Origin of the sequence: Bacillus sp. CD3-5 (assembly GCF_006349665.1) — a bacterium.
GTDB classification, from domain to species: domain Bacteria; phylum Bacillota; class Bacilli; order Bacillales; family Bacillaceae_G; genus Bacillus_A; species Bacillus_A paranthracis.
The window spans coordinates 288,358-403,700 of record NZ_VEPX01000001.1 but is presented as its reverse complement, the minus strand read 5'-3'; the positions used below and the strand labels follow the sequence as shown (position 1 = coordinate 403,700).

The following is a 115,343-nucleotide window of genomic DNA, read 5'->3' as shown; positions in this document are numbered from 1 at the left end:
ATATAAAAAAGCCTATTTTGATTGTATGATTCAAAATAGGCTTTTTCTATTACTGTCCATAATCATCCACAATTACTTGAATGACACGATACGATTCTTCTGCCACTATCTTATTACTACTCTTATTCGCATCATATGTAATTAACGCCTTCCAAAGTGCCCATCCTCTCGCTCTATTCCACGTTTCTTCATCTATTTGTAGTACTTCTTTACATATCTTTCTACTACTTTTATCAAAAAACGTCCATGACATCGCTGCATCACTTGGCAATCTTACACTCATCCCCTAAGTGAAATGTTCTGTTATCATGCCCACTAAACTTTACAGGTTTCACCTCTAAATGTGTCCATTCAGGAAACTGTTCCCCCTATTAATCTTTTAACTAAACCAGTATCAATTTGATTCATTTACTCTCCCCTTTTCTTTTGAAACTTACTAAATCCATCTGTACTGCCAACATATTCAAAACCATTGCTCTTATAAAAATCATTCAATATGCGATTATGCCCTACACAATCTAGTTTTAAAAACTCTTTGTCATGTTGTATATTCTCTTCTATCCACCGTAACATCCATTCTCCGATTTCGTTCCCCTTATACTTCCGGTTCACCGCAAATCTATGAATATATAATGAATTTGAAACTTCCTCTTTACCAAAAATATATTCATCCCATTCATTTTGTTTAGGAGATACTGTAACTGTACCGATAATTTCATCTTCTTTCGTAACCACATATGTATATTTCTCTCTTATACCTTCTAGTATTTCAGCCGTAGCCTCTCCGCCTAACAGATACTGCCACTGATCTACTTCTTTATGTTGTAGCCACTGCGCTACCTCTTTTAATAGAGTGATAATGTTATCACTTTCCTCTTCAGTAGCGGTTCGAATTGTGTATTCTTTCGTTATGGTGTTTCTCTCCATACTGCCGTTCCCCTTTCAATTTACTACTATACTGACAAACGTGTTCTACCATCATTTTCGTCTGTAACATATTCAACATAAAAACCTTGATTGAGTGCATTTTCATACATCAATTCAATCACTTTTTGATCTTTCGCATAAATTTGTATGTAATCGCCATCTGCTACTAATACGACTATCTCACACTTACTTTCCATAAACTCTTCATATGTTTCAATATCTAGTACTATTTCTCCTTTGAGATATGCTTTTAAATCTGCAAAAATAAGATAATATACGTTGTTTTTAAATAACCTGTTCAAATCCGATCCTTCCATTACACTTGGTTCTTCTGGAAATAACGCTTCATCCAATCCACCACGTGCTACTAAGTATGACTCCTCACTCCCTACCCACCAATCATATGAAGGAATATGAATTGGCTTTAATACTTTCCAAAGTAAATTATTATATTCATTTGGAATTTCTACAAAGATTCCTCTTTTCATATGTTTACTCCTAACATATTTGTTTCCATTTTTGTTTCATACATTATATACGAAATTCAGCTACTATATATAACTTGTATTTCATCACAAAAACCGTCCCACTACTAGTGAAACGGTTTTAATTCCTTAAGCATTCACTTCGTCTTCACAAAATAATATAAAAACCACACCGCATGATTTTGTTCATCGGCAGCTATTCTACGCAGTAACTCTTTCAAATGTGTATCTGATGTCTCATCTGCAATTTCCAAATAAAAATCCACTGTCTTCTGTTCATCTTGTATAGCGAATTCTAATCCTTGTAAGTACGTATTTGGACATTCTTCCGTAATTTTTGGTTTCGGCTGCTGACCAGTTACATTTGTATAGATTTGTACAAACTGATGAAAATGCTTTATTTCATCGTTACGAATTTCAAGAATTTGATTTCGTTCCGCCGCATTTGGGGCCATGTTAGCTAATTTTGCATAGCAATTTATAGCACTAAACTCTCCGTTAATTGCTTTCTCAATATCACGAATCAGCTTATCATTTTGCCTATACCAATCATAATCATTCGAATTATACATCGTATCCCCTCCATTATTTCGCATAACATTTTATGCAATTTGAAATAGCAGGAGCATGTATTAAATAAGGAACCGCAAATCCAAACTCTTCTATTCCCTTTAACCTATAAGTTAATAAAAGATAAAAACGCTTCACTCCTAGTGAAACGTTCTTATCTTTTATGCAGTTACTTCCGCTTTATGTTCCTTTACTACACTACGTTTGAAAGCAGTTACTAAAATAATAACCATACTTACCGCACCAATCCACACAAGCACAGTAAGGGGTGTACTCCAGCTTAACCCTTTTCCGAAGAAGAATATTTCTCTAAGTCCTTCAATCATAAATCGCATCGGCAACCATATATACACCCAGTCTTGGTAAAATGGCGACAACATTTCAGGTGCTAATGATAATAACGGTGCCCCGAAGAATAGTAAGAGTGCGAATACACCGATTCCCTTTAATCCAATTAATGAAAGTACGGCCGATATCATTAAGAAGAAACTAAAGGATGTAATAGATAAAAACAGTGCCGTATCAGTGAAGTTTGAAATATTTAGTCCTACCATGCTATCCGCAATCCACGTAAGACCGAACCCAATAACAAGTGCGGCAATTGCGCCTGTTACAATTTGCTTTAGTTTTACTACAATGTTTTCTTTTCTTGTACCTACCGGCATTTTAGTTATTGCGATAAAGATAAGCGCTGCGCTCGCTAAACTTGCAATCCATAACGGTTGGAATAAAGAAATTGGTGAGTTACCATTCGCACTATTTTTTCCGGTTTCATTTACATTTGTCACTTTCTTTATAATCGGTGTTACTACATTTGAAACTTGATCTGCTGTTAATGTAGCCCCTTTTGCTTTTAATCCTTCTAATATTTGTGTACGAACAGTATTGTTCATATTATCAACGATCGCATGTAACATTTGTCCTGCCATAGTTGATGCTGCTGTATTCATTCCTTGATTGATGAATATTTCTACTTCTGGCGAAGATGGCTGTGGTGTTCGTAATGATGCTTGTTTTGCGCTAAAGTCTTTCGGAATGACTAATGCTGCATAATACTCTTGTTTATTTAAACCTTTTTGTACGGATTCCTTATTTTTTACTTCTATCCACTTTATCGCAGATTCTTTCTCTGATTTTGATGTCTTTTTCATATTATCAACGATTGTTTGCCCCATGTTCATTTTCGGTTGATTTGGAATTTCTACTCCTTGATCCTCATTTACAATTGCGATTGGCAAATTTTTCGGATTAGGTTGAACGGTTGGAAATAATGTTAATGAAAAAATAAAAACTACAAGTAGTGCAACAACTGGTGATAACAATAAAAGTTTATTTTTAAACATTTTCTTTTCTCCTCCTTACATTTGATTTATAATAACCAACAACGTGTTGTTTATTTATATTTTGAATTATATGTTCGAGTTGAACCTTATACAATAATCAAAAATCGTGAATGTGTCGGTTATAAGACACTTTCTTAAAATGTGTTGGCTAAAATGAAGGAGGGACATGCTTTGCGCGATAGTAATTTAGATTTACGTGTTGTTCGTACGAAAACTGCCATACGAAATGCATTGGTGGAATTAATTGAAGAAAAAGGTTTTGACGCCATTACAGTGAAAGATATTACAACGAAAGCAAACATTAATCGCGGTACTTTCTATGCGCACTATCAAGATAAATTTGATTTAATGACAAAATGCCAAGAAGACATTATGTATGAGTTTTCTAACATTGCAAAAAAGAGATTCCCAGAAGTGATTGCGGATCTCGGATCGAATCCTTCTCCAACAATGCCGTTTCTACTTATCACTTCTATTCTTGAATTTCTAAATGAAAATAGTGATTTTATGAAAGCTGTATTAAGCCCAAAAGGAGATTTATCTTTCCAAACAAAACTGAAAGACTTTATGTGGAAAACATTATTTGAAGATACGAACGGTGCCCTCATTAATAAGGATAACTTACTTGTCCCAAGCCAATATTTAGCTTCTTATATGGCATCTGCTCATATTGGTGTCATTCAGCAATGGTTAAATAGTGGCCAAAAAGAAACACCTGAGGAAATTGCTCGTATTTTATCAACAATCGCAGTTCATGGACCTTTTTATGCAGCTGGCTTAAAGAAGTGAGTTATTGCAAAATAAAAAGATCATCCACTATTTATAGCGGATGATCTTTTACTTCATTACAACACTTCAATATACCCTTCTGTTCCATGTACCCGTATTCGTTGCCCATCTTTTATTAATTTCGTAGCGTTCTCTACCCCAACAACTGCCGGTAATCCATATTCACGTGCAATAACTGCTCCATGCGTCATAAGTCCGCCGACTTCAGTGACTAATCCTTTTATAGATACAAATAATGGTGTCCAGCCAGGGTCAGTAAAAGCCGTAACTAATATATCTCCCTCTTCTAAATTCGCTTCTTCCATGTTTAAAATAACGCGAGCTCTCCCCTCAACTACTCCAGAAGAAACAGGCAGACCTGCAATCGCGTCAGCTGGGAGGTTTTCTCGTTTATATTTACCTGTAATGATTTCTCCATCAGACGTCATTATACGAGGAGGCGTTAGTTTTTCATATAATTTATAATCATTTTTTTGTTTATGAATAAGCTCATAATTTAGTTTCTTCGTGCGAACAACTTCGTGAAGCTCTTCAAAAGTTAAATAGTATATATCATCAACTTCATGAATGACACCGCTCTGCACAAGTTGCTCAGCTTCTTTCAGTAACGCCTGCTTATATATGAAATAACGATTAATCATGCCGTATTTCGGATATTCACGGTAACCGATAAAATTACGGATATTACGAATCATTTGCTTCGTCTCTTCTACTTTTTGTTTCCTATCCGGTAAGTGCTGTAATCGCTCTATTAACTCTTCTTCTTTTTTCAAAGCTTCTTGCAGTCCCTCTTCAAATTTCCGCTTACTCGCACCATATTCAAAATCTCTTATATTATTTAAAATTATCGGGATAATTGTAGTTGGCTTTTCACTCCAGCGGGTTTTCGTAATATCTATTTCTCCGCTACATCTCATTCCGTATTTATTTAGAAAAGTTAGAATCGCATCTCGGGCTTCTTCTCCACCTTTAAACTGAACTAGTTCATTTAAAAAGCTATCATCTTCTACATGTTGTAAATACGTAATAACTTCTTGATACGGCCGAATCACATCAGCGACATCCATTAATGCTAAACCCATTTCCGACGTAATATTATTTTGCACCGATTGAGAAAGGGTGTCCGCTGCATTCTTTTCGCCCAGCCATTGCTCCATTTTTTCATTTATCCATGTTGAAGCATTCATACCTGCCATAATGACAGCGATACTTTGCGGGTTAAATAATACTTTTTTTAATTGCTGAATATCTTCCAAAATAAAATCAAGTACGTCCACTCCTGATTTCAGTTGCATATTTTGTTTTAACTCTTCAAGTGATGCTTCACTATTCTTTATTAATTCCGTAACGATTGCTGGATCATTTTCGATTTCTGGTTGCGTGCTTACAGGTGGCACACCTTTACCAACACTCTTTTCTTTTTCATCATCCGGCAACAATGTAATAAAATTATCTCGCTCGATTATAGTCGTTAATGCATCTCTTACGAGTGGATCTGATTTTCCTAAAGTATTTATTAAATAATCTCTGCTAGCAGGTGAAGCTAATTGTTGCGTAGCATCAACAAACAGCCGTCCTCCCGCTTTACGCATTGGGGCACTTGTCGTTAACAGGAAAAAAGATAACCCTAATGGTTTCATCGCATCGGTCATCATTTGTTGGTGACCAACTGATATATATACATGATTTTCCCCATCATTTTCTGCCGGAATTGGATATAAAGTCGTTATCGGCCTGCTTTGAACAATATAAACTGTATTACGGGCTAAACACCATTCAATATCTTGCGGACAGCCAAAATAAGCTTCTATCTGTCTTCCGATCCGTTCTAGTTGTAATATTTGTTGTTCAGACAATGTTTGAATCTTTTGCTGAGCCGAATTAATCTGTTTCGTCTCTGTTCCGCCCTCTTTTACAGCATAAATAGCTAATTTTTTAGTCGCTATCATCGTTTCAGTAATTTTACCTTCTTTTACTTTATAATTATCGGCAGAGACCAGTCCTGATACTAACGCCTCACCAAGTCCAAAACTGGCATCAATTGATAGCACCTTTCGGTTAGAAGTAACCGGATCAGCCGTAAATAAAATTCCCGAAGCCTCAGGGAAAACCATTTTTTGAACGACAATACATATAGAAACTTGATTATGTTCAAAACCATTTTGCATGCGGTACATAACGGCTCTCTCTGTAAATAAAGACGCCCAGCACTTTCTTACATGCTGTAAAATCGCTTCTTTTCCGATAATATTTAAATACGTATCTTGTTGACCTGCAAACGAGGCATACGGTAAATCTTCAGCCGTCGCACTAGAACGCACGGCATACGCATGTTTATTTCCAAAACGTGAGAGATAATGAGCTACCGCTTCCACTACATCAGAAGGGATTTGTACTGCCATAATGACTTCTCTAATTTCCTTACTCATTTCACCAATTTGAGCTCGGTCTTCAAGTTTCAACTTGGTCAGCTGCTGCAACAAAGTTTGAAGCTCTTCATTTTGCTCGATGGCTTTTTCATATCCTACCGTTGTCACACAAAATCCTTCTGGCACCTGTATACCTTGAATGTTAGATAACTCCCCTAAATTCAAACCTTTTCCGCCGACGAGTGAAAGCTGCCCCTTTTCTATTTCCTGAAAATCGAGAACGAAAGAACTCATATAACATCTCTCCTTACTATGCATGTGTTCTTGATTGTAGCAGGAGTAAATGAGAAGAAACAGTCTATTTCGAATTTGATTTACATGATATAATTAAGTTAGGGAGAGATTAAATAATGCCCTAGTTGCATAATGAAGCAACTAGAGCTTCTTATTTCCTCTCAATTTTAAATTACAATTTGTTCACAACTAACTTCAATGTATTTCTGTTTTCTCCTTTTATTATAGAAACGCCATGAATTATCACACAATTCTTATCTCAACAAATGGTACATAACTCAAAATACGCCTTAGTTTAACCTCCTGTGAGCCTTTTCACAGGAGGTTTTATACATACATATATTATTTATAATTAACCCGTTCTCCTATTTTTCAAAAGCATATTTTGTGTCATAATAACGCTTTTTAGAATTTATATATACCTTCTAATTTTTCTAAAAAAGGATGATTGTATTGGAAATGAAAAAGCTTCAAGGAATGTATGATGATGTTATTAGTTTAGGGGAAAATTGTTATACTGCTATTCATCTAAAAAAATATAATCTGCGGAAATATTCAGGTCCTCTAGATTGGTTTGTATCACCGAATCTTTCTTCTATCAACACATTATTGAAAAATAATTTCGTAGACTTTATGGATTTAAAAAACATGCAAGCAATGCCGGAGCAAAATATTGTGTTTAATGATGGCGTGATACAACCTGTTTTTTCTCATATTATAAAAGATACAAAATATAACGTAACATCTTATCATGATTTCCCTGTTATTCCGAATGAAGATTGGTTCATCACATACCATGATTTCAAACAAAAATTAGATCAAAGAATTGATAACCTTTACGAAAGAATGCATAATTCACAATCCATTTTATTTGTTAGATGGGGCGGAAGCTTGACTGAAGCGCTTGAATTACAAACCGTTTTATCAAATATTGTTAAAAATAATTTTAAGATCCTTTTACTCTATCCAACAGGATTTGAAAATGAAATAAACAAATTAGAATGGGCGCTTGATCATGTTTTTCCCGTTCAAGTTTCAAGTAATTATCAAAACAAAAGAACTTGGTATGTCCTCTTAAAAGATATACACTTAAACTCAAAAAAATAATATAAACTACGACTTTAAAATCAATATTCTTTGTTTACATTTTATATAAATTGACATATCTCCCCCTTAATTCTAAGACTAAGTTATTGTTTTTTGTAATCCCCCACTCATTCTTTTCTCAAATGCTCCAAAATGGATTTTCAAAATTAGGGAACTATAATGTCATATTGGAATAAATTAAGGGGGAGAAAAATTGGACAATGAAATGAATTATGGAAGTGATTATAAGTTTATTCCGGCAACTTCAATTGAAAGTGGTCATGGCCTCGAAGTATTGCCTGATTTATTTTGTTACACGATTCAAATCGTCAACATTTGTTTTGTTGGACATCCGCATACCAATGATTTTATTTTAGTTGATGCTGGAATGCCTAAATGTGCAAATGAAATTATCTCTGTCACTGAGAAGCGATTTGGTACAAATAGTCGCCCAAAAGCAATTATTTTAACTCACGGGCATTTTGATCATGTTGGGGGAATAATTGAACTCATTAAGTATTGGGATATTCCAGTCTATGCCCATCAAATGGAAATACCTTTCCTGACTGGACTACAAAGCTATCCTGAACCAGATCCAACAGTTGAAGGTGGTATGGTAGCGAAAATGTCGCCTCTGTTCCCTAATGAACCGATTGATTTAGGAAATAGCGTAAAAGTACTACCTGCAGATGGAACTGTTCCCCATATGCAAGAGTTTAGATGGATTCATACACCAGGACATACTCCAGGGCATATTTCATTATTCCGAGAAAAAGACCGAACTTTAATTGCTGGGGACGCTTTTGTTACGGTGAAGCAAGAATATCTATATAAGGTAATTACTCAGGAACAGGAAATAAGCGGTCCACCTCGTTATTTAACAACAGACTGGAACGCTGCTAAAGAATCAGTTATTAAGCTAGAGAAGTTAAACACTCTAGCCGCTGTTACAGGACATGGAATACCAATGTCAGGTGAATTGCTATCAACAAGCCTCAAAACACTCGTTAAGGAATTTGATAAAATTGCTGTACCCGATTACGGGAAATATGTAGATAAAAAGATACATTAAGCACAAGAAACTTTGGCTTTTATATTAAAGAATTAAAACTGCAAAAATTATTAAGTTTAGTAAAAAAATACTGTACTTAGGCAACATCTCGATTATAAGAGTGGAACGTCCCTTTGTGAATAAAGCTCGATATTCCGCAAATACTATCCCTAGTATAAGCCTGCTTCTTACCCGGCTTGTACTTCTTACCATTTAAGGATGATTAAAACGGGTTACGCTCTATAAAAGCATAACCCATTTTTAATGAAATATTTTATTCCGCTTTAACGGGCAGTAAGACCCCCACCTCAAAATTCAGCGGAAGCAAAGAAGTCAGGTGGGGGATCAACCCTTCGTAAAAGTCCGATTGGTGAGGGCTGATAATCAGTGGGGGATGAACAAAACCCCACTGATTAAAGTTCCACTTTATTCCTTATAAATTTAAACAATGGAGGAAAATGATGAAACATATTGTTGCTTTATTAATTAAATATACAGCGATAACTGCAGTATTACTAATCATACTTAGTATCTTTAAAGGCATTTCAATTCCTAGAGTATTACTAATTTCTCTTTTCCTTACAGGAGCTGCCTATTTAATTGGAGATCTCTTCATTTTACCTAAATACGGAAATATGATTGCTACAATAGCAGATTTAGGCTTAAGCTTCTTTGGCATTTGGTTACTAACATCCTTATTTACTGATTTAGATGCTACTCGTAATATTGGACTTTCTTCATTTATAGCAGCTTTAATTATTGGTGGAACAGAAATTTTCTTCCACATTTATATGAAGAGGCTAGTATTGCGTAACGACAATGAATTAACAAATCACAAGCATATTCATCATGATAAATATGCTATGGAAATATCAGATGAATATATAGATTCTTCCACAATAAATAAGTCCAAGCTTAAGGATACATCTAAAAAATAAAAAAGTGGCCAACGCCACTTTTTTATTTTTGTTTATTACGCTTGATCTGAATTTCTTACATGTAACGGAGGTGGAACTACCCACCCTTTTTTCTTACTTAAACGTAGCAACGTTACACCTGCCTGCGCTTTTTTCATATGAAATTGTCCAAATAACATACCTACATCTTCTCGAAGGCATTTTCCCATTACTTGACTACATGTGACAAGTCCAGCTGCTAATCCTGTAGAAACAGCTGCTGCAATTTCTGCATCATTAATACGTGCTCCAGGAGGAATGTCTTCGATAGATGCAACTGGTCGTTCTGGAGGAGCAGGCGGTAAAGCAACCCCATTAACTTTTAAAAGCGCCTTTAATTCTTCTATTTCCGAATTCATATCATTTTCAATTAAGCTTTCTAAAAACTTCTTCAAATCTTCATCACCTGTATGATTCATAAACACTTGATGACTTGCAATCGCACCCTGTGCAGCAAGAAGATAACTCCAAATGTCGAATACTTCTCCGTAATGTAACGGCTCATTTTGAGGATTTCCACTTAATATACCCATTTTTAAATTCCTCCCTTTCGAAAATATCATAATAAATATCGATTTCAATATTGAAATCAAATTTTTAAGTATGCTTTTTCCTGCAAAAGATTTTCTACTATGCATGGAAAACACCTTTCCAACACCACGTGTTTATTGTTTAGGAAAGTAGTTTACAAATAAAATACCCAAAGATTATGAAAGAAGATTATCAATAATCTTTGAGTGAAAATTCATTTACTATAAGGGTTTGTTTTTTATACATATACAAAAGAAATTGATTTACATATCTACTATATTTTATGTCAATTCACTTAACGGTTAGTTCTACCACCAAGTTGTTGTTCAGCCATTGCTACTAAACGTTTTGTAATTTCACCACCAACAGATCCATTTGAACGAGCTGTTGTATCTGCACCAAGTTGCACACCAAACTCTTGTGCAATTTCATATTTCATTTGATCAAGAGCTTGTTCAGCGCCTCGAACTAACAATTCATTACGACTTCCACTGTTATTGTTTGCCATTATCGTTTCACCTCCGATGTTTTTAATATGCTACAAATTATGAAATAATAAGTATCCTTTTTATGGAAATTGAATTATGTATAAATATTGGGTTTCTTCTTAAAATAGGGAAAAAGACATAAGAAAGAAGAGTTGCTATACCATACTTTCATAACAACACTATGTATTGATTACTCTTTACTAAAGATTTCTGTTTTGCCAAGAGATACATATAAATTATAAAAAATGATTCCTAAGGAGATTTGAGATGAAAGCCGTAACCTATCAAGGGCCAAACCAAGTACAAGTGAAACAGGTGGATGATGCAAAGTTAGAGAAAAAAGATGATATTATTGTAAAAATTACTTCAACCGCTATTTGCGGTTCTGATTTACATTTATATCAAGGAAACATGCCGCTACCTCCAGGGTACATTATTGGTCATGAGCCAATGGGAATTGTTGAAGAAGTTGGTCCAGATGTTACGAACGTAAAAAAAGGAGACCGTGTTGTGATCCCCTTTAACGTTGCTTGTGGACATTGTTTTTATTGCCAACATGAAATGGAAAGTCAATGTGATAACTCCAATCCTCATTATGATTCTGGTGGATACTTTGGTTATACAGAGAAATTTGGTAACCATCCAGGTGGACAAGCTGAATATTTGAAAGTTCCTTTTGGAAATTTCACTCCATTTGTTATACCGGAATCATGCGAACTTGAAGATGAATCCCTACTATTTTTATCAGATGTTTTACCAACAGCCTATTGGAGTGTAATAAACGCAGGCGTTAAGCCAGGTGATACTGTTATCGTCCTTGGTTGTGGACCTGTTGGATTAATGACACAAAAATTTGCTTGGATGCAAGGTGCTAAACGTGTAATTGCAGTGGATTACTTAGATTATCGGATGAATTATGCAAAAAAGATTAACAATGTTGAGGTATTTGAGTTTACAAAATTTCCTGATATAGGAGAACATTTAAAGGAAATCACGCATGGCGGTGCAGATGTAGTTATTGATTGCGTGGGCATGGATGGGAAAAAATCTCCACTAGAATTTCTGGAACAAAAATTAAAATTACAAGGCGGTACCCTCGGTCCTATTCAAATTGCTACGAAAGCCGTAAGAAAATACGGAACGGTTCAAATGACTGGTGTTTATGGCGGTAATTATAATGCCTTTCCACTCGGGGCATTTTGGGTTAGAAATATTAACCTTAAAATGGGACAAGCACCTGTCATTCATTTTATGCCGGAACTATTTGAAAAAATAACAAATAAAGAATTTGATCCAAAAGAGATTATTACACACAAAATCCCCCTTGAAGAAGCGAGCTACGGTTATCAAATTTTTAATAATCGTGAAGATGACTGTATAAAAGTCATTCTGAAACCTTGAAGCTACAATTCATTATTCTTAGTGCAAAGATAAGATTACACTCCGTAATCTTATCTTTTTTATTAAATTTTAAGTATCTATTCCCCCACTTTCATCTCACATCGAAAATAGTTATTACAAAAAGATTTTGCATTTTGATGCAACACTTTATTGGTAAAAAAATGAATTCAAGTATTAAGTAACCAATTAACGGAAACGATAACAATGTTAACTAACTTAAAAAGAGGTGTACCTCATGTTTTATTATAAAGAGGAAATAATTAATATGATTAAGCCAGATAAACCAGATCCAGCTGCTGCAAAAGTTTTACAAGAAATATTAGGTGGGCATTATGGTGAAATGCGTACAATGATGCAATACTTCTTCCAAAGCTCAAATTTTAGAGGTAAAGAGAAGCAATATCGTGATTTACTTCGAGGTGTTTTTTTAGAGGAAATAAGCCATGTAGAACTTGTACAACATACAATTAATCAACTATTAACTGGATCTGGTGAACCTACACCAGGAAATGCAGGTGTTGACACAGCACCACTTGATGAAGCGGTTAAACATGCCAATCCTCATCACTTTATTGTAGGTGCTCAAAGTTCATTGCCCGTTGATGCAGCTGGCAACCCATGGAATGGATCTTGGGTATATAGTCATGGAAACTTAATTAGCGATTTACTAGATAATGTCGTACTTGAATCTACAGGTGTACTTCAAAAAACTAGAATTTATGAAATGAGTTCTAATCAAACCTTTAGAGAAACACTTGCATTCTTAATTGTACGTGATAATGCACATCAAAATGCTTTTGCAAAAGCTTTAGAGACACTAGGCGTTGAATGGGGAAAACTCTTTCCTGTGCCAAACTATGATATTAATAAATATCCAGAGTGTAGAAAATATGTAGACATGGGATTCCATAATGCACAATTTAATTTCAGCTTAGATCCAACAAGAATGGGAGAAATATTCCAAGGTGAATCTCCAAGTAGAAATAAAGGAACATTAACAGTAACGGAACCGCCAAAAGGTTTTCCTGTACCAGAACTTCCTGAAATGCCAAATGAGCATAGTCCCGGATTAAAAGATATGGATCTTTAAGATCATTATGGCCAACTATTTATTCATGGTTGGCCATAGTTCTTAATAAAAATTCATGTAAGCTTGTTGTTAATATGATAGGATGTTTTAATAAACCCTCTTTATTTAAAAGTAATGTTGATTATATTGCTGCTCCTCTTAATTTTATTTCTATGAACCATTAGACGCCACCGTTTACTTACTTATAACATCCTTATATTGTAAACAAAGAGGAGGGGCTTGTTCCCCTCTTCTTTTAATTTTTCTTTAAAAGAGTTGCTCCTGCAATCCCTGGGTGTGTCATTTCGAATGGATCTAGAATTAATTCTAAGTCCTCTTGTGACAGTACACCATTTTTCACACAAAGTTCTCGAACGGATTGCCCTGTCGCGATTGCTTCTTTCGCAACGCGAGCTGCTGCTTCATAACCGATATGAGGGTTCACGGCTGTAATAATTCCTACACTTTTCTCAACATACTCTTTTAAGCGATCTTCATTCGCTTCAATTCCTTTTAAGCAATTATCTGTAAAGGCACGGAAACCGTTATTCATAATGCTAATCGATTGAAGTAAGTTGAAAACAAGTACTGGTTCCATTACATTTAATTCTAATTGTCCTGCTTCTGAAGCAAGACAAATTGTATGGTCATTACCAATGACTTGGAACGCAATTTGATTAATTACTTCTGGCATAACAGGATTTACTTTCCCCGGCATAATAGATGAACCTGGTTGACGAGCAGGTAGCATAATTTCCGCTAAGCCAACACGTGGACCTGATGCCATTAAGCGAAGGTCATTCGCAATTTTAGACATATTCATCATACATACTTTAAGTGCTGCAGATACTTCTGTGTATGCATCCGTATTTTGCGTTGCATCTACTAAGTCTTCTGCACCAACTAGTGGTAGTTCACTAATTGCAGCTAAATGTTTTACAACTGCTTCAATATATTCTGGGTCTGCATTTAAGCCTGTACCAACTGCAGTTGCTCCCATGTTCACTTCATATAAGTGTTGACGTGATTGCTGAATTCGTTTCATATCACGTTCAAGTACACGAGAGTACGCTTTAAATTCTTGTCCAAGGCGAATTGGCACAGCGTCTTGTAAATGTGTACGACCCATTTTAATCACATGATCGAACTGTTCTGCTTTTAATTCAAATACATCGTGCATATAACCCATCGTTTGTAATAAACCTTCTAATGCGTTTAATGTAGCGATATGAATCGCCGTTGGGAATGCATCGTTTGTTGATTGCGCCATGTTCACATGACTATTTGGACTAATATAATGATAGTCTCCCTTTTCCATTCCTAATAATTCAAGAGCACGATTGGCAATGACTTCATTTGCATTCATGTTCATTGAAGTACCTGCTCCGCCTTGGATTGGATCTACGATAAAATGATCATGCCATTTTCCATCGAGAATTTCTTGAGCAGCTTCTGCGATTGCGCCGCCCTTGTTCAATTCCAATCTTCCTACATCTGTATTGGCAAGCGCTGCAGCTTTTTTTACAACTGCGAACGCTTTAATTAAACTTTCATGGATTTTATACCCTGTAATCGGGAAATTTTCAACAGCGCGTAAAGTTTGAATTCCGTAATATGCCTCAATAGGTAATTCCTTTCCTCCCAAAAAATCATACTCTACTCGCACGTTCTTGTTTGTCATTGCCATTTTAATTTCTCCCCCATATTAAATGTAAAACCTAAATAAATCATATAAAGTCATTACCAATCCTTATCAGATTTTATTGTTAAATCGTAGGCTAAAGGCTCTTCAATAATTTTTTTAATCTCTTCTAATTTATTAGTTTTTCCAAGCGTCCACATCAATTTTGCTATGATGGCTTCCGTATTCATATCTCCAGACAATATTACTTGATGTTGTGCCACTTTCCGTCCTACTTCATAGAGAAGTATGTCTTCTCCTTCTTCCAGGCATTGAGTAGTAATCACTACAGCAATCCCCATTTCAGTCAACTCTTGAATTTTCGAAAGCAAGTTCCTTCCTTCAAAAGGTAATCCACCGTTTCCAAAACTTTCAATAATAATCCCTTTATACAAACCTTTTAAACAATCAAATATCTCTGGCTTTGTACCTGGATACAATTTCATAAGAAAAACATCCGTACATAAATTAGTATTTATTGAAAGTTCATTATGTGAGGAAGTTGGCTTCCAATGATATTTCACTTCATCTTCATTTACTTCAGCAACATATGGAGAATTCACACTTTCAAATGCATCATAACTTTTTGTTCGCATTTTAACTGCTCTCGTCCCAATAATCACCCTACTATCAAAAACAATAAACACACCGCCAACACTCTCACAGGCAAACCTAAGAGCATCAGCTACATTTTTCTTTGCGTCTGTCTTTTTAAAACTAATAGGTACTTGTGAACCTGTTAAAACAACTGGTTTTCTTAAACCTTGCAGCATATAAGATAACGCAGAAGATGTATAAGCTAACGTATCCGTTCCATGTGTAATCACAAACCCGTCATAGTCATCATAGTGATTAAAAACAGCATTAGCTATTTCTTTCCAGTGCTCAGGTTGCATATTGGTACTATCAATATTCATTAAGATTTTGCAATCTATTTCTAAGTTTCGAGAAGACTTCGAAAAATAATTCAATAATTCCTCAGCAGACAATCCTGGAACAAGCCCCTCATTCCCCTCCACAGATGCAATTGTCCCACCAGTTGCAAGTAATAAAATTTTCTTCATACACAACCCCTCCATAAAATAAACAACAATATATCGTTCGCGTAATGCGTATTTATATTTATCATTATAGAACTTAATTTAAATTAATCAAGATTTTGTATTCAATACGCGTACTTTTTTCTATTCTTGATTCTTTTTCTATGTTATAATTAATTTAATAAAATTAGATGGGGTATGAGACGAATGCTGGAACGTTTATCTAAATTAAGAAAAAATCAAAAATGGTCCCTACAAGAGACAGCAGATCGACTTGGGATTGCGAAAAGCACCTATGCTGGTTATGAAAATGGTTATAGATTACCTTCCTTACAATCTTTATCAAAAATAGCCGATTTATTTGATACGTCTGTAGATTATATATTAGGTCGAATTGAACATTCACATCCAAACAAAGATGTAATTGATATAACAAGACTCCTAAACGATCCAGATCCAACACTTTTAATAGATGGAGAAGCACTGTCAACAGAAGAGATAATAGATTTTATTGCTTTTGTGAGAAGTAAACGAGAACTAAGTTCCAAGAGAATAGAAAATATTGAACCAACATGTAAAAATTGATTCAATAAAAAACGAATACACTGCACTTTTAAACTAAAAAATACTTAGACAATTAATTTGTAAACGGTATATATAGGATTAGCTTTAGGAATATTATTAAAATGTAATTTATTTTATTAACTTTATATTTATAAATTACATTTTAATATTTTGCATATGCAAAATATTCTTCTAAAAACAAGGACTTCCCGCTATTTTAGCGTTACTTGCCCTTTTATCAGTCATATAGAACTAAAGCTTTTCAATAAAGGAACTCATTTGTAAAAAATACGCTATTCTTTCTGTAGATTTATAAGAAAGGATGGCGTTTTTGTATGTCTATTTCTGTATCGAAAGAATTTGGAAGTATAACAGATTTCAAACAACAATTAGCAAAGTATATAGAGTACTATAATCATGAAAGAATCAAGGGAAAATCAAAGGGAATGAACCCAGTATTGTACTAAGCTCATTCCCTAAAGGCTACCTAATAAACCGATCTTTCTAAATTTCGGGGGGCACATTCTAGTTGAATTGCTAAAAGCAACGAATTTACTACTTTAAAGTTAAGTGTTTAACCTTGAAGTACTTAATTCTTTTTTCCAGACAAAGCATACATTATATCTTGATGCTTTATTGTCCTCCTATAATTATGTGGTATCGGGAATTTGTTTCGTTGTTCTTTTATTATAATTACTGCAAGTGATAAAGCTACAAATATAAAAACGATTAACAAAGCATCTTAATGTTTATGAAATGCTTTGTTAATCGTTTCTCTTCTCCCTAATCTCCTGCGAGACTATATTTTTTTATTGAAATTTCCTATATCTTATTTGATTTATTTATTCTGTAACACCAGATTGGGTTACTTTTACATCAGCTGTTACACGAAAACGTAAATGTTTATAGGATTCTTCCCATTCTTGACTGTTCCATTTTCTTACGTGAGTTCTACCAAGCTTTCTAAGTCCTATAGGATCTGTGTCTTTTTTAATAAATCTCTTTATCAATGTAGTTGCCTTTTTTTCTATTTCTGTTTCCATAATTTTTTCTAATTTTTTTATTTCTTTAGGATTATCTAGATTTTTTGTTTTTGTAAATTCTTGAATTTCACCTTTAACTTGAATATAAGCATTTACGAATGGATGCTTACTATTTCCCGCCATCTTATATTTTGTTCTAGCCTTTATATTCTCTATCGTGGCGTACGTATTTGAAGAACCAGGTAGTTTGAATTGGTATGTACCTTGTTTAAAATTATCTGTCAACAATTTAAATACAAATAAATCTTTAGGGTTCACTTTATCAACCATTTTACATCTTTTAAAAAGTGCTATTCCATCTAACTCCAACACGTTACCTTTTTTAGATATCATCGGTAAATAAGAATCTCTCGCATCATCATTAAGTTGATTTAAAAACATAAAAAAATTTGTTTTTGGTTGCGTTCCATTGTCCATATTTTGCTCCAGTAAAGAGGATAGATAGGAAGCAATTTCTTTTTCTTTAGAATAGTTCCCCTTTAATAATGATTCCCCTTTTACATTTGTAATTGCTAAATAAATTGCATTTCCTACACTAGGATTTCGGTTCAAAGTCTCTAAAATTTCCTGCATTCCCTTTTCAATTATTTTTTCATTAAATATAATAACACGCAATTGCCCCAACTCTAGAGGTCCAGAAGACTTTTCGGATGCTCTTGCAAGAACTTCTCTACCAGTCTGGCCTGATGCTGAATAGATTTTCGTTTCACCTTCCCCGCCTCCTTTATAAGCTGAAATCGCAAAGGTTCCTTTTAGCTTACCTTCTGCTTCAGTATCATATGCCGCAACTTGAACTAAGTCAATGTCATCCACAATTTTCGTTTTAGCACACCCTATTAAGAAGACACTTACTATAAGGAAAAGTATCCATCGCTTCATGTTTATCTCCTTAACTTTATTTTGGCGGTTTGAATTAGCCATAATACAGGTAGGTATACATATATATATACAAAGCCAATTTGACCTGTCCAAGTATTTAATAAGTTAATTTTATTACGGTTATTCAAGAAAAATGATAAAACAAAGATGAACAGGATGATAACTGGCAAAACATATTTTTGCTTTATTCCCAGTGCCTCTTTTATACCACGACTTACTCCCCATAATGTAAAGGAAACGTTAGGTAATATAAAAAAAGCCCAGACAGAAACAATAATGTATTCAAACCGCTCTATAAAGGGAAATTGTATAATTTTAATCATGCTTAAATATGCCCATATTGCGCTCGCTAGTTGTTTTTCACTAAAAAACGCAAGAGTTAAAATCATAAGGTATGTGTAGACAATAGTCGTTACTAAATTTGCATAGTGCGCATATTTTTGAGACGTTCTTGCCTTTTTAATAAATGGGTAGTACAACAATAACATTTCAAATCCAAAAAAACTAAACATATTTCCTTTCATTCCTTTCATAATTTCTAGGAATGAATGCTGTGCAATTGGAAATAAATTTTGAAAATCTGCATACTGCAAAGGATAAAAAAATGTGAAGATTAGAGTGCTTGGGATCACGATTCCAAAGAAACCAATTCCAACAACTACACGAAATCCTCCAGTCACAATGTAATAACATAAGCCTAAAAAAGTCCCCGCTATAACCCAAGATGAAATGGAAGGAAACATCCAAACATGTACTACTTCGATATAAGTATGTAGTGTTGTTGCACCTAACAATACAATATAGGATAAAAAAATGAAGTTGAACAATCCACCAATCCATTTTCCAAGTACGTCTTGATTGATTGCAATGATATCTCCATTACCCTGATTTAAAATCTGATATATGATCCAAATCATAAGATTAACAGATATTCCAAAAAGCAGCGTACTAATCCACGCATCATTTCCAACTAATTTTGCACTAATCCTTTCAAAACCAAGCATACCAACCCCCATCTGTATAGTAATAATTAAAAAAAACACCATATATGGAGAGACTTGATACTCAATTGGGATCTGTTTCATAATGCTCCTCCCTGTTAATTTCAATCATCAAAATCATTTCGTGATTTGATTTTATTTTTCTCTACCTCTTCTGGATTAAAACGAAAACGCTGTTTAGATCTTGAAAAAATTGGGCGTCGGAACATCGTTGAGATTGGCAAACGGATAATGCTGTCTTTCCAATCTGTAGGGCGTGTAGGATAAAAAGGAAACAAATAAGGACGTCTTAATGATTCTGTACGTAATAAGCGTGCTAAAAGGAAAGAACTTGTTAAAACAATTCCTAATAAGCCCAGCAGGTGTGCAGATATTATAAAAGGAAAACGAATTACTCGAATTGTATTACCAATTCGATATATTGGTGCTGTAAATGAGCTAAGAGCTGAAAGTGCAACAATGATGATTAATACGTTACTTGTAAGACTTGCCTCTACCGATGCCTGTCCAATTACAATACCACCTACTATACCGACAGTTAGACCCACTTTAGTTGGTAAACGTGCCCCCGCTTCTCTCAGTAATTCAATCGTTATTTCTAAAAAAAGCGCTTCAATTAATGGAGGAAAAGGTACTTTACTTCTCGATATGATTAACGTTTCAAGAAGTTCTTTTGGAATAAGCTCGTAATGATATGTTAAGATTGCAACATATAATGGAGTCGTTAAGACAGAAAACATAAAAGCAAAAAGCCTTAATAGACGAAAAAAAGAGGCAATAATCCAAGGCATGGTGTAATCTTCTGTCGTAGAAAAAAAGTCAATTAATGTTGTTGGAAGAGTGATGGCATAAGGCGAGCCATCTACAAAAAGTGCAATTTTCCCTTCTGCTAATACAGCTGCCACACGGTCCGGACGTTCTGTATTCAAAAATTGAGGGAATATAGAATTTGGGTTGTCTGCAATTAACTGCATCAAATAAGTACTATCCAAAACATGGTCTGTTTTTATTTGACTTACCCTTTTTATAATTTCTTGTAGATTTTGATCATTTACAATTCCCTCAATAAATACAATCGCAACAGTTGTGTTAGAGAGAGAGCCTACTTTCAATTCCTTCATTTGTAAATAAGGTGTTGGGAGCTTTCTACGTACTAAATTTAAATTTACATCTAAATCTTCGACAAATGCGATTTGCGGACCCACAATATTGTATTCAATTTCAGCTTTTGTAATATCCCTTTTTTCTTTCTTTGACACATTTACTAACAAACAATTTAGTTTATCTGTATCGAACTGAATAAGTATATAGCCATTTAAAATACTATCCTGAATATCTTCAATTTGATTTGTTATTTTTGAATTCTCAAAGGATAAGACAGACTGAATATCTTGTAACGAATCGAAACTTTTCTCTTTTATATACGTCAAAACCTCTTCATGAAATATATTTACATCGATTAATGTTCTAAAATATGAAATGACTATAGAGGAATTATTAGAAGCAATTTCCAACGTTATAAAATCTTTAGATTTTTTTAGTAATTTCATTAACTCCTGTAAAGATTCTATAGAGTAAACAGATACTCTTTCATACGGTTTCAATTGATAATACCCTTCCTTTCAAAAAGAAACTATATAGTTTTCAGGAAATTGCTATTTTTAAAATTAGGGATGGTGATATGTAAGTATACTTATTGAATTAATAATAACGTCTTTGAAAATAACTTAACCAAAATTAGTTAAAAAATGTATTAAAAGTAAAAACCAGAAATGTTTTCGAGCATAATTACAATATTAAAAACATCCTTTCTTTTGGTTCTAAAGAAAGGATGTTTTTATAACAGACTTTTTCAAGTGTCTATTCTATCGGGTACATTTACCAGTGTTCTTCTCTTTATTATTTCATTAAGTAACATTAGCATTACATTCTGTATGGTTTCTTAAAAAATTTCAGTAAAAGAATATATTAATTTTGAAGTGTACAAATAGGAAGAGTGACTTCAACTGTAGTTCCCTTATTCACTTCACTCTCAATAAATACCTTTCCCTGATGTGTTTCAATGATTTTATAACAGATCATTAACCCTAAGCCAATCCCCTCTTCTTTAATACTATAAAAAGGTTCTCCAAGGTATGGTATACGTTCTTTTGGAATCCCACACCCTTGATCGATAAAACGAATACTTAATTGATTATTATCAAGTATATTTAATTGAATGAGAATTTCTCCTCCCATCGGCATAGATTCAATTGCATTTTTTAATATATTAACAAATACTTGCTTTAACTGATTTCCTTCACATGAAATTAATGGAATACCAGGGTTAAGATCGATTCTAATTTTTATATTGTTCATCATTGCTTGAGGTTGTAGTAGCATTAAAACTTGATCCATTAGCACACTAATGTCATTAGGTTGTATTTTTACCACCTGTGGTTTGGCTACCGCCATAAATTCAGTTGTAATGCTCTCTATACGCTCAATCTCTGATGATACTATATTAATATACCCCTGATTATTCTCATTTTCCGTTGATTTTAGTAATTGCATGAACCCTTTCATTGCAGTTAATGGATTATTAATCTCATGAGCCATTACAGTCGCTAATTGTCCTACAACAGCAAGTTTTTCAGATTTTCGTAATAATTCTTCTGTTTTTAGCCGTTCAGTGATATCACGAGAAATACTTAGGAAAACTTTTTTCCCATTTAAGTTAAAAACCCGAACACTAAACTCAGTTGTTATTACTTTTCCTGTTGGAAAAACATATTCATCTTGCAAAGTGAAGGAAGTTTGTCCCTTTTTAATTTTTTCTAATAACTTTACAATCATTTGAGAATCTTGTGGTACTATATTTGAAAATGATAATGAGAGCAACTCTTCTCTACTATATCCAAATCTTCTACACCCAACAGGGTTTACCTCAATAAATCGACTTGGAACATTATCTTCATTCAGCTCTACTACATATACCGCATCAGTTGCTTGTTCGATTAGTGCACGGTACTTCATTTCACTATCTCTTAATTGCTGGTGTAATCGATGCCGTTCTCTTTCTGCTTGTTTTCTTTCAGAGATGTCTCTACATATTGCTGATAAAGCTATAACATTTCCTCTTACATCTAGTATAGGAGAAACTGTCAGACTGATATCAAGAAGACTCCCATCGCTCCGTTGTCTAACAGTTTCTAATCTAGTAACTATCGATTCACCTGTTAGAATCTTCTGAATATCTTCAAGGGATTCTTCCATTAAAAAATCTGGTACACAAGGTAATCTCTTACCTATGATTTCTTGTGATGACCACCCAAATATCTTTTCATAAGCTTTATTGGCTTGTAAAATATGCCCTTCTCGATCAGAAATGGTAATAGCATCTAGATTGTGCTTTATAAATGATTCCAATAATTCTTTGGTAGCACTTAATTCTGATTCTACCTTTTTCCTTTCGGTTATATCAACTGCAGAACCAACAACTTCAATAACTTGTCCATTTCGTTTAATTGGCCTAAGTGCAATAAGAATAATAGTTTTATCATTTGGCCAAGGTAATTCAAATATAATTTCTTTTCCTTCCCATGCCTGAAGATAGTACTTCATCAATTGTGGAACTAAATGTGGAGGAATAATAGAAGCATCAATAGTACGTAAGCTTTTTCCTACCACCTGTTCAGAATAAAATCCGTTTTGATAATAAAACTGTCCATCACATAAAGTGTGTATAAAGTGCTTACCCACTTTTTTAAATTTAAAAATTCCTCCTTGAAGCTCATGTACGGTATCTGTAAGTTCTTGCTTCGATTTTTTTAATTCTCGATTCATTTTAGATAAGTCCTGTGTTAAATAATATAATCTCTGGTAGGCTTCCATAAGAAATAGCCCAATTAAAAGTCCTAACGCTATATATAATAAGCCTCCTGTGTAAAGTAATGTAGTATTAAATAATACGCCAACTAACCACTTTATTCCAATAAAAACAGAAAAATATAAAGATGCACTTTTAAAAGGATGTAGTTTTTTAAAATAAGTTTTAAAAGTAGAAAATAGAATCCCCATACCTAAATAAGCAATAACAGGAGGTTCCCAATACCCTCCAATGTAAAAGATACGCATTAAAATTATGCTAATTAACGTAATCCAACCAGCAATACGACCAAAGTAAATAAAAGATAGAATAAGAGGAACAACTCGAAGATCGTAGGAAAATCCCATGTATGGAAAAGAAAAGAACATTAACGTAACTGCAATAATCCCTCCATAGAGCTTTTCGAAATATCGACTAGAATTAATTGTAAACACTTGAATAAATATTGCTGCGCTAACTAATAAAGAAAAAATAGAAAGGTTGATGAAATAATCTTTAATAATCATGTAATGTCCCTCCTTGCATTAAGTGTATTCGACAAAAAAAGCTAAAAATCCTACAAATTGTATAAACAGTTCAAATGCATAAATTTTAAACTAGGATAAAATCTAGAAAAGTAAATAAGGGGCACAGCAGATGAGATATTTTAATGAAAAATAGTTCAAAAAAGATAATAGTAACCGTTGACTACTATTATCTTTTTCTTTAAGTTATCGTAATATGTCTAAAACTCTAAGGGACGTGGTATGTCGTTTCATCGAACAATCATTATGCGCTAAGTTCATGAATATAGAAATTTCATCTGTAATTTTTGAAAAATAACACAAAAAACAAAACTACCTTTAAAACTAGAAAAAGCCTATATAAATGTCAACTAATCTATGTACAAAAACGTTCACTTAATTTTGTATAAAATTACTCCACTTAGGATCTTAAGAGTTGATTAGAACACCTGTAGATACTTCAGGATAACTACATAATTGTATGAGTAATGCACTTGAAACCTTTCGTTAAAACCATACACATAATACAACTAACTCCTTGGTTCAATATTTACTTTTTCGTTGAACAAATTCTTTTTCTTGTGCAAAGTATTCTAGGATATAAGGAGATTTTTCAATTAACTTGGTGTCTAGTTTATTGTCCAGCTCCAATTACTTCGTTACTTTTCAGATTCAGTTCATTATATTTTGTACTTTGTCTTTATACACAACATATTCTTTACCATCCACTACTGCTACTACCGCAAATTCATCATTTGGATTGAATGAAAGCCAATCAGCCCACATGTTAGTATTAGCCCCTCCACTCCACATATTATGAACAGTGTTTTTAGTTAAATTCATAACTTTATAAGACGCATTTGGCGCATTTGTTCCAGTCTTTATTTCAAAAGTGTATGCGTTATGAATTTTTTTATAAAAGTAGAAAACGTTTGATGGACGAAGCTGATTCAAAAAATCCTGTTCTTTTTTCTCTGCAATTTTTATCCCTTCTTGCAAAGTGACAACATCTGTTTTTAATGTTTTCCAACTGTTTTTCGCTGCATTCAAGCTAGAAGTTAAGAATTTATATTTATTTTGATCAGCTTTTTGATCAGCTTTATCAATATGTCCCAGTACACCCGAATATTGAGAATCTAAATCCTCCCATTGTGTAGACATATAAGTAAGAGCAGTGATAGCACTATCAAGCATACTATGCATATCACTAATATTATGAAATGCAACTCCAACTACACGATTCAATGTTATTTTATAATCTACAGTCTGACGCAATTTTGCTAATTCAGGTTCTAGCCAACCTAACTTACCTCTTGCATCACCTATCATTATGCCACCAGCAATCAAGGTTGGAATAAAAGGGATTTTCACCATGTCTAACCCCTTAGATTCTATGTCTTTCTGATATTTTACTTGTCCTAAAAGGTCCTCTAGACGCTTTTGGTCCGCCTCCACATCAGCACCTTGGTTTTTTAAAATCGATTGCAATGTCTCTTTATGACTTCCAAATGTTCTAACATCTTCTCCAATAGCATTTTTTAATTGCATTAATTCTTCTATTAATGCTTTTGCAGACTTTTGATTTTGTTGAATTCCTCCCTGTAGATCTTTAATCCCTTTTTTTAAAGTATCTCCATTTCCAGTATTGATCGCCTCTACTAATGTTTCATACTGATTTTCAAATTTTGTATCGTATTCTATAATGCCTGTCAATGTATCAAAAAGTTGTTTTTTTACTTGTGTATTCCATGTAACAGCATGTGCTCTTGCATTCTTTTGATCTTGTACAATTTTACTAGGTAAATCTGCATTTCCATTAATAGTTATTCCTTCAAAACTCACATCTGGATTATGAATTAGCAAATAAGAATATTCATTCATAGCTTTTGCAAATAAACCAGCATCTTGCAAAGCTTTTTTCATCTGTTCTTCATTTGCTGAAAGAGACATATTTTCATTGTTCGTTTGTTCAATTTCAATTGCAAAAGTTTCTATTGGTATGACTGCATAAGTAGTTGTTATAGTTAAAAATGCTGATACAGCGAATAGTTTATTAGGGATTTTTTTTATCATTTCGTATTCCTCCTCTATAGGGTATGGTTTCAAGTTCTAATCTTCTTAAAAAGCGATGTCTTTCAAAATAAGTTCTACATCTTTTATCAGTATCGTTGGAACTTTCTTTAGCAGCCTTCAAATCATTAAGTATTAAAGAAAATGTATATAACCTGCTTCAAATTAACCGATTCTGTTGCAAATTTAAAAAAGCAATGAAACTACAAGCTTATTTTTTATTCGAATCATACTTATATAATTGAAAGGCGAAGTCTTTAATGAGACTCCGCCTTTCTGTTATATAAGGATTTATTAATTATTACTTTTCTGTTTAACAGTGTAATCATAGACTTTCTATGTTTTAGTTCACTTTACAACAGAATTAATATTTCCCTATTTTTGTGGAGTAACAGTTTCCACTTTTAATTCCTTTATTCCTTCTTTTAATGTAACAGCATCTGTTCGTAATGTTTTCCAACTTTCTTTCGCTGCATTTAAATTAGGTTTTAAGAATTTAAATTTATTTTGATCGGCTTTTTGAGCTGCATTCTCAATATGCCCTAGAACGCCCGAATATTGAGAATCTAAATCATGCCACTGCGTGGACATATAAGTAAGAGCGTTAATAGCATCATCAAGCGCCTTGTGCATTTCATTAATATTACTGTAAGCAACTCCAACTACACGATTTAAGGTTACTTTATAATCCACGGTCTGACGTAATTCTGCTAATAAAGGCTCTAATTTACCTAAATTATCTCTTGCTACTCCCACTATGATACCGCCAATTATTGGTAGACCCAAAATAGCACCCTTCATTACATTAAACCCATCAGATTCTAATTGTTTATAATAGTTTACTGATCCTAATACTTCTTCTAGACGCTTTTGATCGGCATCAACATCTGCACCTTGATTTTTTAAAATTGACTGCAAGAGTTCTTTATTACTTCCAAATGCTCTCACATCGTGTCCAATAGAGTCTCTTAATTTAGTTAATTCTTCTATTAGTTGTTGTGCATACTTTTGATTTTGTTGAATTTCACCTCGCAAATCTGTAATCCCTTCTTTTAAAGTTTCTCCATCCCCTGTATTAATCGCCTCTACCATTGTTTCATAATAATTGTCAAATGTTGTATCGTATTCAACAATACCATTCAATGTATCTAAAAGCTGTTTTTTTACTTTCGTATCCCAAGTAACAGCATGTGCCCTTGCATTCTTTTGATCTTGTACGATTCTACCAGGTAAATCTACATATCCATTAATGGTAATTCCCTCAAAATTCACATCAGGATTCTTAATTAACATATAAGAATAGGCATTCATAGATTTTGCAAATAATCCAGCCTTTTGCAAAGTCTCTTTCATTCTCGCTTCATTTGCAGAAAGAGCTGTATCTTCATTGTTCGTTTGTTCAATTTCACTTGCAAAAGTTGTTACTGGTGAAACTACATTAGCAGTTGTAATAGTTAATAGCGTCGATACAGCTAGTAATTTGTAAGGGATTTTTTTTATCATTTCATTTTCCTCCAATTTAGGTTTTAAATTTCAGTTCTACTCCTGTTTAAAAGCAATATCTTTTGAAATGAATTCTGCATCTTTATGAATATCATTCCAACTTTCTTTAGCAGCTTTTAAATCATCTGGTATTAAAGAGAATTTGTGGTCTTGCATAGAATCGATATTATCCAGTAAATCTGTATAATTTGCGCCCATTGTATTCCATTGCTTTTGAATATTTGTTAGAGACAATATCGCTTGATCTACAGTCTGATATAAATATGCCAATGTTTCTTTCGCGTTAGTAAGTGAAAGAACTGCTTGATTAGCACGATCTGCTTTCATACTTAATTCTCCGATTTTGTTAGAAATTTCATTATAGGAGTCCATATGCTTAGATGCTGTGACACCAGCCGCTGTTCCTAGACCGATACCAGCTGCGCCAAGAGCCGAGAGTCCACCAACAACAGCCGGTGTTGCTGTACCGCCAGTGACAACAATAACTACCGCTCCTCCAATAGCTGCAATAACTAAAATAGCTGCTCCCAATCCACCACCAATTGACCATGCTAATACATCATCAAAATGTTTTTTCTGAGTAGAACGAAGTTGCTCAATTTCAGCTTGGAGTTGTGGAATCGTTGCCTGTTGACCTGCTAATATTGCAGTTAATCCACCTTTCCCATCTGGACCACCAACATTATTTTTAAAATCTGTAGAATTTTGATATAGTTTCCCTTTGAAGTCTTGTAGCATCTTAATCACATCTGTAACTTCTTTTGAATTTGTATTGATTGTAGTAATTAAATCATTTATACCCTCTTTTAGACCTGCCTTATCTTTCTTTTGTACAGTTTCTACTAATGTGTCGTAATAATTTTGAAATTGTTCATCGTAGTTTACAATATTACGGGCCGTTTTTTGAATCTGTGGCTTTGCTGTATCTAACCAGTAATTCGCATTGATTCGTGACAGCTCTTGATTAAGGTGAATATTTTTGAGCAGCTCTCCTCCCTCTGGGCCTAAATCGATATTAGATAAATTTATATTTGGTTGCTTAATCATTGTTTTTGCGTATAAATCCATTACTAGAATATGAGACCCTGTTTCAGCCAATGCTTTCTTCAGTCCTTCGGGACCTAATGCATAATTTCCTACATTTTGTTCTTGAGCGGTCGTTTCTTGTGCAAATGCATGAATAGTGTTACCAGTAGTAGCAGTTATAACAGTGGCTAATGTAGCTAAAGTTAGTACTTTGAATGGAAATTTTTTCATGACTATTCTCCTTCTTTCGCTAAATAGTTATAATCTTTATGGATTATCCAAAAACGTAATATCAAAATTTATATACTTGCTCTTCGAGGTAACTTATTACATTTTTTAATTGTCTTAATGTATCTTTTTGAGACTGCTCGTTAGTTGTATCAACATTAGTAGATAATTTTGTAATGCTATTTTTTATTAAATTTAAATCTTCTTTATAGCGCTTTAGTAGCTCAAGTTCTACCTCTACTTGATTTGCAAACGTATGCAAATCATTTTGTGTAAGAAGAAGCATTGATTTTTGTAAATCAGCTATTGATAATTTCGTTGTTAAATCATATATTTTTTGATTTTGTTTCTCTAAATCATCTAAATATGCTCGCTGTTCTGCTGTTAATTTATTTACTTCAGCAAAAACGCCAAATGTTTTCTTAATCTTTTCGGTATCAATGACCTTCATCAGGTCATACTCTTGTGTTTTTGCTGCGGCTGCGGCTGCTATTTCACCTTGTTTGCTTTTCTCAATTGCTTCACGAGCTGCTTTTTTTGCTGATTCAATCTCTAGAGCAGTTTTACCTTGTTCTGTCGCTTCTTGCGCCGCTTTTTTCTCCGCTTCTAGAATAGAGTTGTTAATTTCTTTTCCTTTGTTATACGCTGCCACCCCTGCTTGAGCAGCTGGTTCAATAATTTCTTTTGAAAGACTATAAACTTCTTTGAATATAGCAAATCCCTGCTCATTTAAAGCTCCTGGTATTAATGCAATTTGCTGTAAATCATTTTGAATTGCTTTTTTGGTATTTAATATTTCATTTTTTAACTGATCTATTTTTCCTGTTCCATCTGTACTTAGTATGCCTTGCGCAGTTGCCACATTAGTATCAAAATCTTTTAATTTTTTATCAAGCTGTAATTTAAGATCTGTTAATTCATTGATTTGTCGTTGCGCATTTTCTTGATTCGTCATAGCCATTTCTTGAAGTACTTCAAGTCTATCCGAAAACCCTTCTCTATCTTCTTTATTGTCTACAAACGATTTTAATGTCGGGTAATAACTATTAAATTTTGTTACAAATCCTTTACTTTTTGAATTTAATAGAATTAACTGTGGATAGAGTTCCGATGACCATTCCTTCATATCTTGTTTGATTAGGAATTGATTCGTATTTAAAGCTGGGACTTCCTCTAGCTGTACATTAGGACTCATTAAAGATTGATCAATATACGTTTGGATTAATTTAGATTGCGCACCTAATTTTCGTAATGAAGAGGAAATATCCATGCCTTCCTGTTGAGTTTCCGCTTGAACGATTGGTGTTGCGAGAGTATTGATAGGAATAGTTGCTCCAGCTACAATGGATGTGACTAATAATCCTGTCATTATTTTAGTTTTCATTCCGTACACTCCTTTACCATTGTTTTTATAACTTAATTCATATAACTTGTACGACCGCTCTCTTTGTAAACTGGATAAGAAGGAGAAATCTTTCAGATACGTTAATATCGTTGTTTTTTACTTCTAATAGGATGTAAGGATTTTATTTATCTCTCATTTCGATACTCTATTTTTTAAAATATAAATAACAAAAATTTATTAACTATATTTGAATCAGGCACCTTATGAGTAGTAAATTATTAATTCTTTCCTAAAGTTGCGGTTTAACTTACAGAATCGTGAGGATCAATAAACCAATGCTTACAGTTAATCTTGTCATAACATTGTTTAATTTCAATTTGATAATATCCCTCTTAGTTTTGTCAGCAAACTCCTTACTAGACAACGAAAGATGAAATTATACTGTACATTGCTTATACTTTTATTGCGGAATAACTTCACTTTTGTTATGCAGAAACTTAGAACACGTTTATTACCAATTTGATTCTTGACCTCCTATAAATAAATTGACTATTTAGAAAATTATTAACGACATAATGTTACTTACAACTTCACTATAATTCCTATTAGGTAACCTTCTCCTTTCTGTCTGGTCATACCAGTTATGTTGTTCATTAAAACATTAAATTTTTAATGCGTAAATAGAAAAATTTTGTCGATTAAGCTCGATAATTTACTGTTAAATAAAAATATGCTCCGAAAAAAATTATATAAATATAGTTATTCGTAAATTTCATTTCTGTAATTGGAATGATTACAAATTAATGTGTATACGGTTAAAAATAACTATTTTAGCTCAACCAAGAAATTTTATTTTAGAAAAAATACTTATAGAATAATATAATAGGTCTTTTTATACTTTTTTACCTTTATTTAGTTATGTATAATTGCATAACATGTAGATATATTTAGTAATATATGTTATATTGTTGATTTTTTCACAAAACATTCCAATATCATAATTAATAAATATTTAGTATGAAGATATTAGTCTATAAACTTATCATCGTTATAAACATAGGTTTTAAATTACAAAAAAGCTGCAAAGTTTCCTTGGAGCACTTTGCAGCCTTCTATCTTTTTATTTCCTTTAGCAAAATAATGGTTAGTGAATTTTCATTTTTTGGGATACTTATACCCCTGTTTAAGTCTTTACATTGGAGACAGTATATAACAAGCTTATATTACTGTATATTTTTCACGGTACTGCCTAGGAGTCATACTAGTGATTTTTTTGAAAACTCTTATAAAATAACTTTGGTCATTAAAGTTAAGCCACGCACAGATATCTGATAACGAATAAGTAGTGAGTGTTAATAATTTTTTTGCTTCTTCCACTCGTTCCCTTTGAATATATTCGCTCAAAGTAATTCCCATTTCTTTTTTAAATAGTTTAGACAGATAAGTAGGCGTAATTTCTAAATGATTAGCAAGTTCATTCAGAGATATTCCATCGTAAACATTTTTATTAATATGTTTTATACATGTAGTAACCGCGTAAGAATACTTTTTTGCATTGTATTCTTTCACACGATCTGCAAAGGTACGTAAAGCGTCCCCTGACAATCGCTTTACAGATTCTACATTATCTAATTGTTCTAGGGTTTGTATATATAAAATACTATGAGCAAAAGCAATATCTGGTGGCAGGTTTCCTTCTATTGCATATCGAGTGGCTAAGGTAATCGCAATAATTCCAAGGTTTTTTTGATTCCTGAGCGGATCCTCTATTAGCATAAGTTCAACATCTTCTTGCGAAACCGCATACATATACTGTATTAACTTTTTTTTATTCCCTTCTTTGATAGTCGAAAAGAAATCATTTACTAATGCCATATTGTGCGTTTTAGGTTTGTTTTGTCGGCGTTTTAAAATATATAAATCAGGTTTCACAATTTTATTAGGAACTTCCTCTAGTACTTTATTTTTTTCCAAGACAATATCTACATCTAACTTTTCATTGAAAATCATGTAATGTAATAAAATTCCCATATCAATTAATGTAGTTTTTTTAATCTCAGATAAACACTGATAATAGGCAAGTCTTTCTTGAATGTTATCATTTGATTTAAATTCTTTCTGAAATTTTATGATCATATCATCTGAATCTTTTGGATGTATAGTAGGACCGATTATAATAGTCCCTTTAATATCATCATGATTTTCTATATGAATTAGAACAAAATTTTCAAGATAGTTGTTACTTCGGAAAAGTGGCAAGTTAAAGGGATCGTTTTCTTGATAAATATCAGTAAGATGTTCTTCTTTTGAAGCATAAAAAGGACTACAAACATTATCAGATGTAGAATGATATAAAATCTTTCTGTCTGCAGATAAAATATGTACAGGGGCATTAAATGCTTTATGTGCAAGATCACACAAGTGTTGTATATCGATAGAAGTATTCATTACATTCTCCTTTATAGATCCATAAAATATATTCTGTTACATATAATTCACGACAAATAATACTATAAAATATCAAATTAGTACAATTCACAACAAAATATTACTATATCTTTTTTATAAAAATCATATATTATTTAAGTTGTAGTTAGCATCTAAATATCAGAGTAGATAAGTAAAGGAAATACACTAAGTTCTTTTCTTAATTCTACAAGATATATTATTGAACTTGTGAAAACAGTGAAGTACTACAAAATACAGTGGTAGTCAATGCGAGGACCAAGCTGGAAAAAGATTTAAAATACAGCGAAAGTTACAGGAGATACTGTACCACCGCAAGAAACAACAGACAAAGTTCCAATTCAATCACTTATACAAATTGAATTCCAAAAATAAATACTGCTAATTTAAATGTGAAACTGAAAAACCACTTCGTTCCAAATTTAAAAAAAGATAATAACGAAGTCATAAAATTGGAAACAGATGAAAGCAATACGGCTATTTTTGAAGCACTATGCTTTGAAAAGTACAAGGTGGAGGAAATTCAAGTACTCAATTAAACATTTAATTGAGAGAAAGGTCTTTTCATCAACTAAAAATAACGAATGGAATATTCAAAAAAATGGCATTATATTACTGGTCGCAACATTAGTTTTACTTTCCACAAAAGAGGAAAAAAAATATATACTTACAAATACTAAGAATATCAAACTAGATAGTTTTATTACCGCATCACATAAAGTGAAACTTTAATCAGTGGGGGTTTTGTTCATTCCCCACTGATTATTAACCCACACCAATCGGGCTTTTACAGACAGTTGATCCCCCACCTAACTTCTTTGCTTCCACTAAATTTTGAGGTGGGGGTCTTACTGCCCACAAATAGCGGGATAAACTTATTATTCATTTCCAAATACAATAGTTGTTAATCAACAAAAAACTTCAATAATTAAGGTGCACAGTAAATTGATCTCAAAACAATACTTACTACAATATCAGGTTTTACTTATTCTATAAAAAAAGAAATATCTCTTAATAATCATTACTTTATATCGATTTAGACATAAAACATTTTATTATATTGGCTTAAGTATTATGGAATTAAAATTGCAAATAACATCAAAACTCTTTTAAGGGTTCATACATCGTTTGTATCGAATCGATATTCTTTCGATACCTATTACATTAACAAGGCCGCAAAAGGTTATTACAAAGGAATCTGAGATGTTTTTTAAATTTCAAAATTTATTTTTTTGTAAATTAAAGGAAAAATAATCCGTATATATATACGGATTATTTTCTTAGTGTAATCTGTATTGACCTGTTAACTGTTTTTCAGCCATTCGAACTAAGCGTTTTGTAATCTCTCCACCGATCGAACCATTTACAGATGATGATGTATCAGGTCCCAGTGTGAATCCTAGTTCAAAAGCAATTTCATACTTCATTTGCTCAATAATACTTGTAGTAGCAGAAATAAGAATTTCATTTGTATTACTTTCGTATCTTTGAATATTTATAATTGTACTTCCAATATATTAATAAATAACATGTGCCTACTCATGCTATTTATGCATGAGTAACCTAATTTCTTCTAGTATTTTTATAAGAACTCTTTCCCTCCCCATATTCCACCAATTAAATTTGAAACACAAATGTACATTGCATTTCAATATAACAACAAAAGCTACAAAAGCAACGAATTTACTACTTTAAAGTTAAGTGCTTAACCTTGACGTACTTAAATTCTTTTTTCCAGATAAAGCATACATTATATCTTGATGCTTTATTGTTCTCTTATAATTATGTGGTATCGGGAATTTGTTTCGGTGTTCTTTCATTATAATTAAAGTTTGAAGTTCTATACTCAATACTTTTGCGAGGACATGATAGTTATATCCATTGTTTAACAGAGAAATTATGTCATAAAACATAGTTTTTCCACCCACTAATTTTACTAATCTATTCTTTAACTCACCCCTTTTTTCTTTAGCTTCATCCATTTCTAACAACATGGATTTTTTATTTGTTTGCTTAATGTATTGAGTATATAACTCTGGGAATTCTTTTTGGACTTCTTTGTTTAATACTGGTTTATATTTAATCATATAAGTAACTTGTAACAATGAGCGTTTTAACAAACTATCTTCAATGAGATACGCTACTTTATTAAATAAATGTACATATTCCTTAATATTGGAATAACTATTAAAATGAGCTAATACTCTACTTTTTATACTAAAAGCCTTGCCTATATAAATAATATTGTCATTATAATCTTTAATGAAATAAATACCACTGTTATATTTTTCCAATTCATGATCCAGTTCTTCTAGACTCATAAAATGTAATTCACTCATACTTTCCTCTCCTTATTAGTTTTAAATCAAGAAAAACAGGCAAGTTTTCTAAAAAAGGCACTCTGCTGTCCTAGGATTTTTCATTTTAGTTCTTGCTAAATATCAAAAAACTGTTTCTATTTTACTCAACTATCAATATGATTATTAATCAAATTTTCTATCATTATTATCTCGCAATTTTATCATGTAATTTCGAGATCGTTTCCTCATTTAAATTACTGTGTTTTATCGAATAAAGGAAATATATTACTCCCCCAATAGTAATCCAAATACTAAAGTACACCCATGTCCTTAACGGTAAATTTAGCATTAAAAACACACAGCATACAATTGCAACGCATGGTAATACAGGTACAAAAGGTACCATAAATCCACGTTTTAAATTTGGGTGTGATTTACGTAGCATAATAACTGATAGACAAACTAACGCAAACGTCACCAAACTACCGATATTAACTAAATTAACCAATTCTTTCAAATCAATAAACCCAGCTATTATAGAACTCCCTATTCCTGCCAATCCAGTTATAAAAGTGGGTGCTCCAGTTTTCTTATTAACTTTCGCAAATGATTTCGGTAACAATCCATCACGACTCATTGCAAAGAATACTCGTGTTGCCGCATACATATTCGAAAAAATAACTGCCATAAGGCCAATTACAGCACCTGCAGCAATTGCACCAGCGACTTTTTCTTGTCCTACCACTTCCATTACATAAGCCATTGCCTCAGGAACATTTAACTCTTTATAGGGAACCATTCCTGTCATAACAAGGCATACCATAATATAAATAATTGTACATATGATTAATGATGCAATAATACCGATAGGAAGATTACGTTTCGGATCTTTTACTTCTTCTGCTGAAGTTGCTAATATATCAAAACCCGTAAAAGCGAATAAAATAGCTGCTCCACCCGTAAAAACTCCACTTAAACCGTATGGTGCAATTGGTATCCAGTTCATTGGTTTTACATAGAATATACCAACCGTAATAAACAACAAAATCATTCCAATTTTAATCAATACCATTATATTATTGATTCGTTTACTTTCCTTCGTACCACGAGATAACATCCATGCCAATATCAATGTAATAATTACTGCTGGTAGATTCACAATACCACCATGCGAAGGAATCGTTACTAGAGCTTTAGGTATCTCTAATCCAAATCCCTTTATTAAATTGTGGAAATAGCCTGTCCATCCAGCAGCGACAGCTGCTGTTGCCACGATATATATTAACAGCAATGACCAACCTACTAGATGAGCAACAAACTCACCAATTGTTGCATATGAGTACGTATATACACTACCAGACGCCGGGAGTGTGGAAGCAATTTCTGCGTAACATAATGCTATAAATCCGCATATAATTGCTGCAAGTACAAATGAAAAAATAACTGCTGGACCAGCATCTCTTGCTGCTACTAATCCAGTTAAGACAAGAACACCTGTTCCAACTATCGAGCCTACTCCTAACATAATTAAATCAAATGCTCCTAATGTTTTCGTTAAAGTCTTGCTTTGATTATGCTCTAACAATTGTGTAACGGATTTCTTTTTTAGTAAATTACTCATATTTTCTGTATCCCCTTTAAAATAAGGTTTGTTCATCTCGTTAGTGTTGTATATAAATTTACTTAGTTATTAACTAGCCTCATAATATTTCTTTTACATTAAATAGATTTGAAATATTATATAAATTCGCTTCTCACTTACTAGTTAAACTAGACATTTCCATAGATTTTTGCATACAACGTTTCATAGCTGAAATGATAGCTGTTCTTAAACCTTTTTCTTCTAGCGTTACTACAGCTTCTATCGTCGTTCCACCTGGAGAACAAACCATATCCTTTAATTCACCTGGATGTATTCCTGTTTCCAATACCATTTTTGCAGAACCTAATACAGCCTGAGCCGCAAATTTATAAGCTTGTTTTCTCGGCATACCGCCAAGTACAGCAGCATCTGCCATGGCTTCTATAAACATATACACATATGCTGGAGAAGAACCACTAATAGATGTAACAACATCCATTAGTTTTTCATTTACGACCTCCGTCTGGCCGAAAATATTAAATATGTTCAGTACCTCTTTTATATCTTTTTCTGTAACCATTTCATTAAAACATAACGCAGACATTCCTTCTCCAACAAGTGCCGGTGTATTAGGCATTACTCTAACAACTTTTAACTTTCTACCAAATTCATTCTCAGTGCTCTTAATACTTTTTCCTGCAGCAATAGTTACAACGATTACATCATTTTTTATTTGATCTTTTATTTGGTTAATTACCGATGAGTATAAATCTGGTTTGATTGATAAAATTAAAATGTCAGCACTGTTAGCGACTTCATTGTTGTTAGTAGTTATAGTTATGCCATATTCATTACTAGCATTTTTTAAATTAATGACGTTTAAATCTGAACAAATTATTTGATCTGGAGAAACTATATTTTTTTTAATCATCCCACCTATCATAGCAATACCCATGTTTCCACATCCGATGAATCCTATTTGTTTATTCATAATAATTTGCTCTTGCTCCTTCTACTCTAAATTTTATTGATTTTGAAATTATTATTCTAAATAAGGGCTATTACAATTACTGGGTTTATCAATAGAATTTAAAAATTCTCCTTCCTATATAGAGCTTACATATACCTCTAATAATTACTTATTTTCAAAATCCCCTTCTATTTGCACTGCTTTCGCTTGCACTTCAAACTCCCTCCTATTCAAACTTGTAAAGGATATATAACGATTCCTCTTTTTTTCCTAACGCTAAATAAAACACCATTAGTAACGGTTGTTATTTACTTTATAGTGCAAAAGAAGTGTATAGGATAAAGAATGAACTTTTAATAAAATCATTTCTTTAATCTATAATAAGAAGGACATAAAAAAACAAAAAGTTACAAAAATTTTCAAATTAAAATTTTCGCAACTTTTTGTTTTTGTGTAAATATAAGGTCAATTGAGACGTCTCACCGTTTTAAACTTGATGCTCCATAATCTTGTATAGTTGCATTTATATGATATTTAATCGGTACTTTACTAAATGTTCGATCCCAATCTTTTTTGACTTTCTCCCATGTTCTCGGGTGCTTAATTCTTAATTGGTTTCCAAAACCCGCAATATCGACTTGATATTCTTTTTGTATTTTTTTTGTAACATGATGTACTAAGTGCTTTACTTCTTTTTCAATAGCTTTTTCTTCTCTTTTAAAAAATTCATTTTCAAAATCTTTTCCTGATTGCATCCAATTTTCAGACAAACGCCCTTCTGATTCAATGTTTACATCAAAGGAAATATTATTTCCGTTAACATGTGGTATGATTTTGCTTTTTATTGACTTTATTTCGTATATAATGAGTTTCTTTGATTCTTTATCAAAAGTTTTTACCACACCACCATTCCTTTTTCCGTTTATCCATACTACTCCTTCCAATTCCTGTTCATTTAAAAAGCCTATCAACTTTTTTGTCTTCCCTTTAATTACAGCAGCTCCTGCAAATTTTGTTTCTCCTTGTATCGAGATTACATTTTGCAAAAGAAAACTGGACCCTGACCGCATCTTTCCTTCCAATTTAGCGAGCGATACAGGAGGTAAAATCCTTGTTGTTCTATTTCTATTATCTGCAATTCCAGACAAACGAAATGCTGGGATTTCTCCTTTTTTGTTTGATTCCAGTACCTCCTTCGCTAGACCCTTGCTAATTAAGAGCATACAGCTAAGCCGAACTTCATTGTCACGGAGATACTGTTCAAGTAATTGTTCTAAACTGTATGTACGTACAAGATTATCACTAATAACAATGTTTTTTAAATGTGGGCTGAACATTGTGCTCTCTCTTTTCAATGAAAACTCACGAACAATTTGATGAATTGAATCACCGGTCTCAGAAACATTTATATAACGTTTTTGTTGTCCATTTCCTTTACTTTGTGCTTGCGAACTAACAATTTGATAAGTAGCTGTTATAAGATTTCTTTTAGGATAACCTCCTTCCTCATCCTCTTTCTCAATTGTTGAATCCTTCCCTTTATCTAGTGCTATACCTGCAGTTAAGCTCAACTCTTCTACTTCTTTACTACTCCAACATCCTGTTAAAAATAGAAGCAAAAGCGTCCCTAACAAAGCCAAATAGAACCGCATATAATTAAATTTATGTTTCACACTACTCCTCCTTTTAATCGCGTAATAATAAGAAGAAGCAGTGGTAGTAAACCAAATAAAAATAATGCACCATTACCGAGCATATCCCCCAATTTAAGCAAGTCATTTGTATTTTTCGAAGTCATAGCAATGATGTAAATGATTGGAATCAAAGCAAAAATAAACGGATGAATACTCTTTTTAAAGAGTTGCGCTAATCCTAATGCAGCTGCATAGTAACTAATCGTATAGGTAGCAAATATTTGCATAATCCATATTACAAGCAGTAAAGATTCAAAACGTTCAAATATCAAACCAGAAATTTCAAAACTGCGCATAAGGTCAATTGTCGGCCATGTTCTTGTTACAACCCCATCAATTGATAATGCACCAATGACCATTACAACAGTTATTACATAAAAGATTAACGGTATAGAAATTCCAACTAAAATAGCTTTTACTGCTTTCTTTCGTTGTTCCATAAATACCAAAAGAATTAACATAATTTCAGGACCTGTATATGCGAGAGACGTTGTTTTTATCCCATCTAACACTGGTTTAATTCCCAAACCTAATACGGGACGGAGATTATCTATCTCGAATATTCCGATACTCATAAAGGAAATGATTAAAAAAATAAAAACAGTAATAGGAAATATTATTTCAAACATCCGTGCAATTGAATTAATACCACCCATAATCAAATAGAGACCTATCCACATAAAAGGCATAACAATAGCCCATGTGGGGGTTCCTTCGAGCAAAAAAAAGCTTATTACTTCTGCCATTGAACGAATTTGAAATGCTGAAGTTGTAAGAAAATACCCTATAATAAGAAAACTAAGCAATCTGCCTATCCATTTCCCTACAATATCTTGACTGTATTGGTAAAATGTTTTTTCTGGAAACTGCTGACTTAATTTGACCATAATTACTCCTGAAACCATTGCGAGTATCCCACCTAATATCACACTTAACCATACATCTGGTGTTTTCACTTTTTCCACAGATGCTCTGGGCAAAGTGAGAATTCCTGTCCCAAGTATGTAATTTACAATTATAACAACTGCTTGTGAAGTTGTTATTCGATCTTTAGGTATAGTAATCACTGAAGGTCACTTCCTTTCGTCATCAGCTACCTTTTGCGGATAGTTTTTTTGGTATGCATTATTTTCGGTCGACGTCTCATTATTTTTAATGGCATGCGAACCATAAAATCTTTCCAGTCACTGAATCGATATGGAACAGCAGGGCTGGTATAAGGAACGCCAAAACTTTTCAGTTTCACTAAATGACTGCAAAGTAAAAGAAAGAAGAGAATAACTCCATACAAGCCAAATATCGCAGCACAAAACATAGCTACAAAACGAAGAATGCGTAACGTAATTCCCACACTATATTGCGGAATAGTAAAAGAAGAAATAGCTGTTACCGCAACAACGATAACCATTATTGGACTAACAATTCCTGCTTCTACGGCAGCCTGACCAATTATTAAACCGCCCACAATTCCCATTGCCGGTCCAATCGGTTTAGGCAGACGTAAACCTGCTTCTCGTAAAACTTCGATAGCTATTTCCATAATTAACGCTTCTATTAAAGCGGGAAAAGGAACTCCTTCTCGCGATCCGATAATAGAAATAGCGAGCTTAGTGGGAATTAATCCTGGATGAAATGAAATGAAAGAAATATACAGTGCTGGAGCAAATAATGAAACAAAAGCTGTCATGAAGCGTAATAAGCGGAGAAGTGTACCAGGAAGCCACCTTTCATAATAATCTTCTGGTGATTGCAGCAGCATGCTAAATGTAACTGGAGCAATTAAAACAAATGGTGTTCCATCTAACAAAATAGCTACTCGACCTTCCATCAAAGCACTAATAACACGATCAGGTCGTTCTGTATTTTGAATCTGCGGAAAAGGACTTAGATAATTATCTTCAATAAGTTGCTCTATATAACCAGATTCGAGTACACTGTCTATGTCAATTTTCTGAATTCTGTTTTTTATTTCATCCACCAATTCTGTACTAGCAAGATCGTTAATAAATGCGACAACTAACTCTTTCTTTGCACGTTCTCCTACTGGTAGCTTTACTAATGATAAGTTCTCATCCGCACAATGTCGTCGCAAAAGTGAGGTATTATCACTTAATACTTCAGTAAAACCGACCCGTGGCCCTCTGACTAATGCCTCCGATACTGGTTCTTCAATGTTTCGTTTATTTGCTTTTGTTGTACCAAGAATAAACACATCTGCTAAACCATCAATTAAAAGAGCTGTTGAACCTATCAATACTTTGGGTATTAAATCTTTTATGTAATGGACTTCTGCTACTTCACTAATTGTAAGAACTTTATTTTTAATATATTCTTTTGAAACAGTCCCCTCCACATAAGAAGATTCATTTTTATATTCATCAGAAAAATCATCCATTAGTAATTTCATAATATGTTTGTCAATTATCTCTTTATCTGATAGACCATCAACAAAAACGATCCCAGCCTGAATATCTGTGCGCCCAATATTAAACTTCCGAAAGCGAACATCAGAATTATGTCCGATTTGTTGCTTTATAAGTTCTAAGTTAGAGGCAAAATCATTTGTGAAATGAACGATTGTATTTTGAGAAGGTTTATACTCTTGTTTCGTTTTACTTTGAATATTATTTTTTTTCACTTGTTTGTCTCTTGACTTCCACCAACTCATTCTTCCCACTCTTTCTCTGACATACGAACCCAATGAAAAAATCTTGAGATAGTATACGGAATTAAAAACAAGATAAAAGCTTGTACAAAGACTTTCCAATCTGGAAGATAAGAAGTAATTATGTTCCACATGTTTATCACCCAATTTATATACTCTGCTAGGATTGAGATTTCTAAAAAACGATATGTACTTAATAAAAAATAACGATAAGATTAAAGAGCAGAAAAGCGAGACATTATGCTTATTTAGCACCAATAACCTAGTTAGTATAAAAACATTTCTGACCTAAAATACCATTTCCAATTATAATTTGTTAAATATTATCTCCTTTTCCCTTATTTATATGCCCACATTTGAATTTCAAATAATATAAGGATCAATGATATTTCCACTTAAAGAAAAAAAGATGCTAGAAGATAGCATCTTTTTTTAATTCAACTTACTATGTATTTATTATTTATATTTTATTTTGGAAATACTCGTTTTTTAAATGAATATTAATGTGTAAAAAATACATATTCTTTTGTTCTAAGTTCATACACTTCTACCAAATCGATACGGAATTTTCTGATTTTAAAATCAATATGAAATAAAGGAAAATCCACTCTTAGAAAGACTATATAAAACAAATAACATGAAAACAACTATCAATCTATTAATTGAAAATAATAATGAGCAAGAGTTTATCATCTTAATTCCAAGTGTATTCGTTTTGCTTCAAAATAAAGAACTTGAATAAATTTTTTCGTATCAATACGAGCAGGTAATGTTGGTTCATTATTCAATTCTGTCATCTTTCTCCTTACGGTAGTAAAATCAAAAAATCTAGAAGCATAATTTTCGAACTTCGGGTTTAAAAAATCAGTAAGTCCAAGGGATGCTAAATGGTTTAATGATTGATAAATTGCTCTCCGAATCCGTTGTTTGGAAGCTTCTATGAACCTTTTTAATTCGGTATCTTCAGCTGAATCCCCAAGTTTTTTTTGAGCTAAATTCATAAAAATCTCTTTTAGTGAGGGAAAACCTTGTTCCAACGTGTTATCTTGTTCATATTTATATAAATAATCTAGCATATCCATTAAATCTTTACTTCCACTTTCACTGGCTATTCCTAATTCAGACAAAAGAAAATGAATGGAATTTTGAAAATGATTAAAAGTATTTAAATGTTTTTCATTACGGTATTTTTCTTGCATACTTGAATTACTATCCAATTTTAGTACCGTATTAAGCGATTCTTGAATGTTTTTTATCGATTTTTCCAAACGAATTCGTTCAATGACTTTCCGAACAACTGTTAATACTTCAATCCGGTTAATCGGCTTAATAATATAGTATTCAACGCCAAGCGAATAAGCTTCAGCAATTAATTCTTTTGATTCTACTTGAGAGACCATGATGATTTTCCCTTTAAACGAAGGTTTTATTTGACGAATTGTTTTTATTCCATCTTGAATCGGCATTAACAAATCGATAAATAAAATGTCTATATTTTTAAGGATTAGCATTTGTTGCTCTAAAGATAAACCATCCTCAGCTTCTCCTATAACCTCCCCAAGATCTTCATCCTCGATAATTTGAGCCAACATTGAGCGAACCGCTTTTTCATCATCTACTATATAAAAATACATAGAATCACCCTTTCGAAATTATATGATCAATCCCTAATCTAATTATAAAAATTGATCCTTTTCCTTCGGTTCTGTCCTCAAGCGTAACATCACCTTCAAGTTGTTCGACCATTTCTTTAACATACGATAATCCGATACCTGTCGATGGATTGCCTAAATCATCATATTTAGAAGTAAACCCAGGCTCAAAAATTGAATCTTTATATTTTGAAGAAATACCGGGACCATTATCGCCTATTTGAAATTCAACAAAATGGTGGTCTTTATTAATGTCAATTGTGATGGTTCCCATACCTTGGATAGCCTCTACAGCGTTTGTAACGATATTATTTATAATAGATAAGATTGTGTAAATATGATAATGAGGATGCACACCATCAATTTTATACACAAATTGGATGTCTTTCTCTAGCAACCGTGCATATTTCGCATTTGCCCGTATAATGATATTTACTAGTTCATGTACAGACATATAATCTGTAAAACTTTCATCAGAAATTAATTTTGAAAGTCCTGCAAAAATACGTTGGTTATCCTTTTTAACGTCATGAACCTCACCAGCAATTTGTAATGCCTGTTGCCTTAAATCCCCAAACTGAAAATCCATCTGTTTGTGCTCAAAAGAGTCTAAAGTTTTATATAAATCATAGGATTTTTTTGTTATATTCTCAGCATCTTGTAATGTTTTTTTTAAATGAACAGCATCTTCATATAAATTAGAGATGAGCATGAGCATGTGTTCATTTTGTTTCTTTATGTGTTTCTCCCTTGATTGCGCTTCATACAATTTCATCATATTGAAAAAGCTTAGAACTATAAAACTATGGGAACATGCGATAACAATGATCTCATTTATTGCCTCGGATGTGATCGATGTTTTTAATACGAAATATTGAATCATTAATTCCACACAGTCTGACAGTATTTCAATCATGCAACCAATCAAACCAATCATTAGTGGTTGATGATAAAAACGTTTAATTTTGGCTAAATGAAAGAGATACGAATAAGTAAAATAAAAGAAAAAACTAGGATAGTGAGTATGAAAAGCGGCTAGCCAATCCATATTTCCCTTTATAATGACATCCATTGAGATACGAAATACTACCACGACTATCGCTGTTAAAAAACCCGGTAAAAATGCTGGAATTCGTCGAAACAATAACAAAAAAAAGAAAAATGTTGGTGCACCAAAGCTCATTCTAAATGTTTCATTTAAAGGAAATGACTTTATTTCACCTACTAAGGGTACTGTAAGTATCATTAAAACGAGAATATAGATGTCTTTTTTTACTAAATTACTAAGATTCAAAATAATCACTTCTCACTTTCGCCTAACAGTCAGTATACAAACCTATTTGCATTAATACAATACTTACTCTATTTTTTTCAAAAACTGATAAATAAGATATAAACGAAAGCATTATAGATTGTGAGTATTCATTACACTCTTCTACTTTAGAAAGATACTTTATAACTCAAAAATGTTCAGACACAATATAAGGTCTGAACACTTTTGGACTCGCTCTAACACCAAAATATCTGTGCTCCTTTTTAAAATATACTTAAATCCCATTCTTTTGCAATATGTTCTAACAACATAATTCCTGGTAAACTATTCCCATACTCATCAATGGCTGGTCCGTAAATACCAATACCACATCCATCTTGGAACGGTAAATCCTTCCTAGATTTTGAGGGAACAAGTGTCATAATTCCGCCGGATACCCCACTCTTAGCTGGTAATCCAATGAAAGCAGCAAATTTTCCAGAAGCGTTGTACATTCCACAAGTAAGCATTAAAGCTTTTGTTAACCTAGCTACTTCTTTAGGGAGCACTTGTTCTTTGCGAATAGGATGATATCCATCATGTGCCAGTATAAGCCCTATTAAGGCAATATCTTCTGTATTTATTTCAATCGAACATTGTTTTAGGTAAACCTCTAGTGTCTCCTCCACATCTGATTCTAGAAAACCGTTCTCCTTTAAATAGTATGCTAATGCTCTATTACGATGAGCCGTTTCCCATTCTGATTGAAATACTATTTCATTAATAGCGGGACGCTTCTCTATCATTTTTTCAATTAATACATATATAGATTCTAATTTTTCTTGCACCGATGTCCCTGGCAAAAGTGAAGCTATCGTAATTGCTCCAGCATTAATCATAGGATTAAAAGGTTTTCCTGGTTTATGTATCTCCAAACGAATAATCGAATTAAAGGCATCTCCAGTTGGCTCTACGTCAACTCGTTCTAATACATAAGAAATACCGCGACTTAAACAAGCGGCTATAAAACCGATTACTTTTGATATACTTTGTAATGTGAAAGGTATCTCCCAATCGCCTGACTTTATCATTGTTCCATCTGGCTTTACTATACAAATACCTAACTGCGATACATTTATTTCCCCCAGAGCTGGAATATAACTGGCGCTTCGTCCCTTAGCTGCATACGTTCGATAATGAGCTACCCATTGATCTAAGCAAACTTTTTCTTGACCCTCAACTTGAACGCTAGAATCCTTTATCATTTAATCATATTCCCCCGTACTATTAACTTTATATAGAATGATTTTTTCTTTACTATAATCAATAATATTTGCACTAGAACCAAGAAAAATATTCAGACATATTGCAGTCTGAATATCCTTCTTATTACACACTTTTCTTTTTTGAAGTTTCCTCATAACTATCCCAACATTCAATATTTTCAAGCCCTTTAATGTTTTCTTTATAAAAAATAGGATCTTTACCAGCTTTTTTCTGGTTTTTATAATCTTGTAACGCCGCAAATGCTACTTTTGAAAGTAAGGTAATAGCAATTAAATTAATAATAACCATAAAGCCCATAAATAAGTCCGCTAAATCCCATACAATTTGAATCTTTGCAACAGAACCAAATACAATCATAGCCAATACACTTATTCTGTATATCATTAACCACACTTTACTTGTATGTAAGAAGCGAATATTTGTTTCACCATAATAATAGTTGCCAATTAACGCACCAAATCCAAATAAAAAAACAAAGATAGCAAGACAACCCGATGCCCAAGGACCGATGTGTTCACTTAATGCTGCTTGTGTCAGTGCAATACCATTTAACCCCGGTTGTTTATATGCATCAGACAGCAAAATAATAAAGGCAGTGCTAGTACAAATGATTAATGTATCCGTTAATACACCAAATGCTTGAATCAGTCCTTGTTTCACCGGATGGCTTGTTGTTGCTGTTGCGGCAACGTTTGGTGCACTTCCCATACCAGCTTCATTTGAGAATAAACCGCGTTTAACTCCATTCATAAGTGCTGCACCAATTGAACCACCTGCTATTTGTTTAAAACCAAATGCGTTTTGAACAATAAGAGAAAGAACTTCCGGCATTTTTGATATGTTGGTAACTACAACAAATAATGCAACTCCAATGTATAATACCGCTAAAAATACCACCTTGTATTCAGCCATTTTTGCAATACGTTGTACACCACCAAAGATAATTGCAGCAAAAGCAATGGCCATGATTATCCCGACTGTTAGACGATCTGTACCAAATGAGTTTTGAAAAGCAATTGTAACTGTATTTGATTGTACTGAATTGAATACAAGACCAAAAGTAATTGTAATTAGAATAGAGAATAATACCCCCATCCAACGTTTATTCAACCCTTTTTCCATATAATAGGATGGACCACCGCGGAAGCCAGTTTTATCTTTTACTTTATATATCTGTGCTAATGTGCTTTCAACAAAACTGGATGCTGAGCTAATAATAGAAATAATCCACATCCAAAATACAGCTCCAGGACCCCCTAATGCAATCGCAATTGCAATTCCTGTAATATTCCCTGTTCCAACGCGGGCTGCCATACCAATACAAAACGCTTGAAAAGGAGAGATTTGATCTTTAGAACCACTTTTCCCCTCCATTAATACACGGACCATCTCTTTTAACATTCGAAACTGTACAAAATTCAATTTAAATGTAAAATAAATTCCGCAAATAACAAGCATAATAATTAACAATTTAGACCATAAAAAATCATTCGTTGATCCAACTAAATCTACAAAAAACCTTTCCATATCATCACTCCATACCAAAAATTTATCTATTATAATCTATATAAAATCACCTATATTCCCTGGCATAAATACTTCATTCATATTCAAATACAACAAGGATAAAAATTTCCTATACTAATAGGGTTGGTCTGTTTAAGCAAACATTACAATATGCAACTGTAAAACTGAAATTTTGAAGAACTTCACGTTTATACACCCGGTGCTCTATCCCCTTCTGTAAAACTAATATTCTTATCCACTAATGTTGTACTATTATGTTTGTTTCGTTTACCGGTGATTTACATTTAAATCATAATAATCATTAGTGATTAACTGGTTTTTTGTTAATTTTCTCAAGAACATGGAAATATCTCCTTTCTCACTACTAATCTCCAAAATAGGCTAGGTAAAAAATTCACAGAAAAACTATGAAGCGCTTTCAATCTTCAACTAAGAGAAGCTTGTCTTTAATTTATAATCAAAAGTACAGAATGTTACGAAAAAGTACAGGTTTTTATAAAAACAAAAAAATATTTTAAGGTTTTTCATCTAAAAAACAGTGAGGTTTTGTGAATTTTATACAGAATTCAAACATCGCGGATTCCGTTCTACCTAACCTTTGACAAGCCTCAATTTTCTTCATAAAAACATGCATACTTTTTCTCTTTTAGAACTTCATATAAAGTATTTGAAATCAAAAATCAATAGGACATTATAAGAATATTTAAAAAATAAAACATTTAATTTTTTTTATGGTATCATACAAAAAACATTTGTTTTCTCAATTAATTCCTCTAGTTGGATTCGTCTATATTGCCATATTTACAATATTAAAGACACTAAGCAAAAAAGGATTTTGTTGAAGGGATGAAACATTACAAAACTCTTATTTAGGACCTTATGACATCCTCTTTTCTAGCAATATCGAGTTATCCCCAAAATGTATATTTACTAACATTGATTACAGGTGGTGTATTGTGAAAGAAATAGTATTCGTTCAAAATAAAAAAAGACTCCTTATGAAATTCGGATTTTTAAAAAAGGATATAGTACTTACCATTTCACTGATACTAGCAATTGTAAGCTGCTTCATATATTCGCCAAAGATCGAATATATTAACTTTGAAGTGTTAATTAGTTTATTTAATCTAATGGTGGCCATTAAGGCTTTTGAACAGCTAAAGATATTAGACAAACTTGCCATTGCTATTTTAAATAAATGCAATAACAGCAGGTCAATATCTATTATTCTAATTTTGTTATGCTTTATTTGCTCTATGTTTGTAACAAATGATGTCGCTCTTCTCACTTTTGTACCAATAACACTTGTCATTAGTAAAAAAACACAAATGAACATGATGGATACAATCATCCTACAGACAATTGCGGCAAACATCGGTAGTAGCTTGATGCCTATGGGAAACCCACAAAATTTATACTTATATTCTTACTATGGAATTAAGCTCATCCCATTTTTAGGTTCAATCCTGCTTTTAGCTGTACTTGGAATTAGTTTGTTATTTATATTTACTCAAAAACTTCAAAAAACAGATTTAAAAATAGAATTACCTGTTATTACCGTGAAGAATCGAAAAAAAGCTACCATCTGGATTTTGATACTTATCACTATCATTGCATCTATTTTTGGTTTCATTAATTATTACATTGCGCTAATAGTTACACTGATGGCGGCTTTTACGTTAGATAGAAACTTACTATTAAAAGTTGATTACTTTCTTCTAATAACCTTTGTCTGTTTTTTTATTTTTATTGGAAACATTTCTCATTCTGATGCGCTGGAGACCTTCGCTCGCGCTAATTTAAGAGGAGATACTTCAGTCTTCTTTAGTTCCATATTTTTGAGTCAATTGATTAGTAATTTTCCTACTTCAATTCTTCTATCAAACTTTACTTCTGATTGGAAAGCTTTATTACTAGGAGTAAATATTGGAGGGCTTGGAACAATTATCGCATCTTTAGCCAGTGTAATCTCCTATAAACTATTCATTCAGGCCAATGGTAAAGAGAGTAAGGCGTATTTCATTAAATTTAGCATTTACAACTTTTCATTTTTAATCATACTTACATGTATACAATACTTTATCTTTAAATTTCTAAAAATTTTTTAAAAAATTGATTACTTTAGAAAAACCCAAATTTCTCAGCATTAAATTGAGAAATTTGGGTTTTAATATAGGTATGTTTAAAGAGATACAACAAAGTTACCATAAAGTGAATAAGATTAATATCTTAACTTGGTGTCGGATCAATAATACGAACTATGCTCGAATTATCATTATTAACAAAGTCAACTAGTTTTAATCAGTGGGGGTTTTACTGTCCGTTAACGCGGGATAAATATTCACCATTTTTATCATTGCGGAGACATCAAAACTTTAACTTGGTGGGATATAGTACTACCCCATCACCATCAAGCTAAGATTTTGAGACACCCCCATAACGAAATTTTCCCTTTACAGTTATTTGTGAGAATTTAGCCTATATATAAAAAAGACCACTCCTTACAATAAAAGAAGTGATATTCCTAAATTATATATTTCATTAAAATAAAACTATTATAATATGGTTCCATTCAGCCATCCGTTTATGGCAATAAGGTCCATCAATACATGTAATTCTGTACCTATTAAAGCAGAAATAAAAATAATTTTTAATGAAGAGCTCTGTTTATAAGTAAACAGTTTCATTAATCTAGGTATTGTTTTAAGACCTAGATTAATTAGTAAAGTCAACACTAAAGCGCAAGCTAGTCCACCTATGAAACTCTCATCTACCGCTCCTCCTGGTATAAGCGGTACCTTTCCAATGAACATGCTTATAGCATCTGGAATCGCCATACCGAAAAATAAAGTTGTGATATTTAAATGTTTTTTATATACTAATCCTACAGTTGCGGTAACTACTGTATGTCCTATAACGCCAGCCATATGAATCCTCCGTAATATTTATATTATTTTTCAGTTAATTTTCACCTTTTTTAGGCTTATTATTTTATAATTGATAACGCTTCTAAAAACTGTGAATTATCTTTTCTACTCTCAATAATTCTTTGAAATTCTTTCTCCACTTGTACTGAGTTTTTATCCTCGGTATCGACAACTCCATGATTATTTCCATAAACTTTGTTAAGTTCAAAAATTCCCATATAGGTTTCTTGTATAGGAATTTGAGTAAACATAGAATTATTGACAATTAAAATACACTGTTCATAATTCGAGTTACGATAATGCCCAAACCAAGTATTACTATCATATTTTACCGGTATTTCTTTGTCAGCAATTACTACTTTTTTTATATTTTTATTTTTTTCACTCGCAAATAACACAGCAGTATCATTTGTTATTTTAGGCATAGACTTTATTGGATCTGAAATCGGTGTAAAATGATCTTCTCCCTCTCGTAATATCCCTTTTTTTATTACGGCTTCACTTGTTTTTTGATCCATAATAAATACTGATTCTCCATTATATTGTGCTGTTTTAACTTTATATAAATCGATAGACTTAATTTTACTTTTATTTTCACTTCGTATATCTTGTAAAGCTTGTTTATCTCCCAACATCAAAATTCCATTTCTTGGTTCTTTAGGCGTGAACGCCAAGTATAAACCAAATAAGATGGCTCCAATCATACATAGGTTAATGATTTTTCTCATTTTTAATCTCCTTAGAATTATTGTTTAAAGGTGGCTTAACTAGTTAAGATAATTGCTGCACATCATCTATACGTATACCGTTTCTTTAATTTGTATTTGCTCTTTATATAGAATAATTGTTTTATGGAATTTCACATATTCATTTACCTTTCATTTGTATTACATTTATGTAAGGTAAAATTATTAGCAAACTACAATTATCGGAATAGCATCCTACTATTTGTATGGTCAATTGATCGCGCCCTACTCTGTTCTGCTATTATGTTTCAAATGCATCAATTACTTCTTATGAAAAGAAACAAGAACTGAGTGAATATAAGGTCATATATATGATTAAAGATTATTTTCTTCTTATTTATCAAACCATACAGAAAAACACCCAAGAACTATCAAAGGTGTTACTTCGCCTGTTCAATCAACTACAACAAAACGGACGAAAATCTCATCGGTATGGGAAGAAAACAGTCTTTGATATATTAGGTGTCGTTTACAATGGTACTAAGTCTAATAATTAAGCGGATTAATTCAAAAAAGGAAACTCGTTAGGATTTATTTCGTATGCAAATCCTTAAAGAACTGACACTGGATCTTTAGAAAAAGAAAAAAATCTCATGTGAAATTAAACTTATATAAGCTTAGCTTGTTGGGTGGCACTACCCCAATTAATAAATATTACTAACCATATTTCTAAGTTAATATCTATCATATTTTTTATAAACAAGATTAATTAGATTTAAAAAAAGATTTCTTTTTCTTTACTCGTAATAAGTCACCTGTCCATCCTTTGACTCGCATATATAAATACATACCCCCTGTTGTAAAAATGATAAATAAGAGAGCGATTAAATAGCTATATTTCCATTCTAGTTCAGGCATATATTTAAAGTTCATACCCCATAATGCTCCTAAAGCTGTCAACGGCGTACTTACAGCAGTTAATACAGTAAGGGCTTTCATAATTTCATTCCCACGATGAGAAGAAACAACTTCTTGTAAATGAATCATCGTGTCTAATTCTTCTTGGTACTCTTTAACAAGTTGTAATCCACGCTCTAATTTTACGTGTGTTTGTTTATAACAAAGGGTGTTTGTTAAGTTTTCTAACCAAGCTTCCTCCAAGCCTTGTAACACTTCTTGTATTAAGCGAAACACATGTGTATTCATAAATAATTCATGACGAATATGATAAATTCTTTCTAAAACTGCTATGTTATTATGATGATAAAAATCCCATAATACATTTCTAAAATTGTTTTCGAAATAGTCAACCTTTCGCAAGTAGTGAGATATAAAGATTGATAAGATAGCACATAATCCTTCAGCGGAACTATTACAATTTTTTACACTAAAAGAGGAATTATGTATTAATTTTTGGAAATCCTCTTCCTCTTTTTCCTGGACCGTTATCAGTATTCCATGAGCTACGAAATAATGAAGAAATTTTTGAATTTTGGCGTCCTTTTTATCTTGATCATATAAAAACGAACCATATACACAAGTTTGATTTGGTGATAACGTATAAACATATAATCCATTTTCACAAGGAGAACTTATTTTCTTTACAAATTGAGAGAAATAAGGTGTTACATCACGAGGGATGATAGAAGAAGGTTTTTCAAGTTCACTGGTTTTCACATGATACCAATCCCATTTCGGCATTTTTATGCATTCCATATTATTCTTCCTTTCTGAATAGTTTTATGTTTCATTGAATAGTATCCGTAATATGAAATTTATATGTAGGTATTCATGTCTTGGAGGAAAAGTTTTTAGATCCTCTACATTACAAACTAAATGGCATAGGAGGTCTTCTTCTGTTACAAGGAAGACCCCCTATATATTAGTTATTTGTATTCTCAATTTTAAACAGTTCCTCTATACAAGCACTTTTTATCTTTTCTTATTTATATGTGGCACGTCTATTCAACGAACTCCATTTCGGTCGTTATTATAATTTAGATTCATATACAGATTGATTGGTGATGTCGTCAAATACTTGACTTCCAATCATATAGTACCCATGAAGTGCAGCCTCTTTCGAAGCGTCTACCATACGGAAAGAAGAAATTTCACCTTGCATTTTTTCAATTCGTTTTTTGTGGAGATCTACTATTCCTCCTGTCCAAATAATAGTATCATACTGGTCTAACTTAAATTGTTCTTGTAATACACACATAACGTCTTGGAAGTGTGTATCCAACTCTTTTTGAATCAAAGTATGAACCTGACTTGCCTGATGATTTTCTTCTCGACCTCCATATCCTTTTTCTAATATGTTTGGCATGTCGTTAATATGCAAGTGACCACTTTCCCCCGCATGATTCTGCACGATATTCTTAATGTTTTTCAAAGGCTTGCTACATCCTAGTTCCGTCTCATAATGATTTAAAATGACATTCTGTTTCATATCTGTCATTTCTAATGTACGAAATCCACCATCAATAATTAAGATACGATCTCGTTCCTCAATGATTCCCTCTTTTAAGAAATAAGCATGTAAAGCGACCGGTTGCTGAAGAATCAAAGCATTTTCCACCGTAATATGAATAAATTTGCCATCAATTTGTACGGAAGTTTCTTTTTTTAGCGCACGTTGTAATTGCTCATGCTGACTACCAAAATAAGTGACAGGAAGCCCGGTAACAACTAAAGGTAACACGACATTTTCTTTATAATCCTTTGCAATGCAACCAAATATTTGTTGTTTAAACTGTTCGCTTTCATAATAATTTTCTATTTCTTCTTCAAATGGAGGAAGAAATGAAGCGTCAGATTGATGCGCTTCATTTCCCATGTAGTATGCAAAGTCTAAGTCTATAAAACTCACCTTTGTTAAATCTTCACTTTCATCATGATTAGGTACAGGGGCTAGTGTGGAAGCTTCACTCTTAACCGTCACCTCAGAATCTTCATCCTGTCGATATGCTCGCTTAGTAAAGCCGATTCCTACATCAATTGCATACAAAGATTTCATACTTTTTTCCTCACTTTCTATTTTTAGAATTAAATCTAAGCACTCTCTTCTTTCCCTTCTTTCACATATTTCTTTTCATTTTTCGTTTTTTCCCCGTCTATTTCCTTACTATTTTCATTTTTTTCGTAATCCTTTTCATCTTTTTTCTTTTTATTATTTTCGTTTTCTGTTAAATCTTTAATGGTAGAAATAACAACTGGTGTGGCTGTAAGCAGTTGTGGTAATGTTTGTTTTGCAACATTAGCTGCAGTTACAGAGAATTGTTTACTTGTCTCAGTTACCTTCTCTAATGTTTCCTTTATGTTTCCTTCTTGTAGTTTGTCTTTTACGTTTTTTCCTGTTGTTTGTATAGCTTTCCGATTTTCTTTTTTTAATAGGGAGACTATCACTCCGGTCGTAATCCCAATCACAGCATATTTAAATATTGTATGTTTCATTTTTCTCACCCTTCTCTACTTTTAATTTCTTCCATGCTACAACCTAAAATAATTACCTTACCTATTGCAATCTATTAGAGAGAATGATAGTTTTGCGGCTGCCTATCACTCGCTGTTAGTGTTTCATCTGTTACTAGGAGTAAAATTCTCCCTTGATCTAGTTTTTCTTCATATAAGTTAGCTTCCTCCTTCGACACCCCCATTTCTTCCATTTGATTTCGGAGCTCGTCCCCTTTTTTGGAGAAAAAGTTGATAATACTTGTGCCTAATCCTTGTTCTTTTACTCCAATCGTATTTGTGTTTGTATCATCCGCAATCTTTTTTGTTAGATGTTTTTCATGTGTTAAGACGTAAATGTCATCTTGGTGAATCCCTTGCAATTCTAGCTCTTTTACTTTCATAACTACTTCCTGTTCATTTTCATATTCATGAACCACCGGTTTTCTTTCATTCTTATGCATTGGATTTTTCCTCCTTTAGATTTTTTATTTTTTTATTTAGTTGTTATGTAATATGTAATACACCTATTTTAAAGATGTTAAACCTAAATTTTCAAAAAACTTTATACAATAGGTTATTAATGTTTTTGAATATCAAAGAAATGTCACGAGCACTTTGCTTTGATAACAGTGTTACAAATAACAATTTGCTTAGAAGACAAGCCTCTTTTTTATCATTGGATTTTCCAATGACATAGAAGCACAGCGCTGCATTACATGTAACTATCCCATAGAATTCTCTATTCCAAAAGAAAGCATCTCGCTAGATGCTTTCTTTAATGGTTCGCACTATAAATTTATTTAGATAATTCTCTTATTACTATAAAATACATTTATTCTAGTTCCTAAATCTCACTTATTTCTTAATTCACTCATACCAATGTAAAACTAAATAACTTACCATCAAAAATAAAGAAAACAGGTTATTTGGCTATTCATTCATTAAGCTTAATACTCAAGTTAATCTTTTTTCACTCGGTTAAACTTTATTAAGAAAACCTTAAGGAATTTCCCTCTATATTTATAAGAATTTTTTTCTATACTGAATCATGTAAATGAACAAGAGGAGAAATGCTTATGAAGAAATTTATACTTTGCATACTAGGAATAGGCCTACCTATATACATACTACCTTTCATATTACGAGGGGATTTGGATAGATTTAATCCGATTGCTGAAGAAAAAAATGTATACGCCATTGCGAAGGGATATGGTGTTCCGGATTATCATCATAAAGGACGAGCTATGTACGCCCTAAAAGGTGTTGATGAATTAAACAATGAAAAAGAATATAAAGTTGGAACGAACACGCCTAATGATTTTATAAGAAAAACTTACTTGAAAATTCATGTGAAAGGAAAGTATGTGTATTCTTACGACATTATCACTGAAGAGGATATTCCGAAGAAAATAAGAAGTAAATTGGAAATAGAAGTTAAATAAAAGAGCCCACTCGTATGAGTTGGCTCTCCGGTCTATCATTGTTTTAATAACCATTCTTCCATTACTTTCACTGTTTCATCTCGTTGTGCTTTTGGCGTAATTAAGCTCGCATTATCACCTTTTTGCTCACCATACATGCCAAAATGAGCATGGTTTCCACCTTTTATCATGTGCATAGTTGTATTCTTTGACATCAACTTTTTATTGTTCTCTATTTTTTCTACAGTTGCTAAAGCATCTACTTCCCCATAAATTGATAACATCGGAATCGATTTCGTAGAGAAGTCATCTGCAGGATACGAGCCTAAGAAAATGATTCCGTCTACCTTGTCTTCATTCTGAAAGGCATACTTAGAAATCATAGCTCCGCCCATTGAATGCCCCGCAACATACCATTTTTGAACTTCAGGATACTGTTCCATTACACTATCTACTGCATTGATTCCAAGTATCGCTAAATTTAATGGCAACTTAGGTATTACTACAAAGTGTCCATCTTTTGCAAGAGCTTCTCCTAAGTAACTATAAGCCTCAGCTTCTACTTTAGCTCCTTGATAAAAAATAACCCCTATTTTAGCATCTTTCTCTCCAAAAACGATATTCTCTCCATCTTTTTTATCATCTACTAACGACAAAGCCTCTGTCGTCGGTTTATAAGTAAACTGAGACCAAACAAAAAAACTAATACTTCCTATAAGTAAAATACCTAGTAAAGAGTACAGCGTAATTTTTATCCATTTCTTCACAAAGATGACCTCCCTAAGATGTACATACTCTATATTTTAGATTACCATTAATAAACATAAAAACTCGAGCATTTTTATTATGCTCAAGTTTTCATTTACGTCTTTAATTTATACTATAAATGCTCCAAGATAAATATGTAGCAAATGTAGCCCATAAAAAATATGGAATTAGCAACCATGCCGATACTTTAGATAATTTGGAAGAAACCGCTATGAGAAGTAACGTAGTAATAGCGACTAGTAAACAATCTACTGTTGCTAAAAATAAATTTTTTTGACTAAATTGAAAGTAGCTGAACGCTTGATTACACATATAATTTAAAAGGAATACGAACCAAAATGTTTTTGGCTTACCTCCATATTTGTTGTAAATAATTGTAACCGACAATGCAATAAGTCCATATAGTACAGCCCAAACTATTCCGATTATCATACCAGAAGGTGTCCAAGACGGCTTTTCTAGTGCATCGTACCACATACGATCAATAGGAAATAAAATACTAGAAACATAAAACAAACCATATGTTAGTAAAAATACTAGAATACTAGATTTTTTCATAAACATTCTCCTTTTTCAATAGAAGGTTTTAGAAACTCTATATGATTCGTATACTCTTTCAATGAATACAACTTTAATACGCAAATAGACATTATAACTTTTACATATCAAATTCATATTGACTCGTGTATTTTATATAAATTCTTTCATACTTTTATATGCACAAAGTGCTCTCTCACGTGCTGCCTTATGATCAACAATTGGCAAAGGATATGTATGACCAAGCTTAATATTGGTCTTTTGTAAAATATGCTCAGGTGCTTCCCAAGGTTTATGTATATACTTATTCGGTATATCTCTTAATTCTGGTACCCATTTTCTTATATACTCTCCATTTTTATCAAACTTTTCTCCTTGTGTGATAGGATTAAAAATACGAAAGTACGGTGATGCATCTGCTCCACTTCCAGCAACCCATTGCCATCCCATTGTATTATTTGCAATATCAGCATCTAGTAGTGTATCCATAAACCATTTTGCACCTTCTTGCCACGGAATTAACAAATGCTTTACAAGAAAAGAGGCTACAGCCATTCTTGCCCGATTATGCATAAAACCTGTTTGCCATAGTTCCCTCATTCCCGCATCAATAAACGGATAACCAGTTTCCCCCTTCTGCCATACTGTTAATAACTCCTCTTCCTTATTCCATGGAAAATGTTCAAAGTTTTTATTAAGCGGTTTATATACTGTAAATGGGTAATGATATAGCAAATAATAAGAAAACTCTCGCCAAATCAATTGACGGATAAAACTATTCACTTGTTTTTCAAAAAGACTACATTGTCTTTCGGTACTTTTATCGATTAAGTAATGATACATCCACTTCACTGATATTTGGCCAAATGAAAGATAAGGTGCCAACATCGAATGAGCATTTTCATTTGGAAAATCTCTTCCTTCACTATAAGAGGCTAATTTGCTAGAGAAAAATTTCTTACATGTTTTGTATGCCCCTTCTTCTGTAGGATCCCATATTGATTCCATATGAGTTGTCCACCGTATAGTCGGCAACAAATGTAATTCTGAAACAGATAAACTTGCTGGTAAAGAGTTTCCTCCTTTTATACGCTGCACTTTACTAATAGGCTTAGGTACTATCTGCTTTTGAAATGCATTGTAAAAAGGCGTAAACACCTTATATTCAGTGTTATCTTTCTTTTTAATAACCCACGGTTCTAATAATAAATGCGAATTAAATTCCTTACAGGTAATACCTTTATCTTCTAACATCATTTTCATTTTTTGATTAAATTGTAATCTTTCCGGATCATAACAAATATTCCAATATACAGCCGTTATACCTAACTGTTTTATGAGAGAAAGTATTTCTTCCAGTATATTTCCTTTGCGGATTATTAAAGTAGAGCCCACTGCCTCAAGTTGCCTTTGGACATCTATTATAGCATGATGTAACCACCACTTTGACGCACTTCCTATTGAAAAAGTTTCATCATGTACATATACCGGAACAACCTCACCGGACTGAGCAGCTTCAAATAAAGCTGGGTTATCATATAAACGAAAATCTTTTTGAAACATAACGATAATTTTATTTTGCATGGCTATCCTTTCTCATTCTTAAAGCACAATTCATTCTTTATGAGAACAAGTACTTCTGTTATTTTTAAATAATTATGAGAATCATCTTTTTTATTTTATAATCTTCTTCACTATAAACATTGATTTTCTATCTCTCTAAGCACATCATTTCCTATATTATCTATCTTTTCATTTTTTACGTTATTATATAAACTCTGTAAAACTTTTAACTCTGTTCTTAAATGTAAAATGACACTAGATAATATATATAACTTAGCCACACTCTCTTTTCCACACTTCTCTTCATATACTTTTTGAAGGGTAGTAAGATATAACGTCAGTTGAGAAATTTTAATTTTTAGCTGTTCTAGAATTAATTGTTCCTCCCCGTATTGTGCAAAAAGTAACGCTTCATATATAGGACGATGCATATCCTCTTTCTTTATCATTTGCTCTAATAATAAATGCTCAAATTCTTGTTTACCACTTTGAGTAATACCGTAAATAGTCCGTTCAGGGCGTTGTTCATTACGAATAATATCAACAACTTCTATAAAGCCCTTCTTTTCAAGTTGCTCAAATGTATAATATAAAGAGCCTTTTGTAATTTTTATATAATATTTCATTTCACTATTTTTTAAAAGTTGCTGGACTTCATACGGATGCCTATTTTTCTCCATAAGAAGGCCCAGCATAAAAAGCTTTGTATTCATAACTCTCCACTCCTTAATAACCTATACCAATAGTATAAGCTAAAAATAAGCAAAGAATCTTTTTGTTTTATAAAATTTATGACTTCAAATTCACTTTATTATCCTTTGTACCGGCTTTAACGTTCCCCATAAATAATATCGCCATAAACGAAACGATAATGGGAAGTAAAGCTAGTAGAAATACAGTAGTAATTGAAGATGACATAGCAGCTATAATTTTTTCAAGAATAAAAGTAGGGATACTGGCCCTTATATCTGAGCGAAATATTGCACTTGGATCACCTAAATTATTTAACATGCTGGAACTGTGTTCTATTCCCTTAAAAGCATCCTTTAAATTAGCTGTAAAGGTACTATTTTGAATGGAGCCAAAAATCGTTACCCCAATTGTCATACCTAGTGAACGAAAGAATGAATTTGTTGAAGTAGCTGAACCACGGAATCTCGGTTCCATATTATGAATAGAAACTGTAGGAAGTAAAGAAAACGAAAATCCAACCCCAAATCCCGTTATAATCATGTATATCGTTAAAAGTGCACGGCTTGTTTGCGGATCCATCGTTCCTAATAAATACATACCTATCCCAAAGGATATTACAGATAATAACATTAAGTTGCGGTAACTAATTTTCGTTTGAAATATTCCGCCAATGGCACTACCTACGACAGAACCTAACATCATTGGTGTTAAAATTAATCCAGCATTAGTTGCTGTTCCACCATATACAGCCTGAACAAAAATAGGAATGAATACTGTTAAAATAACAAATGTTGCTCCATAGAAAAATGTAATAATTTGAGATATTGCAAACTCCTTACGCTTAAACATCCAAAATGATATGATCGGATCTTTCACTTTTCTTTCTACCAATAGGAAACCAATAAAAAATACAATAAACGATGTAAATAACCCAATGATTTGTATCGAACCCCACTTAAATTCTTTTCCTCCTAATTCTAAAGCGAACATTAAGCTAATTACTGCTATTACGAGCGTTATCGCCCCCCACCAATCAATATTTTGCTTAGTAGGTGGATTATTTTCTTTATAAGCTTTTAAAATAAAAATTAATGACATTAAACCAATTGGAATATTGACGTAAAAAATCCAATGCCAACTAATATTTTCTGTTATATACGCGCCTAATAAAGGCCCTAATACACTTGAAGAACCAAATACGGCCCCTAATAATCCTGTCATTTTTCCTCTTTTTTCAATAGGAAAAATATCAAATACAATGGTAAAGGCAATTGGTATAAGTGCACCCCCACCTATACCTTGAATTGCACGATAAATACTTAGCTGAACAATGCTTTGCGCAGTACCACATAATGCAGAACCAATTAAGAAGATTAATAAACCAAAAATATAGAACCTCTTTCTACCATACATATCAGATAATTTCCCAAAAATAGGCATACCAGCCATAACTGCAACCATATAAGCAGAAGTAACCCAGACGAATTTATCCAATCCACCCAAATCTGAGACAATTGTACCAATTGAAGTAGCAACAATTGTATTATCCATTGCAGCCATTAAAATGCCTAGCATTAAACCAGCTATTACTAAGCGTAAGTTGGTCTCTTTTGCAACCATACCTCTTTCCTCCTTTTTTCACACCCAACAGAATAAATAGTCTAATTAAACTATATACTCATTATAGTTTAATTAGACTATTTTTCAATAAAAAAATAAATCCCCCCAAAATATATTGGAGAGATTACAAATGTAGAATTACTTCCTATATAAAATAATTAAAACCGTTAAAACGATCACTTCTTTATACTACTTTGATTTTGCATACATGTAGCTTATTCATTTAGTTTTGGTCTAGTTTGTAAATATAAATTCAAATCTGGACTTGAACCGCTAATAATTACATCTCGAACAATTTTAGAAAGTGCCATACTATATACTAATCCATTATCTCCATACGCATAGATAAAGTGACAATTTGGAAACTCTTCATACATTCCAATTATAGGTAAACCATCATGAGTACCACCATAAAAAGCGCTTAAATAAAATTCAGGTTCAACCGTAATATTTGGAAAGAGCTTATTAAATTCATTCACTAATTTCTCTTTTTTATGAATTAATTTTGAATCTCTTTCTTGTGCAATGTTTGTATCTTCATCTAACCCACCTATAATAATCCTGTTATCTGCAGTAGTTCTCATATAAATATATGGTCTCGCAGTTTCCCAAATGAGAGTACGTTTATACCAAGAAGATAAATCTTCTACAGGATTAGTAACAATTGCATATGAGCTAATTAGTGTAGCGTTCTTTTCCTTTTTAAATTCCAAACCTTCATATCCTGCAGCCACAATTACTTTATCGGCAGTAATAGAATTGCCCCCTTTTGTATAAAAAACAGCACATTCTTCCGCTAACTTTTTGCCAACAATCTCCGTATCTTCATAAATGTGGACTCCTCTATTAGAAGCTTGTTTTAATAAACTATGTGTAAATTTATACGGGTTTATTTCACCATCGTTATACGTATAAATAGCTGCACGTTTTGTAAATGGATATCTCTGTCCAATTTGTTCTTTTGATAGCCAAGTCGCTTTAAAATCATGCTTATGTAAATAATACAGTTCTTTCTCTAATTTCTTTATATCCTCTTCATAACTTGCATAATATAAACTGTCACGTCGTTTAAAGTCAGAGCAATAAGGTGTATTTTGATCAGCATATTCAATATCATTAATAGCTTGTTCACATAATTTCATATGCTTAACTGCATACTCTTCTCCAAATGTATTTACAAGTTCAAAAAACATCTTGTCACCTAAATATTGAATAAGTGCTGTATTTGTAAGGTTACTTCCATGTCCTACCTTTCTTTTATCAACGACAACAATCTTTAAATCTGATTCACTTAAATAGTATGCGGATTGAGCACCGGAGCTCCCTGCTCCTATTATTAGTACGTCACATTTTATATCTTCTTCCAACCGAGGATAAGAAGGTGTATTAGAAAAAGTTGTGTTCCAATATAATTTCCCTGTCTGTAAATCCATTTAAAGTGCACCGTCCTAAATAAAATAGTTATATCCCCATCTGTATCTCCAAATCATTCTTACTATATACTTCTTATCAAAATTATTCTTGCTATCATTAAATTATTAGTACAATATGTTTGTCCACTCATATTTGGTATTAAACTAAGCTTATAAAAAGTTAATAGTATATATATTATTTATTTTCATTTAGAAATTTAAGAACTTGGTTAAAAGCTTCTTGACCTGCTGGAGTGTTCATTTTAAATTGAAATTCATGCGCTAACTCGCCAGAGATATTTTTATCGAAGAAAAGTGTATCTACAGGTACTCCTTTATTTTGTAAAGTAGAAGCTAATGCTTTAGCTTGCTCTTCAAATGATGCAGTATTGCCATCTGTAATGAACGTTGGTGGATAATCTTTTGTAACGTGTTGATAAATAGAGGCGATTTCCATTTCAGGTAATGTTTCAAACTTCTTTTTCCCAAAGTAAGCCCAGCCAGTAGTACGCATAAAGTCTTGCACTTCTTTGGATGTTTCCATTTTAGCTAATGCAGGCATATTATACGGACCGCAAAATAGCAGTATACCTTTAATTGTAGAAGGAGCAACAATAGCGTCGATTCCAGTTAATTTCGCATAATCTGGAGATGTTTGAATAGTAACGAATTGTCCAGATATTTGCGCTCCAGCAGAATCTCCGGCAAAATACAGGTCATCTAGTTTCACATTATATTTCTTTGCATTTTCTTTTATATATTCGTAAGCCTCACCAAGTTGTAGTACTGGTGTAGGATACTTTCTTTTAGGAGCAAGAGCATAATTTATATTTATTACTGTATAACCACGAGCAGCTAATTCTACTGCATAACCAGTAATGTCTGATTTATCTCCACCTACAAACCCACCCCCGTGCACCCAAAAAATAACAGATTTTTTTCCCGTAAGGTTTTTGGGATAAATAATATCTAATGTACCATCAGGAAATTTAGAATTATAATTGATATCTTTAACAATTCGTGTCTCTTTTAGAGCATTTTTATAATTGTTAGATTGAACAAACATTCCACCTTCAAATGCTTTTTTTATGAGAAACGCTTTTGGAATAGGTGAAACATTCCAAAAAACAACTCCCGCAATAATCAATCCGAAAACAATACAAATAGTTAACAACATTCTTTTTTTCCATATTATTTTAGGTTTTAACTGTTTTATTGTCATAATTAAAGAATCTCCATTATTTTTAATAATAATCTTAAAATAAAGTGAAACTTTAATCAGTGGGGGTTTTCTTCATCCCCCACTGATTATTAGTTGAACCAATCGGACTTTTATGGGCAGTTGATCCCCCGCCTAACTTCTTTGCTTTCGCTGAATTTTGAGGTGGGGGTCTTACTGCCCATTAAAGCGTGATAAATCACAACATAAATTTTTATTTCCCGCCTGCTAATCCGTCCTTAACATTTCATCCAAAAGGTTATATATTTTTATTATGTACATATTAGATATCTCCTATAAAACACATTAAAAATTCAAACAAAAAGAGCAAAAGATCCCCATTTATAGAAGATTTCTTTTGCTCTTTGTAAAAGACATAAGTCCAAATAAAAGTTGCTTATCTATCGATAATTTACACATAAGAATGCATTTGTTTTACTACTTGATTAGCAGAAACTTCAACAACCGTTTCTTTTCCACCTGTTCTATCAATCTTGAAACCCTGAACTTTAACATTAGAAGGCACTAACGGATGATGACGAATCATATCTATACTCTTCTCAATATTTTCACTAACATTTCCTTTTCCACTTAGCCATTCCTCAAGGCTACCACTTGAAAATTCAGGCATACAATTTTCAAAGAGATAGTCTAGTTCCTTGTTATTTTTTATAGAATCACGTTGAATTTGCAGATTAACTACATTAGTTTCTTTATCCTCTATTCCGACAACAAAAATTTCTTCCACATTTTCTTGATAAATAGCAATAATAATAGACCTCATTATATCTCCAAAAGGATGTACAATTACAGAATCACAGCTGTGTATAGTCAACATATTTTCTCGTTGAATGTTAGTTACTTGTTGGATAATAGGCTCTATTCCTTGTTCAATGTCTGTTAACAATAAAACCTTTTTATGCTTTGCATTCATATATAGCACTCCTTCTTCATGATTGTATTTATGAAACTTTTAAGCTAGTAACAATGATTCATTACATGATTTTTACCAGTTTTTCCAGCGTCCCTCTGGATCAACACTTGCAAGTCTGACCCATCCATTTTGAACTTTTTCTCGAAATGTGAAATCCTTATTTAGCAAGCGTTCTATATATTCAATAGGCGCTTGAATTACAATGAGTAAACGAAGTGGTGAGTGATACGTCTCACTATCTGACTGCATAACGGATTGCCAAGGTAAGCCTGATAACAAATCACTTGCATTTCCTTGCATAACACCGAGACCTGCCGTAACGGTTTGTGTTGTTTTGTTTCCACTACCATAATAATGAGGAGCTACAGTTGAAGCGTAATATTGTAGATTGATCCACTGCGCTACTGTTCCTGGTCCCGCTATGATGCTAGCTAATATATCGCCATTTTCATCCTGTTTCCAATCATAATTATGAAGGAAAGCCCTACCTTCTAAGTCGCAATCCTGAGTTAATTGACGTTGCCCGATAATAAAAGATGCATTACGGGCTAATCCCCATTCCGGACGTATTTCACTCCAATCTTCTGCAAATCGATGTGCCTCTTTACTCGGATTTTTTATTTTCGTTTTAAAATTAGGTAATTGCGTTAAACGCTCTCTATTTGCATGTTGGCTCACATTTGGCATAACCGACTCAATACGATCAAATGCTTCTTGCGCAGTTTCCGAAAGTTCTGGGACGTAAATCCATTCCAATTCATCCACTGTTGTTTTATGTTCAGCTGCTGCAAAACTGGTATCCTCAGGAATTTTAATACCTTCAGCAGACAACGCCTCTCTCACTTCTGGAAGATTACATAAAGTAGCGAAAACTCTTGCATTAAATCCTCCCGCTGCTCCGCCACACGCACCACACTCAAGCGCTGCAGCATAAGGATTGTTCGTACTTTGACTACTGTGGCCGCACATTACAACTAAAGGAGCGAAACCTTCTGTTAATCCCACCATTTTTAAAGCTTGACGCACATAGTTCACTTTTTCTTCTTTCGTAAAACCGATCGGTATCTCACAGTTTGTATCATGAACATGATTAAGCGAGAAAGTTGTATCAGGCTTTTGCAACATATTTTTACGAAGGTTACGAATGAAGCCACCTACTCTTCTTGGCACAAAACTCCTTGTCACCATTTGTAAACCAAGTAAAGGACCACTTACTTCAGGTAGCAACATACTTGTCAGTACGTTCTGTTTCATCGTTTTAAATGTATAACGTACCGAACTGCCTACCATCTTACGTTGTTCATAAGATTTACATTCATTTTCATCTGTGAGCTCTTTTATTTGATGTTTCGGTTTTAATATAACTGGCAAAGAAGGATGGCTGTCATTACTACCTAGTTCAGTAGTCGCAATTGGTAACCCAAAGAAACCAGCTATTCCAAACGTTTCGAACGGACCTAATTTTTCAAGGTGGCGACGAAACGGTTCTGAACGTACATCAATACAAAATGCTAATTGAGCTACTACACGCTTTTTATCATGAGTTGCACGTTGCTTAGAAGCAATCTTCTCCCTTAATTGCTCTGCATGCGTCTGTTCCCAAGCTTCTAGCCAAAGTTTCTTGCGAGTATTTTCATCAAAGCGATAAGCGAATGCCAATAATTCACTTTGTTCAGTTGCAGACATTTGTAACCATTTCTCTATTGAAATATCCCCCCAATAGATCCAAGAAGCTATAAGTGGGACGATCGAAACTTTTTTCTCAACCTTTTGATTTTTTAAAGGTAAATACGGTTTTACAATGGCTAGCTCCATAGAAAGTCGAACTGCTAAATATTCTATGAGAAGTTCCTGTTCCTCAATTGATTGCTGTGAGCGCCATCGTATCATTCCTGCCCACCCAGGCAAAGCAAGCAAGTGCCCTTCAAGGTAAGCTTGCTTGTTAGATTCAGGAATTCCTAGTTCAAATAAAGCTCTTGTTAAAGCTACCTGAGCATCCTGTGGCCAATCTTTTAAAACACTACGTTCATTTTTACTAAGCGCTGGATCAAATGTAATAAGGTGATGCCACGCACGATACAAACCTTTCTCTCGATTTGGCATCGTCCAACTTGACCCGGAGTCATCCAAATATAATTTACACCATTTAATGATGTGATAATTAAGAATATCAGATAGGTTTTCACCCTTTTGATTCTCTATAAGTGAACTGATTAATTGCAAAGAAGAGTCTTTCATACTCCCTGTATTTATATAACTTATTTCTTCTGCTAATTTATTTAATTCTGGCGATGATAACAAACTAGAAGGTAATCTTTCTAACTTTAAAGCTTCTTGGCAAAAACGCTCCGCCTTCGCTCGCGGGATATGAAAAGATTGTGAATCAAGCCAACGAGACAAGCCACTTTGTAAAATTGATTCCTCAATCTCCCCTTTTGCCTTTGCCGAATGAATCATAGAAGCACTCGGATATATATCCACATTACGAATTTCTTTTAACCAATCTGCAACTTGTTCAAATGATTGTTTTTCAAGTCCCATCCAAGGGTGATGAGCTGCAAATGTAGCGATCGGCCAAAGTGGTGCAATCACTCGGCTAGCAGATTCAACTAAATCATTCATGTTCTTTTCTTGTATTTCAATGTTTGTAGCTTTCTTTTTTAAAGTTTCTTTCGTTACGATTGACTGTATGCTCATCACTGATTACCTCCCTTTGATACATAATGTTTCAAATAGCTTGGATGACTTTCTACTGACTTTTGTCTCGCCTCACCTACTCGAACGAACCAAAGATACATTACAGCAAATATTGTCGAGGATTGATTACGAGTAACGAGAGTACTAATAGCGCTACCAAATAATAAGAGACATATAACAAAAATAACGGCTGGAGCTGAAGGTTGAACATTTTGATACATGTCAGTATGCAACCATTTATAAAGAGAATTATGAACAGTAAAGTAAATGAGTGAAAATCCACTCAAAACAATTAAGCCAGCAATTCGTCCCATTCTTCCCTCTCCAAAAACAACAAGCTGTTTCCATGAAAAGTATAATGACCATCCTAAAATGAACGCACTAACGAATTGATATCCTTCTCCAGAAGTCATAAACCAAAAAGCAATCGCTATAAATAATCCGAAAACGCGCCCAACCATAGTCCATAAATTAGACACCTTTTCATTAGATTGCTTCACTACCCCAAAACGTTGTACGGAAGAACCAGCTTGTAAAAACAGTGTAGCTTTAAACAAACCATGTAAAATTAAATGAATAATAGCCGCCAAATAGGCTCCTAATGCGCATTGAATAAGCATAAACCCCATTTGTGCAATAGTTGATCCTACTAGCTGACGTTTATAATCAACTTGAACTAGATTAATTCCTGTTCCAATTAAGACAGAAATACTTGAGAAAATTAGTAAAATGATTTGTGCAATATCATCATGAAAAAGAGGTGAAAACCTAGTTAACATGATACCGCCAGCATTTACTAAACCAGCATGCATAATAGCAGAAACAGGAGTTGGAGCAACAGCTGACTCAATTAACCATCTTTGAAAAGGCCATTGTGCTGCTGGAATCATCACAGCTACTATAATCAATAAGTTAATTCCTGTTTTCTCCAACGTTCCAAATTGAGCTACATTTTCATTCGTTACAACTGATGTGAACTGCCACTGTCCAGTGATTTGAAAAAGCCAAATGATAGCTGCTAGCAAGGCGATCCAGCTTATTGTAAATAAATAACTAGAAATTTTTGTTGCTTCGCTAACTACTTTCCATCCTTTATTTAGACCTATGAGTAAAACCAATCCTATAAGAGTTGCTCCCCAACAAATAATCATGAAACGAAGATCATTACTTAACCATGCGACTGAAGATACACCTGTAGTACATGTAAAAAGTGCAAAGTATTTTCGATATGAGCGATCCCCCAGTAAGTAACGTATAGAAAAACGTTGAATGATTAAACCAATTGTAAGAACAAAGAAAGCCATGAACCAAGCTAAAGTATCTAAATGCCAAGGCCCTACAACTCTTTCTCCATTGTGATTAACAAGTGCGAGTAAAGAAACCAATGAAGGCAATGCAGCGATACCAATATGGATATGAACAAAACGTAAAGGCATCCTTGCATGTAAAAACAATAATCCACTTAGCCAAGAAGCACTAAGCGCCATAAAAAATAATGTTAACAATGTTGATGAACTTAGCGAAATTAACATGTAAATACTCCCTTCTAAACGAAAATAAACTGTAAGAATTCCTTTTCATTACGATAATTTTTTTAATTTCAATTTTCATTCACTCTTTTTAGTACATCGTTTTTTCCCATAAAAAAAACCGACAACTTCCATAATTCAATGATGTTATATCATCATTGAATTATGGAGATTGTCGGTTTCCCTTCAACTAACTTCAATAAAGTTTTTTGAAGAGCTCCCATTTTATAAAAGAATGTATGTATTACTCCTGTTAAAAAGAAATGTATATTTCTGATCTCCTAGATTATGCAATCAATATATCAATTTATGTTATGCGCTATCTTTTAATTAAGAAACTTTTTCATTTAGTCAATATTACATATTAAAAAAATGCTAAAGCCTTAATTATAGCAAACAGTTAAAATAAGCATCTATTAATTTTTAAAACAATTATAAGATAAACCATATTAAGTAGTTTGTCAATTTATTTATCCGTTTTACGAATCAAAATTCATTATACATAAATAATTTCAAGTTTTCTTGTTTTCTAATCATTACCTTGTTAATAAGATAAAATAAAGTACACAACTTGTAGATTTCTTAATTACCTCACTGCATTTTTAGTGTATCTTCCACTACTCCTACAGTGATTTTAATTTTTAAAATTTCTCCTCAAGATTATGGAACAATTTAAAAATCATTACTCGTTCACCAGTACGAGAACTTATATCCGTATGAAAACTTTTTACTTCTTCTCCAGTTAATTCTAGTATAATCTCTTTCAAATCGTCAATTCCAGATTCAACTAGCTCCGAACGATTTTTCTTTATCGTTAGCATACCATCTTTCGTTTCGCAAACAGTATATTCAGCCGGTGTTAAAATACCTTGTAAATTTACGATAATCATATCCCGTAATATATCTGTCTTAACGGATATAGATCCACGTCCTAAGTAGTCCTTTTCCCAGTGCGTAATTGCTTTGCTTATCTCTGATTCAATAGATCCTTTTGAGCTTTTCATTTATGCATCCTCCTTCAATAAAATAGATTTACAATAACAATATAATAATCTGGATTGATTTTATTTTCAATTATGGAGAAGAATTTATTGGGATTGTTGCAAGGTATCCTTTCATATCATAGTGATTTTTTATATTACAATATGGAATTTCTGATCATTCCCAACAAGATACTCTTACAATAAAGGATCTATTGTATAGATTTCCAAAAGGACACTATTGTGACATAATACACAAACGAAAGAGCCTACTCTGATGAGTAGACTCTTTCTCTTTTTAATAGCTCTGCTACTGTTGAATCAACTGTATCACTAAAGGTTGTACTCCCCAAAAGATGGTATACGATCTGTTCCCATCTTTTTTCTGACTTAAGTTGATGCGATTATATCATTCTACAGCTTATATATGTTTTTGTATCCATTCATGTATAAATTGTTTTTCACCTGGAGTAAAGGCTAGATCCCCATAACGAATTTTCTCGTACACTTCTACTATTTCATGTGAACAACCGATACGTGTTAACCATTGTTGAAGCGTTTCATAGGAACGTCTTTGTTTAGATACTGGTAAATTCCGTTCCCATTTCACTAATTCAGCACGTATAGGATTATGAGGCAATGCATTTATTTTTTTCGTTCCGATGGGAGATTGATCTATTTGGGACGGAAGTTTTTTTTCATCTATCTTATCTTCTACCAATTGTTTTTTATTTCTTCTGGACTTATAAATGAGCCCAACAATACATAATATTGTAATACAAAAGTAAATTATTATATTATTCTTAGATATGATTTCTCCCTTTACAAGCGGAATGTGTGAACTTTCATCCCCCGGTTCTCTAGGTTCATCAATCCATAATTTCCCGCCCTTTTCGTCATCCGATTTATTATTCGCTTCACCATAAAAGTCTTCCTTACCCTTTCCACCGGTCAACGTTTCTGCAAAACCATCTATAAGATAAAATTTTGTGTTATTAATCATCCATTCCTGAAATATTTCGCGTGAATATAGGGCTCCTTGTGTTAGAAAAAAGGCAACAATTATAGTAATACAAAATACAATTAAGCGAAACCTAGCAACCATCCACTTGTCCATACTATCTCCTTTCTATTTTACAACCTGCAACCAGTTTGTTTGCTGCTTTGGTGGATATCCAATTATAAGTGGGATAGCACCCGGTTCTTGCTTTCGGAAACCGGTTTTATAAAATACCTCTGAGGACACAGGCTGGTCGTTTTCCGTAATTGTAGACAACAATTGTAAAGCCTTATATAATTGTGAGCGATTTCCTCCCGAACGGATTTGTAAAATACCGTTATTATGTACACTATTTACCCATAGTTCAAAAGAGCAATCTTGTACAAGTAACTGCTTACACACCCCAGTCGTTACCTCAATTAGCCATTCTATATCTGTACGCCATGTATAAGAATTCTTACCAACAAGATTGAGATAAACCGCATAACGGTCCCCTTGCGAAGGTTCGTATTTTTTAGCACTTAATACTCCTGTTCTTGCAGTTGCTCCCCAATGAATAGATCGAAACGCTTCTCCTTCATATGGTTTTACACCTATAATTTTTGTTTCGTTATATAAAGGCGAAACCGTTGCTGTACGGTACCCTTGTTGCCATCGCTTCGTTTCTGGGATAGTTACCTTCGCGATCCTTGGATAAACATGAAATAAAGGCACTTGTTTATATTTGTATGTATAATGTAAAGTAACGAGGCGAAAAGGATCACTCATTACAATTTCTATATGATCCCATTTCCATTTACCACGTTGCTTAGCTTGCGCATACAAATCAATGACAATCTCCTCATTTTTCGAAAGAGATAATGGAATACTATAAAAGTTTCCATGCTTTACCCAGTTTTCTTTTATATGCCAGTCTATCCCTCTTTGTGAACGAAAGCAAAAATTGAGAAAGGGAATAGGCATTTTCATATCATTTTGAATATATATTTTACAATGTCCCTTTTCATCAATAAAAAGCCGCTCATGATACTGTACAATTCTCCATTTTACTTTAGAGATTTTACTAACATACCAATGGGCAAATCCAATTAATAAAAAATAAGAAAACAACAAAAGAAATACAACGAAATTTTGATAAATTAACCAAAGAATAACAGTTATAATTATAAATACTATAATACTAGATAACTCTGCTATACGATGTTTTATAACGATAGTCTCTATCATATTGACTCCACTGGAGCTGATACAGTTTCTAAAATTTCTTGTATAACTTGTGTCTTAGTTGTTTTCATTTCTCCTTCAATCGTTAGCGTTAATCGATGTGAGCAAACTGATTTTGCAAGAAATCGAAAATCTTCTGGAGTACAATAACTACGTCCATTTAATAATGCTCTTGACTGGGCGGCACGCATAAAAGCTAAAGAACCTCGTGGACTAACACCAATTTCTACCAAATTATGTTCACGAGTAGCCTTAACAATATCTAATAGATAGTTTTCTACTTCTTCGTGGATTAAAATATTCTGAGCTTGTTGTTGTAAATCTAGAATCTCTTCACATGATAAAACACTTTGTAAAGATTCCATTGGATTCCCTAGACGAAATCTACGTAGCATTTCTCTTTCATGTTCCCTATTTGGATACCCTTGTCGAACAGTTAATAAAAAACGATCCAATTGTGCATCTGGGAGTGGAAATGTACCAGATGATTCCAAAGGATTTTGTGTAGCTAATACTAAAAACGGGCTCGGCAATTTGTAAGTATGACCAGAAATAGTTACAGTACGCTCCTCCATTACTTCTAATAAGGCCGATTGTGTACGAGGTACCGCACGATTAATCTCATCTACAAGTGCGATATTTGCGAAAACAGGACCCATTCGAGTTTTAAAATCAGATTCTTTCATATCAAAGTATTCGAGACCAATGACATCACCTGGTAATGTATCAGATGTAAATTGTAAACGTTGGAACTTACCATCTATACTTCTTGCTAAACTTTTTGCCAATGATGTTTTTCCTGTTCCAGGAACATCCTCTAAAAGGATATGTCCGTTTGCTACCAAAGCAATCATGACTAGTTCAATTGCAGCGTCATTTCCAACAATAATCTGAGCAATATTATTTTTAACCGCCTTCAATATATCCATCTAGCTCTCTCTCCTTTAATCAAGAAATTCTAACAAGAAAACCTTTATTCTCCCAATTTATTAGTTTTGTAAACTAGTGTAGTTGATATATCGATATTAGTATCTAAAAATAAAATTAAAGAGATGTGTTTTAAAGCCTTCTCCTTAAAAATACTAAATATTCTGTATATTGTAAATAATTTTGTTAATTTATGTAAAATACAAATTTGTAATTGGTAGATTTGATTTTCTTGTTTATAAAGGCTTAGATATGACAAGTGATGAAGTTTTAATTTATTAGTATTTGCATTCCGACTCTTAACGTTAAACTTAGTCAAAATAAAAACCCCAATCTCTATATAAAAATTGAGAAATTAGGGTTAAGTCACTTAACAATATTTTTATTTAAAACAAATAACTAATTAATAAGCCTGCTGATAATAAGAAGCCGAAAATCGTATTTGTCATCGCTGTTGATTTCATTGCAATACGCATATACCCGGGATCCTTTGCTCCTCTTCGGAAACTTTGAACGGCAGAAATTGGTTTTCTCAAACCTAGGAACATAACTAATGCCCAAGGGCTTATATAACCCATTAATACAATTACCGCGATCCATAAATAAGCAATGAAAAAGGCTACAGCTAGTGTTACTATTGCTTTTTCTCTCCCAAGGAGGATTACTAATGTCTTTCTTCCACCTTTAATATCTTCTTCGATATCTCGGATGTTATTTGACATGTTAATTGCACCGACTAAAATTCCAATTGGAATGGAAATCAATACACTTTCAGTCGTTATCGTATTCGTTTGAATAAAGAAAGCAATAAGTACAAAACATGTCCCCATTAACAATCCAGAAACTAATTCTCCAAATGGAGTGTACGCAATTGGTAATGGACCACCTGTGTATAAATACCCAACTGCCATTCCAATTAAACCGATGACGACTAACCACCAGCTGCTATTCATACAAATATAAACTCCAATAATTGCTGCTACTACATACAATAAAAGTGCGACTGTTAACACATTTTTTGGTTTCAATCCATGACGGACAATTCCCCCGCCAATCCCAACAGAATCAGCTGTATCTAATCCACGTTTGAAATCATAATACTCATTAAATAAATTCGTCGCTATTTGCAATGCTAAACATGCAACCATCATCGCAATAAATAAAAGCCAATCAATTTTGGCAACATAAAGTGATGCCACTGTTCCTAAAATTACAGGAGAAAACGTCGCCGTTAACGTATGCGGGCGCGTCATCTTCCATATTAATTTAGCGGAACTAATTTCTTTTTCTGTCCCCATAACTCTGTTCAATCTCCCTACATTTAAGTATAAATTACTAGCAGTATCTTTCTATCTGTTTTCTGCCACGCATCCATTATATCAAAAAATGAATTGGTGATAGAACTGTAATGCTCTTGCTTGTCCTTCTATCACTCTTGAATTAAGTTTTTCAAAAAAAGGTCCGTTGCTCACATTCGAACAACGGACCTTTTTTATATGAACCAATTTAAAACATCTTCAGCAATCTCTTTTGGTCTATCCCAGTGCATTAAACGCTTATCTTCAAGTATAATCGATGCTATTTCATGTAAGTTAATGACTAGACTACATCTTCACGCCCCTCAAATTAATATAGTTTAATAATTGTATGATTCGTTTATCATATGTGTGGTGTTTCAAGGTCCTATCCAGCCCATTTTTTGCTATACGTTTTCTTTCTTGTACATGTTCCAAATAATACTCCGCTTTTTGTATAAACTCCGATGCACTATTAAAAGTTTCTATTTCAACACCCGGTATGTAATGCTTTCCTACATCTGGGCGTATATCAGTTAATTGAAAAGAACCTACAGCATTGATTTCAAAAGTCCTATTATTTACTGAATAGGCTTGGATATTTGCAGCATTACAATTCAATTCCTGATCACTTGGTGAGCGATGTAAATTTATATTGATTTTAGTCGATACGTAATATTGCAATGCATCCTCATACTTCGCAAGTGGCAAGACTTGTATTTTATCCTTTAATCGTTCATAATTCTTTAACTTCTCCCAACCGAACCCCACAATTTTTATGTCTTTTTCTGCTAAATACTCTGAAATAGCATCAACAAAGTTAATTCTATTTTCAAATGCTGTGCCTATAAAACTAAGATCATATTTATATGTATCTTCTTTCTGAGAAGGCTTAAACACATTTTGATTTGCTGCTAACGGAAGATGAAACACATTCTTACATCCTAACCCTCTATAAAACTTGATACAATTTAAATCTTGCGTAAATATGTAATCATAATACGGCACAAGATGTTGTGTTACATCCGTATAATACGGATCATCTGTCAGCCAAAGTCCAGTAGTAAAACCCGCACTCTTTAGTACTGGTATGACACTAATAATCCCCTCGTTTAAACCACCGAGTACCAAAATAAAATCCGGTTTCATTTTTAATGCGGTTTCTATCGCTCGTTCCGGGTTTACCATAATTGTATTACTGTTTACCTTTTGTAAACTATTCAAAATTGCTTCTTCGATCATTGGGTAATAAAAAGGAATGCCTGATTGAATAAATAAGATTTTCTTAGGCGTATTATCTTTCATGTCATCTCCCCTATTTCTACATAATCAAAGTGCACGAAAATTAGCAGTCTTTATTCATTTTTATGACATCTTACTTTACATGTATAAGCAACATTTATGTCCATTATGTTGCACTTCCCTCTTTTCACATGCTAATGACCATACTTCTTTTGTTCATATCCTTACCATGATGTATCTATCATTTTTTATTACTTATACAAATTCATAAAAGAAAAAACAAAATTATTTTTCTCCTTTTCTTATCAGTTACACCATTTCATAATACAAAGTTGCGCTTTTTACTCATGCTTATATATATATCAAAAGATACACTTCATATATAAATAGATGAAAAGGAGTAAATAAAATGAATGCATTAGTATCTGCAAAGAATGTAACAAAGATTTATAACAAAAACCAATTACCTGGACTTAATAAAGTGTCATTTGATATTAAAGCGGGAGAATTTGTAGGTATCATGGGGGCCTCTGGATCTGGAAAAACGACTTTATTAAATATTTTATCCACTATCGACACACCTACAGATGGCGATGTTTTTATAAACGGGGTCAATATCCAAACACTTAACAATAATAAATCTGCTGATTTTAGGAAAGATTATTTAGGTTTTATTTTTCAGGAGTATTTTTTACTTAATAGCTTAACAGTAAAGGAAAATATTGCAGTTCCCCTTACTCTGTTAAAAAAATTACCAAAGGAAATTGAATCAACAATAGAAAGTTTAGCAAGGCGTTTTGGAATATTTGAGCAATTAAGCAAGTATCCTAGTCAACTGTCGGGTGGACAAAAACAAAGAGTTGCAGCTGCAAGAGCCCTTGCAAAGCAGCCTAGTATTTTATTTGCAGATGAACCTACAGGCGCGTTAGATTCAAATTCTGCAACAGAACTACTTCAAAAATTAAAAGAGGTAAACGAGGAACTTCAAACTACCATTTTAATGGTAACTCATGATGCCTATGCAGCCAGTTTTTCTAGTAGAATTTTAATATTCAAAGACGGAAACATTATAAAAGAATTAAAGAAAAATAAACAAAATAGAAAAGAATTTTTCGAAGAAATATTAAAAGAAATCTCTAAAATTGATGAAAATCGATATAACTAGAAATACGAAAGGAAGATTGAACTGTGGGATTATTTACAATCGCAAAAAAGAATTTAAAAAATAACTTCTCCTTCTATTCATTCTATTTTATTTCAGTAGCTTTTGTACTGATGGTATTTTTTTCCTTTATCTCTTTTTCCATGAACGACATTGTCATGGAAAAGATTTCGTCTGATGGTAGAGTAGAAACAATGTCAAAAACAGTGGCGATCTTTGTTATGGCATTTGTACTATTCTATATGTCATACTCTAATACATTTTTTATGAAAAAAAGAATGAACGAACTCGGCATTTACTCCCTTTTAGGATATAGAAAATCAACGATGCTAAAACTGTTAACTTTTGAAAATATTATCATTTGCTTTGCTGCCCTATTTGTAGGAATTATTTTTGGTGCCATTGCTCATAAAGGAATTGTAGGAGCTATAATCAAAATATTAAAATTACAAATCGATACTTCTAAAGTACCATTTATTAACCTTGATGCAGTACTATTTACCTTTGCTTTTATCTTTGCTGTTCTTTTTGTTTTATCTTTATCAAATTGGATTATTCTTCGAAAAAGTTCCTTACTAACTTTAGTACGTATGGAACAAAAAGAAGATAAAAAGATAAAAATCAATACAGTTTTTTCACTACTAGGATTATTTTTCATTTTAATTGGCTATTTCTTAGCAATCGATATTACAAGGGGCACGAACTCTTTGTGGAAAACAATTGGCTTTTCTCCAATCGCTCTCTTAACGATGTTCAGTGTAATATTAGGGACGATCTTCTTTATTCATTCATTTTTACCATATGCGATTCAACAGCTAAAGAAAAATAAAATATGGTTTTATAAAGAATCCAATATTATCGTCATCCCAAACTTTATATTTAAAATTCGTTCAAAAGCAAAAACTTTCATTTTATTAACCTTATTAACCGCAGGAACTTTAGCTATATTCAGTTCTACTCTACTGACTCTTTACTATCCTGTTGCCGCTACAGAACGGATCGTACCTTCAGCTATCGAGTTTCCTTTAGACGATAAGGACGTAACCAATAAAGCACTACAAACTGTACAAAATACTGTCGGTAAAGAAAATACAAGATATACAGAAACAACCATTATTAACGGGAAATCTAATTCTGATAATTTACCGAAAGAATATCGTATAAAAAAAGAACACGGATTTGACCTTATCTCTGAGTCAGATTACAGAAAGTTAATACATATTCAAGATAAAAATGTAGAATTTAATCATCTAGCTAAAAATGAAAGCATCCTAGTAAAATATCGACCTGAAAAAGAAAATCTAGATAAAGGGAAAATATATACTTTAAATTTAACGCCTACAACTAATATAGATATTAAAGTAAAAGACACTACATTACTTAATTCAATTGGATTTGCAAATAGTGTCGCAACACTTATTATCTCAGATCAACTTTATAAAGAAATAAAAGCTTTAGAATTACCCGAAAAAACGATAGTGAGTTTTAATGGATTAGATATGAGGAATAATAAAGCAGTTTATGAAAACTTAGCTCCACTATTTAAAAATAATAGTTATTTTACAAGCAGTTACCAGAAAAATGATTATATTATTCAGCAAAATAGCTCAACATTCTTGCTCATTAGTTTTGTTACTATCATCTTCTTTATTGCAACAGGCAGTATTCTCTATTTCCATAACCTTTCAAGTATGATGGCAAATAAAAATGAATTTATTATTTTAAATAGAATGGGCTATAACAAAAAGAAGATAAAAAGAATAATAAGTAAAGAAATTTTCACCTTGTTTAGCATTCCTTACATAATAGGATTAGCACATAGTATCTTTGCATTAATAGCTTATAAGACTGCTTTAATGGATGACCTATTAGGAAAAAGTAGTGCGTTTATATTACCGATTCTTTTTGCAATATTTATTTTTACTGTTGTATATATCGTTTATTATTTGTTAACAAAAAGAGCATGTTATAAAATTATATTTAACAATAAAAAGTAAAAAACTATAAATAAAGCTGATGATAAATAAAGTGAAACTTTAATCAGTGGGGTTTTTCTTCATCCCCCACTGATTATCATCCCTCACCAATCGGACTTTTATGGGCAGTTGATCCTCCACCTAAATTCTTTGCTTTCGCTGAATTTTGAGGTGGGGGTCTTACTGCCCATTAAAGCCGGATAAAAAAACATCAGCTTTATCTGTATGTAATCTAACAAAGGTAAGTGATTTTATGAAAAAGTACTATGAGCAAAAACAAATTTTAATTTTAATTAACCAACTTTGTATGATTATTTTTCTATGCTACGAATTTTCGATAGACAATATTATAGGAACAGCAAAATTACTCCCTTTACTGCTTATAACGATCATAGCCATTTATGGATCATATCTTAGTTTTATCAACTTAAAAAACAATACTCTATTATCACAGTTTTCTAGTTTACTACTTTTTACTTCTTGGCAGTTTTTACTTACACTGAACGATGAACCAATTTTTCGTGCATTCAGTACACTACTAAGTGTATTCATTCTATATAAAATCGTGCAATTTATACTCCTATTCTTTTTCCAAGATTCTATTTATAGTTATAAAAAAGAAAAAGATTGGATTTTACGAGTTACATGTTTACTTACATTAGGTGCATATTTAATAAACGATAGAATATTTTCTGTTCTATTTTCATTTCAATGGCTTATCAGTGTTAGTGGGATTATTTTTCTATTCCTGAAACATAACAAACGAATTAAATTTGTTTTTAAAAGTGAAAGAAAGCATTTACTTACATCTACTGCAATTCTTATCTTCCCCTTTATCGTATATGTTACGTTATTTGGGAAGAGTCCCGAATATGTAAATAATTTAGGATGGTACACAATAATTCTGTTCCCCCTATTTAGTATTCATGCAATAGCTTTTAAAAATCATATATCTATGAAACAATATTTCCACTTAAAAAAAAGTGCAATTGCTTTTATGTTTGTATGCATTTTTATTTTTATGAGTTCACTTGGAGTACTATTTCAATTTAATATGATTACTTATTTCATTTTTATACATACAATTATTTGGTTCGTTCAGCTTTATTTCACATTATTATTTCAAGACACAAAAAACACTATCTCCAATTTGAATACAAAAAAATTAAAAAATTTGCCAGACAGTTCGTATGTTCATAGCTTAGTACAAATCGTAAAAGAAGAACAATTAAAAAGTGATTTTTCTAATTATTTACATAATGAAATACTACAAGACATATTAGCTGTTAAAAATATGATGAACAAATCTAACAAAAAACAAATTCATAATATGATCGTAGCGACACTGGATAACTTAAGTCATACAATACGCATTGAAATGCAAGAGTATCATCCAACTCTATTAAAAACACTTACATTAAAAGAAAATTATCGTAATTTACTTAAAATGATACAAAAAAAATATGAAACGAAACATGTTAATATATCCTTTACGTGTAACGACGACTTGTTTTTAGTAGAACCTTATCACCTTGTCGTATATCGAATATTAAAAGAACTAGTAACAAATGCATTCAAACATTCAAATTGTTCAAAGTTACATTTACATTTAGTACAAGAAGATGGGGAAATAAAACTTGTTGTGAAAGATAATGGCAAAGGTTTAACAACTACCGAAGCAGATATTTTGAATGGTCATAAAGGATTGAATTCGATTAAAGAACAGCTATTTTTATTAAATGGTAAAATGACCATTTCAAATAGTAACCCTTCTGGTTTATGCATTACTATTATCATTCCTATGAAAGGAGACGATTCCTATAAACATTTTATTAATAGATGATCATGCTTTGTTTGCTAAAAGCTTGGAAATAGCCTTAGAAGATTATCCTGAAATAGATGAATTCCGTTCATTACAAAATGTTGAAAATGTCGTTACAACTATCAACCAGTTTAAACCAGATATTATTTTATTAGATATTAATTTAAGCAATATAAGTAGTGAAGATGGTTTAGAAATAGCAAAAATAATATTGGATAGTAAATGTGATACAAAAATTGTTATATTAACCGGTTATGATTTACCTGTTTACCAGTATGAAGCTCAAAAACTAGGTGTAAGTGGTTTTATTAATAAAAATATTTTACCTGAAGTATTGGTGAAAGTACTACACGATATTAATAAAGGCGCATCTCATTTTCCACCCCCTATAGAAACAATTGAAGAATTGACTCATAGTGAAAAACAAATTTTACAATTACTGTGTGATGGCTATAAGCGCAAAGAAATTGCTTCTATGTTATACGCTAGCGAACGTACAATTTCCAATCATATTCAGCACGTATTTGATAAATTAAATGTTTCATCTTCTTTAGAAGCTGTCACTAAAGGGATAAAATTAGGTTATATTCAACCTACTTATCGTTAAAGAGCCTACTCAAACGAGTTGGCTCTTTCTTCTCTACTTATTAATGAAGACAACCTTTCTCCCCTCACTCTATAAACTTCCAAATGTTCTTCTAATTCCCTCTCATCACTTATTACACTTAGTGTTTTCTTCACAAAATTCCAATTTAAACTACCGGATAACCATAGTAACGAAGAAAGTCTTTTGTAATCATTTGATGTAACAATATTATGAGCCTTATACCCTTCTAAAAATGCACTAGCAACACTTGAACATACTTCATGCGAATGTATTCCTTCTGTTCGAGAATACCACTTTAGTAAAAAGGCTAGTCCTTCAATACGATCAACATATCCAATCGATTCGACATCTACAATTCCTTTTACCTGCTCACTTGAGTCCCATAAAACATTCAAAGGATTTAAATCTGTCTGTACGATAAACTTTAATTCACTCGTATATGCACACTCTATATGATATGTAGCTAGCTTTATATACTCCCGTAATTCTTTGCATGCGCTTGCCTTACTTTCTAACATATGAATAAACTGGGCATACCCATCCAAATGTGATTTCTTTTGAAAAATCGAGCTTTGAAATGCGCAAGATATGTCATGAATCTTTCTTGATTCCTTTCCAAAGGCTTTTGCGATAGCTTCTGTACAATGTGTAATATGTTCTCCCTCAATCCAATTAGACAAGACAAATCTGTATTGTTCCTCATTCCAAGCGACAAGTGTAAATGGCTCTCCTGCCCTATTCTTATTTATCTGCATAAAAGGAATTCCATGTTCGCGTACATAATACGTAAACCATACTTGCTCTATCAGTTGTTCGTTTGATAACGCTCCAAAAGCTGGGTTGATTGTTCGCTTGCTATTTATAAATCTTGCGGAATACCGCTTTCCATTTACGATGATTTTATAGTGTAAATCTGTATGCCAACTGTTCTTATGTAATTCTTCTTCCACTGCTAATGTATGAATTTCTTTAAAATAATTTATTAATACGTCTTTTATTATGTGTTTCATCCTATTCTCCTTACATGTAAAAATCCTCGATGATAGGTTTGTAAAATACACTTAATTTACTCAAAAGGAAAATAATATCCTACGTAATTAAACACATTTGTAAACCCTACATTTTCCACAACTGCGATAGAAGACTTGTTCAATTCCATACAGTCCCAATATGGAGTAATGTCATTCTCCAAACAATCTTTCACAAAACTATGAGCTATCGTTTGAGCTAATTTTCTCCCCTGGTGCTCTTCTATTGTTTCAATATCTATACAGTGTATATTTTCAAATACAAATCCTGAAAAACAAACACTCACAATTAGATCACCATAAACAATGCAATAACCGATTCCTTCATTGAAAAAACAATCTGGTGAAGACCAAAACTCTAAAATTTTTGATTGTAAAAAATCAATGTTCTTAAATGTGTTATTATTATTTTCATAGAGAGCTTTACCCATTTTTAGCACAGTATATCCCTGTTCAAATTTAGGCTCATGATGATTTTCATAATCCTCTTTTCTTAGCATATACACTCTTTGATTCCAACTCTTTAAGTTACGGTGCTGAAATATTCTTTCGATTGTTTTATTCCACTTCGAATGATTCCCGATTCCTTCAAAGCAATCTAGTCCTGCTTTCCTCGCCTCAGGTACTATTACATGATTAATAAAACGATTCATTTCTTTATTAAACTCTTCATTTTCAGCATCTCCAATAAAGAAGAAGCCATCATTATTACCTAACCAAATGAGTCCCGAATTAGGAGAAGTCTCGTTATCTACAAATATTCGACCAGGATTCACTCCCGTAATTACAGCTTTGACTTCTAACTGACCTTGTTCATTTATTAAACTACTACATTTATAAAAATCATTCTTGCTTAATTCAGAAATCATAAGTTAAACCACCTTTCCTAAACCAATCTATTCTAACTTTATCATTACGTCAGAATATTCTCTATTTAATTTAGTGTTTTTTGTAAATCAATGTAGTCTATGTATAAAAAGAGTCAATCTCCTATGCAATAGAAGATTGACTCTTTCCTTTATTTATAAAAATTGTTTCATACATTGAAGCTCAGACTACTCTTTTTCCTACCAGATTATCAAATCCCAAATAAACATGTGAGGGTATAGTTGGGAACATATAATCGGTATGACGAAAAAGAGTAACTATTATTACATCATCCTTATTTAAAACTCAACCAAGCATCCGCCCAGTCCGCATGATCATTTCCATTACCGTTACCTGCATCATCAACGAATAATTTTAATTCTTTCTTGCCAGTAAGATCAACATCAACAAATTTTGCTGGCGTATTATAGTACATTGTACCGCTATTAAATGCTTCTACTCCATCAAGCAGTACTTTAAATACGACCGAACCGCCTTTACCACCAGGCTCCTGGTCGATTCCTACGTATGAATTAAATCGTTTGTAAGTTGAATTTGATATATCATAGGTAATTTCTGACTTCGAATGCGTTCCGATTCCTTTTTTATACGTAATCGGTCCTGTCGTTCCAAGTAATGAAATTGGGTTTCCGTCAGTACTTTTATCTTTTTGAACCGTTGCCCATCCAGCAGTTGCTTTTACCCACGAGATATCACTCAGATACATACCACCAGAAGCGACTTGCACTTTCGTTGAAGTTACCACCGCATTCCCCAATTTTACAGAGACACCAACTTCTTTCATTCCTTTAAACTGAGTAGGCGGAGTAATAACAAACGAATAGGTTTCTTCTCCTCCTGCCGGTAATTGAAAGTCTGTTGTAGATGGTTGTGCATTCCATCCTTCTGGTAATTGCAATTCAATTTTTCCAGGTGTCACTTTTTCCTTTATCTCATTTTGAACTTTTACTTTTAATGTAGTAGAGCCACCTTCAACAACAATTGGATTTGGTTCTACCTTTGCCGAAATGAGCTTTACTGCTGGAGTTACTTCTATTTGATTCGATTTACGAACTGTTCCACTATCTGTATTCACTTCCACTTCAATGGCGTACTTGTTAGCAACTATATCAATAGGGACAGGTAACTCCACCTCAATTGTTTTTGATTGTCCTGGTTCAACGCCTTCAAAAGCTACTTGAATCGGTTTCACATTCCAGCTCTCTGGAGCCTTTACAACCACTTCTCCAGATGAAGATTTCAACGTACCAAAGTTTGATAAGTTTGCCTTTACCTTAACTGTATTTCCTGCTGTTACACCGTTCGGAGATTCTAGATCGAAACTAAGCATAGACTCAATTTTATACTTTTTACCTGCTTCCGTTTTAAATGAAATCGTATCGCCATCCTTCGTAAATGGCACCGGTGTATTCGTCCCAACTTTTGTTACAGTAAACGGTGTATTGAACATTGGACTTTTTAACTTTACATCGTTTCCGTGATCAGAAGTCACCTGAATAACTGTAGGCGTGCTATTTTTCCAATCCGCATCAATCGTAAATGCACCGCGTGCTCTTAATCCTTTATAAGAACCGTCCTTCCAAGCTTTCGGAAGTGCAGGCAATAGTTGAATAGAGTCGGTATGGCTTTGAATTAACATTTCAGCAATTCCTGATGTTGCGCCAAAATTCCCATCAATTTGAAACGGTGGATGCGTATCAAATAAGTTGCTGAGCGTACTTCCTGTCAGTTGACCTTGCAGGATTTTATACGCATGGTCACCATCTAACAAACGTGCCCATAGGTTAATTTTATTCGCTTTACTCCAGCCTGTTCCCTCGTCACCACGATGGTTTAAAGTAACTTTAGCAGCCTCAAGCCATTCCGGTGTATTGTGATTAATCATACTTCCTGGATATAGCGCAACTAACTGGGATATATGCCTATGCGTTTCGCCAGGGTCATCTATATCATCCTTCCACTCTTGCACCTGACCATATCTACCAATTTGAATTGGCGGGAATAATTTATCCCTTTTCGCCTTTAACTCATCCCGAAATACATTATCAACCTGTAAAACTTCACTCGCTTCAATTACATTAGAGAACAATTCATATACTAACTGTTGGTCAAAGGCACATCCATTAGAAATTCCACCAAGCTCTGGAGACCAGCACGGAGAAACAACTAACTTCTTATTTTGATCTTCTACTAAAAACTTACTATGAAACTCTGCCGCTTCTTTCAGTATCGGATAAATCTTTTCTTGTAAGTATTGTTTATCATCCGTAAATTTGTAATGCTCCCAAAGGTTTTGACTAATAAAGGCATTCGCACTAGGTGCCCATCCCCAGCCTAATCCCCACCCAGGCGCAGTAAATCCAAATGGATTATTCATCGTGTTAACGGTCCATCCGCCGCCTGTAACACCAAAATGTTTTTCTGCTGAAACCCTTCCCGGTTCTCTCAATGAATCAACATAATCCATTAATGGCTCAGCTGTTTCAGACAGATTTGTCACTTCTGCAGGCCAATAATTCATTTGGAGATTAATATTAAAATGATAATCACTTTCCCACGGTGGTGTGTTCGAATTATTCCATACCCCTTGTAAATTTGCAGGAAGCGTTCCTGGTCTTGAAGAAGAAATAAGCAAATACCTTCCATATTGGAAGAATAGTTCTTCTAAATACTTACTGTTTTCTTTACTGTAAGATGCTAGTAATTCATTTGTTGGAACGGATGATTTTTCTCCTCCTAAATTTAAAGAAACACGATTAAATAAAGAGTAATAGTCTTTTATATGTGTATATTTTAAAACCTCATAACTCTTTTTCGAAATAGCAGACATGACTTTTTCAACCTTTTCATGTGGATCTTGCCCTTTATACGTTGGGTATTTATTTTCATAATCAGTAGCCGCAGTCATAATAATTGTTAAACTATCTGCATTTGCTACTTTAATTTTCCCATTCTCTGCTGTTAATGTACCGCCTTCATTCAGTACTTTAAATTCCGATTCATATTTCATTCCATTATTCGCTATTTGTCCTTTTATCGTGATTTTGTTATCTTTGGACGTTACTTGCCCTCCCTGTGCACTCGTTGGTCTAACATCTAATGAAAGCTGTTTCGATTCACTAGCAGTTAAACGCATGACCATAACGCGATCAGGATAACTTGCAAAATATTCCCTATTATATTGAACACCTTTATAGCTATAGGACACCGTAGAAATTCCCTCATTTAAATTTAATTCTCTGCGATAATTGGAAAATGAAGACCCATCTGGCATATTAAAATCTAAGTATATGTCCCCAAAATTTTGATAGGAACCAAAGCCTTTTTGGAGACCTGTGAGAAATTGCGTAGATTCCCTTTCCGCCCCTGATTTATCACCTTTTGATAACTTTTCCCTAATGCTACCTAAGTGACTCGCTGCTCCCTCGCGATTCCCGTACGTATACTCACTCGTACTGCTTGGTCCGCCAGTCCAAAGCGTTTTTTCATTAAACTGAATACGTTCTTGCTGGACTCCGCCAAAGACCATTCCACCCATATAGCCATTACCGATTGGCAATGCTTGTTTTTCCCAATCTTTTGCTGGCTCATTGTACCAAAGTGATAGTTTCTTTCCCTCTGGTTTTGGATTTTCAATCGTAATAGGTGCTGTTGCTTTTGCTTTACTAAACTCTCCAGTGTTTCCTAAAGAAAATAATAAAGTACTAAAAAGCAATCCCCCTGTTAATACGTTTCTCAGTTTCAAATTTCCATCCCCTTTTGAAAAGCGAATGTAAAATGGCCCCTTCTGCCCATTGACTTATTCTATTCTCCCCATGAAATTCGCTATTCTTTTATATGAAAGTATAATAGGCAAAAAACATTTGCCCATTATACTTCTTGTTATATACGCGACATGATTATCTAGTAAATGCTGCGGTTACACCACCATCAACCGTAATCATACATCCCGTTGTTTTATCCGCCTTTGAAGAAGCAAAGAAAGCAATCGATTCAGCGATGTCTTTCGAATAAATATTAACCAATAATGTTGTGCGTTTACGGTAATGCTCCTCTAACTGATCAGGCTCGATACCGTATGCCGCGGCACGTTCTTCGCGCCATTTTGAACCCCAAATAGCTGATCCTTGCAGAACCGCATCTGGAAGAACTGAATTTACACGAATACCATACTCACCGCCTTCAGCTGCAATACATCTCGCTAAATGTGTTTCAAGTGCTTTTACAGAGCTATATGCCGAAGCATTTTTACCGGCATATACAGAGTTTTTTGAGCCAACAAATACCATATTCCCTCCAATGCCTTGCTGTTTCATTTGCTTGAATGCTTCACGTGCAACTAAAAAGTATCCCGTTCCAAGCACGTTCATATTTAAATTCCATTCCTGAAGCGTTGTTTCATCAAATGGACTAGACGTTGCAAGTCCTGCATTGTTCACGATACAATCAATGCCTCCGTAAGCAAGTGCTGCCTGCTCAAATGCCGCCTTCACTTCTTCTTCTTTTGTTACATCCATTTTCACCGCGAGCGCACGACCTTCGCCATACTGCTCGTTAATCTCAGCCGCAACTTTTTCTGCTCCTTCAAAGTTCAAATCAGCAAGCACTACATGCGCACCTTCTGAAACGAGGCAACGTCCTGTTTCACTTCCGATTCCGCCAGCGCCACCTGTAATAAAGGCAACCTTACGAGAAAATTCCGCTTCCGCTGGTGCTAGTGATAATTTATATAGCTCTAATGGCCAATACTCCACATTGTAAGATTCATTTTCATTTAAAGAAACGAAACGTCCAAGCGTTGTGGAACCTTTCATTACCGAAATCGCCCTATGATATAGCGCACCACTTACTTTTGACATTGCCACATTTTTACCGGTATTCACCATACCGATACCCGGAATTAAAATAACGCGAGGTGCAGATTCGAACATGTTGTCTCCTTCGTATTTGTTACGTTCAAAGTAAGCTTTATACTCTTCTTTAAAGCTTTCCACACCAGTTTTCACTTTCTCTATTAATCCGTCCACGTCTTTCGTTTGCGGATCCCAATTGATATAAAGGGGACTGCGCTTCGTATGAACTAAATGATCAGGACAAGCTGCCCCAACTTGCGAAAGCTCTCGTGCATTGTGGCTGTTTACAAATTGAAGTACTTCATCTGCATCATCATAAGATAATAGCATTTTCTTTTCATCACTAACTGCCCCGCGAATAATCGGCATTACTTTTGCAAGAATACTTCTACGCTCTTCTACTGAAAGTGCTTCGTATTTTTGCCCTCCGAATACAGTACTTTCATTCACTCTCTCATTGATATATTGTTCTGCCTCATTAATAACAGCAATCGTCTTTTCATAACTTTCCTTCGCCGTATCTCCCCAAACGACTAAGCCGTGTTTTTCCATTAACACGAGTTCAGCATTTGGATTATTTTTCACGCCTTCTGCAATCATTTTAGATAACGTAAATCCAGGGCGCACGTACGGAACCCAAACGAATCGATTACCGTAAATCTCCTCGGCAATTTGTCTTCCATTATGTGCGCAGCAAAGACTAATAATGGCATCTGGATGTGTATGATCCACATGTTTAAAAGGTAAGAAAGCATGCAATAAAGTTTCGATGGACGCACGCGGATGCTTGCTGTCAATCATACAATGCGCTAAGTACTCTACCATTTCTTCGTCTGGCATTTCTTCGCGCTCCATTAATAAACGAATATCTTCCATTCTTAAACCAGTAAAGTTTTGCGCTTTCATAGTCGCTAAATCAGATCCGCTTCCTTTCACCCACATGACCTCTATATCACGACCACGAAAATCTTTTTCAAATGTCTTTACCGATGTGTTTCCGCCGCCCCAATTACATACTGCACGGTCAGTTCCAATTAAATTCGATCGATACACTAATTCGTCTACTCCTTGCGATAATTGTGATGCCTTCGTTTCGTTCCATAAACTATTAACCATATTCTTACCCCCGTTATTTTTTATTGTTTTATTATTTCGGATACGAAAATAGTGCGTATCCGTATGTTTAAGAGTTTCCTATTACACTTATATTCCAATGCCCTATAGTAACCCCCCGACATATTATCAGGGGGACTTTTAACTTAATGGTATAATGGGCCAAAGTTTTGGCAGGCGCGATAATCTGCTGCTTCTGGGTCTTTCGTTCCGAACATGCCCCATGCACTCGGTCTAAAGATGTTCTCTTCTTTGACGTTATGCATATTTACAGGAATTCGGAGCATGGAAGCAAGAGTGATTAAATCATTGCCAATATGCCCGTAGCTTATTACGCAATGGTTGGCACCCCAATTATTCATCACGGTGTAAACGTCCTTAAAGGCACCTTCTCCTGTTAAATTTGGTACAAACCAAGTTGTTGGCCAAGTTGGATCTGTTCTCCCATCCAATACGTCGTGAACCTCTTCTGGTATTTCAACCGTATAGCCTTCTGCAATTTGTAAAACAGGTCCTAATCCTTTCACGAGGTTGAGACGAGCTGCTGTTACAGGCATATTTCCTTTCGTTAAGAAATCGCTCGAGAACCCGCCCCCGCGGAAATATCCTGTTGAAGCTGGTCGCCAGGAAGTAGCTGCCAAACATTTTTGCGCTTCTTCCTCTGTAATTTCCCAAAATGGTTTTATAGCAGGCTTTCCATCTTTCGTTTGTTGTCCTGTCCCGTCAAGTGCAGCTGAACCGGAGTTAATCATATGAATAAATCCATTTGCCGCCAATCCTTCAGGTTTATGTCCTGTCACGCGTTCTACCGCCTCCGGGCTCCAATACGTTCTTACATCTGCAAAAACTTGAGCCGTATTTGTTAACAAATGGCCAAATAACATCGTAACCCCATTTAAACTATCATTTTCAGTAGCCATAATGTATGGCGGGCGAATTCCGTTCCAATCAAAGGAAGAATTTAAAATCGTCTCCATAAAATCTCCATTCGGGAAATGATCCGTCCATTGACGCTGGCCTTGAAAACCTGCAGAAATCGCGTTATGCCCTAGCGCTTCTTCACCATAACCAAGTTCCTCTAGTTTCGGATTTCCAACCATAAGATCTCTTGCAATTAATGTCATTTTCACGCTCGTTTCCCAGTCTTTATTCTTTTGCTCCCTTGATCGTTGCATCTCTTCCGCATTATTATCTGGACCTTCTGGGCAATACTCCTTCACCCAGTTTAAAGCTCTTTCATATTCTTCCTTATCATAAATCTCCTCATCTATTCTTCTGACAAATTCGGTCATATCAATATATTCATTTCTCATTCCTAAATAATCTTGGAAAAACTCGGGGTTAACGGTACTACCGGCAATCCCCATAGATACAGATCCCATCGAAAGATACGATTTTCCTTTTAAAGTAGCAACGACAAGACCAGACTTTGCAAATTGAAGTAATTTTCCCTGCACATCTTCAGGAATAGATGTATCACTTAAATCTTGCACATCTTTCCCGTATATACCGAAAGCCGGAATACCCTTTTGATTGTGGGCAGCTAAGACAGCTGCAAGATACACTGCCCCTGGACGTTCTGTTCCATTAAACCCCCATACTGCTTTTGGAATGTCTGGATTCATATCCATCGTTTCAGAACCATAGCACCAGCATGGTGTAACAGTAATAGAAACACCAACTCCCTCTACCGCAAATTTTTCAGCCGCTTTGGCCGCTTCCGCCACACCGCCAATACATGTATCAGCGATGACACATTCTACTGCCTCGCCATTGTAATGACGTAAATTTTCAGTTAATAAATTTGCTACCGATTTTGCAAGATTCATCGTCATATCTTCAAGAGATTCACGTACACCATTTCTTCTGCCATCAATCGTTGGTCTAATTCCGATTTTTGGTAATTTATTGTAAAATCTATTATGAACTGTTTTCATTTTAAAGCTCCCTTCTTACTACATTGTTATCGATTATTTCAAGAAAACGGCCGTATGCTTCCTGCCATTCTAATTGATTTTGAGGTTGATAATGTTTAACAGGAAACGAGTTTTCAACAATCTCTCTACCTTCCTTTAAATCCTTTATTTTTCCTAGCGCGATCCATTGCGATAATGAATTTCCAATCGCACTCGCTTCAACTGGCCCCGCTACAACAGGGCGGTTAGTCGCATTTGCGGTAAATTGACAAAAAAGATCATTCTGAATGCCACCGCCGCCCATGTGGATGACTTCTATTGACTTACCAGTTAACACTTCCAGCTTCTCTAACACCCATCTGTACTTGAATGAAAGACTCTCCAAAATACAGCGGAGGAAACTCCCTTCCGTTTCAGGGGGCTGTTGACCACTCTTTATACAGAAATCTCGGATTTGTTTTAGCATATTTTCCGGATTGAAGAAAGAAGGATCATCTGGATCTATGGAATGTGCAAATGGCTTTGTATTTCGAATCAACGTTTCTTCTTCTTCGTAAGTAAAAAGCTTGCCTTCTTTTGCCCAAGTCCCCCTACATTCTTGCATGAGCCATAACCCCATAATATTTTTAAGTAGCCGAAACTCGCCATCTGCCGTTCCTTCATTTGTAAAGCCCCATTCCAAAGCCTGTTCATTAATGACTGGATCCTTCACTTGAACTCCCATTAAGATCCATGTACCACAACTCATAAAAGTGGAATATTCTGACTTTATAGGCAATGCGGCAAGAGCACAGGCTGTATCATGTCCTGCACCAGCAATAACTTTAACAGGCTTCATGCCAAATTCATTATGAATAGAAGAAAGTGTCGGACCGAGAGTTGTTCCTGGCATCACAATATTTCCCATGATTTCTTTAGGTAGCTTTAACTTAGTCATAAGGGCGGTATCCCAATTATGCTCATGAATGTGAAATAATGATGTCGTTGTACTAATCGTATATTCATTCGCCTTTTCGCCGGAAAATAAATAACTCAATAAGTTTGGTGTTAATAATAGAGTTTTTGCCTTTTCTATCAAATCTGGGTTATTCTTTTTTATCGTATAAAGCTGGCAGATCGTATTAATTGTTGCTGGCGTGACTCCTGTTCGAGAGAACAAAACATCCCTCGGAATGACTTCCGTGATTTCTTTTAAACTATCATTTGTATGCGGATCTCTATAAGAATAAGGATTGCTAAGCAATTCTCCTGTTGCAGAAAGAAGTCCGAAATCAACGCCCCACGTATCGATAGATAAACTTTCGATCGACTTATGACCGTTTTGAATACTTTTCCCTATTCCATTCTTCATTTCTTGGAAGATCCTTAAAATATCCCAATAGTAATGACCAGTTGCGTAAATAGGGCGATTGGAGAACCGGTGAACTTCTTCAAGATAAAGGCGTTTCCCATCAAATCCACTTACCATTAAACGCCCATTAGATGCACCTAAATCAAAAGCCCAAACTTTTTCCATTCCTTCACACCCCTCGGAAACACTTCAATTACTCCGCATCTTTTAATAGTTGTAATCTATATTTCTCAGAAGATAGATTTCTTAATTCGTGACATTCTTCCTCTGTCAAAATTCTTGGCACGCCCACCGTCGATGCAATCGTATATACTTTGGCCGCTTCTTCTAGAATTTGCATTAGAAAATATGCTTCTTTCATTGTTTTACCAACCGTAAGTACCCCGTGATTCCTCATTACGACTACATCATTTTCTTCAATCACATTTGATACAGCGTTAGCCAATACTTCTGTAGTCGGAATCATATATTCAAGATAAGATACGCTTTTGATCATTGCTGGAAAATCTGGGAATAGACTCGGAATGGTATGACCAGTACATGATACACCTACCGAATAACTTGGATGAGCATGTAAAACAGCTGTTATATCAGGACGTTTACGAAAACATTCCAGATGCATTAATATTTCAGAAGATGGTTTTAAATTATCCAATATCTCACCCGTTTCAATATTGACACGTACCCACTCGTGGTCTTCTATCTCTTGCAAATCAAAACCGCTAGGAGAGATATACATCATATTTCCGTCTCTCATACTTAAATTTCCACCTGCTCCTACTACAAGACCCGTTTGGACAATCTTATTTGCATATACTTTCAAATCATTTATTACACTCGGCAATGGTATGCACCTCAGTTTCTCATTTATTTGCACCGCTAATTTCGATTTAAATTTTATTGATATAGCACTTCCTTAATCTTTGGATCATCAATGTTCTTTTTATCGTACCAATAGAAACCAGTGTCAATTGTTTTGGATACTTGTTTGCCATCTAGATTCTCAACAGCTGCTTTCACAGTTTCATAACCGATTCCAATTGGATTTTGCGTAATCGCACCTGCCATTACTCCGCTCTTAATCGCATCAATTTGTAGTTTTCCAGAGTCAAAGCCAACTACTACTACACTCTTTTTGTTCAATTCTTTAACAGCATTTACTACCCCTATCGCAGAACCTTCATTTGTACCGAAAATACCTTTTACATTTGGGTGCGCTTGCATAATTGCCTTAGCAGCGTCAGTCGATTTTAATTGATCGCCGCTACCATATTGAATATCGACAAGTTTAATGTTCGGATACTTTGATTTGATTGTATTTACAAAGCCATCTCGTCGTTCAACACCTGTTTTACTTGTCTGGTCGTGAGCAACTACTGCTACTTCTCCTTTTTCACCAATTAATCCAGCCATTTTCTCAGCTGCAAGAGCTGCCGCCGCTTTATTATCTGTTGCTGCTGTTGCCACAGGTATATCTCCCTCAACACCTGAGTCAAACGCAACAACCGGAATTTTTTTGTTTTTTGCTTGTTCTAATAATGGAAGAGCAGCCTTAGAATCTAATGCCGCAAAACCAATCGCATCTGGTTTTTTATCAAGTGTGCTACGGAGCATTTCAACTTGCTTATCAACCTGCGCTTCCGTTTCAGGACCTACAAATGTAATATTCACCTTATATTCATCTGCTGCTTGCTCAGCTCCTTTTTTAACAGCCTGCCAGAACTGATGCTGGAACCCTTTTGAAATGATAGCCACATAACGTTTCCCGTCATCTTTTGCAGGAGCATCACTATCCTTACTTCCCGTGCTTGCATTGTTTGAAGAACACGCTCCCATAAACATTGAAATTGCAAGAATTGATGATAAAACGATGCCCTTTTTTGCTTTCTTCATCCAAAACTCCCCCTATATATTGTTTTATTTTAAAAACAGTATCGCAGTTAATTCTTTGCTTTTTTGTTTCGTAACACATCTGCGTAAACTGCCAATAAGATAACCGCTCCAACAACTACTGTTTGCCACTCTTGCGGTACGGAAAGGATTTGAAGACCATTTGTTAACACACTCATAATCAATGCACCGATAACAGTACCAAGAATTGTTCCTTTACCACCACTTAAAGAAGTTCCTCCGATAACGACTGCTGCGATTGCTTCCAATTCATATCCCGCTCCTAAAGCTGGCTGGGCAGAATTTAGACGAGATGCCATTATGATCCCTGCAACACCAGTAAAAACACCTGCAAGCATGTAGATAATTATTTTCCACTTATCAACATTAACTCCTGAAAGCCTAGTTGCTTCTTCATTGCTTCCTAGTGCAAATGTATACCTTCCGATAATCGTTTTATTTAAAATTAAGCTTGCGAAAATAGCCATTCCAAAAAAGATGAAAACAGCATTCGGAATAGCAAACCCAGGAATAATAGAACCCATCGCAATTTTGTTAAAACTTGGTATAGAAGTGAAATAGATTGGAGTCGCTTTCGAAATAACAAGTGCCAATCCTTTCGCGATCATCATCATCGCTAACGTTGCAATAAATGGCGGAATCTTCAATTTTGCAATCGCAGCTCCCGAAATCAAACCTACTACGGCGCCTATTAAAATGCCTCCTATAACAGCTACCCAAACCGGTAAACCTAAGTTGACAGCAAAAACACCTGTCATAACCGAAGACAACGTCAGTACGGTTCCACACGATAAATCAATTCCACTTGTAACGATAATCATCGTTGCTCCTAAAGCAAGTATGCCTGTAACAGCTGTCGATAAAAAGATTCCTATAATGTTATCAAATTGTAGAAAATTAGCTGAAGCAATTGAAAAAATGACAACAAGTACGATTAAACTTGCAAATGCTAGAAGCTGCTGAAGGGCGTTTGAATTCATCCCTTTCCTCATCTTCCCTTCAACCGGAAACTCTACTGCTTTTGGCATTTCCATTCCTGTTCACTCCTTTATCATCCGTTACTATTCATTACATAATTCGTTTTGTTGCAAGCGTCATAATCGCTTCTTGTGATGCTTTTTCATCATTTTTCAATTCTCCTGTTATTTTGCCTTCACACATAACAATTACGCGGTGGCTGATTCTTAAAATTTCAGGAAGTTCTGAGGAAATCATAATAATAGATTTTCCTTGCTGTGCTAAATCGTGTAGTAACTTATAAATTTCATCTTTTGCCCCAATATCAATACCACGAGTAGGCTCATCAAAGATTAAAATGTCTGAATCTCTAGTCAACCACTTGCCTATAACAACTTTTTGCTGATTCCCTCCTGAAAGATTTTTCACTAATTGATTACCTGATGGTGTTTTTATTTTTAACCTCTTAATTAATTCCTCAGATTGTTGATCCACTTTAGATACATGCATCCAGCCAAAAGGTTTCACATAATCTTTCATCGATGCCATTGCAATATTTGTTTTGACATCCATCCCAACTAGAAGTCCAAACTGCTTTCGATCCTCAGATAAATATCCAATTCCATGTTGCACTGCATCAGAAGGACTTTTAATATTCTGTCTTTTCCCTTTAATAAAAATCTCCCCTGAATCAAGTGGATCTGCCCCGAATATAGCACGGGCTACTTCTGTTCTTCCAGCTCCCATCAATCCAGCAAAGCCAACGATTTCCCCTTTATACAGTTCAAAGCTTACATCCTTTATCGTTTTCCCTCTCTTTAAATTTTTTACTTCAAACACTTTTTCTCTCGTTCTCTCTTTCATTTCTGGTTTTTGATTGTTATCAATTTTCCTTCCAACCATCATCGAGATAATTTGTTCAATCGTTGCATCCTTCGTGTTCATCGTTCCTACGTATGTACCATCTCGCATAATCGATACACGGTCCGTAATTTTCTTAAGCTCCTCCATGCGGTGAGAGATATATACAATTCCCACACCATCTTGTCGTAATTTTCGAATCATAACAAACAATGCATCAATTTCCGTATCCGTTAAAGCTGCGGTTGGCTCATCCATAATTAATATTTTCGAATCAAAGGAAAGAGCTTTGGAAATCTCAACCATTTGTTGTTTCGCAACTGTCAAATCACCTACCAATTCTTTAGGATCTAGATGAATGTTTAACCTTTCAAATAGTTTTTTTGCTCTGTTATTTAGTTCTTTTTCATCCAAAAAAAGATTAAATAGCCCTTTAGGTTCTCTTCCTATAAAAATATTTTGGGCAACTGTTAAATGCGGAGCTAAATTAAGTTCCTGATGGATTATACTGATTCCAAGTCTTTGTGCTGCTTTTGTATCGGGAACCTCGATTTCTCTTCCTTCGTATGCAATTGTTCCAGTATCCCTTTGATAAATCCCTGTTAAAATTTTCATTAATGTAGATTTTCCGGCTCCATTCTCTCCCAAAAGTGCGTGAACTTCGCCTTTTTTCAATTCAAACTGCACATTAGAAAGCGCTTGCACTCCAGGGAACGCTTTACCAATTCCATCCATTTTCAGTAGCAATTCACTCATTCTATCACCTACAACCTTATCAATTTTTTAATCCACCAAATAGTAACTACGGCGTTAATCGGTGACAACGCCCTTTTTTAAAATCATATTGGCATAGAGAGCACTTTCACTCGTTGCAACAATCGCATACGCCTTCTTTGCCCTCTCATAAAACACAAAGCGGTCAATCATCTCAAACCCATCAAAATGAGTATCATATTTTTTAATTGTCGCATCATACGTTTCCCAAATGGAGGGGGATACATGATCCCCCTTTACAACCTTCATTAACGAAACAGAATGATTACTATACGTATCGAGTGGAAAGAATTGCAAAATTGCCTGTAATACTTCAAGAACCCCATGACCTTCACATCGAATGAGCTTCGTCCCGCAAGAGGCAGCAGGGAAATTGCCATCCGCTAAAACAATCTCATCCCCATGCCCCATTTCTAAAAGAACTTTCATTAAATCTGGACTAATTATTTTCGGTATTCCTTTTAGCATTTTTATCTCCCTTCCGATTTTTAACTTAACGAAAATACGTTTCAACTACTTACACTTTGTGCATCTATTAATAACTTTGGTGTAAATATTTCATGAAAGGGACCTTCTTCATTATTTAAACGTTTCAATAATATATCACCTACCCTTTCTCCCATTTCATATGGTTTGTGAGCGACTGATATAATACCAGGTGCTCGTAATAATTGTGCTGCCTCCACATCACCAAAAGAAGCGATCACAATGTCCTCTGGTACAGAGTAACCCCTCCTCGTTAATTCAAGAAGAACACCAAATGCCATTTCATTGTTCAAAGATAGAATAGCTGACGGTTTCTCAGTAAAATTCAGAAAATAATCAACCGCTTTCATACCACCTTCTCTTGTGAAAGTGCTATTAAACGTATAGTTTTCATCTTCTTGAATCCCAAACTCTTCTAAAGCTTTCTGAAATCCTTCATAGCGCTCTTTACCTGTACTAACGTTCAACAATCCATTCACAAGACCAATCGATTTATGACCCTGTTTTAAAAGATAGCTCGTTAATGTATAAGCACTTTCAAAATTACTTTCTATAACCGAATCTAATTTCGAATCCCCAATCTCAACAGTCCGGTCAACTAAAACAATCGGTACACCGGCCTGATGAATACTCCTTACTCTTTCTTCACAACCGCCAGCAGTCGCCAACACAATCGCATCTACCCGTTGTTCCACCAGTAGCTGCAACAATTTATCCTCTTTTTTAGGATTTTCATGACTACTACAAAAAATAAGGTTATAGCCCTTTTGCTGTACAATATCTTCAATCGCCTTTGAAATTGTCATGTAATACTGGTTTGTTATATCTGGAATCACAACACCAATCGTGTATGTTTTATCTTGCTTTAAACTTCTAGCAATCGCATTTGGTTGATAATTCAATTTTTTCACAGCTAAATGAACACGATCTTTAATGTCGTCACTTACAAATCCGCTATCGTTTAACACACGAGATACTGTAGCTGTAGACACATTCGCTTCCATTGCAACATCTTTAATTGTAGACTTAGCCATTTCATCACTCTTTCTAAATTTTCAAGAAATCGTTTACTTCAGTTTTGTTTAAACCCTTATTTCATCCATGTAAACGATTACTTAGTAGTTTACATGGATAATAATAATTTAATTTTCAGAATATTTCAAGGCTTTTTATAAACATTTTTTTCACAAAAATACACCTATTCATCAGATAACCTGAAAAACGTGAATGGACTCGTTTTTTTCGTGATTAGATAGGCGTTTATTACATATTCCGCTAACGCAATATTGTTCTATTTTGAAGTTTCATAGCACATAAAAAAAGAGCCTACTCGAGTGAGTTGACTCTTTCCTTTATTTACTCCCCTATTTCAGAAAATCGCTTTATACGTTCACCAATTTCATCACGAACACGTTGAAATTCGGACCACTCTTTTCCTGCTGGATCATCAAATCCCCAATGAACACGATGCACATCCGGCGGAGTAGATGGACAAACAGAATCCGCATGACTACAAAGCGTAACGACTAAATCAGCACGATTTAAAATATTTGCATCAATTATATCTGATGTTTGATTTGTTATGTCGATATTTACTTCGTTCATTGCTTTAATAGCATTTGGATTCACTCCATAATACGCAAGCAGTCATGTATAAAAATTTGCATATTTTAGGATGTTTAATTGTATTCCTTATTTTGTTAAAGTTACCCGTTAGTTCAATTCAAAATGCCTCAGTCAACGATTAACTCAAGTACCTGTTTCGGATAACCCCCATGTGATGAAGCTCGTGTCCTGCAATGCCGTACGCGAGGGCTCGCGCCGTAATGCTTAGGTTGTTGGCTGTGCCCTTACGGGTCCACGCCTCCGCTGGTAGCCCGCGCAGCAATGTAATCGTTGATTGCCGTACGGCCCGGTAGTCTTCGGCCAATTGCGCGGTTGTCCAGCTTCCGAAAGGAGGTATGAATAATTCCTGATCGAAACCGGTCAAAGGCGTCTGGTCCCCTCTTGCGAACCGGAGCAGGCGGTAGGTCATGACGCGTTCTGCGTCTGTAATGTGGCCCACGACTTCTTTCAGCGTCCATTTTCCTTCCGCATACCGATATGCAGCCTGGCTTTCGGTCAACGATGCCAGGAGCTCGGTCATTTGCTTTTCCTGGGCGAGCAGAATGTCGATGATGTTACCGTCCGGCACCAAACGGATATATTCGCCGGAGCTCCCGGCATATTCTACTTCTGACGGTCTTTGATTCATACGTAGTCACCTCTTTATGTAGATATAGAAAATTATAGCACTCGTCTATGTCTAATTAATTCGCGAAATGATAGAACTTCCCTTCTAAATAAATGAGGATAAACAACTATTTAGTCGGTCGCCACACTATCCTGATTCGTTAGCACAATAAGCAATGCTAATCAATGATGCATAAAAATTAGAAGTTATACAATATTTCAAAGTTATGAATATATATTAGATTATTCCGAAACATACATAAATATATTTTGTCGAAACTATTAAAAAAGGAGAATTTCTCTAGTTGGAGAATTAATAATTGTGTTACCAATATGTAAAAATCTCAATTTAAAACTAAAGGAGAACAAAATGGGACAAATAATTGTATCGATGTACCTCTCACTAGATGGTGTCATGGAGGAACCAGCTTGGACTGCTCCATACTTCAATGAAGAAGTGGCCAAGTTTCAATCCAATTTACTGTTTGAAAGTGAAGCTCTTCTACTAGGGCGAGTAACCTATCAAGGTTTTGCAGCTGCCTGGCCTTCTATGACTGATGAAGAAGGTTTTGCTGATAAAATGAACAGCATGCCTAAATTTGTTGCGTCAACAACTTTGGAAAAAACCGAATGGAATGCAAATCTTATCAAGGGTAATATTGTAGAAGAAATATCGAAACTGAAGGAACAGCCCGGTCAGAACCTTTTAATCTATGGCAGCAGTGATCTTACACAAACATTAATGCAACATGACCTCATTGATAAATATCACTTTATAGTCAATCCCGTTATCGTAGGAAGCGGAAAGCGTCTCTTTAAAGACCAGAGCAATACAAAAGCATTAAAACTTATAGAAACAAGAACGACCAATTCAGGTGTTGTTATTCTTTCCTATCAGCCGGAGAAAAAAGAATAATTATTGATAAATTATAAAAAAACTCATCAGAATAAATTGAAGTGCCCCCCGAAAACGGGACACCTATCAAAACACCTAAACCATCTATTCCCTAAATTCTTTAGGGAATAGATGGTTTAGGTGTGCATGAATTCGCACAGTTGTGTTGGGTACTTTTGTTATCTCTTGCGAGTAGAAAACTTCACTTTTTAAATGACCAAAGAAGCTTTCCATGACGGCATATATTTGAAACTCCTTCGCTGTATAAAACTACTTCAAATCCAGCAGTTTCGGGTCAAGTCTGCTTACTTTCACTAGATTTTCGCATGTTCCATCTGAAAGAATGCATTTGAGATACCACACCGAAGATGCATTTACATAAGCGATATAGTAAAAAGAGCCAATCCCTATACAATAGAAGATTGACTCTTTACTTTACTCACCTGTTTCAGAAAATCGCTTTATACGTTCACCAATTTCATCACGAACACGTTGAAATTCGGACCATTCTTTTCCTGCTGGATCATCAAATCCCCAATGAACACGATGCACATCCGGCGGAGTAGATGGACAAACAGAATCCGCATGACTACAAAGCGTAACGACTAAATCAGCACGATTTAAAATATTTGCATCAATTATATCTGATGTTTGATTTGTTATGTCGATATTTACTTCGTTCATTGCTTTAATTGCGTTTGGATTCACTCCATGTGCTTCGATTCCCGCAGAATACACATTCCACTTCTCCCCTAAATATTGTTTCCCCCATGCTTCTGCCATTTGGCTTCTGCATGAATTTCCTGTACATAAGAAATAGATTGTCTTTTTATTTTCCATGTTGTTTTCCGCCTTTGTTTTTAAATTATAATGGTTGGTCATTAAAATATTTACGCTTAAACCAAAAAGCGACGTTTACAAGTGCAATCATGACAGGGACTTCAACTAAAGGACCAATCACAGCAGCAAATGCTGCGCCTGAATGAATACCAAACACACCAACTGCTACAGCAATCGCTAATTCAAAGTTATTACTACCTGCTGTAAATGCTAACGTTGTTGTTACCGGATAGTTTGCACCAATTTTTCTTCCCATAAAGAAAGAAACAAAAAACATTACAATAAAATAGATTAATAACGGAATCGCTATTCTTACTACATCTAATGGCACGCTAACAATCATCTCTCCTTTTAAAGAGAACATAACGATAATTGTAAATAGCAATGCAAGTAGTGTAAGTGGACTAATCTTCGGTATAAACACCTTTTCATACCACTGTCTTCCTTTTAACTTAACGAGTACAAAGCGTGTCAACATACCTGCTATAAAAGGAATTCCTAAATAGATACATACTGATTTCGCTACTTCTATCATTGTAATATCAACAATAGCCCCTTCAATCCCTAACCATTCTGGAATGACTGTTACAAATACGTATGCATAAACCGAGAAAAAGAGCATTTGGAATACCGAATTAAAAGCGACTAAACCTGCCGCATATTCTTTATCACCATCAGCTAGATCGTTCCAAACAATTACCATTGCAATGCAACGTGCTAATCCAATCATAATGAGACCGACCATATATTCTGGTTTATCAGGAAGAAAAATAATTGCTAACACAAACATAAGTACCGGACCAATAATCCAGTTTTGTACTAAAGATAGAACTAACACTTTTACATCTTTAAATACTCGGCCCATTTCCTCATAGCGAACTTTTGCTAATGGTGGATACATCATGACAATTAAACCAACAGCAAGTGGAATAGACGTCGTTCCAACTTGTAATGTATTCAGTCCGTCTACTACACTAGGGAATACAAACCCTAAACCAATCCCAACAGCCATCGCTAGAAAAATCCATAGTGTTAAATATCGGTCTAGAAAAGATAAGCGTTTCATTTTATTTTCCATCTCCTATTAACAACAAGAATTTTTAGCTACCTCATTTGCAGTCGTGCAACATGATGACTCTTCAATTTTGTGAACATCACTATGTGCTTTCGTATAAAAGAATTCCCACTCATTCCCATCAGGGTCTGTTATCCAAAACTTATCTTGTACTGCATAGCAACAAGTCGTATCCATTTCATCACGCGCAAAGAAACCTTCTTTTTCTAATCTTTCTTTATGTAATGTAATTTCTTCAGCTGTATCCACTTGGAAACCGAAATGATTTACCTGATTTCCCTTCACTTCATCTCGTACGTTCAGCGTAAAATTAAGTCCTGGCGTCTCTAATAAAAATTTTGCATAATCCGTTTTCACTTTAACTGGTGATACACCAAATACTTTTTCATAAAATTCAATAGACTTCTCTAAATTCGTAACGTTTATACCGACGTGAACATATATCATACCTTATTCCTCCTCTTTACATATCATTAATCAAGTTTTTTTGATTAATAACTCAAAATTTTAACAGCAACTACCTTTCCCTGTTTTTCTAAAGATACAGCACAATTCTTCTGATAATAAATTATTCACTTCCGCATCATTTAAATCATAATAACTCCACGTACCTTTTGTTTCTTTTACAATCAAACCTGCATCTAATAAAATCTTTAAATGATAGGACAACTTAGATTGTGTCATTTCAAAAATCTCTGTTAAATCACATACACACGTTTGGCCTCGCTGACAAAGTTCATACATGATTTCTAAACGCTTTTGATCCGCTAATGCTTTGAATTTTTTCTCATAGAGCTGGAAATTTTGCGCCACTGTAGTTCACTCTCCCTTCATCAATTTTTTTTGATATTTATAGTATATACGTTGATTCAGTCTTTATGCAACTTATTAATCAAGTTTTTTTGATTAATATAACATTCCCTTCTTTCCCATAACAAAATTTAAAAGTTATCGAATAGTAAATGGAGATGAACTGCTTTCTATTAAACGCTTCATCCTTCTATTATCTCAGTCCCCTCTTTTCCTATCTTGTAGATAATATACTTGTAGTTCCTTAACAATCAAATCATTGTATCTGAATGTATTTACATAATAGAAAAAATAGTACGTTATCCTTACTATGGTTCTCGTAAATAGGATAACGTACTATTTTTATACGAAATAAGAAGTATCAACTCTAACCGAAGACTCTTTGAAACACCTTCTCATTTCTCTATTGCTTTAACATAAAACACTGTTATGGAACTACATTTAGATTTTCAAACGACCATATTACTACTTCTTCATCTGGTGAAGTAGTATTTATCATCAATCTTAATATCATACAGTCCAATTGTAAGGCTTTCCTCTCAAACATTATCCTTCCCTCATATCTGTAAGGAGGTCATTTTTCCATGCAATTGTATGCACATAAGAATCTTTAACTCTAAACATACCTAGTGTGTAAAAAATATTGTATTTATCTTTGCTTATGAACTCTATGTCCAATTTATTAAAGTGACTACCGATATGAAAAGCAAGAAAGTACTCATGCCAATCTGAATAGGAGTTTTGAGCAAGTTTTGCCGCTTGTATCATATAATGTTCCGCTTCTTTTTTAGATAAATAACCTAATCTTTTACCAATTCGACTTAAACAAATACACCATGCATAATCAAATGCAGCAATCCCAGCATCAGGTAACATGTGCAATGAGTAATTCACAACGTACATTTTTTCATCGTTTGATTGTCTTGGAAGTAATAGCTTTCGCTGTGCTTCTGAAAGAGGGGTTAATTGATTGTACATCGTTTGAAATTCTTGACGTGATCCTTCTGTTAATAACCACTCAATCATTTCTTTCAATTGTGCTGGTTCGTTACAATCAAATCTTTGTAATTGTTTCTTCAAAAACTTTTTCCCAAGTATACGGTCTCTTATAAATGTAAATTCATATTTTGTAAAATAATGAATAAGAAAATAAGTACCCATACATATAGTAGACATGCTTCGTAAATATTGTTTTACCTGTTTTTTCTTTCTTGAAACGAACACCTAAGCTCCTCCTTACATTTTGATTTTCAGTCTATAAAACTTCCACGCTTCCCAAACAACCGGAAGAAGAAGGATATATTTGAAAGGTAATCGCGTAATAATAGCAAGAATAAAAAATAAAATATACACCCAAGTACGTCTTAAAAACATGCCAATATACATCAATATCCAACCAAATACATAAGCCATTGTAACCCCTGGTTTATTTGGTTTCTTTCCGCTTTGTGCCAAAAACGAATTGAAATATGATAGAAACTCAACATGGTTCCTATCTATTTGAAAAGCATCCTGCACTATTTTTTCAGCTTTCTCTACTTCTCCCGCTTTTTCTAAGCATTTTGTCATCATGAACATCGCATCCATATGCTCTGGGTAGACAGAAAGAAGATGTTCACAATCTTTGATAGCATCGTGAAATTGCCCAAGATTATGCTGAATACGGGCACGATATAATAATGCATCTGGGTCGTCTTTATCAATTAACAGAATATTGCTAAATGCTTGTAATGCCTTCTCCTTATTGTCTATACGTAAATAATAAATACCTTGCATACGTAATAATTCAGGGTCCCTTTGATACATTGCAAACGCACGATCCAGTTCTTCTTTTACATCTTCTAATTCATTCGCTATCAGTTTCCTTTGTATTTCTTCTCGTATATAGAAATACAACTCAAAATCTAAATCAGCAGTTTTTTCAAAAATATCATAACGCATTTCTTTTTCGCCGCTAATTCTTTCTAATAAAAATTGAATTGTATTTTCTCCATATTCATTTACTAAATCATTTCTTTGCTCGCTGAATCGAAATACTTGATCGATTAATTCCCAAATCGAATGTGGGAAGTGATAATGATATAAGAAAAATTCAATTAATTGATCTTGTAGTGCTGCTGCATATTGAACATCCCATATCACATCTGAACGCAATATTTCCTCCCAATTCCCCTGCTCTATCCGTGCAAAGAAATTATCATAAAGCGTCTCAACACTTTCCATGAATGTATAGACTGGATGCTCAGTAATTGTAGTAGTAGCAATTTCCGCATCACTGTCAGTCCATGGAGAAAATACATGTTCCCTATCAGGGGCATTCATATCATCTATTTGAATCGACGGATTATCTTTCATATTTTTCGCACTTTTCACTGCCTCGTCAAACGCTTCTCTTAATTTTTGATATCCTTCTGGATCATCTTCTGGATGATGTATTTTCAGGAGTTTTGCATAAGCTTTTTTAATGACTGAAATATTGTCAGTAGGTTCAATCTCCAATGTATTCCAAATACTCATTAGCGATTTGCCCACCTTTCCATACTTTCAATATGTTCTTTTAATATACTGGAAGCTTCTTTAATCTTTTTATCATTTTGCGTTGTAAGCACGCTCTCAAATTGTTGCAGTAATATAGAAATCTTTTTGCGTTCATCACCAAGTAACTCTTCATAAAGCCTTTCGCACTTTGCAAGAAGAAGTCGATTTTCTTCTCTATCTCTCGGATGAATTTTAATATGTCTTAACTCTAAAAGTCTCTTTTCTATTTCTGCATCTGTAAGATTTCCAGCGTTTTGCTGTATGATCGTTCTTTTCTTTTCTCCAGTTGATGTACTTATTACCTCAACTTCAAGAATGCCATTAATGTCGTATGTATAACGAATATCAACCGACTCATTTCCAGCAGGAGCAGGAGGAATCTTAATTTTGAGCTCACCCAGTTTTAAATTATTTACTACCTTACGGTTTTCCCCTTGATATACATCAATAGTTATAAATTGTTGTTTATCCTTTACTGTATAGAGTCGCTCCACCTTACTTACAGGAATTGGTGTATTTCTCTCTATAATAGGGAAGAAGTACCCAGACTCTGACTTACCATCTCCAAATTCTTGAACAACACTTGTTCCTAAAGAATATGGACAGACATCGGTTAAAATCACTTCTTCTAAAGCCTTATTTCGTTCTTTTAAGGCAACTTGAATTGCAGCACCTAAAGCAACTGTTTCATCTGGATTTATATTTGCATAAGGCATACGCCCAAACATTTTAGAAATAACAGATTTCACAAGAGGCATTCGAGTCGCTCCACCAATTAAAATGACAGCGTCTAAATCATTCGGGTTTAACGAAGCATCACGAAGAGCACGTTCAATCGGATAACGAAGACGTAACAGTAGCGGCGTTACAATCTTTTCGAATTCACCCCTATTTATACTTGTTTCATATGTTTGATTATGAATCACAACATTCATAGTTGCAGCTGACTCATTACATAAAGCAAGCTTACAGCGTTCTGCTTGTGTATAAATTAATGATAATGTTTTTGAATCAAGTGACTCTGGATCCAGTTGATGGGATTCTAAGAAGAAGGTCATTAAACTTTTCGTGAAATCTTCACCACCAAGATAATTATCACCCGCAATAGATTTTACATCCATTATCCCTTCAAACAATTCCAAAATGGAAACATCAAAAGTGCCTCCACCTAAATCAAATACGAGAAATTTTGTTTCTGATTGTTCTTGGTATAAGCCATAAGCAATTGCCGCAGCTGTCGGTTCACTAATGAGGCGTTCTACTGTTAATCCTGCTATTTCCGCTGCACGTTTCGTTGACTTTCTCTGCGTATCATTGAAATAGGCAGGGACACTAATTACAGCACCGGTAACCTCTTCATTTAAATACACTTCTGCGTCTTGTTTTAAAGATTTAATAACAAAAGATGATAATTCTTCAGATGAAAAAGTATATGTACCCAGCTCATATTTTTTCTCTGTTCCTATAAAACGTTTAAAAGTTGCTGCTGTTAGTTGTGGATGAGTAATTAGTCGCTCTTTCGCAATACGCCCAACTAAAACTTCCCCCGTTTCATCAACGCTAACTACCGATGGTGTGAGAAATTCACCTAAAACATTTGGAATAAGTGTTGCACCATCTTCCGACCATGTTGCTACTAAACTATTAGTTGTCCCTAAATCAATTCCAATTATCGCCATACTAATCCCCTCTCTTTTTACTATATTTTACTATACCATTATAAATAGGAAAAGTATGTAAGAAACTAATAATATCAAACCTTCAGAATATAGAAACTCTATTTCAATCTAGTTAAATGAAATACTTCGTTAAGTTATAATAAGTATGCTCCAACCTTATCCCATTCTTTTTTGAAGAGAATTTTTCGTTCTCATATTGGCTGCCCGCTAATAGTGAAAATCTCTCCTTCGTAAGGGCACTAAAAAAGATCATTGAAAAGTCAATGTTCTTTTTTAGTATGCTTCTGTTTATTAACTACACTATTCTTCAAATAAAGCGAAACTTTAATCAGTAGGAGGTTCTTCATCCCCCACTGATTATCAGCCTCACCAATCGGGCTTTTATGGGAAGAACAATTCTTGTTATGTTAAATGGCTTACGATTATAAAAAATTATTAAATTGATTAAAAATACTAGTTTTACTGGAAAACACATAGCTATTGTTAAGAGAAAAAGGAGTGGATCATCCACTCCCTTCAATCACCTACCCCTGATTCCTTTGCGCCTCTCTAAACTCCTCCTTCACCTTCTCTAACAGCCCTTCTTCCGTAATTAATCGATACGCCGTATTTGCTAGTGCTTTTGCTGATGTAATTAGAGCTTTGTCTCCTAATTCTGAACGTGCTGCTTCTCTAAATTCATTCGTATGTGCAATTAAATCATCTGGGCCGATTTTAATGTACGGATGAATGGTCGGTACGACTTGGCTTACATTTCCTGCATCTGTTGAGCCGATGCCAAATCTTTCTTTCCGATTTACGTCTTCACCTTGTAATTCTAGTTCTTCGGCTACGACTTCATTAAATGTTTTTGTTACGAGTAGTTCATCGATTTCATTTTGGAATTGATGGATTTTCACTTTTGCGCCTGTTGCTAACGCTGCTCCCTGAGCAATATTTTTTACTTTTTCTGTTACTTCCGCACATCTTTTTCGCGTCGCTGCACGGATGAAGAATCTTGCTGCGGCGTAGTCAGGAATAATGTTAGGTGCTTTTCCGCCTTCTGTAATAACACCATGAATCTTCACATCTGACGGAAGTTGTTGGCGAAGTGCGTTAATACTGTTGTACAGCTGAATCACCGCATCTAATGCGTTAATTCCTTCTTCAGGTGAAGCTGCAGCATGAGCTGTTTTTCCGTAAAAATGAAAATCAAGTGGATCGACTGCTAGTGAAGGACTCGTTGTTGCTGTTTTTCCGCTCGGATGAATCATAAGCGCCGCATCAATGTTTTTAAATAAACCCGCCTTTACATAACTCGATTTTGCGCTACCGTTCGGTCCTCCTTCTTCAGCTGGTGTTCCGAATACGACAACTTCCCCGCCAATTTCTTCAAGCGTTTCTGATAATGCAATTGCTGCTGCAACACTAATTGTGCCGATTAAATTGTGACCACACGCATGGCCAAGTCCTGGTAAAGCGTCGTACTCCGCTAAAAATGCGATTGCTGGTCCTTGTTTTCCTGAACTTTTTCGCGCGATAAATCCTGTTTCGTGTCCAGCTATATTGTGCTGCAACTGAAATCCTGCACTACCTAGTAATAAACTTAACGTTCTAGATGCATAAAACTCTTGGTTACCAATCTCCGGATTCGCATGAATATCATGACTTGTTTCTATGTACTTTTCCTTATTTCTTTCGATACTCTCTTCAATTATTTTTCTTTGTGACGCTACTCCTGTCGCTCCCATTTTTCTTCCTCCTTTTATTTTCACGTAAAAAAGCCTCTTTCTAAAAGATAGAAAGAGGCTTTTGTATATACAGTCAAAATGAGCTTCTTTCTTATCTTTCAAGTTACCTTGCTGGAATTGGCACAGTATTCATAACGAATCCGCTGCCGAGGTTTCGTAGGGCCAGTCCCTCCACCTCTCGTGATAAGAATTTTCATAAAATTATATTAAATTATTTTCATTCTAAGTTCATTTCAAATAAAAGTCAAGGAATTCCTATCCGAATTTACCGAATATCTAAAAATCCTTTTAATACACCAATTGTCTCAGGTGCTTGCAGTCTTGCACATATGTACGGGAATTCCGTACTACCTTCAAACATCATTTGAGATGTAAGCGGTGCCCCTGCCCAAAAGATTTCATCATCGATTACGATAAACGGGAATGCTTTATTTTGCCTTTGTAACTTTACATTTTTCAGTGGAACTGGTCCGTCACTATACACTGTTATTTGTGCATTTGTGCGCATTAACGCTTGCCATACTCGTTTATCTACTTGTTTCGTACTTGGAAGCGAAATAATGATTTTTCGTTTTGCTGCTAAAATATCTTTTAATAGCCCTTTCGTTTCCTCAAGATTCATTTCCATAAACCAGCGTAATCGTTTCGATATTTTCCGTTCCCACAATTGTCTTGATGTCGTGCGATCATACACATCTCCGTGGCGTTCTATATGAGCCGTTAATTGTGACAACGCTTGTTTTCTAGAAAGGTTTTTTCGCATATAATGACAATCTGATAATTGAATGAACTTCCCTCTCGCCCTTGTCACAGCAACGTTGACGAGACGATGGTTTTTATGGTCAAAGAATAAAACGCCAGGTCGTTCTTGCGGATAACTATCTACTGTATCAAAAATCATCATATCTCTTTCAGATCCTTGGAACTTATGAACTGTCGCTGCTAAAACAGGTATGTTTTGATATTTCGTTCTCTGCAACATTTCTCTAATACACGTTGATAAAAAGCGAGACTGCGCTCTGTAAGGCGTCACAACACCAATGGATTGCACACCATCTAACAGTCCGATTAACATCATTTGCATCGCTACTAAACCAGACATAATATTAAAACGAGACCCTGAAGCAGCGTCTTTTAACGAAAATGCTCCCATTAAGCTCGTATCAAATAAAACACTCGCCTCATTTGCGAACGGCTGCAATTGCGCAAGTTCTTTACGCTCTGAAACAGACGGATGATCGTATACTCTATTTTTATAAATAAACGAGTTTGTAAACTTAGATATATCCGCATGCATACGTCTTTGTTCCTGCAGCATAAACAGGTTCGGGTGTGCTTCTGATTTATTAACAGACTCAACAATCCCGGCATGGTAAAACATATCTTCCCCAAGCCATTTTCGAACGAGTTCATGGTTCGCCATCGCAATTGGAGGTAACTGTAAAAAATCACCACATACGACGATACGTTTTCCAAGTGAAGCAGCTAATGCAATTTGCGGAACATATGCCATACTTACTTCATCTACAACAACTAAATCAAATGTACGCTCATAAATAAGTGAATCAATGGCACATTTCGATAAAGTTGCGCCGATTACTTTCGCATTTTCAATGTATTCTTTTTCTACTTCTTTAATTTTCGCTTTTTGCTTTCGAAGATCACTTTCAATCTCTTGTATACGCTTCTTATCAGCAGACGTCGCTTTATATGATAAAATCTTTTCACGAAGCTCTTGGCGTGTCTCTTCTAAATAGAGTCTCTCTTCTCCCCAAGATCCGTTCGTCGTTTCAACTAATTTCGATGCAAGTAACGTTTCATGATTTCGTATATGTTCATGTTGACTATAACCGTAACGAACAATTTCACCAGGCGTCCATTTCTTTTTCTTTTCAATTTGCTTCGTTACTTCGCTCATTAATACGTCTACTGCCGCATTACTATGAGCTAATACAAGTACCGATTTTCCTTTTTGATAATGCGCCGAAATAATACGTGATAAGTTGTAAGACTTCCCTGTTCCAGGCGGTCCCCATACGTACGTTGTCGGATTATAAAACGAGCGATACGCCAATTCATTTTTCGGATTTTTCATCTTTTCAATATGTTTCGGACTGCTCGTCCCATCAACAAGACGCTTTATACGATTACGTTTTAGCTTATCTTTACGTGCTTCTTTTAATCGCTCTTGTAGTTGCTCTAACAATTGCCACGGTTCACTATATAAAACCGCTTCTCGTATCTCACCTTGTATATAATCATTTAATTTCAATTCTATTTCTAATCCATGTACAGATAATACTTCTCCGGTCGCTTCCTCACCATCAAACTCAATTCGAATCGGTGAACCTTCCGGTAAGCTTACTTCCGAAATAAGCTGAAATACGTATACTGTACTTTCATAATCTGTATATAAAAAACGACCATTCATGATAGAAATTTTACTACCACCTATCGTTTTCCAATGTTTAATTTCATACGCTAATGCATAATGCCACTCTTTCATCGTTTCCGATAATGAAGGAGTTTGAGTAGGTGTATTCATCGTATAATCTCCTTCCTTCTCCCCAAACATACTTTCTCACTATACCATATAACACGCTAAAATTTGTAAGGTTTTTATCTTGCTTATTTTCTTAATTTTCAATAATATATTGTATATAATTTTCAGAAAGAAGGAATCTACATGCCAGTTAGAAGAATCGAACACGTCGGACTTATGGTTGCAAACTTAGAAACATCTATCGCATTTTATGAAGAAGTAGTTGGCTTACAGCTCATTAAGAGAATGGGACACCCGAATCCAGACTTAAAACTCGCTTTTTTAGGTGTGGAAGAATCAAAAGAGACGATACTCGAATTAATTGAGGGCTATAACTCTTCCCTTCCGGCAGAAGGAAAAGTACATCACATTTGCTTTAAAGTGGATTCATTAGAGGATGAGATCGAAAGACTAAAGAAACAAAAAGTAACCTTTTTACTAGGAGAAGAAATTGAAACATTACCAGATGGAACACGTTACATATTCTTCGCTGGTCCTGACGGAGAATGGATTGAGTTTTTTGAGACGGAGAGATAAAGTAAAACTTTAATCAACCCACAAATAGCGGGGGATCATAACTTTATTATCCACAAAAGGAGTAGAAACTGATGAATACAGTTTTTATTATCGTTTTTTGGGCACTTATACTATTTCCACTTCTTTATATAATCCTCATAAAGAAGTGGAATATAAAAGTAGCTGCTTTATTTGTTGGAAGGATTCTATTAAGCATTGTCTATTTCATAAATGGAATGATGTTAGGACTGCAACGAAATTGGGTAGAACCTCCCCTATGAAACAGAATGGGATTTCTTTATAAAGTCTTTGCAACATGGGAAAACTGATGCACTTATAGAAGTATTTCTTCTAATTATTATCATTACTTTAGATTTAACAGTTATATTTTTTTATAGAAATAAAAAGAAATAGGATATTCTCTCCTATTTCTTTTCTTCATGTTATAAAAATCTTTCCAATAGCTCTAACTTGCACAATGCTTTCCGTTAATATAATACGCTGATTCTGTGAAAACCGTAAATACAACCTCTACTTCTGGAAGTCCAAAATCCATTACATATGTAGTAATGGCCTTGGCAAATCGATCACGAATTTCCTGTCCACGCTCGAACCATTTCACTTCAATAAGAGGAAACGCTTCTATCTCTTCTCCATTGAATACAAACGTAGAACTTGGTAGTTCCAAGGTGAAATTATCCGTACCACACTCACAGATTTCTGCGAGCTCTTCTACTAATGGCTTGCTTATGCTCTTTAATTGTTCAGTAGTAATTCCACGAAACACAACATGCGGCATGTTATTCCCTCCGTTACATAGCTTTATATTTCCTCATATCATAACACAATTTATTTTGCTGCACTAACATCTATTCGTACATTTCAATGACTCCAGAAAACATCGAAGCAGTACGTCGAGTAATTGATGAAAGTAATAGTGGAATCTTACAACATAAAGAACAGTACCTCAAGATTTTGGTTCGTTGGTATGAAGGCGATTTCTCTCAATCCGTTGAGGAGCATAATTTATTATGGGAATTGGATAATAACAGCACTGGTCAAGCATACGAATTAGCGACATCGGAACAAGAAGAAGCATACATTCTAGAACAAGGGAAGTCTGAAAAACAATAATGAGGTATTGTCACATCGGTATTAAACTATCAAATAGAAATGCTCCTATAATTAAAAAAACGCTATTCTTTCTGTAGCATCAATTCAAAAAAAGAAGGGCTTATCCCCTTCTTTTTTGAATTCTGTGTCCCTTATTATTTACTATAACCACGATTCAGTTTCGTTAGCTTTTCATTGATGGCAAAAATTCTTACTCTAATATCTTTAACACCAAATGTTTGAAGTCTGTTTTTGTGCATTTCTGCGTATTTTTCAGCATCTTGTTTTTCTTCAAATACATAGATACCTCCAGCCTCATTCGTTTCTTCATTCTCCGTCCATATTTTCCAATGAAATCCTTCTTCTTCATTAATACTTTTGGCTAAATCCAAAAATGCTTTTTCCATTTCTTCACCATAAGGACCTTCAAATGGAAAATCAACTTGTAATACATATGCCATCTTCACTCACTCCTATGTTCAATATTTTCAATTCGAATGCATACAGTTTAACGGCTGTTTTCATAATTCAATAAAATCTCCCAGATTGCGGTAGATATTTTTAAATATTATTTTGTTTTTTTGACTTGATTATAATAAAAGATGGCCTTCGCGATTCGTTTATTAAATCTGGCATTTTCTCTATCCCTGCCAAAGTTGATTGTGGTTCGATTATTTTATCCAGCGAAAACCCGTGTTCAATTAAAGTATTTATTAATGTGGCAACTGTTCGATGATAAATAACCACACTATCGTCAACAAACCAGTTGTGTACTCTGATTCCTTCTTCTTGATAATTATCTAATGCCCAGTGTGATTTATTACCATCCTCATTTTTTATCCAATGGTTGCTCCCTTTGCGAGCTGTTGCTATTGGGTGTTCGGTTGAAAAGATAAATTCACCACTGCTTTTTAATAGTTCATTAATCTTTTGAATCATTGCCGAGTAATCTTCAATGTAATGTATAGAGAGGGAACTTATAATCAGATCAAACTTTTGATTGGTTAGTCCCATATCCTCCATAGGAAGACACATAAATTCTATGTTATCATCCTGATTTAACTTTTTAGCACGTTCAATCATATTTTTGGATATGTCTACACCTACTACGTTTTTTGCACCATTTTCTATACAATACTTTGAAAAATGACCATCACCGCAACCCAAGTCTAATACCGATTTTCCTTTCAAACACAGAATTAATGATTTGATTGCTGGCTGTTCTATGAAGTCATTAGCGTTTATTCCACTTTCACGCAACGCTGTATAGTTTTTGAAGAAATTCGGATTATCGTAAACATTTTGTTTCACTTACATCACTCCTCTGATAAGTTTTTCATAGATTAAGCTGACTTCTGTTTCCAAATTATCATACTAACCATAAAAATTTTGTCATCCTTTTATTATAGTAATGTTTTTTAGGAAGATATCCCGAACTCAATACTTTCACAATCCTGCCCGTTTGCTGAATAAACTGCTGGAGATACTATACTGTATTAAGAAAATTAACTCTTATTTTAATTTTCAAGAATCTTACATAAAATTAAACTTATATAATGTTAGCTTGATGGGCATAGAGCACCGCCCACATTTTAATTATTTTATGGGCCAAGCAATTCTCAAAAAAGGATAGCATGATTTTAATTATGATTTTGATTTAAACAATGCGTTCTGAGACACTACTCGCCTTCTAAAATAGCGTAATAATATTCATCCCACCATTCATTTCCATGGGGTATACACTTCCTGAAATATCCTTCTCTTTTCATTCCAATTTTCTCCATCAATCGATATGACGGGATATTTTGTGGCTGACATGTAGCTATAATTCTATGTAATTTCATTTCCTTAAACCCATATTTTAATGTAGCTTGTGCTGCTTCAGAAGCATATCCTTTATTGAAATATTTTGGGTTGAATACCCACCCAATCTCATAAGTATGCTCACCAAAATATTTATGAAAAACAATATGACCAATCAGAATATTTTCGTCTACCAGTATCACAGGAAAGTTCTCTGCATTTTCACCCATATT

General features: G+C 34.0%; 92 protein-coding genes, 11 pseudogenes and 1 riboswitch (1 of these 104 running past the window's edge). Of the genes and pseudogenes, 21 read left to right on the top strand and 82 right to left on the bottom strand.

The window, feature by feature from the left end; translation table 11 throughout:
• Positions 1-49: 49 nt before the first annotated feature.
• From FH036_RS27600 to FH036_RS02020, 5 genes and pseudogenes are all read right to left on the bottom strand, one after another.
• Positions 50-262 (bottom strand): annotated as a pseudogene (locus tag FH036_RS27600) (aminoglycoside phosphotransferase); the annotation flags it as partial.
• A 146-nt stretch (positions 263-408) separates the two neighbouring features.
• The gene (locus FH036_RS02035) at positions 409-927 is read right to left on the bottom strand and encodes a GNAT family N-acetyltransferase (protein ID WP_000440840.1); all 519 of its coding nucleotides are present in this window, start codon (positions 925-927) and stop codon (positions 409-411) included.
• A gap of 26 nt (positions 928-953) precedes the next feature.
• On the bottom strand, positions 954-1,415 hold the full coding sequence (locus FH036_RS02030; RefSeq protein ID WP_000820159.1) for a DUF2691 family protein: 462 nt from the start codon (positions 1,413-1,415) through the stop codon (positions 954-956).
• Between the two features lie 134 nt (positions 1,416-1,549).
• Positions 1,550-1,984, bottom strand: a complete 435-nt coding sequence (locus tag FH036_RS02025; RefSeq protein ID WP_139895245.1) for a ferritin-like domain-containing protein — start codon at positions 1,982-1,984, stop codon at positions 1,550-1,552.
• 159 nt (positions 1,985-2,143) lie between these two features.
• The gene (locus FH036_RS02020; RefSeq protein ID WP_139895244.1) at positions 2,144-3,325 is read right to left on the bottom strand and encodes a YhgE/Pip domain-containing protein; all 1,182 of its coding nucleotides are present in this window, start codon (positions 3,323-3,325) and stop codon (positions 2,144-2,146) included.
• Positions 3,326-3,496: 171 nt separating this feature from the next.
• Here FH036_RS02020 and FH036_RS02015 point away from each other — a divergent pair, with 171 nt between their 5' ends.
• Positions 3,497-4,114, top strand: coding sequence for a TetR/AcrR family transcriptional regulator (locus tag FH036_RS02015; protein ID WP_088299011.1), 618 nt, complete (start codon positions 3,497-3,499; stop codon positions 4,112-4,114).
• Between the two features lie 56 nt (positions 4,115-4,170).
• Here FH036_RS02015 and ppsA read toward each other — a convergent pair whose 3' ends face one another.
• Entirely contained in the window at positions 4,171-6,777 is a 2,607-nt protein-coding gene (gene ppsA, locus FH036_RS02010) for a phosphoenolpyruvate synthase (RefSeq protein WP_139895243.1), read from the bottom strand.
• A 444-nt stretch (positions 6,778-7,221) separates the two neighbouring features.
• Between ppsA and FH036_RS02005 the strand changes: the two genes are divergently transcribed.
• The 3 genes from FH036_RS02005 (at position 7,222) to FH036_RS01990 (ending at position 9,852) form a co-directional block, all read left to right on the top strand.
• Entirely contained in the window at positions 7,222-7,884 is a 663-nt protein-coding gene (locus FH036_RS02005) for a DUF1796 family putative cysteine peptidase (RefSeq protein WP_138321707.1), read from the top strand.
• Between the two features lie 193 nt (positions 7,885-8,077).
• On the top strand, positions 8,078-8,935 hold the full coding sequence (locus FH036_RS02000; RefSeq protein ID WP_138321705.1) for an MBL fold metallo-hydrolase: 858 nt from the start codon (positions 8,078-8,080) through the stop codon (positions 8,933-8,935).
• A 440-nt stretch (positions 8,936-9,375) separates the two neighbouring features.
• Entirely contained in the window at positions 9,376-9,852 is a 477-nt protein-coding gene (locus tag FH036_RS01990; RefSeq protein ID WP_138321703.1) for a YndM family protein, read from the top strand.
• A gap of 35 nt (positions 9,853-9,887) precedes the next feature.
• On the opposite strand, the gene FH036_RS01985 is transcribed toward FH036_RS01990, so the two are convergent.
• Positions 9,888-10,403, bottom strand: a complete 516-nt coding sequence (locus FH036_RS01985; RefSeq protein WP_000512126.1) for a DUF3231 family protein — start codon at positions 10,401-10,403, stop codon at positions 9,888-9,890.
• A 293-nt stretch (positions 10,404-10,696) separates the two neighbouring features.
• Positions 10,697-10,909: a small acid-soluble spore protein, SasP family gene (sasP, locus tag FH036_RS01980; protein WP_000002842.1), complete on the bottom strand. Its 213-nt coding sequence runs from the start codon at positions 10,907-10,909 to the stop codon at positions 10,697-10,699.
• A 247-nt stretch (positions 10,910-11,156) separates the two neighbouring features.
• Here sasP and FH036_RS01975 point away from each other — a divergent pair, with 247 nt between their 5' ends.
• On the top strand, positions 11,157-12,290 hold the full coding sequence (locus FH036_RS01975) for a zinc-dependent alcohol dehydrogenase (RefSeq protein WP_139895242.1): 1,134 nt from the start codon (positions 11,157-11,159) through the stop codon (positions 12,288-12,290).
• Between the two features lie 235 nt (positions 12,291-12,525).
• Complete coding sequence (locus tag FH036_RS01970; protein WP_139895241.1) at positions 12,526-13,380, top strand: manganese catalase family protein; 855 nt, start codon at positions 12,526-12,528, stop codon at positions 13,378-13,380.
• Positions 13,381-13,615: 235 nt separating this feature from the next.
• Here FH036_RS01970 and aspA read toward each other — a convergent pair whose 3' ends face one another.
• The gene (gene aspA / locus FH036_RS01965; protein ID WP_139895240.1) at positions 13,616-15,046 is read right to left on the bottom strand and encodes an aspartate ammonia-lyase; all 1,431 of its coding nucleotides are present in this window, start codon (positions 15,044-15,046) and stop codon (positions 13,616-13,618) included.
• Between the two features lie 53 nt (positions 15,047-15,099).
• On the bottom strand, positions 15,100-16,104 hold the full coding sequence (gene ansA, locus FH036_RS01960) for an asparaginase (RefSeq protein ID WP_139895239.1): 1,005 nt from the start codon (positions 16,102-16,104) through the stop codon (positions 15,100-15,102).
• Positions 16,105-16,287: 183 nt separating this feature from the next.
• Here ansA and ansR point away from each other — a divergent pair, with 183 nt between their 5' ends.
• A complete protein-coding gene (ansR, locus tag FH036_RS01955; protein ID WP_000893565.1) occupies positions 16,288-16,665 on the top strand; it encodes an HTH-type transcriptional regulator AnsR in 378 nt (125 codons plus the stop codon).
• A gap of 332 nt (positions 16,666-16,997) precedes the next feature.
• Positions 16,998-17,111, top strand: a pseudogene (locus FH036_RS01950) (IS3 family transposase); the annotation flags it as partial.
• Positions 17,112-17,210: 99 nt separating this feature from the next.
• On the opposite strand, the pseudogene FH036_RS01945 reads toward FH036_RS01950, so the two are convergent.
• The 22 genes and pseudogenes from FH036_RS01945 to FH036_RS01840 form a co-directional block, all read right to left on the bottom strand.
• A pseudogene (locus tag FH036_RS01945) lies at positions 17,211-17,341 on the bottom strand (excinuclease ABC subunit C); the annotation flags it as partial.
• 145 nt (positions 17,342-17,486) lie between these two features.
• The gene (locus tag FH036_RS01940) at positions 17,487-18,566 is read right to left on the bottom strand and encodes a Ger(x)C family spore germination protein (RefSeq protein WP_000832871.1); all 1,080 of its coding nucleotides are present in this window, start codon (positions 18,564-18,566) and stop codon (positions 17,487-17,489) included.
• Positions 18,567-18,568: 2 nt separating this feature from the next.
• A complete protein-coding gene (locus FH036_RS01935; RefSeq protein ID WP_000809700.1) occupies positions 18,569-19,651 on the bottom strand; it encodes a GerAB/ArcD/ProY family transporter in 1,083 nt (360 codons plus the stop codon).
• A gap of 20 nt (positions 19,652-19,671) precedes the next feature.
• Positions 19,672-21,171: a spore germination protein gene (locus FH036_RS01930; protein WP_098299345.1), complete on the bottom strand. Its 1,500-nt coding sequence runs from the start codon at positions 21,169-21,171 to the stop codon at positions 19,672-19,674.
• Between the two features lie 364 nt (positions 21,172-21,535).
• Complete coding sequence (locus FH036_RS01925) at positions 21,536-23,941, bottom strand: PAS domain S-box protein (RefSeq protein ID WP_139895238.1); 2,406 nt, start codon at positions 23,939-23,941, stop codon at positions 21,536-21,538.
• A 432-nt stretch (positions 23,942-24,373) separates the two neighbouring features.
• Positions 24,374-24,589: pseudogene (locus FH036_RS27710) on the bottom strand (hypothetical protein); the annotation flags it as partial.
• Positions 24,590-24,610: 21 nt separating this feature from the next.
• Entirely contained in the window at positions 24,611-26,011 is a 1,401-nt protein-coding gene (hblB, locus tag FH036_RS01920) for a hemolysin BL regulatory component HblB (RefSeq protein ID WP_139895237.1), read from the bottom strand.
• A gap of 372 nt (positions 26,012-26,383) precedes the next feature.
• Complete coding sequence (hblA, locus tag FH036_RS01915) at positions 26,384-27,511, bottom strand: hemolysin BL binding component B (RefSeq protein ID WP_000591967.1); 1,128 nt, start codon at positions 27,509-27,511, stop codon at positions 26,384-26,386.
• 36 nt (positions 27,512-27,547) lie between these two features.
• Positions 27,548-28,768, bottom strand: coding sequence for a hemolytic enterotoxin HBL lytic component L1 (gene hblD / locus FH036_RS01910; RefSeq protein ID WP_044793035.1), 1,221 nt, complete (start codon positions 28,766-28,768; stop codon positions 27,548-27,550).
• Between the two features lie 61 nt (positions 28,769-28,829).
• Entirely contained in the window at positions 28,830-30,149 is a 1,320-nt protein-coding gene (gene hblC, locus FH036_RS01905) for a hemolytic enterotoxin HBL lytic component L2 (RefSeq protein ID WP_044793037.1), read from the bottom strand.
• 1,179 nt (positions 30,150-31,328) lie between these two features.
• Positions 31,329-32,558, bottom strand: a complete 1,230-nt coding sequence (locus FH036_RS01900; RefSeq protein WP_139895236.1) for a helix-turn-helix domain-containing protein — start codon at positions 32,556-32,558, stop codon at positions 31,329-31,331.
• A gap of 1,298 nt (positions 32,559-33,856) precedes the next feature.
• Entirely contained in the window at positions 33,857-34,075 is a 219-nt protein-coding gene (locus FH036_RS01890) for an alpha/beta-type small acid-soluble spore protein (RefSeq protein WP_073543601.1), read from the bottom strand.
• Between the two features lie 198 nt (positions 34,076-34,273).
• Entirely contained in the window at positions 34,274-34,915 is a 642-nt protein-coding gene (locus FH036_RS01885) for a GIY-YIG nuclease family protein (protein WP_139895235.1), read from the bottom strand.
• A 166-nt stretch (positions 34,916-35,081) separates the two neighbouring features.
• Positions 35,082-36,497 carry an amino acid permease gene (locus FH036_RS01880; protein WP_139895234.1) on the bottom strand — a complete coding sequence of 472 codons (1,416 nt, stop codon included), beginning with the start codon at positions 36,495-36,497 and terminating at the stop codon, positions 35,082-35,084.
• 133 nt (positions 36,498-36,630) lie between these two features.
• Positions 36,631-37,449 (bottom strand): pyrroline-5-carboxylate reductase, encoded by an 819-nt coding sequence (gene proC, locus FH036_RS01875; RefSeq protein ID WP_001041295.1) that lies wholly within the window; start codon positions 37,447-37,449, stop codon positions 36,631-36,633.
• A 458-nt stretch (positions 37,450-37,907) separates the two neighbouring features.
• Entirely contained in the window at positions 37,908-39,101 is a 1,194-nt protein-coding gene (locus tag FH036_RS01870) for a Ger(x)C family spore germination protein (protein ID WP_139895233.1), read from the bottom strand.
• Positions 39,098-40,189 (bottom strand): spore germination protein, encoded by a 1,092-nt coding sequence (locus FH036_RS01865; protein WP_139895232.1) that lies wholly within the window; start codon positions 40,187-40,189, stop codon positions 39,098-39,100. The genes FH036_RS01870 and FH036_RS01865 overlap by 4 nt, the downstream gene beginning before the upstream one ends.
• Before the next feature lie 26 nt (positions 40,190-40,215).
• Positions 40,216-41,790 carry a spore germination protein gene (locus tag FH036_RS01860; protein WP_139895231.1) on the bottom strand — a complete coding sequence of 525 codons (1,575 nt, stop codon included), beginning with the start codon at positions 41,788-41,790 and terminating at the stop codon, positions 40,216-40,218.
• 686 nt (positions 41,791-42,476) lie between these two features.
• Entirely contained in the window at positions 42,477-43,421 is a 945-nt protein-coding gene (locus FH036_RS01855; protein ID WP_098299337.1) for a response regulator, read from the bottom strand.
• 4 nt (positions 43,422-43,425) lie between these two features.
• The gene (locus FH036_RS01850) at positions 43,426-44,742 is read right to left on the bottom strand and encodes a sensor histidine kinase (RefSeq protein ID WP_000584798.1); all 1,317 of its coding nucleotides are present in this window, start codon (positions 44,740-44,742) and stop codon (positions 43,426-43,428) included.
• 233 nt (positions 44,743-44,975) lie between these two features.
• The gene (gene glsA, locus FH036_RS01845) at positions 44,976-45,956 is read right to left on the bottom strand and encodes a glutaminase GlsA (protein WP_139895230.1); all 981 of its coding nucleotides are present in this window, start codon (positions 45,954-45,956) and stop codon (positions 44,976-44,978) included.
• A gap of 124 nt (positions 45,957-46,080) precedes the next feature.
• Entirely contained in the window at positions 46,081-47,505 is a 1,425-nt protein-coding gene (locus FH036_RS01840) for an alanine/glycine:cation symporter family protein (protein WP_000439278.1), read from the bottom strand.
• 956 nt (positions 47,506-48,461) lie between these two features.
• On the opposite strand from FH036_RS01840, the gene FH036_RS01835 reads away from it, so the two are divergent.
• The gene (locus tag FH036_RS01835) at positions 48,462-49,613 is read left to right on the top strand and encodes an anion transporter (protein WP_000659297.1); all 1,152 of its coding nucleotides are present in this window, start codon (positions 48,462-48,464) and stop codon (positions 49,611-49,613) included.
• Positions 49,614-50,060: 447 nt separating this feature from the next.
• Here the strand turns inward: FH036_RS01835 and FH036_RS01830 are convergent, their stop codons facing one another.
• A complete protein-coding gene (locus FH036_RS01830) occupies positions 50,061-50,432 on the bottom strand; it encodes a hypothetical protein (RefSeq protein ID WP_044793046.1) in 372 nt (123 codons plus the stop codon).
• Positions 50,433-50,491: 59 nt separating this feature from the next.
• On the bottom strand, positions 50,492-51,160 hold the full coding sequence (locus FH036_RS01825; protein ID WP_044793047.1) for a lipoprotein BA_5634 family protein: 669 nt from the start codon (positions 51,158-51,160) through the stop codon (positions 50,492-50,494).
• A gap of 217 nt (positions 51,161-51,377) precedes the next feature.
• On the opposite strand from FH036_RS01825, the pseudogene FH036_RS01820 reads away from it, so the two are divergent.
• Positions 51,378-51,675: pseudogene (locus FH036_RS01820) on the top strand (IS4 family transposase); the annotation flags it as partial.
• 208 nt (positions 51,676-51,883) lie between these two features.
• On the opposite strand, the gene FH036_RS01815 reads toward FH036_RS01820, so the two are convergent.
• From FH036_RS01815 to FH036_RS01800, 4 genes are all read right to left on the bottom strand, one after another.
• On the bottom strand, positions 51,884-52,834 hold the full coding sequence (locus FH036_RS01815) for a magnesium transporter CorA family protein (RefSeq protein ID WP_139895229.1): 951 nt from the start codon (positions 52,832-52,834) through the stop codon (positions 51,884-51,886).
• A gap of 274 nt (positions 52,835-53,108) precedes the next feature.
• Complete coding sequence (locus FH036_RS01810; RefSeq protein WP_139895228.1) at positions 53,109-54,134, bottom strand: ParM/StbA family protein; 1,026 nt, start codon at positions 54,132-54,134, stop codon at positions 53,109-53,111.
• 35 nt (positions 54,135-54,169) lie between these two features.
• Positions 54,170-54,571, bottom strand: coding sequence for a hypothetical protein (locus FH036_RS01805; protein ID WP_000683223.1), 402 nt, complete (start codon positions 54,569-54,571; stop codon positions 54,170-54,172).
• Positions 54,572-54,645: 74 nt separating this feature from the next.
• A complete protein-coding gene (locus tag FH036_RS01800; RefSeq protein WP_139895227.1) occupies positions 54,646-55,032 on the bottom strand; it encodes a YflT domain-containing protein in 387 nt (128 codons plus the stop codon).
• Positions 55,033-55,151: 119 nt separating this feature from the next.
• Between FH036_RS01800 and FH036_RS27525 the strand changes: the two are divergent.
• Positions 55,152-55,256, top strand: a pseudogene (locus tag FH036_RS27525) (acyl dehydratase); the annotation flags it as partial.
• Between the two features lie 391 nt (positions 55,257-55,647).
• Positions 55,648-56,013 (top strand): YxeA family protein, encoded by a 366-nt coding sequence (locus FH036_RS01795; protein WP_139895226.1) that lies wholly within the window; start codon positions 55,648-55,650, stop codon positions 56,011-56,013.
• 35 nt (positions 56,014-56,048) lie between these two features.
• Here the strand turns inward: FH036_RS01795 and FH036_RS01790 are convergent, their stop codons facing one another.
• The 14 genes from FH036_RS01790 to FH036_RS01725 form a co-directional block, all read right to left on the bottom strand.
• Entirely contained in the window at positions 56,049-56,759 is a 711-nt protein-coding gene (locus tag FH036_RS01790; RefSeq protein ID WP_139895225.1) for an alpha/beta hydrolase, read from the bottom strand.
• Between the two features lie 103 nt (positions 56,760-56,862).
• On the bottom strand, positions 56,863-57,318 hold the full coding sequence (locus FH036_RS01785; protein WP_139895224.1) for a TspO/MBR family protein: 456 nt from the start codon (positions 57,316-57,318) through the stop codon (positions 56,863-56,865).
• 132 nt (positions 57,319-57,450) lie between these two features.
• On the bottom strand, positions 57,451-58,881 hold the full coding sequence (locus FH036_RS01780; RefSeq protein ID WP_139895223.1) for a cryptochrome/photolyase family protein: 1,431 nt from the start codon (positions 58,879-58,881) through the stop codon (positions 57,451-57,453).
• A 110-nt stretch (positions 58,882-58,991) separates the two neighbouring features.
• Entirely contained in the window at positions 58,992-59,573 is a 582-nt protein-coding gene (locus FH036_RS01775) for a PadR family transcriptional regulator (protein ID WP_001093179.1), read from the bottom strand.
• A 76-nt stretch (positions 59,574-59,649) separates the two neighbouring features.
• Entirely contained in the window at positions 59,650-61,173 is a 1,524-nt protein-coding gene (locus FH036_RS01770; protein WP_139895222.1) for an MDR family MFS transporter, read from the bottom strand.
• Between the two features lie 215 nt (positions 61,174-61,388).
• Complete coding sequence (locus FH036_RS01765) at positions 61,389-62,606, bottom strand: NAD(P)/FAD-dependent oxidoreductase (RefSeq protein ID WP_070806454.1); 1,218 nt, start codon at positions 62,604-62,606, stop codon at positions 61,389-61,391.
• 175 nt (positions 62,607-62,781) lie between these two features.
• Positions 62,782-63,807, bottom strand: a complete 1,026-nt coding sequence (locus FH036_RS01760) for an alpha/beta hydrolase (protein WP_000153200.1) — start codon at positions 63,805-63,807, stop codon at positions 62,782-62,784.
• Between the two features lie 409 nt (positions 63,808-64,216).
• Complete coding sequence (locus FH036_RS01755; protein WP_138321662.1) at positions 64,217-64,738, bottom strand: carbonic anhydrase; 522 nt, start codon at positions 64,736-64,738, stop codon at positions 64,217-64,219.
• 72 nt (positions 64,739-64,810) lie between these two features.
• A complete protein-coding gene (locus FH036_RS01750) occupies positions 64,811-67,435 on the bottom strand; it encodes a DUF2309 domain-containing protein (RefSeq protein ID WP_139895221.1) in 2,625 nt (874 codons plus the stop codon).
• Complete coding sequence (locus tag FH036_RS01745; RefSeq protein ID WP_139895220.1) at positions 67,435-68,967, bottom strand: NADH dehydrogenase subunit 5; 1,533 nt, start codon at positions 68,965-68,967, stop codon at positions 67,435-67,437. The genes FH036_RS01750 and FH036_RS01745 overlap by 1 nt, the downstream gene beginning before the upstream one ends.
• 638 nt (positions 68,968-69,605) lie before the next feature.
• Positions 69,606-69,968: a Na-translocating system protein MpsC family protein gene (locus FH036_RS01740; RefSeq protein ID WP_127812982.1), complete on the bottom strand. Its 363-nt coding sequence runs from the start codon at positions 69,966-69,968 to the stop codon at positions 69,606-69,608.
• A gap of 397 nt (positions 69,969-70,365) precedes the next feature.
• Positions 70,366-71,061, bottom strand: a complete 696-nt coding sequence (locus tag FH036_RS01735) for a hypothetical protein (protein ID WP_000362137.1) — start codon at positions 71,059-71,061, stop codon at positions 70,366-70,368.
• 12 nt (positions 71,062-71,073) lie between these two features.
• Positions 71,074-72,171, bottom strand: a complete 1,098-nt coding sequence (locus tag FH036_RS01730; protein ID WP_000573342.1) for a DUF58 domain-containing protein — start codon at positions 72,169-72,171, stop codon at positions 71,074-71,076.
• Positions 72,168-73,097 carry an AAA family ATPase gene (locus tag FH036_RS01725; protein WP_139895219.1) on the bottom strand — a complete coding sequence of 310 codons (930 nt, stop codon included), beginning with the start codon at positions 73,095-73,097 and terminating at the stop codon, positions 72,168-72,170. The genes FH036_RS01730 and FH036_RS01725 overlap by 4 nt, the downstream gene beginning before the upstream one ends.
• A gap of 190 nt (positions 73,098-73,287) precedes the next feature.
• On the opposite strand from FH036_RS01725, the pseudogene FH036_RS01720 reads away from it, so the two are divergent.
• Positions 73,288-73,377 (top strand): annotated as a pseudogene (locus FH036_RS01720) (GNAT family N-acetyltransferase); the annotation flags it as partial.
• A 104-nt stretch (positions 73,378-73,481) separates the two neighbouring features.
• Here FH036_RS01720 and menA read toward each other — a convergent pair.
• Together menA and FH036_RS01710 are read right to left on the bottom strand one after the other, a co-directional pair.
• Positions 73,482-74,393, bottom strand: a complete 912-nt coding sequence (menA, locus tag FH036_RS01715; protein ID WP_070806458.1) for a 1,4-dihydroxy-2-naphthoate polyprenyltransferase — start codon at positions 74,391-74,393, stop codon at positions 73,482-73,484.
• 306 nt (positions 74,394-74,699) lie between these two features.
• Positions 74,700-75,695: a CgeB family protein gene (locus FH036_RS01710; protein WP_139895218.1), complete on the bottom strand. Its 996-nt coding sequence runs from the start codon at positions 75,693-75,695 to the stop codon at positions 74,700-74,702.
• A gap of 346 nt (positions 75,696-76,041) precedes the next feature.
• Here FH036_RS01710 and FH036_RS01705 point away from each other — a divergent pair, with 346 nt between their 5' ends.
• The 4 genes from FH036_RS01705 to FH036_RS01690 all read left to right on the top strand — a co-directional run bounded on the left by FH036_RS01705 (position 76,042) and on the right by FH036_RS01690 (position 81,199).
• Positions 76,042-76,797: an ABC transporter ATP-binding protein gene (locus FH036_RS01705; RefSeq protein WP_139895217.1), complete on the top strand. Its 756-nt coding sequence runs from the start codon at positions 76,042-76,044 to the stop codon at positions 76,795-76,797.
• 23 nt (positions 76,798-76,820) lie between these two features.
• Positions 76,821-78,791, top strand: a complete 1,971-nt coding sequence (locus FH036_RS01700) for an FtsX-like permease family protein (protein WP_139895216.1) — start codon at positions 76,821-76,823, stop codon at positions 78,789-78,791.
• A 232-nt stretch (positions 78,792-79,023) separates the two neighbouring features.
• Positions 79,024-80,613: an ATP-binding protein gene (locus tag FH036_RS01695; RefSeq protein WP_139895215.1), complete on the top strand. Its 1,590-nt coding sequence runs from the start codon at positions 79,024-79,026 to the stop codon at positions 80,611-80,613.
• Positions 80,591-81,199, top strand: coding sequence for a response regulator transcription factor (locus FH036_RS01690; protein ID WP_139895214.1), 609 nt, complete (start codon positions 80,591-80,593; stop codon positions 81,197-81,199). The genes FH036_RS01695 and FH036_RS01690 overlap by 23 nt, the downstream gene beginning before the upstream one ends.
• Before the next feature lie 5 nt (positions 81,200-81,204).
• Here the strand turns inward: FH036_RS01690 and FH036_RS01685 are convergent, their stop codons facing one another.
• The 14 genes and pseudogenes from FH036_RS01685 to FH036_RS01620 all read right to left on the bottom strand — a co-directional run bounded on the left by FH036_RS01685 (position 81,205) and on the right by FH036_RS01620 (position 99,591).
• The gene (locus FH036_RS01685) at positions 81,205-82,209 is read right to left on the bottom strand and encodes a phosphotransferase (RefSeq protein ID WP_139895213.1); all 1,005 of its coding nucleotides are present in this window, start codon (positions 82,207-82,209) and stop codon (positions 81,205-81,207) included.
• Between the two features lie 56 nt (positions 82,210-82,265).
• Positions 82,266-83,096, bottom strand: a complete 831-nt coding sequence (locus FH036_RS01680) for a GNAT family N-acetyltransferase (protein WP_139895212.1) — start codon at positions 83,094-83,096, stop codon at positions 82,266-82,268.
• A gap of 293 nt (positions 83,097-83,389) precedes the next feature.
• Complete coding sequence (locus tag FH036_RS01675) at positions 83,390-86,860, bottom strand: glycosyl hydrolase family 95 catalytic domain-containing protein (protein WP_139895211.1); 3,471 nt, start codon at positions 86,858-86,860, stop codon at positions 83,390-83,392.
• 154 nt (positions 86,861-87,014) lie between these two features.
• Entirely contained in the window at positions 87,015-89,084 is a 2,070-nt protein-coding gene (locus FH036_RS01670) for a bifunctional rhamnulose-1-phosphate aldolase/short-chain dehydrogenase (protein ID WP_044793072.1), read from the bottom strand.
• Positions 89,085-89,227: 143 nt separating this feature from the next.
• Positions 89,228-91,018, bottom strand: coding sequence for an L-fucose isomerase (locus FH036_RS01665; protein WP_139895210.1), 1,791 nt, complete (start codon positions 91,016-91,018; stop codon positions 89,228-89,230).
• Position 91,019: 1 nt separating this feature from the next.
• Complete coding sequence (locus tag FH036_RS01660) at positions 91,020-92,513, bottom strand: rhamnulokinase (protein WP_139895209.1); 1,494 nt, start codon at positions 92,511-92,513, stop codon at positions 91,020-91,022.
• A gap of 28 nt (positions 92,514-92,541) precedes the next feature.
• Complete coding sequence (locus FH036_RS01655) at positions 92,542-93,192, bottom strand: class II aldolase/adducin family protein (RefSeq protein WP_139895208.1); 651 nt, start codon at positions 93,190-93,192, stop codon at positions 92,542-92,544.
• Positions 93,193-93,245: 53 nt separating this feature from the next.
• Positions 93,246-94,241, bottom strand: a complete 996-nt coding sequence (locus FH036_RS01650) for an ABC transporter substrate-binding protein (protein WP_000709393.1) — start codon at positions 94,239-94,241, stop codon at positions 93,246-93,248.
• A 47-nt stretch (positions 94,242-94,288) separates the two neighbouring features.
• Complete coding sequence (locus FH036_RS01645; RefSeq protein WP_180358367.1) at positions 94,289-95,293, bottom strand: ABC transporter permease; 1,005 nt, start codon at positions 95,291-95,293, stop codon at positions 94,289-94,291.
• Positions 95,294-95,327: 34 nt separating this feature from the next.
• A complete protein-coding gene (locus tag FH036_RS01640) occupies positions 95,328-96,833 on the bottom strand; it encodes a sugar ABC transporter ATP-binding protein (RefSeq protein ID WP_139895207.1) in 1,506 nt (501 codons plus the stop codon).
• Positions 96,834-96,887: 54 nt separating this feature from the next.
• Positions 96,888-97,319 (bottom strand): RbsD/FucU family protein, encoded by a 432-nt coding sequence (locus tag FH036_RS01635; protein ID WP_138321640.1) that lies wholly within the window; start codon positions 97,317-97,319, stop codon positions 96,888-96,890.
• A gap of 41 nt (positions 97,320-97,360) precedes the next feature.
• Positions 97,361-98,371, bottom strand: coding sequence for a LacI family DNA-binding transcriptional regulator (locus FH036_RS01630; RefSeq protein WP_139895206.1), 1,011 nt, complete (start codon positions 98,369-98,371; stop codon positions 97,361-97,363).
• 322 nt (positions 98,372-98,693) lie between these two features.
• Positions 98,694-98,972, bottom strand: a pseudogene (locus tag FH036_RS01625) (arsenate reductase/protein-tyrosine-phosphatase family protein); the annotation flags it as partial.
• A gap of 109 nt (positions 98,973-99,081) precedes the next feature.
• Positions 99,082-99,591 carry a DinB family protein gene (locus FH036_RS01620; protein ID WP_139895205.1) on the bottom strand — a complete coding sequence of 170 codons (510 nt, stop codon included), beginning with the start codon at positions 99,589-99,591 and terminating at the stop codon, positions 99,082-99,084.
• Between the two features lie 348 nt (positions 99,592-99,939).
• Between FH036_RS01620 and FH036_RS01615 the strand changes: the two genes are divergently transcribed.
• Entirely contained in the window at positions 99,940-100,485 is a 546-nt protein-coding gene (locus FH036_RS01615; RefSeq protein ID WP_044793082.1) for a dihydrofolate reductase family protein, read from the top strand.
• 84 nt (positions 100,486-100,569) lie between these two features.
• Here FH036_RS01615 and FH036_RS01610 read toward each other — a convergent pair.
• From FH036_RS01610 to FH036_RS01565, 10 genes and pseudogenes are all read right to left on the bottom strand, one after another.
• Positions 100,570-100,731, bottom strand: a pseudogene (locus tag FH036_RS01610) (IS3-like element ISBt2 family transposase); the annotation flags it as partial.
• A gap of 168 nt (positions 100,732-100,899) precedes the next feature.
• Complete coding sequence (arsC, locus tag FH036_RS01605; protein ID WP_044793084.1) at positions 100,900-101,304, bottom strand: arsenate reductase (thioredoxin); 405 nt, start codon at positions 101,302-101,304, stop codon at positions 100,900-100,902.
• 25 nt (positions 101,305-101,329) lie between these two features.
• Positions 101,330-102,370, bottom strand: coding sequence for an ACR3 family arsenite efflux transporter (gene arsB, locus FH036_RS01600; RefSeq protein WP_044793085.1), 1,041 nt, complete (start codon positions 102,368-102,370; stop codon positions 101,330-101,332).
• Positions 102,371-102,388: 18 nt separating this feature from the next.
• The gene (locus FH036_RS01595; RefSeq protein WP_139895204.1) at positions 102,389-102,826 is read right to left on the bottom strand and encodes an ArsI/CadI family heavy metal resistance metalloenzyme; all 438 of its coding nucleotides are present in this window, start codon (positions 102,824-102,826) and stop codon (positions 102,389-102,391) included.
• 60 nt (positions 102,827-102,886) lie between these two features.
• Complete coding sequence (arsR, locus tag FH036_RS01590; RefSeq protein WP_000068188.1) at positions 102,887-103,192, bottom strand: arsenical resistance operon transcriptional regulator ArsR; 306 nt, start codon at positions 103,190-103,192, stop codon at positions 102,887-102,889.
• 543 nt (positions 103,193-103,735) lie between these two features.
• On the bottom strand, positions 103,736-104,413 hold the full coding sequence (locus tag FH036_RS01585) for a DUF1266 domain-containing protein (protein WP_000498142.1): 678 nt from the start codon (positions 104,411-104,413) through the stop codon (positions 103,736-103,738).
• Positions 104,414-104,425: 12 nt separating this feature from the next.
• Positions 104,426-105,706 carry a J domain-containing protein gene (locus FH036_RS01580; protein WP_000029679.1) on the bottom strand — a complete coding sequence of 427 codons (1,281 nt, stop codon included), beginning with the start codon at positions 105,704-105,706 and terminating at the stop codon, positions 104,426-104,428.
• Complete coding sequence (gene hscC, locus FH036_RS01575) at positions 105,706-107,406, bottom strand: molecular chaperone HscC (protein ID WP_000974594.1); 1,701 nt, start codon at positions 107,404-107,406, stop codon at positions 105,706-105,708. The genes FH036_RS01580 and hscC overlap by 1 nt, the downstream gene beginning before the upstream one ends.
• A 524-nt stretch (positions 107,407-107,930) precedes the next feature.
• The gene (locus FH036_RS01570) at positions 107,931-109,136 is read right to left on the bottom strand and encodes a M20 family metallopeptidase (protein ID WP_044793093.1); all 1,206 of its coding nucleotides are present in this window, start codon (positions 109,134-109,136) and stop codon (positions 107,931-107,933) included.
• Between the two features lie 88 nt (positions 109,137-109,224).
• A riboswitch (SAM riboswitch) is annotated at positions 109,225-109,326 on the bottom strand.
• 75 nt (positions 109,327-109,401) lie between these two features.
• A complete protein-coding gene (locus tag FH036_RS01565; RefSeq protein WP_044793094.1) occupies positions 109,402-111,711 on the bottom strand; it encodes an AAA domain-containing protein in 2,310 nt (769 codons plus the stop codon).
• A gap of 111 nt (positions 111,712-111,822) precedes the next feature.
• Between FH036_RS01565 and FH036_RS01560 the strand changes: the two genes are divergently transcribed.
• Positions 111,823-112,215: a VOC family protein gene (locus FH036_RS01560; protein ID WP_001145274.1), complete on the top strand. Its 393-nt coding sequence runs from the start codon at positions 111,823-111,825 to the stop codon at positions 112,213-112,215.
• A gap of 71 nt (positions 112,216-112,286) precedes the next feature.
• A pseudogene (locus FH036_RS01555) lies at positions 112,287-112,608 on the top strand (hypothetical protein).
• 52 nt (positions 112,609-112,660) lie between these two features.
• Here FH036_RS01555 and FH036_RS01550 read toward each other — a convergent pair.
• The gene (locus FH036_RS01550) at positions 112,661-112,993 is read right to left on the bottom strand and encodes a DUF1904 family protein (RefSeq protein WP_001120973.1); all 333 of its coding nucleotides are present in this window, start codon (positions 112,991-112,993) and stop codon (positions 112,661-112,663) included.
• A gap of 77 nt (positions 112,994-113,070) precedes the next feature.
• Here FH036_RS01550 and FH036_RS01545 point away from each other — a divergent pair.
• Positions 113,071-113,328 (top strand): annotated as a pseudogene (locus tag FH036_RS01545) (DUF6241 domain-containing protein); the annotation flags it as partial.
• A 134-nt stretch (positions 113,329-113,462) separates the two neighbouring features.
• Here the strand turns inward: FH036_RS01545 and FH036_RS01540 are convergent.
• From FH036_RS01540 to FH036_RS01530, 3 genes are all read right to left on the bottom strand, one after another.
• Positions 113,463-113,768, bottom strand: a complete 306-nt coding sequence (locus FH036_RS01540; RefSeq protein WP_044793097.1) for a monooxygenase — start codon at positions 113,766-113,768, stop codon at positions 113,463-113,465.
• A 100-nt stretch (positions 113,769-113,868) separates the two neighbouring features.
• Positions 113,869-114,618 carry a class I SAM-dependent methyltransferase gene (locus tag FH036_RS01535; RefSeq protein ID WP_000812695.1) on the bottom strand — a complete coding sequence of 250 codons (750 nt, stop codon included), beginning with the start codon at positions 114,616-114,618 and terminating at the stop codon, positions 113,869-113,871.
• 368 nt (positions 114,619-114,986) lie between these two features.
• Positions 114,987-115,343, bottom strand: partial view of a GNAT family N-acetyltransferase gene (locus FH036_RS01530; RefSeq protein ID WP_000470667.1) — the 3' portion only. Its footprint extends 150 nt past the window's final position; 357 of the gene's 507 nt are visible here — the last part of the coding sequence; the start codon falls outside the window, past its right edge; the stop codon is at positions 114,987-114,989.

Coding starts and splice junctions, on each gene's coding strand:
- FH036_RS01990 (WP_138321703.1), top strand. CDS start 9,376: ATGAAACATATTGTTGCTTTATTAATTAAATATACAGCGATAACTGCA.
- FH036_RS01570 (WP_044793093.1), bottom strand. CDS start 109,136: ATGGGAGCGACAGGAGTAGCGTCACAAAGAAAAATAATTGAAGAGAGT.
- FH036_RS01825 (WP_044793047.1), bottom strand. CDS start 51,160: ATGAGAAAAATCATTAACCTATGTATGATTGGAGCCATCTTATTTGGT.
- FH036_RS01780 (WP_139895223.1), bottom strand. CDS start 58,881: ATGCAAAATAAAATTATCGTTATGTTTCAAAAAGATTTTCGTTTATAT.
- arsC (WP_044793084.1), bottom strand. CDS start 101,304: ATGGAAAATAAAAAGACAATCTATTTCTTATGTACAGGAAATTCATGC.
- hblD (WP_044793035.1), bottom strand. CDS start 28,768: ATGAAAAAATTTCCATTCAAAGTACTAACTTTAGCTACATTAGCCACT.
- FH036_RS01770 (WP_139895222.1), bottom strand. CDS start 61,173: ATGGTTGCAAAAGAGACCAACTTACGCTTAGTAATAGCTGGTTTAATG.
- ansA (WP_139895239.1), bottom strand. CDS start 16,104: ATGAAGAAAATTTTATTACTTGCAACTGGTGGGACAATTGCATCTGTG.
- ppsA (WP_139895243.1), bottom strand. CDS start 6,777: ATGAGTTCTTTCGTTCTCGATTTTCAGGAAATAGAAAAGGGGCAGCTT.
- hscC (WP_000974594.1), bottom strand. CDS start 107,406: ATGGCGATAATTGGAATTGATTTAGGGACAACTAATAGTTTAGTAGCA.
- FH036_RS01900 (WP_139895236.1), bottom strand. CDS start 32,558: ATGAATACTTCTATCGATATACAACACTTGTGTGATCTTGCACATAAA.
- FH036_RS01765 (WP_070806454.1), bottom strand. CDS start 62,606: ATGGATTTACAGACAGGGAAATTATATTGGAACACAACTTTTTCTAAT.
- FH036_RS01775 (WP_001093179.1), bottom strand. CDS start 59,573: ATGAATACAAAGCTTTTTATGCTGGGCCTTCTTATGGAGAAAAATAGG.
- hblC (WP_044793037.1), bottom strand. CDS start 30,149: ATGAAAACTAAAATAATGACAGGATTATTAGTCACATCCATTGTAGCT.
- FH036_RS01615 (WP_044793082.1), top strand. CDS start 99,940: ATGGGACAAATAATTGTATCGATGTACCTCTCACTAGATGGTGTCATG.
- FH036_RS01760 (WP_000153200.1), bottom strand. CDS start 63,807: ATGACAATAAAACAGTTAAAACCTAAAATAATATGGAAAAAAAGAATG.
- hblA (WP_000591967.1), bottom strand. CDS start 27,511: ATGATAAAAAAAATCCCTTACAAATTACTAGCTGTATCGACGCTATTA.
- FH036_RS01925 (WP_139895238.1), bottom strand. CDS start 23,941: ATGATTATTAAAGATTATTTCATCAACCTTTCTATTTTTTCTTTATTA.
- FH036_RS01665 (WP_139895210.1), bottom strand. CDS start 91,018: ATGAAAACAGTTCATAATAGATTTTACAATAAATTACCAAAAATCGGA.
- FH036_RS01685 (WP_139895213.1), bottom strand. CDS start 82,209: ATGAAACACATAATAAAAGACGTATTAATAAATTATTTTAAAGAAATT.
- FH036_RS01750 (WP_139895221.1), bottom strand. CDS start 67,435: ATGAGCATACAGTCAATCGTAACGAAAGAAACTTTAAAAAAGAAAGCT.
- FH036_RS01810 (WP_139895228.1), bottom strand. CDS start 54,134: ATGAAATCTTTGTATGCAATTGATGTAGGAATCGGCTTTACTAAGCGA.
- FH036_RS01635 (WP_138321640.1), bottom strand. CDS start 97,319: ATGCTAAAAGGAATACCGAAAATAATTAGTCCAGATTTAATGAAAGTT.
- FH036_RS02005 (WP_138321707.1), top strand. CDS start 7,222: ATGATTGTATTGGAAATGAAAAAGCTTCAAGGAATGTATGATGATGTT.
- FH036_RS01680 (WP_139895212.1), bottom strand. CDS start 83,096: ATGATTTCTGAATTAAGCAAGAATGATTTTTATAAATGTAGTAGTTTA.
- FH036_RS01725 (WP_139895219.1), bottom strand. CDS start 73,097: ATGGATATATTGAAGGCGGTTAAAAATAATATTGCTCAGATTATTGTT.
- FH036_RS01940 (WP_000832871.1), bottom strand. CDS start 18,566: ATGAAGCGATGGATACTTTTCCTTATAGTAAGTGTCTTCTTAATAGGG.
- FH036_RS01565 (WP_044793094.1), bottom strand. CDS start 111,711: ATGTTTGGGGAGAAGGAAGGAGATTATACGATGAATACACCTACTCAA.
- FH036_RS01935 (WP_000809700.1), bottom strand. CDS start 19,651: ATGAAACAGATCCCAATTGAGTATCAAGTCTCTCCATATATGGTGTTT.
- FH036_RS01830 (WP_044793046.1), bottom strand. CDS start 50,432: ATGGCTGGCGTTATAGGACATACAGTAGTTACCGCAACTGTAGGATTA.
- FH036_RS01885 (WP_139895235.1), bottom strand. CDS start 34,915: ATGAGTGAATTACATTTTATGAGTCTAGAAGAACTGGATCATGAATTG.
- FH036_RS02035 (WP_000440840.1), bottom strand. CDS start 927: ATGGAGAGAAACACCATAACGAAAGAATACACAATTCGAACCGCTACT.
- FH036_RS01735 (WP_000362137.1), bottom strand. CDS start 71,061: ATGGACAAGTGGATGGTTGCTAGGTTTCGCTTAATTGTATTTTGTATT.
- FH036_RS01550 (WP_001120973.1), bottom strand. CDS start 112,993: ATGCCGCATGTTGTGTTTCGTGGAATTACTACTGAACAATTAAAGAGC.
- sasP (WP_000002842.1), bottom strand. CDS start 10,909: ATGGCAAACAATAACAGTGGAAGTCGTAATGAATTGTTAGTTCGAGGC.
- FH036_RS01695 (WP_139895215.1), top strand. CDS start 79,024: ATGAAAAAGTACTATGAGCAAAAACAAATTTTAATTTTAATTAACCAA.
- hblB (WP_139895237.1), bottom strand. CDS start 26,011: ATGATAAAAAAAATCCCTAATAAACTATTCGCTGTATCAGCATTTTTA.
- FH036_RS01670 (WP_044793072.1), bottom strand. CDS start 89,084: ATGGTTAATAGTTTATGGAACGAAACGAAGGCATCACAATTATCGCAA.
- FH036_RS01745 (WP_139895220.1), bottom strand. CDS start 68,967: ATGTTAATTTCGCTAAGTTCATCAACATTGTTAACATTATTTTTTATG.
- FH036_RS01595 (WP_139895204.1), bottom strand. CDS start 102,826: ATGATATATGTTCACGTCGGTATAAACGTTACGAATTTAGAGAAGTCT.
- FH036_RS01580 (WP_000029679.1), bottom strand. CDS start 105,706: ATGAGTATTTGGAATACATTGGAGATTGAACCTACTGACAATATTTCA.
- FH036_RS01630 (WP_139895206.1), bottom strand. CDS start 98,371: ATGGCTAAGTCTACAATTAAAGATGTTGCAATGGAAGCGAATGTGTCT.
- FH036_RS01795 (WP_139895226.1), top strand. CDS start 55,648: ATGAAGAAATTTATACTTTGCATACTAGGAATAGGCCTACCTATATAC.
- FH036_RS01985 (WP_000512126.1), bottom strand. CDS start 10,403: ATGGGTATATTAAGTGGAAATCCTCAAAATGAGCCGTTACATTACGGA.
- FH036_RS01705 (WP_139895217.1), top strand. CDS start 76,042: ATGAATGCATTAGTATCTGCAAAGAATGTAACAAAGATTTATAACAAA.
- FH036_RS01710 (WP_139895218.1), bottom strand. CDS start 75,695: ATGAAAGATAATACGCCTAAGAAAATCTTATTTATTCAATCAGGCATT.
- FH036_RS02025 (WP_139895245.1), bottom strand. CDS start 1,984: ATGTATAATTCGAATGATTATGATTGGTATAGGCAAAATGATAAGCTG.
- FH036_RS01860 (WP_139895231.1), bottom strand. CDS start 41,790: ATGAGTTGGTGGAAGTCAAGAGACAAACAAGTGAAAAAAAATAATATT.
- FH036_RS01620 (WP_139895205.1), bottom strand. CDS start 99,591: ATGAATCAAAGACCGTCAGAAGTAGAATATGCCGGGAGCTCCGGCGAA.
- FH036_RS02020 (WP_139895244.1), bottom strand. CDS start 3,325: ATGTTTAAAAATAAACTTTTATTGTTATCACCAGTTGTTGCACTACTT.
- FH036_RS01970 (WP_139895241.1), top strand. CDS start 12,526: ATGTTTTATTATAAAGAGGAAATAATTAATATGATTAAGCCAGATAAA.
- FH036_RS01805 (WP_000683223.1), bottom strand. CDS start 54,571: ATGAAACATACAATATTTAAATATGCTGTGATTGGGATTACGACCGGA.
- arsB (WP_044793085.1), bottom strand. CDS start 102,370: ATGAAACGCTTATCTTTTCTAGACCGATATTTAACACTATGGATTTTT.
- FH036_RS01815 (WP_139895229.1), bottom strand. CDS start 52,834: ATGGAATGCATAAAAATGCCGAAATGGGATTGGTATCATGTGAAAACC.
- FH036_RS01840 (WP_000439278.1), bottom strand. CDS start 47,505: ATGGAAAGGTTTTTTGTAGATTTAGTTGGATCAACGAATGATTTTTTA.
- FH036_RS01800 (WP_139895227.1), bottom strand. CDS start 55,032: ATGCATAAGAATGAAAGAAAACCGGTGGTTCATGAATATGAAAATGAA.
- FH036_RS01755 (WP_138321662.1), bottom strand. CDS start 64,738: ATGAATGCAAAGCATAAAAAGGTTTTATTGTTAACAGACATTGAACAA.
- menA (WP_070806458.1), bottom strand. CDS start 74,393: ATGGGGACAGAAAAAGAAATTAGTTCCGCTAAATTAATATGGAAGATG.
- FH036_RS01645 (WP_180358367.1), bottom strand. CDS start 95,293: ATGGAAATGCCAAAAGCAGTAGAGTTTCCGGTTGAAGGGAAGATGAGG.
- FH036_RS01855 (WP_098299337.1), bottom strand. CDS start 43,421: ATGTATTTTTATATAGTAGATGATGAAAAAGCGGTTCGCTCAATGTTG.
- ansR (WP_000893565.1), top strand. CDS start 16,288: ATGCTGGAACGTTTATCTAAATTAAGAAAAAATCAAAAATGGTCCCTA.
- FH036_RS01975 (WP_139895242.1), top strand. CDS start 11,157: ATGAAAGCCGTAACCTATCAAGGGCCAAACCAAGTACAAGTGAAACAG.
- FH036_RS01540 (WP_044793097.1), bottom strand. CDS start 113,768: ATGGCATATGTATTACAAGTTGATTTTCCATTTGAAGGTCCTTATGGT.
- FH036_RS01660 (WP_139895209.1), bottom strand. CDS start 92,513: ATGGAAAAAGTTTGGGCTTTTGATTTAGGTGCATCTAATGGGCGTTTA.
- proC (WP_001041295.1), bottom strand. CDS start 37,449: ATGAATAAACAAATAGGATTCATCGGATGTGGAAACATGGGTATTGCT.
- aspA (WP_139895240.1), bottom strand. CDS start 15,046: ATGGCAATGACAAACAAGAACGTGCGAGTAGAGTATGATTTTTTGGGA.
- FH036_RS01785 (WP_139895224.1), bottom strand. CDS start 57,318: ATGAAAAAATCTAGTATTCTAGTATTTTTACTAACATATGGTTTGTTT.
- FH036_RS01880 (WP_139895234.1), bottom strand. CDS start 36,497: ATGAGTAATTTACTAAAAAAGAAATCCGTTACACAATTGTTAGAGCAT.
- FH036_RS01640 (WP_139895207.1), bottom strand. CDS start 96,833: ATGAGTGAATTGCTACTGAAAATGGATGGAATTGGTAAAGCGTTCCCT.
- glsA (WP_139895230.1), bottom strand. CDS start 45,956: ATGATAAAGGATTCTAGCGTTCAAGTTGAGGGTCAAGAAAAAGTTTGC.
- FH036_RS01650 (WP_000709393.1), bottom strand. CDS start 94,241: ATGAAGAAAGCAAAAAAGGGCATCGTTTTATCATCAATTCTTGCAATT.
- FH036_RS01740 (WP_127812982.1), bottom strand. CDS start 69,968: ATGAAAAGCTCAAAAGGATCTATTGAATCAGAGATAAGCAAAGCAATT.
- FH036_RS01730 (WP_000573342.1), bottom strand. CDS start 72,171: ATGATAGAGACTATCGTTATAAAACATCGTATAGCAGAGTTATCTAGT.
- FH036_RS02030 (WP_000820159.1), bottom strand. CDS start 1,415: ATGAAAAGAGGAATCTTTGTAGAAATTCCAAATGAATATAATAATTTA.
- FH036_RS01560 (WP_001145274.1), top strand. CDS start 111,823: ATGCCAGTTAGAAGAATCGAACACGTCGGACTTATGGTTGCAAACTTA.